The 111029-nt window shown below is 60.2% G+C and carries 112 protein-coding genes, 3 tRNA genes and 2 rRNA genes (2 of these 117 only partly in view); 40 read left to right on the top strand and 77 right to left on the bottom strand.

What is annotated here, in order from left to right:
- Together sbcC and licT are read left to right on the top strand one after the other, a co-directional pair.
- Positions 1-2372, top strand: the 3' portion of a protein-coding gene (sbcC, locus tag ACSJLU_RS04860) for an exonuclease subunit SbcC (protein ID WP_342096688.1). Its footprint begins 880 nt before the window's first position; the window shows 2372 of its 3252 coding nt (coding positions 881-3252); its start codon lies beyond the left edge, outside the window; it ends in the stop codon at positions 2370-2372.
- A 232-nt stretch (positions 2373-2604) separates the two neighbouring features.
- Positions 2605-3453: a BglG family transcription antiterminator LicT gene (gene licT, locus ACSJLU_RS04855; protein ID WP_043135622.1), complete on the top strand. Its 849-nt coding sequence runs from the start codon at positions 2605-2607 to the stop codon at positions 3451-3453.
- Here the strand turns inward: licT and ACSJLU_RS04850 are convergent.
- The 3 genes from ACSJLU_RS04850 to mak form a co-directional block, all read right to left on the bottom strand.
- Positions 3450-3836: a type II toxin-antitoxin system VapC family toxin gene (locus ACSJLU_RS04850; RefSeq protein ID WP_049295133.1), complete on the bottom strand. Its 387-nt coding sequence runs from the start codon at positions 3834-3836 to the stop codon at positions 3450-3452. The two genes, licT and ACSJLU_RS04850, sit on opposite strands and share 4 nt — an antisense overlap.
- Positions 3833-4066, bottom strand: coding sequence for a type II toxin-antitoxin system Phd/YefM family antitoxin (locus ACSJLU_RS04845; protein ID WP_025301735.1), 234 nt, complete (start codon positions 4064-4066; stop codon positions 3833-3835). Before ACSJLU_RS04845 ends, ACSJLU_RS04850 begins: the two co-directional genes overlap by 4 nt.
- A 102-nt stretch (positions 4067-4168) precedes the next feature.
- On the bottom strand, positions 4169-5083 hold the full coding sequence (gene mak / locus ACSJLU_RS04840) for a fructokinase (protein ID WP_025301734.1): 915 nt from the start codon (positions 5081-5083) through the stop codon (positions 4169-4171).
- A gap of 216 nt (positions 5084-5299) precedes the next feature.
- On the opposite strand from mak, the gene rdgC reads away from it, so the two are divergent.
- Entirely contained in the window at positions 5300-6211 is a 912-nt protein-coding gene (gene rdgC, locus ACSJLU_RS04835; RefSeq protein WP_004940461.1) for a recombination-associated protein RdgC, read from the top strand.
- A 65-nt stretch (positions 6212-6276) separates the two neighbouring features.
- Here the strand turns inward: rdgC and ppnP are convergent, their stop codons facing one another.
- The 14 genes from ppnP to ACSJLU_RS04765 form a co-directional block, all read right to left on the bottom strand.
- Positions 6277-6567 (bottom strand): pyrimidine/purine nucleoside phosphorylase, encoded by a 291-nt coding sequence (ppnP, locus tag ACSJLU_RS04830; RefSeq protein ID WP_004940463.1) that lies wholly within the window; start codon positions 6565-6567, stop codon positions 6277-6279.
- Between the two features lie 211 nt (positions 6568-6778).
- Complete coding sequence (locus ACSJLU_RS04825) at positions 6779-7456, bottom strand: AroM family protein (RefSeq protein WP_380826718.1); 678 nt, start codon at positions 7454-7456, stop codon at positions 6779-6781.
- Positions 7457-7460: 4 nt separating this feature from the next.
- On the bottom strand, positions 7461-8390 hold the full coding sequence (locus ACSJLU_RS04820) for a DUF1177 domain-containing protein (RefSeq protein ID WP_273830854.1): 930 nt from the start codon (positions 8388-8390) through the stop codon (positions 7461-7463).
- Positions 8391-8424: 34 nt separating this feature from the next.
- Entirely contained in the window at positions 8425-9981 is a 1557-nt protein-coding gene (locus ACSJLU_RS04815) for an OPT/YSL family transporter (RefSeq protein WP_380826715.1), read from the bottom strand.
- A 219-nt stretch (positions 9982-10200) separates the two neighbouring features.
- Positions 10201-10974 (bottom strand): IclR family transcriptional regulator, encoded by a 774-nt coding sequence (locus ACSJLU_RS04810; protein ID WP_025301730.1) that lies wholly within the window; start codon positions 10972-10974, stop codon positions 10201-10203.
- A 253-nt stretch (positions 10975-11227) separates the two neighbouring features.
- Positions 11228-12019, bottom strand: a complete 792-nt coding sequence (locus ACSJLU_RS04805; protein WP_197812875.1) for an energy transducer TonB — start codon at positions 12017-12019, stop codon at positions 11228-11230.
- A gap of 2 nt (positions 12020-12021) precedes the next feature.
- The gene (locus tag ACSJLU_RS04800; protein WP_197811597.1) at positions 12022-13353 is read right to left on the bottom strand and encodes an HlyD family type I secretion periplasmic adaptor subunit; all 1332 of its coding nucleotides are present in this window, start codon (positions 13351-13353) and stop codon (positions 12022-12024) included.
- The gene (locus ACSJLU_RS04795; RefSeq protein ID WP_089180590.1) at positions 13350-15128 is read right to left on the bottom strand and encodes a type I secretion system permease/ATPase; all 1779 of its coding nucleotides are present in this window, start codon (positions 15126-15128) and stop codon (positions 13350-13352) included. Before ACSJLU_RS04795 ends, ACSJLU_RS04800 begins: the two co-directional genes overlap by 4 nt.
- 72 nt (positions 15129-15200) lie before the next feature.
- Positions 15201-15767 (bottom strand): heme acquisition protein HasA, encoded by a 567-nt coding sequence (locus ACSJLU_RS04790; protein ID WP_025301726.1) that lies wholly within the window; start codon positions 15765-15767, stop codon positions 15201-15203.
- Positions 15768-15845: 78 nt separating this feature from the next.
- A complete protein-coding gene (locus tag ACSJLU_RS04785) occupies positions 15846-18545 on the bottom strand; it encodes a TonB-dependent receptor (protein ID WP_197812879.1) in 2700 nt (899 codons plus the stop codon).
- A 156-nt stretch (positions 18546-18701) separates the two neighbouring features.
- Positions 18702-19655, bottom strand: a complete 954-nt coding sequence (locus ACSJLU_RS04780; RefSeq protein ID WP_380826710.1) for a FecR family protein — start codon at positions 19653-19655, stop codon at positions 18702-18704.
- 76 nt (positions 19656-19731) lie between these two features.
- Complete coding sequence (locus tag ACSJLU_RS04775) at positions 19732-20232, bottom strand: RNA polymerase sigma factor (RefSeq protein WP_049206220.1); 501 nt, start codon at positions 20230-20232, stop codon at positions 19732-19734.
- Between the two features lie 145 nt (positions 20233-20377).
- Positions 20378-20578 carry a YaiA family protein gene (locus tag ACSJLU_RS04770; RefSeq protein WP_004940491.1) on the bottom strand — a complete coding sequence of 67 codons (201 nt, stop codon included), beginning with the start codon at positions 20576-20578 and terminating at the stop codon, positions 20378-20380.
- 47 nt (positions 20579-20625) lie between these two features.
- Positions 20626-21030: a nuclear transport factor 2 family protein gene (locus ACSJLU_RS04765; protein ID WP_060432538.1), complete on the bottom strand. Its 405-nt coding sequence runs from the start codon at positions 21028-21030 to the stop codon at positions 20626-20628.
- A 96-nt stretch (positions 21031-21126) separates the two neighbouring features.
- Between ACSJLU_RS04765 and ACSJLU_RS04760 the strand changes: the two genes are divergently transcribed.
- Positions 21127-21870, top strand: coding sequence for a helix-turn-helix domain-containing protein (locus tag ACSJLU_RS04760; RefSeq protein WP_049295126.1), 744 nt, complete (start codon positions 21127-21129; stop codon positions 21868-21870).
- A gap of 36 nt (positions 21871-21906) precedes the next feature.
- On the opposite strand, the gene aroL is transcribed toward ACSJLU_RS04760, so the two are convergent.
- The 4 genes from aroL to ACSJLU_RS04740 form a co-directional block, all read right to left on the bottom strand.
- The gene (aroL, locus tag ACSJLU_RS04755) at positions 21907-22431 is read right to left on the bottom strand and encodes a shikimate kinase AroL (RefSeq protein ID WP_089195578.1); all 525 of its coding nucleotides are present in this window, start codon (positions 22429-22431) and stop codon (positions 21907-21909) included.
- Positions 22432-22540: 109 nt separating this feature from the next.
- Positions 22541-23059: a GNAT family N-acetyltransferase gene (locus tag ACSJLU_RS04750; protein WP_049295125.1), complete on the bottom strand. Its 519-nt coding sequence runs from the start codon at positions 23057-23059 to the stop codon at positions 22541-22543.
- A 53-nt stretch (positions 23060-23112) separates the two neighbouring features.
- Entirely contained in the window at positions 23113-25236 is a 2124-nt protein-coding gene (locus ACSJLU_RS04745; RefSeq protein ID WP_342103315.1) for a TonB-dependent siderophore receptor, read from the bottom strand.
- Positions 25229-26344, bottom strand: a complete 1116-nt coding sequence (locus ACSJLU_RS04740) for an ABC transporter substrate-binding protein (RefSeq protein WP_060447658.1) — start codon at positions 26342-26344, stop codon at positions 25229-25231. Before ACSJLU_RS04740 ends, ACSJLU_RS04745 begins: the two co-directional genes overlap by 8 nt.
- A 216-nt stretch (positions 26345-26560) precedes the next feature.
- On the opposite strand from ACSJLU_RS04740, the gene ACSJLU_RS04735 reads away from it, so the two are divergent.
- Positions 26561-27022 carry a GNAT family N-acetyltransferase gene (locus ACSJLU_RS04735; protein WP_049206225.1) on the top strand — a complete coding sequence of 154 codons (462 nt, stop codon included), beginning with the start codon at positions 26561-26563 and terminating at the stop codon, positions 27020-27022.
- On the opposite strand, the gene ACSJLU_RS04730 is transcribed toward ACSJLU_RS04735, so the two are convergent.
- Both ACSJLU_RS04730 and ACSJLU_RS04725 read right to left on the bottom strand, forming a co-directional pair.
- Positions 27023-27580 carry a class I SAM-dependent methyltransferase gene (locus ACSJLU_RS04730; RefSeq protein ID WP_025301715.1) on the bottom strand — a complete coding sequence of 186 codons (558 nt, stop codon included), beginning with the start codon at positions 27578-27580 and terminating at the stop codon, positions 27023-27025.
- A 240-nt stretch (positions 27581-27820) separates the two neighbouring features.
- Positions 27821-28105, bottom strand: a complete 285-nt coding sequence (locus tag ACSJLU_RS04725; RefSeq protein ID WP_004940519.1) for a YdgH/BhsA/McbA-like domain containing protein — start codon at positions 28103-28105, stop codon at positions 27821-27823.
- Positions 28106-28414: 309 nt separating this feature from the next.
- On the opposite strand from ACSJLU_RS04725, the gene ACSJLU_RS04720 reads away from it, so the two are divergent.
- Entirely contained in the window at positions 28415-29590 is a 1176-nt protein-coding gene (locus ACSJLU_RS04720; RefSeq protein ID WP_043135588.1) for a low temperature requirement protein A, read from the top strand.
- A 200-nt stretch (positions 29591-29790) separates the two neighbouring features.
- Here ACSJLU_RS04720 and ACSJLU_RS04715 read toward each other — a convergent pair whose 3' ends face one another.
- Positions 29791-31152 carry an esterase-like activity of phytase family protein gene (locus ACSJLU_RS04715; RefSeq protein WP_380826701.1) on the bottom strand — a complete coding sequence of 454 codons (1362 nt, stop codon included), beginning with the start codon at positions 31150-31152 and terminating at the stop codon, positions 29791-29793.
- Positions 31153-31578: 426 nt separating this feature from the next.
- Between ACSJLU_RS04715 and aqpZ the strand changes: the two genes are divergently transcribed.
- A complete protein-coding gene (gene aqpZ / locus ACSJLU_RS04710; protein ID WP_025301712.1) occupies positions 31579-32274 on the top strand; it encodes an aquaporin Z in 696 nt (231 codons plus the stop codon).
- A 57-nt stretch (positions 32275-32331) separates the two neighbouring features.
- Here aqpZ and ACSJLU_RS04705 read toward each other — a convergent pair whose 3' ends face one another.
- Entirely contained in the window at positions 32332-33102 is a 771-nt protein-coding gene (locus ACSJLU_RS04705; protein ID WP_025301711.1) for a class I SAM-dependent methyltransferase, read from the bottom strand.
- Between the two features lie 118 nt (positions 33103-33220).
- Between ACSJLU_RS04705 and ACSJLU_RS04700 the strand changes: the two genes are divergently transcribed.
- The 3 genes from ACSJLU_RS04700 (at position 33221) to ACSJLU_RS04690 (ending at position 35506) form a co-directional block, all read left to right on the top strand.
- On the top strand, positions 33221-34024 hold the full coding sequence (locus tag ACSJLU_RS04700; RefSeq protein ID WP_025301710.1) for a helix-turn-helix transcriptional regulator: 804 nt from the start codon (positions 33221-33223) through the stop codon (positions 34022-34024).
- Between the two features lie 107 nt (positions 34025-34131).
- Positions 34132-34863: a DUF2076 domain-containing protein gene (locus tag ACSJLU_RS04695; RefSeq protein ID WP_346424213.1), complete on the top strand. Its 732-nt coding sequence runs from the start codon at positions 34132-34134 to the stop codon at positions 34861-34863.
- A 94-nt stretch (positions 34864-34957) separates the two neighbouring features.
- The gene (locus ACSJLU_RS04690) at positions 34958-35506 is read left to right on the top strand and encodes a GNAT family N-acetyltransferase (protein ID WP_380826687.1); all 549 of its coding nucleotides are present in this window, start codon (positions 34958-34960) and stop codon (positions 35504-35506) included.
- On the opposite strand, the gene ACSJLU_RS04685 is transcribed toward ACSJLU_RS04690, so the two are convergent.
- The 5 genes from ACSJLU_RS04685 to ACSJLU_RS04665 all read right to left on the bottom strand — a co-directional run bounded on the left by ACSJLU_RS04685 (position 35497) and on the right by ACSJLU_RS04665 (position 38471).
- The gene (locus tag ACSJLU_RS04685; protein ID WP_025301707.1) at positions 35497-35748 is read right to left on the bottom strand and encodes a hypothetical protein; all 252 of its coding nucleotides are present in this window, start codon (positions 35746-35748) and stop codon (positions 35497-35499) included. The two genes, ACSJLU_RS04690 and ACSJLU_RS04685, sit on opposite strands and share 10 nt — an antisense overlap.
- Before the next feature lie 86 nt (positions 35749-35834).
- A complete protein-coding gene (locus ACSJLU_RS04680; RefSeq protein ID WP_025301706.1) occupies positions 35835-36287 on the bottom strand; it encodes a thiol-disulfide oxidoreductase DCC family protein in 453 nt (150 codons plus the stop codon).
- A 75-nt stretch (positions 36288-36362) separates the two neighbouring features.
- Positions 36363-36692, bottom strand: coding sequence for a hypothetical protein (locus tag ACSJLU_RS04675; protein ID WP_043135582.1), 330 nt, complete (start codon positions 36690-36692; stop codon positions 36363-36365).
- Positions 36693-36846: 154 nt separating this feature from the next.
- The gene (gene ycaC / locus ACSJLU_RS04670) at positions 36847-37473 is read right to left on the bottom strand and encodes an isochorismate family cysteine hydrolase YcaC (protein WP_025301704.1); all 627 of its coding nucleotides are present in this window, start codon (positions 37471-37473) and stop codon (positions 36847-36849) included.
- Between the two features lie 116 nt (positions 37474-37589).
- Entirely contained in the window at positions 37590-38471 is an 882-nt protein-coding gene (locus tag ACSJLU_RS04665) for a pirin family protein (protein ID WP_016928920.1), read from the bottom strand.
- Positions 38472-38596: 125 nt separating this feature from the next.
- Between ACSJLU_RS04665 and ACSJLU_RS04660 the strand changes: the two genes are divergently transcribed.
- A complete protein-coding gene (locus ACSJLU_RS04660; RefSeq protein ID WP_043135578.1) occupies positions 38597-39505 on the top strand; it encodes a LysR family transcriptional regulator in 909 nt (302 codons plus the stop codon).
- On the opposite strand, the gene ACSJLU_RS04655 is transcribed toward ACSJLU_RS04660, so the two are convergent.
- Both ACSJLU_RS04655 and ACSJLU_RS04650 read right to left on the bottom strand, forming a co-directional pair.
- Positions 39506-39889 carry a VOC family protein gene (locus ACSJLU_RS04655; protein WP_025301702.1) on the bottom strand — a complete coding sequence of 128 codons (384 nt, stop codon included), beginning with the start codon at positions 39887-39889 and terminating at the stop codon, positions 39506-39508.
- Positions 39890-39891: 2 nt separating this feature from the next.
- Positions 39892-40674: a DeoR/GlpR family DNA-binding transcription regulator gene (locus ACSJLU_RS04650; RefSeq protein WP_043135576.1), complete on the bottom strand. Its 783-nt coding sequence runs from the start codon at positions 40672-40674 to the stop codon at positions 39892-39894.
- Positions 40675-40812: 138 nt separating this feature from the next.
- On the opposite strand from ACSJLU_RS04650, the gene ACSJLU_RS04645 reads away from it, so the two are divergent.
- Both ACSJLU_RS04645 and ACSJLU_RS04640 read left to right on the top strand, forming a co-directional pair.
- The gene (locus tag ACSJLU_RS04645; RefSeq protein ID WP_049206228.1) at positions 40813-41502 is read left to right on the top strand and encodes a transporter; all 690 of its coding nucleotides are present in this window, start codon (positions 40813-40815) and stop codon (positions 41500-41502) included.
- A gap of 106 nt (positions 41503-41608) precedes the next feature.
- Positions 41609-42226: a hypothetical protein gene (locus tag ACSJLU_RS04640; RefSeq protein WP_193402557.1), complete on the top strand. Its 618-nt coding sequence runs from the start codon at positions 41609-41611 to the stop codon at positions 42224-42226.
- 36 nt (positions 42227-42262) lie between these two features.
- Here the strand turns inward: ACSJLU_RS04640 and ACSJLU_RS04635 are convergent, their stop codons facing one another.
- The 4 genes from ACSJLU_RS04635 to ACSJLU_RS04620 all read right to left on the bottom strand — a co-directional run bounded on the left by ACSJLU_RS04635 (position 42263) and on the right by ACSJLU_RS04620 (position 44419).
- Positions 42263-42526 carry a putative hemolysin gene (locus tag ACSJLU_RS04635; protein ID WP_043135572.1) on the bottom strand — a complete coding sequence of 88 codons (264 nt, stop codon included), beginning with the start codon at positions 42524-42526 and terminating at the stop codon, positions 42263-42265.
- A 50-nt stretch (positions 42527-42576) separates the two neighbouring features.
- Positions 42577-43065 carry a DUF2501 domain-containing protein gene (locus ACSJLU_RS04630; RefSeq protein WP_043135570.1) on the bottom strand — a complete coding sequence of 163 codons (489 nt, stop codon included), beginning with the start codon at positions 43063-43065 and terminating at the stop codon, positions 42577-42579.
- A gap of 126 nt (positions 43066-43191) precedes the next feature.
- Positions 43192-43782 carry a lipid IV(A) palmitoyltransferase PagP gene (pagP, locus tag ACSJLU_RS04625; RefSeq protein ID WP_025301698.1) on the bottom strand — a complete coding sequence of 197 codons (591 nt, stop codon included), beginning with the start codon at positions 43780-43782 and terminating at the stop codon, positions 43192-43194.
- A gap of 208 nt (positions 43783-43990) precedes the next feature.
- On the bottom strand, positions 43991-44419 hold the full coding sequence (locus tag ACSJLU_RS04620; protein ID WP_025301697.1) for a universal stress protein: 429 nt from the start codon (positions 44417-44419) through the stop codon (positions 43991-43993).
- Between the two features lie 673 nt (positions 44420-45092).
- Here ACSJLU_RS04620 and ACSJLU_RS04615 point away from each other — a divergent pair.
- Positions 45093-46772, top strand: coding sequence for an alpha-keto acid decarboxylase family protein (locus tag ACSJLU_RS04615; protein ID WP_049206230.1), 1680 nt, complete (start codon positions 45093-45095; stop codon positions 46770-46772).
- Between the two features lie 53 nt (positions 46773-46825).
- On the opposite strand, the gene ACSJLU_RS04610 is transcribed toward ACSJLU_RS04615, so the two are convergent.
- On the bottom strand, positions 46826-47929 hold the full coding sequence (locus tag ACSJLU_RS04610) for a DUF1615 domain-containing protein (RefSeq protein WP_025301695.1): 1104 nt from the start codon (positions 47927-47929) through the stop codon (positions 46826-46828).
- Between the two features lie 129 nt (positions 47930-48058).
- On the opposite strand from ACSJLU_RS04610, the gene ACSJLU_RS04605 reads away from it, so the two are divergent.
- Together ACSJLU_RS04605 and tehB are read left to right on the top strand one after the other, a co-directional pair.
- The gene (locus ACSJLU_RS04605) at positions 48059-48517 is read left to right on the top strand and encodes a GNAT family N-acetyltransferase (RefSeq protein WP_025301694.1); all 459 of its coding nucleotides are present in this window, start codon (positions 48059-48061) and stop codon (positions 48515-48517) included.
- 100 nt (positions 48518-48617) lie between these two features.
- The gene (gene tehB, locus ACSJLU_RS04600) at positions 48618-49481 is read left to right on the top strand and encodes an SAM-dependent methyltransferase TehB (protein ID WP_060432526.1); all 864 of its coding nucleotides are present in this window, start codon (positions 48618-48620) and stop codon (positions 49479-49481) included.
- Here the strand turns inward: tehB and ACSJLU_RS04595 are convergent.
- Positions 49476-50189: a 2OG-Fe(II) oxygenase gene (locus ACSJLU_RS04595; protein WP_060447663.1), complete on the bottom strand. Its 714-nt coding sequence runs from the start codon at positions 50187-50189 to the stop codon at positions 49476-49478. The genes tehB and ACSJLU_RS04595 overlap by 6 nt on opposite strands.
- Positions 50186-51241, bottom strand: coding sequence for a bifunctional DNA-binding transcriptional regulator/O6-methylguanine-DNA methyltransferase Ada (gene ada, locus ACSJLU_RS04590; protein WP_099817533.1), 1056 nt, complete (start codon positions 51239-51241; stop codon positions 50186-50188). The genes ACSJLU_RS04595 and ada overlap by 4 nt, the downstream gene beginning before the upstream one ends.
- Before the next feature lie 237 nt (positions 51242-51478).
- Between ada and leuE the strand changes: the two genes are divergently transcribed.
- Both leuE and ACSJLU_RS04580 read left to right on the top strand, forming a co-directional pair.
- Complete coding sequence (gene leuE / locus ACSJLU_RS04585; RefSeq protein WP_004940625.1) at positions 51479-52117, top strand: leucine efflux protein LeuE; 639 nt, start codon at positions 51479-51481, stop codon at positions 52115-52117.
- 159 nt (positions 52118-52276) lie between these two features.
- Positions 52277-53776, top strand: coding sequence for an aldehyde dehydrogenase family protein (locus ACSJLU_RS04580; RefSeq protein ID WP_016928934.1), 1500 nt, complete (start codon positions 52277-52279; stop codon positions 53774-53776).
- 33 nt (positions 53777-53809) lie between these two features.
- On the opposite strand, the gene feaR is transcribed toward ACSJLU_RS04580, so the two are convergent.
- Positions 53810-54709, bottom strand: a complete 900-nt coding sequence (gene feaR / locus ACSJLU_RS04575; RefSeq protein WP_342096697.1) for a transcriptional regulator FeaR — start codon at positions 54707-54709, stop codon at positions 53810-53812.
- 222 nt (positions 54710-54931) lie between these two features.
- On the opposite strand from feaR, the gene ACSJLU_RS04570 reads away from it, so the two are divergent.
- Positions 54932-55654, top strand: a complete 723-nt coding sequence (locus ACSJLU_RS04570) for an acid phosphatase (RefSeq protein WP_049295113.1) — start codon at positions 54932-54934, stop codon at positions 55652-55654.
- A 35-nt stretch (positions 55655-55689) separates the two neighbouring features.
- Here ACSJLU_RS04570 and ACSJLU_RS04565 read toward each other — a convergent pair whose 3' ends face one another.
- Both ACSJLU_RS04565 and ACSJLU_RS04560 read right to left on the bottom strand, forming a co-directional pair.
- Positions 55690-56331 carry a DsbA family protein gene (locus ACSJLU_RS04565; protein ID WP_342096698.1) on the bottom strand — a complete coding sequence of 214 codons (642 nt, stop codon included), beginning with the start codon at positions 56329-56331 and terminating at the stop codon, positions 55690-55692.
- A 108-nt stretch (positions 56332-56439) separates the two neighbouring features.
- Positions 56440-56844, bottom strand: coding sequence for an Exc2 family lipoprotein (locus ACSJLU_RS04560; protein ID WP_046688320.1), 405 nt, complete (start codon positions 56842-56844; stop codon positions 56440-56442).
- Between the two features lie 193 nt (positions 56845-57037).
- On the opposite strand from ACSJLU_RS04560, the gene ACSJLU_RS04555 reads away from it, so the two are divergent.
- Positions 57038-57286 (top strand): hypothetical protein, encoded by a 249-nt coding sequence (locus ACSJLU_RS04555; protein ID WP_019454278.1) that lies wholly within the window; start codon positions 57038-57040, stop codon positions 57284-57286.
- On the opposite strand, the gene ACSJLU_RS04550 is transcribed toward ACSJLU_RS04555, so the two are convergent.
- Complete coding sequence (locus tag ACSJLU_RS04550) at positions 57283-58050, bottom strand: NAD(P)H-dependent oxidoreductase (protein ID WP_342096699.1); 768 nt, start codon at positions 58048-58050, stop codon at positions 57283-57285. The genes ACSJLU_RS04555 and ACSJLU_RS04550 overlap by 4 nt on opposite strands.
- Before the next feature lie 84 nt (positions 58051-58134).
- Between ACSJLU_RS04550 and ACSJLU_RS04545 the strand changes: the two genes are divergently transcribed.
- On the top strand, positions 58135-58515 hold the full coding sequence (locus ACSJLU_RS04545; protein ID WP_060447667.1) for a winged helix-turn-helix transcriptional regulator: 381 nt from the start codon (positions 58135-58137) through the stop codon (positions 58513-58515).
- On the opposite strand, the gene ACSJLU_RS04540 is transcribed toward ACSJLU_RS04545, so the two are convergent.
- Entirely contained in the window at positions 58512-59093 is a 582-nt protein-coding gene (locus ACSJLU_RS04540) for a flavin reductase family protein (protein ID WP_043135548.1), read from the bottom strand. The two genes, ACSJLU_RS04545 and ACSJLU_RS04540, sit on opposite strands and share 4 nt — an antisense overlap.
- A 174-nt stretch (positions 59094-59267) precedes the next feature.
- Between ACSJLU_RS04540 and ACSJLU_RS04535 the strand changes: the two genes are divergently transcribed.
- The 5 genes from ACSJLU_RS04535 (at position 59268) to ACSJLU_RS04515 (ending at position 64895) form a co-directional block, all read left to right on the top strand.
- Complete coding sequence (locus tag ACSJLU_RS04535; protein ID WP_197790733.1) at positions 59268-60869, top strand: ABC transporter substrate-binding protein; 1602 nt, start codon at positions 59268-59270, stop codon at positions 60867-60869.
- Between the two features lie 268 nt (positions 60870-61137).
- The gene (gene cybB / locus ACSJLU_RS04530; RefSeq protein ID WP_197837127.1) at positions 61138-61662 is read left to right on the top strand and encodes a cytochrome b561; all 525 of its coding nucleotides are present in this window, start codon (positions 61138-61140) and stop codon (positions 61660-61662) included.
- Positions 61663-61715: 53 nt separating this feature from the next.
- Entirely contained in the window at positions 61716-63002 is a 1287-nt protein-coding gene (locus ACSJLU_RS04525) for a hypothetical protein (protein ID WP_089195561.1), read from the top strand.
- Positions 62999-64174, top strand: a complete 1176-nt coding sequence (locus ACSJLU_RS04520; protein WP_043135547.1) for a hypothetical protein — start codon at positions 62999-63001, stop codon at positions 64172-64174. The genes ACSJLU_RS04525 and ACSJLU_RS04520 overlap by 4 nt, the downstream gene beginning before the upstream one ends.
- Before the next feature lie 16 nt (positions 64175-64190).
- Positions 64191-64895, top strand: coding sequence for a hypothetical protein (locus tag ACSJLU_RS04515; RefSeq protein WP_049208683.1), 705 nt, complete (start codon positions 64191-64193; stop codon positions 64893-64895).
- 3 nt (positions 64896-64898) lie between these two features.
- On the opposite strand, the gene ACSJLU_RS04510 is transcribed toward ACSJLU_RS04515, so the two are convergent.
- Complete coding sequence (locus ACSJLU_RS04510) at positions 64899-66014, bottom strand: hypothetical protein (RefSeq protein ID WP_301479926.1); 1116 nt, start codon at positions 66012-66014, stop codon at positions 64899-64901.
- 486 nt (positions 66015-66500) lie between these two features.
- Between ACSJLU_RS04510 and ACSJLU_RS04505 the strand changes: the two genes are divergently transcribed.
- Positions 66501-67034 (top strand): hypothetical protein, encoded by a 534-nt coding sequence (locus ACSJLU_RS04505; RefSeq protein WP_342096701.1) that lies wholly within the window; start codon positions 66501-66503, stop codon positions 67032-67034.
- Between the two features lie 50 nt (positions 67035-67084).
- Here the strand turns inward: ACSJLU_RS04505 and ACSJLU_RS04500 are convergent, their stop codons facing one another.
- From ACSJLU_RS04500 to gpt, 7 genes are all read right to left on the bottom strand, one after another.
- Positions 67085-67303 (bottom strand): TM2 domain-containing protein, encoded by a 219-nt coding sequence (locus ACSJLU_RS04500; RefSeq protein ID WP_015376761.1) that lies wholly within the window; start codon positions 67301-67303, stop codon positions 67085-67087.
- 193 nt (positions 67304-67496) lie between these two features.
- A tRNA-Thr gene (locus tag ACSJLU_RS04495) sits at positions 67497-67572 on the bottom strand.
- A 190-nt stretch (positions 67573-67762) separates the two neighbouring features.
- Positions 67763-69016, bottom strand: a complete 1254-nt coding sequence (gene proA / locus ACSJLU_RS04490; RefSeq protein ID WP_273831015.1) for a glutamate-5-semialdehyde dehydrogenase — start codon at positions 69014-69016, stop codon at positions 67763-67765.
- Between the two features lie 9 nt (positions 69017-69025).
- Positions 69026-70129 carry a glutamate 5-kinase gene (proB, locus tag ACSJLU_RS04485; RefSeq protein WP_033651028.1) on the bottom strand — a complete coding sequence of 368 codons (1104 nt, stop codon included), beginning with the start codon at positions 70127-70129 and terminating at the stop codon, positions 69026-69028.
- A gap of 116 nt (positions 70130-70245) precedes the next feature.
- Positions 70246-70647 carry a sigma factor-binding protein Crl gene (gene crl, locus ACSJLU_RS04480; protein ID WP_004930258.1) on the bottom strand — a complete coding sequence of 134 codons (402 nt, stop codon included), beginning with the start codon at positions 70645-70647 and terminating at the stop codon, positions 70246-70248.
- A gap of 60 nt (positions 70648-70707) precedes the next feature.
- Positions 70708-71955: an esterase FrsA gene (gene frsA / locus ACSJLU_RS04475; RefSeq protein WP_021504999.1), complete on the bottom strand. Its 1248-nt coding sequence runs from the start codon at positions 71953-71955 to the stop codon at positions 70708-70710.
- Positions 71956-72096: 141 nt separating this feature from the next.
- Positions 72097-72555 carry a xanthine phosphoribosyltransferase gene (gpt, locus tag ACSJLU_RS04470; protein WP_025301674.1) on the bottom strand — a complete coding sequence of 153 codons (459 nt, stop codon included), beginning with the start codon at positions 72553-72555 and terminating at the stop codon, positions 72097-72099.
- A gap of 337 nt (positions 72556-72892) precedes the next feature.
- Here gpt and pepD point away from each other — a divergent pair, with 337 nt between their 5' ends.
- The gene (gene pepD, locus ACSJLU_RS04465; protein WP_025301673.1) at positions 72893-74353 is read left to right on the top strand and encodes a beta-Ala-His dipeptidase; all 1461 of its coding nucleotides are present in this window, start codon (positions 72893-72895) and stop codon (positions 74351-74353) included.
- A gap of 41 nt (positions 74354-74394) precedes the next feature.
- Here pepD and dinB read toward each other — a convergent pair whose 3' ends face one another.
- The gene (dinB, locus tag ACSJLU_RS04460) at positions 74395-75456 is read right to left on the bottom strand and encodes a DNA polymerase IV (protein ID WP_439041062.1); all 1062 of its coding nucleotides are present in this window, start codon (positions 75454-75456) and stop codon (positions 74395-74397) included.
- Between the two features lie 183 nt (positions 75457-75639).
- Here dinB and ACSJLU_RS04455 point away from each other — a divergent pair, with 183 nt between their 5' ends.
- Complete coding sequence (locus ACSJLU_RS04455) at positions 75640-76536, top strand: glycerophosphodiester phosphodiesterase family protein (protein ID WP_049206249.1); 897 nt, start codon at positions 75640-75642, stop codon at positions 76534-76536.
- 26 nt (positions 76537-76562) lie between these two features.
- Here ACSJLU_RS04455 and nqrM read toward each other — a convergent pair whose 3' ends face one another.
- From nqrM to ACSJLU_RS04415, 8 genes are read right to left on the bottom strand one after another with little or no spacing between them, the layout of a single operon-like run.
- Positions 76563-76790, bottom strand: coding sequence for a (Na+)-NQR maturation NqrM (nqrM, locus tag ACSJLU_RS04450; protein ID WP_016928987.1), 228 nt, complete (start codon positions 76788-76790; stop codon positions 76563-76565).
- Positions 76791-76797: 7 nt separating this feature from the next.
- The gene (locus ACSJLU_RS04445; RefSeq protein WP_380826664.1) at positions 76798-77847 is read right to left on the bottom strand and encodes an FAD:protein FMN transferase; all 1050 of its coding nucleotides are present in this window, start codon (positions 77845-77847) and stop codon (positions 76798-76800) included.
- On the bottom strand, positions 77831-79054 hold the full coding sequence (gene nqrF, locus ACSJLU_RS04440; RefSeq protein ID WP_043135532.1) for an NADH:ubiquinone reductase (Na(+)-transporting) subunit F: 1224 nt from the start codon (positions 79052-79054) through the stop codon (positions 77831-77833). The genes ACSJLU_RS04445 and nqrF overlap by 17 nt, the downstream gene beginning before the upstream one ends.
- Positions 79055-79069: 15 nt before the next feature.
- Positions 79070-79666, bottom strand: a complete 597-nt coding sequence (gene nqrE / locus ACSJLU_RS04435; protein WP_004930235.1) for an NADH:ubiquinone reductase (Na(+)-transporting) subunit E — start codon at positions 79664-79666, stop codon at positions 79070-79072.
- Positions 79667-79672: 6 nt separating this feature from the next.
- On the bottom strand, positions 79673-80302 hold the full coding sequence (locus tag ACSJLU_RS04430) for an NADH:ubiquinone reductase (Na(+)-transporting) subunit D (RefSeq protein ID WP_004930232.1): 630 nt from the start codon (positions 80300-80302) through the stop codon (positions 79673-79675).
- Positions 80295-81089, bottom strand: a complete 795-nt coding sequence (locus ACSJLU_RS04425; protein WP_025301668.1) for a Na(+)-translocating NADH-quinone reductase subunit C — start codon at positions 81087-81089, stop codon at positions 80295-80297. The genes ACSJLU_RS04430 and ACSJLU_RS04425 overlap by 8 nt, the downstream gene beginning before the upstream one ends.
- Positions 81079-82320 carry an NADH:ubiquinone reductase (Na(+)-transporting) subunit B gene (locus ACSJLU_RS04420; protein WP_016928991.1) on the bottom strand — a complete coding sequence of 414 codons (1242 nt, stop codon included), beginning with the start codon at positions 82318-82320 and terminating at the stop codon, positions 81079-81081. The genes ACSJLU_RS04425 and ACSJLU_RS04420 overlap by 11 nt, the downstream gene beginning before the upstream one ends.
- Positions 82321-82323: 3 nt before the next feature.
- Positions 82324-83673, bottom strand: coding sequence for a Na(+)-translocating NADH-quinone reductase subunit A (locus tag ACSJLU_RS04415; RefSeq protein WP_049208695.1), 1350 nt, complete (start codon positions 83671-83673; stop codon positions 82324-82326).
- Positions 83674-84227: 554 nt separating this feature from the next.
- Here ACSJLU_RS04415 and dpaA point away from each other — a divergent pair.
- Positions 84228-84995, top strand: a complete 768-nt coding sequence (gene dpaA, locus ACSJLU_RS04410; protein WP_025301666.1) for a peptidoglycan meso-diaminopimelic acid protein amidase — start codon at positions 84228-84230, stop codon at positions 84993-84995.
- Here dpaA and ACSJLU_RS04405 read toward each other — a convergent pair.
- Together ACSJLU_RS04405 and lpcA are read right to left on the bottom strand one after the other, a co-directional pair.
- A complete protein-coding gene (locus ACSJLU_RS04405; RefSeq protein ID WP_019454310.1) occupies positions 84930-85733 on the bottom strand; it encodes a class II glutamine amidotransferase in 804 nt (267 codons plus the stop codon). The two genes, dpaA and ACSJLU_RS04405, sit on opposite strands and share 66 nt — an antisense overlap.
- A 97-nt stretch (positions 85734-85830) precedes the next feature.
- Positions 85831-86412 carry a D-sedoheptulose 7-phosphate isomerase gene (gene lpcA, locus ACSJLU_RS04400; RefSeq protein WP_004930220.1) on the bottom strand — a complete coding sequence of 194 codons (582 nt, stop codon included), beginning with the start codon at positions 86410-86412 and terminating at the stop codon, positions 85831-85833.
- A 246-nt stretch (positions 86413-86658) separates the two neighbouring features.
- On the opposite strand from lpcA, the gene fadE reads away from it, so the two are divergent.
- A complete protein-coding gene (gene fadE / locus ACSJLU_RS04395) occupies positions 86659-89115 on the top strand; it encodes an acyl-CoA dehydrogenase FadE (RefSeq protein ID WP_025301664.1) in 2457 nt (818 codons plus the stop codon).
- A gap of 289 nt (positions 89116-89404) precedes the next feature.
- A complete protein-coding gene (locus ACSJLU_RS04390) occupies positions 89405-89557 on the top strand; it encodes a Hok/Gef family protein (RefSeq protein ID WP_004930217.1) in 153 nt (50 codons plus the stop codon).
- 73 nt (positions 89558-89630) lie between these two features.
- Here ACSJLU_RS04390 and mtnK read toward each other — a convergent pair whose 3' ends face one another.
- Entirely contained in the window at positions 89631-90830 is a 1200-nt protein-coding gene (gene mtnK, locus ACSJLU_RS04385; protein WP_025301663.1) for an S-methyl-5-thioribose kinase, read from the bottom strand.
- A gap of 145 nt (positions 90831-90975) precedes the next feature.
- Here mtnK and mtnA point away from each other — a divergent pair, with 145 nt between their 5' ends.
- Positions 90976-92004, top strand: coding sequence for an S-methyl-5-thioribose-1-phosphate isomerase (gene mtnA, locus ACSJLU_RS04380; RefSeq protein ID WP_025301662.1), 1029 nt, complete (start codon positions 90976-90978; stop codon positions 92002-92004).
- A gap of 17 nt (positions 92005-92021) precedes the next feature.
- Here the strand turns inward: mtnA and ACSJLU_RS04375 are convergent, their stop codons facing one another.
- From ACSJLU_RS04375 to ACSJLU_RS04365, 3 genes are read right to left on the bottom strand one after another with little or no spacing between them, the layout of a single operon-like run.
- Positions 92022-92564, bottom strand: coding sequence for a 1,2-dihydroxy-3-keto-5-methylthiopentene dioxygenase (locus ACSJLU_RS04375; RefSeq protein WP_043135518.1), 543 nt, complete (start codon positions 92562-92564; stop codon positions 92022-92024).
- Complete coding sequence (gene mtnC / locus ACSJLU_RS04370) at positions 92561-93250, bottom strand: acireductone synthase (protein ID WP_043135516.1); 690 nt, start codon at positions 93248-93250, stop codon at positions 92561-92563. Before mtnC ends, ACSJLU_RS04375 begins: the two co-directional genes overlap by 4 nt.
- The gene (locus ACSJLU_RS04365; protein ID WP_025301659.1) at positions 93247-93861 is read right to left on the bottom strand and encodes a methylthioribulose 1-phosphate dehydratase; all 615 of its coding nucleotides are present in this window, start codon (positions 93859-93861) and stop codon (positions 93247-93249) included. The genes mtnC and ACSJLU_RS04365 overlap by 4 nt, the downstream gene beginning before the upstream one ends.
- A gap of 164 nt (positions 93862-94025) precedes the next feature.
- Between ACSJLU_RS04365 and ACSJLU_RS04360 the strand changes: the two genes are divergently transcribed.
- Both ACSJLU_RS04360 and ACSJLU_RS04355 read left to right on the top strand, forming a co-directional pair.
- The gene (locus ACSJLU_RS04360) at positions 94026-95186 is read left to right on the top strand and encodes a pyridoxal phosphate-dependent aminotransferase (RefSeq protein ID WP_043135510.1); all 1161 of its coding nucleotides are present in this window, start codon (positions 94026-94028) and stop codon (positions 95184-95186) included.
- Complete coding sequence (locus ACSJLU_RS04355) at positions 95174-95947, top strand: amidohydrolase (RefSeq protein ID WP_049295101.1); 774 nt, start codon at positions 95174-95176, stop codon at positions 95945-95947. Before ACSJLU_RS04360 ends, ACSJLU_RS04355 begins: the two co-directional genes overlap by 13 nt.
- Positions 95948-96035: 88 nt before the next feature.
- Here the strand turns inward: ACSJLU_RS04355 and ACSJLU_RS04350 are convergent, their stop codons facing one another.
- Positions 96036-96914 carry a siderophore-interacting protein gene (locus tag ACSJLU_RS04350; RefSeq protein WP_043135506.1) on the bottom strand — a complete coding sequence of 293 codons (879 nt, stop codon included), beginning with the start codon at positions 96912-96914 and terminating at the stop codon, positions 96036-96038.
- A 228-nt stretch (positions 96915-97142) separates the two neighbouring features.
- Here ACSJLU_RS04350 and ACSJLU_RS04345 point away from each other — a divergent pair, with 228 nt between their 5' ends.
- The gene (locus ACSJLU_RS04345) at positions 97143-99383 is read left to right on the top strand and encodes a TonB-dependent siderophore receptor (RefSeq protein ID WP_380826651.1); all 2241 of its coding nucleotides are present in this window, start codon (positions 97143-97145) and stop codon (positions 99381-99383) included.
- 106 nt (positions 99384-99489) lie between these two features.
- Here the strand turns inward: ACSJLU_RS04345 and ACSJLU_RS04340 are convergent.
- Together ACSJLU_RS04340 and dnaQ are read right to left on the bottom strand one after the other, a co-directional pair.
- A tRNA-Asp gene (locus ACSJLU_RS04340) sits at positions 99490-99566 on the bottom strand.
- Between the two features lie 145 nt (positions 99567-99711).
- Positions 99712-100455, bottom strand: coding sequence for a DNA polymerase III subunit epsilon (dnaQ, locus tag ACSJLU_RS04335; RefSeq protein ID WP_038871384.1), 744 nt, complete (start codon positions 100453-100455; stop codon positions 99712-99714).
- A 72-nt stretch (positions 100456-100527) separates the two neighbouring features.
- On the opposite strand from dnaQ, the gene rnhA reads away from it, so the two are divergent.
- Positions 100528-100995, top strand: coding sequence for a ribonuclease HI (gene rnhA, locus ACSJLU_RS04330; RefSeq protein WP_033649910.1), 468 nt, complete (start codon positions 100528-100530; stop codon positions 100993-100995).
- Here rnhA and ACSJLU_RS04325 read toward each other — a convergent pair.
- Positions 100992-101711: a class I SAM-dependent methyltransferase gene (locus tag ACSJLU_RS04325; RefSeq protein ID WP_025301652.1), complete on the bottom strand. Its 720-nt coding sequence runs from the start codon at positions 101709-101711 to the stop codon at positions 100992-100994. The two genes, rnhA and ACSJLU_RS04325, sit on opposite strands and share 4 nt — an antisense overlap.
- A gap of 44 nt (positions 101712-101755) precedes the next feature.
- On the opposite strand from ACSJLU_RS04325, the gene gloB reads away from it, so the two are divergent.
- Positions 101756-102511 carry a hydroxyacylglutathione hydrolase gene (gloB, locus tag ACSJLU_RS04320; RefSeq protein WP_049295099.1) on the top strand — a complete coding sequence of 252 codons (756 nt, stop codon included), beginning with the start codon at positions 101756-101758 and terminating at the stop codon, positions 102509-102511.
- Between the two features lie 71 nt (positions 102512-102582).
- Positions 102583-103965 carry a murein transglycosylase D gene (mltD, locus tag ACSJLU_RS04315; RefSeq protein WP_060447684.1) on the top strand — a complete coding sequence of 461 codons (1383 nt, stop codon included), beginning with the start codon at positions 102583-102585 and terminating at the stop codon, positions 103963-103965.
- Between the two features lie 52 nt (positions 103966-104017).
- On the opposite strand, the gene ACSJLU_RS04310 is transcribed toward mltD, so the two are convergent.
- Positions 104018-104791 (bottom strand): endonuclease/exonuclease/phosphatase family protein, encoded by a 774-nt coding sequence (locus ACSJLU_RS04310; RefSeq protein ID WP_049294854.1) that lies wholly within the window; start codon positions 104789-104791, stop codon positions 104018-104020.
- Between the two features lie 262 nt (positions 104792-105053).
- The gene (locus tag ACSJLU_RS04305) at positions 105054-106229 is read right to left on the bottom strand and encodes an MFS transporter (RefSeq protein ID WP_025301649.1); all 1176 of its coding nucleotides are present in this window, start codon (positions 106227-106229) and stop codon (positions 105054-105056) included.
- 105 nt (positions 106230-106334) lie between these two features.
- Here ACSJLU_RS04305 and yafC point away from each other — a divergent pair, with 105 nt between their 5' ends.
- Positions 106335-107222: a DNA-binding transcriptional regulator YafC gene (gene yafC, locus ACSJLU_RS04300; protein ID WP_025301648.1), complete on the top strand. Its 888-nt coding sequence runs from the start codon at positions 106335-106337 to the stop codon at positions 107220-107222.
- A 47-nt stretch (positions 107223-107269) separates the two neighbouring features.
- Here yafC and dkgB read toward each other — a convergent pair whose 3' ends face one another.
- From dkgB to ACSJLU_RS04280, 4 genes are all read right to left on the bottom strand, one after another.
- A complete protein-coding gene (gene dkgB, locus ACSJLU_RS04295) occupies positions 107270-108073 on the bottom strand; it encodes a 2,5-didehydrogluconate reductase DkgB (protein WP_016929009.1) in 804 nt (267 codons plus the stop codon).
- Positions 108074-108285: 212 nt separating this feature from the next.
- A tRNA-Asp gene (locus tag ACSJLU_RS04290) sits at positions 108286-108362 on the bottom strand.
- A 94-nt stretch (positions 108363-108456) separates the two neighbouring features.
- Positions 108457-108572, bottom strand: a 5S ribosomal RNA gene (rrf, locus tag ACSJLU_RS04285).
- Positions 108573-108671: 99 nt separating this feature from the next.
- A 23S ribosomal RNA gene (locus ACSJLU_RS04280) occupies positions 108672-111029 on the bottom strand; it runs 550 nt beyond the window's last position.

The following is a 111029-nucleotide window of genomic DNA, read 5'->3' as shown; positions in this document are numbered from 1 at the left end:
TGCGCGGCGAACGCGATCGCTGCCGCGCCGAACTGCAGACGATACAACAGCAGGCAGCCCAGCTGACGCAGCAACAGGAACAGCACTCGGCGCAGCTGGCGCCGCTGCAGCAGGCGGTGGAAAAAGCCCGCCTGGCGCAGCAAACCCATGCCGAGTATATGCAGCAGCAGCAACAGCTGATCGATGAGCAAGTCGCTCCGCTCGACCACCAAATAGCCCAACTGCAGTCGACACAGGCCGAGCGACGACAGGCCGCCGATGCCGCCGCGCAGCAGTGCGCCCAGCAGCAAACTACGCTGGAGCAGCTCACCGCTCAGCGCAGCCAGCTGACGGCACAGGGCGCACTACATCAGCAGCAGTTGAACGCGCTGAACGAAGCGCTGGCCGTTCAACAACAGCAGCAACAGGCGCTGGAGGCGCAAACGCCGTTGGCCCCGCTGCGCCAACGCCTGAGCGCCCTGGCGGATCTGCGCCCGACGCGCCAGCAGCTGTTTACTCTATCCTCTTTGTCGCAGCAAATCGTTAAACGGCTGGAACAACAGCGGCAAGAGCTAAACATCGGTCAACATGAACTGACCCAGTTGGAGCCACAGCTAGAACTCATCCGTCAGCAATTTAAGCAGCAGAAAGCACACCAGGCCGATGTTGAAAAAACCTATGCGCTGGAACAACGGATCGTGGGTCTGGAGGCCGAGCGCGCCCGTTTGCAACCCGGCGCCCCCTGCCCGCTGTGCGGCTCATGCGAGCACCCGGCGGTAGAACAATATCAAGAGGTAAAACTGTCAGAAACTGCGCAACGTCTGGAGCAAATGAAAGTCCAGACCGAAGCATTGCAAAAACAAGGCGTCGAGCTGCGAGCCCGTTACGACAACCTGCAACAGCAGTTGCAGCGCCAACAGCAAACCATCGCGCAGGATGAACAGCAGTTGGCTGCCCAACAGCAGCAGTGGCAGCAGCTCAGCGCACCGCTGGCGTTCGACTTTACGCTGGCGGAGAGCGAGCGACTCAGCGCCTGGCTGAGCGGTTGCGACGATGAAGAGCGGCGCGGGCAGCACGCGCTGCAGCAGCATGAACAGGCGGCGCAGGCAGTACAACAGGCAAAAGACGCGCTCGCCGCTCTGCAAACGCAGCAGCAGCAGGCGCAGCAACAGCTGGCGCTGCTCGAAGAGCGCTTTACGCTGCTGCAGAAAACCTATGCCGACAGCCTGCAACAGCAGCAAGACCTGCAACAACGCTGGCAGGAAGGCGAGAAAACTCTCGCAGAGCGGCGCGCGCAGCGGCTGGCGCTGTTCGGCGAACAGCGGGTCGCCGAGGTACGGGAACAGCTGCGCGCCAAACAAACCGCCTGTGAACAGGCCAGCTTACAGGCCGCCGAGCAGTGGCAAAAGGCGCAGGAACTGCGCGAGCGCCTGACCGGCCAGCAGGCCGGGTTACAACAACAGCACACCCAGATGCAGGAGCGGCTGCAGCAGGCGCAGCAGCAGTGGCAGCAGGCGCTGGCCGACAGCGAATTCGCTGATGAAACCGCCTTCACCGCCGCGCTGCTGGACGACACACTGCGCCGCGAATTGCAGCAGCGTAGAGAGCAACTGCAACAGCGGCAGGTAGAGGCCGCGGCCCTGCTGACGCAGGCGACGCAAACGCTGGAGCAGCATCGGCTGAACCGCCCTGAGGGGGTGGATGAAGCCAACACGGATCTCGACGCGCTCACCCAATCGCTGGCCGAGTTGGCACAGCAGTTGAAAACGTTGCAGCTGCGCCAGGGTGAACTGCGCAACCAGTTGGAAAGCGACGCCGCCCGTCGCCTTAATCAGCAGGCGCTGTTCGAGCAGATCGCCCGCAGTCAGCAAGACTACGACGACTGGAGCTACCTCAACCAGCTGATCGGCTCGAAAGAAGGCGACAAGTTCCGCCGCTTCGCTCAGGGGTTAACGCTCGATCATCTGGTCTATCTGGCTAACCAGCAACTCGGCCGGCTGCATGGGCGCTACCTGCTGCAGCGCAAAACCAGCGATGCGCTGGAGCTGCAGGTGGTGGACACCTGGCAGGCGGACGCGCTGCGCGATACCCGCACCCTGTCCGGCGGTGAGAGCTTCCTGGTCAGCCTGGCGCTGGCGCTGGCGTTGTCCGATCTGGTCAGCCACAAAACCAGCATCGACTCGCTGTTCCTCGACGAAGGCTTCGGCACGCTAGACGCCGAAACCCTCGATACCGCGCTGGATGCGCTGGACAGCCTGAATGCCTCCGGCAAAACCATCGGCGTGATCAGCCACGTCGAGGCGATGAAAGAACGTATTCCGGTGCAGATCAAGGTGAAAAAGGTCAACGGGCTCGGCGTCAGCCGGCTGGAGGCGCATTTCAGGCTGGAATGATCCCGCGGCGCGCGGCGCAGAAGTGTGACCGCGGCGGCACTCCGCAGTGAAAAGCGTTGAGCCGCGGCGGGCACGGGTTATTATGCCAACATAATAGGATTGTTACTGTATCCCCTCCGCCGCTCAGGGCCGCAGGGAAGAAACATAAAATACAGGCAAAACCTGACACCCGGGATCGCTTCCGGGCGTCAGGTTTTTTCGTTTTCAGGATGCTGAAACACCGGGAAAAACCATGAAAATCGCTAAAATACTCAATAATAACGTGGTGATTACGCTGGACGACCGTCAGGAAGAGACGGTGGTGATGGGAAAAGGAATCGGCTTTAAAAAGAAGCCCGGCGATACGCTGGACGAAAGCCTGATCGAAAAGGTATTCACCCATAACGGCGGAGAAACCGCCGAGCGCTATAAAGAGCTGCTCGCCGAGATCCCATTAGCCTGCGTCACCACCGCCGACAAGATCATTACTCTCGCCCGCGAACGCCTGCCGGGCAAGTTGCATAACATCGTCTACATCACGCTGACCGATCACATCCACTTCGCCCTGCAGCGCCATGCGCAAGGGCTGGATATCAAAAATGCGTTGCTGTGGGAGATTAAAAAGCTCTATCCGGCCGAGTTCGCCGTCGGGCTGGAGGCGCTGGCCCTGATCGCCCAACGGCTGGACACCGCGTTGCCGGAGGACGAAGCCGGATTTATCGCCCTACACCTGGTCAACGCCCAGCTTAACGACGAGATGCACAACACGCTGCATATTACCCGCGTGATGCAAGAGATCCTCAACCTGGTCAAATACCATTTCCGCTTTGATTACAACGAGGAATCCCTGAGCTACCACCGTTTCGTCACCCATTTGAAATTCTTCGCCCAGCGCCTGCTGGGGAAAAACTACGTCGACAGCGACGACGACTCGCTCTATCAGGTGGTGAAAGAGAAGTACCGCGAGTCATTCGCCTGCGCCGGTAAGATCAACCGCCACATCGAAAAGCACTATCAGCATCAGCTCACCACGGAAGAGATGATGTTTCTGACCATTCATATCGAACGGGTGCGCAGCGAAAGCGAGGAAAAGCCGGCTTAACGGCGAGCGTCGGCTACCCGCACGCCGTACTGCGGAAACACCGCGTCGGCGGAGATCAGCGTCAGCCCTTCGGCCTGCGCCTGTGCGATCAGCATGCGATCGAAAGGATCCTGATGATAGGGCGGCAACTGCCCGGCCTGTTGGCAGTGAAAGGCGTCCATCGGCAGCGACAGAAATTCCTCGGCCTCGATGATCGCAAAGATATCTTCCGGCAGCGCCAGTTTGCCCAGCGCCTGCTTGATCGAGATCTCCCAAATGCTGGCCGCGCTGACGTACACCGCATTGCCCGGATCGGCGATCTGCCTTTTGGCGTTCGCGCCCAAGCAGGCGTCATCGATCAGCCACCACAGCAACGCGTGGGTATCCAGCAACAGGCGCTTCATGCATCGCCCTCAAACAACGCCGCAATGGCCGCATCCTCGGCGTTGAAATCCGCCGGCACGGTGAACTTGCCCTTGGCGGCGCCAGGGCGGCGCGCTTCCCCCTTGATGGCGACCAGCTGTACGTACGGCTTCCCTGCTTTTGCAATAATCACGGTTTCTCCCTCCGCGGCTCTGTCCGCCAACTGGCTCAGATTGGATTTGGCTTCGTGCATATTGGCCTGAATCGGCATACGCGTCCTCCTTAGCTAAGTTAGCTAAATCATAAAACGCCGTCCAGTTTTTGTACAGGGAAGGGTTTAAAGCGCGAGCAGCCTCGCGCTTTGCTGCAACGTTTAGCGCTGCTGTTGCGGCCACAGCCAGGCCGCACCGCGTACGCCGCTGGAGTCGCCGTGAACCGCCTTGCGGATCGGCGTTTCACACTCGCCGCCAAATACCCAACTTTTCACCCGCTGCGGCACCGTGCGGTACAGGCGATCCACGTTGCTCATGCCGCCGCCGAGCACCACCACGTCCGGATCCAGCATGTTGATCACGTGCGCCAGCGATTTCGCCAACCGCATTTCGTAGCGAACGATCGCCTGCTCCGCCAGCGCATCGCCCCGCTCGCTCAGCGCCATGATCTCATGCCCTTGCAGCGCGTTGCCGCTCAGGCGCGCATAGTCGGTAGCGAAACCGGTGCCGGAAATAAAGGTTTCGATGCAGCCCGGCTTGCCGCAGTAACACGGCACGTCGCGAGCGTAACGCAGCTCATCGTCATCCTGCCACGGCAGCGGGTTGTGGCCCCACTCGCCGGCGATGCCATTGCCGCCAGAATGCGCCTGGCCGCTCAGCGCCACGCCGGCGCCGCAGCCGGTGCCGATAATGACCGCGAACACCGTTTTCGCGCCAGCGCCTGCGCCGTCGGTAGCTTCCGACACCGCCAGGCAGTTGGCGTCGTTGGCGATACGCACCTCGCGCGCCAGCAGCGCCGACAGATCCTTGTCCAGCGGTTGGCCGTTGAGCCATACCGAGTTGGCGTTCTTCACCCGCCCGGTAAACGGCGACAGCGTGCCGGGAATGCCGATCCCGACCGATCCCAATTCGCCGGTATGATCTTCCGCCAGCTTCACCAGCCCGGCGATCGCCGCCAGGGTTTGCCCATAGTCATGGCGCGGCGTGGCGATGCGATGGCGAAACAGCTCCCGCCCGTCGTCCGCCAACGCAATCACTTCAATTTTCGTCCCACCCAAGTCGATGCCAATGCGCACGTATTTTTCTCCTCGATGCCACGTAGCGTTGCCACAGCCTAATGTAAGCGCGCAGATGAATCACCTGTTTCCCACCCTCCACCCCGCCCTTTCTCGGTGCGTAAAGCAACGCAATTCGGAGAGAATGGGGCGATTTTTCAGCGTCAATTCGTTATCATGCCGCCCTGCTTTTGACGAATCAGCGTGCCGAGCGCACGCCCAGCCAGGGATAACATTATGCTGTGGTTTAAGAATTTGATGGTTTACCGTTTGAGCCGCGAAGTGGCGTTAAACGCGGATGAAATGGAAAAACAACTCAGCGCGTTCGCCTTCACGCCGTGCGGCAGCCAGGACATGGCGAAGACTGGCTGGGTCTCCCCGATGGGCTCGCACAGCGATGCGCTGACGCACGCGGTCAACGGCCAGATCGTCATCTGCGCGCGCAAGGAAGAGAAAATCCTGCCGTCGCCGGTCATCAAGCAAGAGCTGCAGGCCAAGATTGAGCGCCTGGAGGCGGAACAACACCGCAAACTGAAGAAAACCGAGAAAGACGCGCTGAAGGACGAAGTGCTGCACAGCCTGCTGCCGCGCGCGTTCAGCCGCTTCAACCAGACCTTCATGTGGATCGACACCGTCAACGATCTGATCATGGTCGATGCCGCCAGTGCCAAACGCGCCGAAGATACGCTGGCGCTGCTGCGCAAGAGCCTCGGCTCGCTGCCGGTGGTGCCGCTGACGATGGAAAGCCCGATCGAACTGACGCTGACCGAATGGGTGCGTTCCGGCGAGATGCCGGCCGGCTTCGCCATTCAGGATGAAGCGGAATTGAAAGCGATTCTGGAAGAAGGCGGCGTGATCCGCTGCAAGAAACAGAATCTGATCAGTGACGAAATCGCGGTGCATATCGAAGCCGGCAAGCTGGTGACCAAGCTGGCGGTGGATTGGCAGGAGCGCATTCAGCTGATGCTGTCGGACGACGGCTCGCTCAAGCGCCTGAAGTTCGCCGACACGCTGCGCGAGCAGAACGACGACATCGATCGCGACGACTTCGCCCAGCGCTTTGACGCCGACTTTATCCTGATGACCAGCGAGCTGGCGGCGTTGATCAAAAACACCATCGAAGCGCTCGGCGGCGAAGCCCAGCGTTAATCCCGCCGCAGAAACGACCAGGGCCCAGCCTTCGCTGAGCCCTGCGTTCCCCTAACGAGCAACGTTTATTTGCTCAGATAGCGGCACAGATAGGCGGTCGCGTCGGCCACCTGCAGGTTGAACTCGCTGTGCCCCGGCACGAAGAACTTCTCACCCGGCGTAAACACCTGCCAGTCCGGCGCCCCTGGCAGCAGCACTTTCAGCGCCCCGGTGATCACCGTCATTTCTTCCGGTTGCGCGGTGGAGAAGGTGTATTCGCCCTCTTCCATCACGCCCACGCTGGTAAGACCGATGCTGCTACTGTCAAAACCGATAGACTTCACTTTTCCGGCAAAATACTCATTCACTTTCAGCATAGACTGGCACCCGCGTAATCATCTTGATGGAAAATCCATATTGGGGGATTGCGGTTGATCTGTCACTGGTTTTTCGCGCGAAATGCGATCGCGGCGCAGAGTAAAACGCTGCCGGGCTTCTCACCGGCAGTCAGGGCTGCTGAAGCCCAGGGAGATCCAGGGGCGCAAAGCGCCTGAGACCGCGTCGAGCGGTAACTTTTCGCTATTTGAATCAGTCGACTAACTCTGCAGCCAGCTTGGCGACCAGTACGTTCGACAACAACACTGGCACCGACAGACGCGCCTGCAAAAAGGCGCGGTGACGCTGGTGATAACCGATGCAGTCTAGCACCACCACCTCCGCCCCCTGCCGCAGCAGTGCGCAAGCCGCCTGCTCCAGCGCGGCATCATCTGCCAGATAGGGGCTGGCGACGGCATAGCTCGGCGGCGTCGCCAGCTGCCGCCATTTACGCGCCTGCTGCTCAACCTGTTCCGCCATCGGCACCACGATGCCGACGCGGTGTGCGCCGACGATCGCGGAGATCAACGGCGGAATAATGCGATCCGGCTCCAGCAACAGCGCCTGTTCCGCCTGCAATTCGCCGAATTCGCCGGTGCACAGCAGCAGGATCACCTGGCACCCCGCCGCCTCCAACTCGCGGATCCTCTGCTGCAACCTGCTTTCAACGCGAGCGGCACAGAGCGTCACCTGCGTGCCGTCCAACAGGCGCGACACCAGCAGCTTATCGCCCTGTTGCGGCGCATAACGCTCGGCGATCTGCCCGGCATCCAGGCCGTCCAGCAAACCGACGTGCCTCACCCGCTCCGCCGGCAGATAAGCAGACAGCAGCGGCATGATATCGCTGCGCGGCGCCTGACCGAGGGTCAGCGTGGCGAATGAAGCCGTCATGGATCTATCTCCTTTTTTGCAGGTGGCTCAGACTGCCGTACAGCGCCAGCAGCTGGCCGTATTCGGCAGCATCGTAGAACCGGCAGGTGCCGCGGCCGAATTCTTTGGCGACTTCCACCGCGAATTTGGCCGCCAGCGCGATGTCCGTTTCGTGGCTGGCGCCGGTGCCGCAGCCCGGCACCACCGATTCGCTGCAAATCGCCACGCCGACCACCGGCGCCGCAGTAGCGGTCGAGGGCTGCAGGATGCTGTTGAGGTGATGCACGCCGTTGCCATAAGGGGTGATATCCTGCGTGGTGATCGGGAAGGTCACCGCCGGGCGGCCGCTGGTCATCTCCATGATGCGCAGCAGATCTTCCGCCACCCGCAGGATGTAGCCCTCTTTCACCGTCGGCGACAGCGCATAGCCTTTGTGGTTGATGATGCGATTGCCCTTGGTGGTATCGATCGACAGGATGGCGTCAGCCTCCGGCACCACTTCATTATCGTTCATCGTCACGTCATCGATCGGCGAATCCATAAAATCGACCGGATCGTGCGGCCGGGTCGGCGCGTTCGGGCAAATATGAGTGGTGACGATCACATCGCCCGGCAGCGTGTCGCCCTTACGCTGCATCTCTGCCAGCTTCAGCGCGGCGGCAATGGCGGCGATCGCGCCGTCGCCGTCAGACACCAGCCCGATACGCGTCGGCCGCGCGCCGATGCCGCCCAGGCGGCCGATAATGCCCAGCGTCGGCGCCGCACCGCCAGCGAATTGGCCTGCGCTACCGGGGATCTCGATGCGCACGAAATCGGTACCGCCCTTCGGCCCGTCGGCGCGCAAGGTGCTGGCCCGGATCGCCGGGTAAGGCGCAAACAGATCGACGACGTCCTGGCCGCTGACGAATGCGCTATCAATCAATTCAAAAACCTGCAGCGTTTGTTGCAAACTCATGGTCGTTTTACCTCACCAATGTCATCGGCAGGGGCTATTTGCCCTTGCTGGAAAAAATCGAGCTGAAGAAGTTGTAGAGCGCGTCGCCGGCGATAAACCCGGCCGCCATGATCTCCATCGGTGTGCGGCCACGATCGCCCCAACGGCGCAGGATCGCCACGCGCAGCGCGATACCCACCAGCACCGCCCACCCGGCCAAGGCGTTATTGATCAGCAGACCGGTCGCCAGCAACACGCCGAGCTGGCGCTTAGGGCCGCCGATCAGCTGTACCACGGCGCCGGGGATCGCCCAGATCAAAAGGCTCCAGGCGATGCCCGGCTGCGCACCGGCCTCGATGGTCTTCGCGTAAACGCGCGCGACCGGCGGGATCAGGTCCTGCAGGAAATAGCTGTGATAAGAGAGGTAAACCACCGGAATGGCGATGAGGAAGGCAATCAGCGCCGCAAACAGCTGAATGCGGCGCCCCAGCAGCTCCTGCCGCAGATCCTCGCCGTAGCCACGCAGGATGAAGCCGGCTTTCAAATCAAAGCCCATGTCGGCGAAGGCCGGCCCGGTGGCGGCGGTAAAACCGGTCAGGATGCACAACGCCAGCGGTGGGAAACCGATCAGGATACCGACGATCAGGGTGATCAACGCCACCGCGAACGCCGGAAACCAGCCGGAGTGCATGGCGGCGATACCGACGATCAGCTCATGAACGAAAGCGGCGAACGCCGCGTATATCACGAACAGCGCCAACATCGGCAGCGACATCTCGCTGAACAGCCCGCCGATCAGAGCCAAAAACGCGGCGATGGCGATGTAGCCGACCGCGCCCAGGCCGAGCGCTTTGCTTACCGCACTGTCCGGTTGGGTATAACCAGCGCTATCGGCGCGGCGGCTGCGGATCACCTGCGCAACCTGGATCAGCGCCACCAGGCCGGCGCCGACCATCACGCCGTGCGGAATAAAATGGGCATTGATATCGAAACCGGCCACCGGATCGGCGTAAGCCCGCAACAATAACCCGACGCCAAACATGCTCAGCGCCCAGATATTGCCGATAAAGGCGGTGCCGAAGGCCGCCATGGGGATCTTGAGCATTGATCCGGCGATACCTACCCCTATGCCCACCACCAAAAGCCAGGCCTGCTTGCCGCCGCGATCGCCGGCTTTAATCGCTTCCGCGGCGGCGACGCCGGGCGGCCAGGCATTGGCGGCGGGGAACACTTTGGTATCGAACAGGCGATAAAGCAGATAGGCGTCAAGCAACATCGCCGCCGCCACGCCGCAGAACATCGGTAAAATAAGCTGCGGTTGCCCCATCACGTAAGGCACCGCAATCGGCATCAGCAGACAATTGGCCGCGCCGAAGGTGGCAGAGGAGATCACCGTCTGCGCCAGGTTCTGAGTGTGCACCGAGCGGTAGCGTTGGAACATTTTCAGCGGAATGCGTGCCAACAGCATGGCAATCAGCGCACCGATGATCGAGGTGTTGGGCGTCACGCCCAGCGTGGTGATCAGCTGAACGCCGATGATCGCCCCCACCACCGAAAGTAACGCCATGACCAACAGCGTGCCGGCCTCTTTTAGCGGATTATTTGATTTCATGCTTGGTTTCCCTGAATATTTCCTGCTGCGTGGCGGAAATAACGCCAAACGATAGCTCGCCGCGGCAGTTCCATTATTTGGAACTACCGGTGTCACAACGTGATTATTTTCTTATTCAGCCTGTCTATTTCTTACCAATAAAATACGGTGAAATATAATTAATGAGTTCCCTGGTGTCGGCGCTCGTTAATTATGATGCAACACGATAGCTCAGGCGCGTTATTTGATCTGCTGCCAATAATCATCGCCATATTTTTCCGCCAGTTGGCGGCTGACTGCGGTTAATTCGGCCAAGACTTCCGGTACAAACGGCTGCTCCTCGCCCTGCGAGGGGAAGGACAGGCACAACCCCACCGTCTCGCTGCCGTGCTTGTTCACCAGCGCGGTCGCCAGCGAACTGATGCTGTTCAAGGTTTCATTGCGCGCCAGCGACCATCCCTGACGCCTCACCTGCTGCAACGTCTGCAACAGCGCATCCAACGTTTGCGGCGCATTGGGCGAAGTCGCCCGGTAACCGCCGGCGTAACGCGCCCGAACCTGCTCGTCGCTTTCACGCGCCAGTATCGCCCGGCCGACCGAGGTTTCCGCCGCCGGCGAACGGTAACCCGCCGGGGTGACCACCTGCAAAAAGTGGCGGCCGGGAAACATGCGCATCACCATGATCTCCTGCCCTTCCAATATCGAAAGGTAGCCGGTACACGCTGTCTGGCGGCACAGCTGCGCCATACTGGCCGCCAGGTTGTCCACCAGCGGCATCGACAGATAGTGGCTGGATGCCGCCAGCAACAGCGCGCCGATGTGATAACGCCGGCTATCGGGATCGCGCTCCAGCATGCCCTGATTTTCCATGGTCTGCAGCAGGCGCGATACCGTGCTTTTCGGCAGCGCCAATTGCTCAACCACGTCGCTGAATGCAATACCCGGTTGGCCATGCATCACACGTTGTTGAGAAAAGAGTTTTAATACCGCAGCGGCATTTTCCAGCGTTGTCATGATCCGCCTTGTTCCACTATATGGAACTCAGTTCCTGTTTTATAATTAAAAACTAAAACCCGAACTCCGCAGCGTCAAGCTGTTTATTTTTTGTCAGCCGCAAAATAAAAGGCATTCGTGCTTTTCAAATGAAAATATTGCGTAGAACGCCGACTTATCCGCGTCGAATAAAATAACGATACGCTCTGAAAATAATGAACAGCAGGACAAGCTGCTGAAAAATGATTTTCTCAGGAGGAGATATTGCCGCGGCTCAGAAACCCGCGCCGCGCAAACTGAAATCGATCGGCAACGTCAATTCCACCGTGCCGTTGACGTAGGCGTCCGCCGGCGGCGTGGGCAGCGGCGAAGCGCGTTTGACCAGCGCCTGGATTTCGCGATCCAGCGACGGCAACCCGGCGCTGCTGACCAGCGTCACCGCCAGCACATGGCCCTGCCTGTCCAACGTGAAACGCACCTGCCCGACGCCCTGGCGCTTTAGCCGCAATGCGTCTTTGGGGTAACGTTTAAAACGATTCAGGCGGCCGCTGATGCGGCTGCGCCAGTTGTCCACCCCCGCCTGAGCATAGGGCGTCAGGCGAGTTTGCGGCGCGGCCGTTTTATCCGCCCGGCCCGGCGGTGGCGCACCGACGCTTTGCTCCTGAACCTTCGGCGGCGCGATCGTTTTCTCCTGCGGCGGTGTGCGCGGCAGGGGGGGAGTCTTCACCGGCTTGGGCGGTTTTTTCTGCTTCGGCGGTACGGCGATGTTCGGCCGCACGGCTTCAGGCACCTTCACCGTCGGCAAGGGTTCCGGCGGCGCCGGCGGTTCAACCTGAGGCGGCGGCGTCCTTTGCCCCGGCGGTTGTTTTACCTCGGCCGGGGCCTGCGGTGCGGCGGCCATCACCACCATGACCGCCGGCGGCGGCACCCACGCCGGCGCGGCCTTGTCTCGCCAGGGCCAGAACAGCGCCACAACCAGCAGGTGCAGTGCCAGCACCAGCACCAGGCAACGGCGCCAGGGCATGACGGCACCGGGTGCGGCGAAAGGCAGCGGCGAAACCGACATGCTCACTCTTCCGTCAGCGCCAGATGAAGGCGATCGGTCAGCGGTTTGAACAGGTAGTTCATCATCGAACGCTCGCCGGTGCGGATGAAGCCTTCGACCGGCATCCCCGGGCGGATCTCCAACCCGTTCAGGCGTTGCAGCCCCGCTTCGCTGACCTTGGCGCGCACGCTGTAATAGGGCGCGCCGCTTTTCTCGTCGGTCAGGCGATCGGCCCCGACCAGCGTCACCTCGCCCTCGACGCGCGGCGTGGTGCTTTGGTTGAACGCCGAGAACAACAGTTCGACCGGCAGCCCTACCTGCACCTTGTCGATCAGTTCGACCGGGATACGCGCCTCCACCTGCAGCCCCCGATCGCTGGGCACGATCTCCATCAGTTGCTGACCGGCGCCGATCACGCCGCCTTCGGTGAACACGCTCAGCCCCACCACGGTGCCCGCCACCGGCGCTTTCACCTGCGTATGGCCCAAATCGGCCTCCGCCTTGGCCAGGCGGTTATCCAGTTCGTCCAGCTTCATCCGCACCTCGGCCAGCTGGCTACTGACCTCTTTCTGATACTCTTCCCGCCGCTGGATCGCCCGCAGCTTCAGCTCCAGTATTTGGCGGCCCAGGCGGCCGATATTGCCGGTGTCCTCGGACGCCTGGCCATCAATCTGCGCATACTGTCCTTCCAGATCCAGCAGCCGATTGCGCGCCACATACCCCTGCGCAGCCAGCTTGCGCATACCGCTCAGTTGCTCCTGCAACATGGCCTTTTGCCGTTGCTTGCTGGCGTAAGACTGACGGATCCCTTCCAGCATCGCCTGCGATCCGGCAATGCTCTCCGCGATCGCCGCCAGCTCACTCTGCAGCGCCGCTCGGCGGCTGGTGAACAGCTGCTGCTGCAGCAGCATCAACGACATCACCTCTGGCTCCTCCCGCCGCGCCTGCAGCAATGCCGGGAAAGCGATCGCCTGCAGGCCGTCGCGTTCGGCCTGCAGCCGCGCCCGCTGCGCGGCGTTGCTCAACTGCTGGCTGCGCAGCGCATCGCGCTGGGTGCGGCTGTCGACGGTATCCATCAGCAACAGCACCTGCCCGGCGCGAACCCGGTCGCCTTCATGCACTTGAATTTGCGACACTACGCCGCCGCTCGGGTGCTGCACCGCCTTACGGTTGCCGGCCACCACCACGCTGCCGGAAACCGGCACGCCTTTGTCCAGCGGCGCCAACAGCCCCCACAGCAGGAAGCCGCCAAACCCCAACAGCACCAGCCAGCCGCCGAGCCGCAGATGGCGCCCTTCGTCGAACTGTCGGGAAAGGGCGTCGATATCGCCGGGGATCACACTCTGATTGCTCATACTTTTCGTTCACCGCTGGCCGTTTTGGCAAAGTTGGCGTAGTTGACGTTGAAGCCGCCGCTGCTGCGGCCGACGTTGGCCGGTACGGCTGCAGGCGCAAAACCAGGCAGTTTCTTCAGGATGGCGTCGCTGGGGCCGAAGTGCTGCACCTGGCCGGCGGCCAGCACCAGCAATTTGTCGGTGGTCGCCAGGATCGCCGGTTTGTGGGTCACCAACACGATGGTGGTGCCGCGCGTCTTCAGCGCTTCGATCGCCCGCTGCAGCGCCTCTTCCCCTTCACGATCGAGGTTGGCATTCGGTTCGTCCAACACCACCAACGCCGGAGAGTCATACAGCGCGCGCGCCAGCGCCACCCGCTGACGCTGGCCGCCGGACAGGCCGCTGCCGCCCTCGCCCAGCTCGGTTTCATACCCTTTGGGCAAATGCAGGATCAATTGGTGCACGCCGGCCAGCGCGGCGGCGGCCACCACCTTCTCGGCGTCAACCTGGCCAAAGCGGGCGATGTTTTCCGTTAGGGTACCGGCGAACAGCTGGATATCCTGCGGCAAATAGCCGATATGCGGCCCCAGCTGCTGTTTATCCCACTGCCGGATATCCGCGCCGTCCAGCCGCACGTCGCCGCTGAGCGGCGTCAGCGCGCCGACCAGTTGGCGCATCAGCAACGTTTTGCCGGAGCCGGATGCGCCAATGACGCCCAGCACCTCGCCGGCCTCCAGACGAAAACTGACGCCGTGCAGTACCGGTGCGCTCCCGCCGGGCGCGCTGGCGGCCAGCTGATTCACGGTCAATGTCCCGTTGGGCGCCGGCAGCGGCAGGCTCGCCGCCCGCGGCGGATTAGCGGCCAACATCACCTCCAGCCGTTGCAGGGACTGGCGCGCCGACGACCACTGTTTCCAGGCGCCGATCAGCTGATCGATCGGCCCCAGCACCCTGCCGATCAGGATCGATCCGGCGATCATCATGCCCGGCGTAATGTCGCCGTTCACCGCCAGCAGCGCGCCGCAGCCCAACATCAGCGACTGCAATGCCAGCCGCACGGTTTTCGACCAGGCGGTGACGGCGGCGATTTTCTCGCTGGCGCGGTTCTGCAACAGCAGGAACTGCTGATGCTGCCGCAGCCAGCGCAGGCGCAAGTCGGTCAGCATCCCCATGGCGGCGATAGCTTCGGCATTACGCAGGTTGCCGTTGGCCTGCTGCGTGGCGCTCAGCGCGACCCGGCCGGCCTCCGCGAGCGGCGCCTGCGACACCCGCTGGTTGAGCCAGGCCAGCAGCACCAGCACGATCACTCCGGCGCTGGCCAACGCGCCAAGCCAGGGGTGGAGCAGAAACACCACCAGCAGATAAACCGGGAACCAGGGGGCATCGAAAAAGGCGAACAGCGCATTGCCGGTGGCAAATTGGCGCAGGTTGGTCAGATCGTTCAGCGCCTGCCCCGCCAGCGGGTTGCCGGTTTTCAGATTGGTTTCGAAGGCGGCGTCGTAGACCCGCTGATTCAGGCGCATATCCATCTGGGCGCCGAGGCGGATCACCACCTGGCTGCGCACCCACTCCAGCAGCCCCATAAACAGGTAAAGACCGACCACCATCAGGGTCAGCATCGCCAGCGTCATGCGGTTGCCCGACGGCAACACGCGATCGTAGACCTGCAGCATGTACAGCGCCGGTGCCAGCATCAACAGGTTGATCACCGCGGTAAACAGCGCGATGCCCCAAAATCCGCGCCGGTATGCGGCCAGCACGCTCATCACTTCTCCGCGCCTGACGGCGTTTTTCATGGCGTTTTCCATCGGCTAAAAACGAGAAAATGCCCGCCGGGGCGCACGGCGCCGGCGGGCAAACAGCCGCAATCAGGCCGCCAGCAGTTCCGGGCTGTCGGCGTGCTGCACGCCCACCGCCGTCGCCGCCGCCACCTGATCGAAGGTGGAATTGACGCTCAGGCCGTAGTCGTCGAGGATGCCGTTCAGCGCGGTTTCCAGCGCGCCGGTATCGCCGGACATCAGACCGTACACCACCTGGTGCACCACGCCATCGTGGCCCTGCGCCTGCAGGCTGCTGAGGTTCAGGCCGCCGAAGCTGACGTCAGGCACCTGAATGCTGTACGGCGATGTATCGCCACCGCTCAAACCGTCGCCGAACGACAGGGAATCCAGCTGGCCGTACAGGGTATGCGCCGGTTCATTGAACAGCGTGTAGGTCAGGTTGCCACCCGCCACGACCGACGTGACATGGTTGTCCGTACTGGTCACGGCATATTGGCTACCAGACAACCGGCCGCCGTAGAAGCCACCGCTGTTGGAGTCGGTGACGTTACCGTTGGTATGGTTGATATCACCAAATGTCGAAGCCCATTGGCCCAGATAGTCATGAATGCTGTAACCGCCAAAGCTGCTGTCATAGTTAACTGAAAATGCCATTTCTCTATCTCCATTGATGAACGGCGCCCCTTGCGAGGCTGCCCTTGTGCTCAAGGATGAGCAACGCCCTTTTACTGCTTAAAAACGGTATTCCACCCCGCCCTGTACGGTGCGGCCGCGCCCGAGGGTATTAGCCAGCGTCTCGCCGTAGCTAACGACATAGGCGCGGTTAGTCAGGTTCTCCACCGAGCCGCGCAGCGTCAGGCTGTCGGTCAGCTTGTAGCTGGCGTACAGATCGAACAGGGTGTACTTCGGCCAGTCGGCCAGGTACGGGTAATTGGACGGCACCGAACTGTCCTGATAGCCCGGCGCAAAGCGCACGGTCACCCCGGCGTCCAGCTTGCGATCGAAGGCGCGGCCGCCCAGCGTCACCGAACCGCGATCGCCTGGCAGGTAGGCGGCGGAGCCGAACTGCGTCCCCCCGTCACACGTGACGAAGTCATTGGAAGCGGCATCCGGCTCAACATAGAAGTTGCCGCGGCGCGATCCATCGCCGTAGCGCAGACGCCCTCCCAACCAGGCCTTGTTCGAGCAGAACTCGTTTTTGCCGATCATGTGGGTATAGGTCAGGTCGGCGTAGAACACCCCGGCGTCATAGTTGAGCTGGTACTCCAGCCCGCGGAAGCGGGTTTTCGACAGGTTGTTGACGTAAGCAGCATTGCCGATGCTCGGCTGCACCAGCCCCGGTTTATTGCGGTCTATCGCCAGGTTGATGTAGTTATCCACTTTGGTATCGAAGTAGGCCACCTTCGCCACCAACCGATCGCCCTCAAACCACAGATCCGGCTGCTGCACATTGAACCCGACTTCCCAGGCGCGCGAGCGCTCGGGCTGCAGGAACGGGTTGGGGTATTGCGTGGATGAACTGTGCGCGCTGCCGTTGGTCAGCGTTTCGGTGATCGCCGGCGGCCGCCAGGATTTGCCGTAGGTGGTATACAGCTCCAGCCACTCCACGCCGGGGCGTACCGCCACCGCCAGCGTTGGCGACAGCTTGCCCTGATCGCGATCCACGTCCCAATCTTCGCGGGTGGTGGTTGAACAGCCGGTCAGACGCAACGCTTTGCAAGGATTGTCAATCGTGTAGCGTTGCCCATCCTTGGCCAAATCCGGATAGCTCAGGCCGGTCTGGCCGCGCAGGCGATAGCGGTCGTAACGCAGCCCGCCCTCCAACGTCAGCCAGCCGTCGTAGTCGTAGGTCAGGTTGGCGAACAGGCTGGCGACCGAACGGTTGCCGGCCGGCGTCACCCCTTCCATGCCTTGGCGGGAAGAGTCGCTGGTTGCCTTGTCGTAATAAAACTCCAGCCCGTAGTTGGCGCGGAAGTCATGCCCCGGCGCCAGGCTGAAGCGCGAGGTATTTTGCGCCTGCGCGCCGTAGGTACGCAGGCGGGTACGCGTCGCGTAGCCGTTGTCCAGCAGCGAGCTGGTGCTGTAAGTATCGCTGTCATCCTGAGTATCGACGTAATACAGCTTGGCCTGAAAATCGAGCCAGTCGACGTCTTCCGGCGCCAGGCTGTAATCAAACGCCGCGTTGCGCGCCATCACGTCGCTGTAACCGGTGCGCTTCCAGCCCAGTTCATAGGGCGGGCGGGTGCCCAGGTTGGTCAACGTGCCGGCGATCGGCGACGCGGTCTGGGTCTGCAAATAGCTCAGCTGCAGGCGTTGGTTGGCGGGCAGATTCCAGCCCACCTTGGCCAGCCGCGAGTGCATACGGTAATTTGTGTCGGGGATTTTGTTGTTCTTGATGCTCTCGGCGTAGCGATCGTAATTGCCGGTGTCGTTATTGATGCGAATGTTACCGATATCGCCCTTGTTGCCGGGCCAATAGTCGCCGAGGTGGCGTTCGCTGGCAGCCAGCAGGATATCGCCGGTTTCGTTGCCCAATGCCAGTACGCCGCTGCCGATGAAGTGGGTGCCGTTATCGCCGGTGCTGGCGTGCAGCTTGCCGCCCAGCTCTTTGCCCGGCGCCAGGAAATCGCTCGCGCTGACGGTATTGAAGGTGGCAATGCCGCCGAGCGTGCCGGCGCTGCCCATGCCGCCGGTGGTGCCCTTGTCGATAGTCACGCCGGACAGCAGTTCGGAATCGATGTACATGGTGCCATTACGCTGGCCATGGCCGCTCTTTTGAAAATTCTGCCGCATGCCGTCGATATTCATGTTCACCCGGCCATAGTCTTGTATGCCGCGGATGTTGACCGACAGCGCAGGATCTTGCTGGCTGACGCTGGAATAGGCTCCCGTAGTCTGCTCCAGAATATCGGCCGCGTGTCGCGCCGGGCGGTTGTCCATCTGTTCGCGGCTGATGACGCTGACCGAGCGCGGTTCGTCGTAAACCCAATCGTTGGCGTTGATGCCGCTGGCACCCAGCACCGTCAGGCTATCCAACGCCAGCGCGCCACCGTCGCCGTTTGCCGCTGGCAACCGGCTCAATACGATCTGCCCCTGCGGCTGCAGGCGGAAAGCCACCGGATTGTTGCCAATCAAGCGCCGCAGGCCCTGTTCAACGCTCATGCTGCCGTTCAGCGCCGCCGCCTGCATGCCGTCGAGCTTCACCTCGTCGAAAAATACCTGCATATCGGCCTGCTCGGCGAAGCGCAACATGGCGCTCTGCAGCGGCTGCGCCGCAATGTTGAAATTCTTTTGCTGTGCGGCCTGCGCGCTGCTCGCATCAGCCTGGGCGGCGAGCGCTACCGCCGGCTGAGTCAGCATCATCGCCGCCAGCGCGGCGCGTACCGCCGTGGCCAATCGGCCGGCCGGCGTGGTTCCCTTGTGAATAAACATGCGTGTGTGTTCCACCCGAAAGAATGCCAAACTAAGTGATAATGGAAATCAATCTCGTTTAAACATAAGGACGTTCCGGGAGGCAAAAACCCGTAAAGATTTTTTACAGAAAGTGAAAATAACGGCGAAGCGGGCATCCCGGCCCGCCTTGGCCGCTCAGTAAAGCAATGTGATGCCGGGGAGATTCAGTTGGCGGGCGGAGAGTTCCTGACGAATGGCGCCGACGCCGTCGTCGAGTTTATTGAGCGCGAACACGCCGCTCACCGTGCGCGCTCTTAGCGCGGGATTGACCGCCACGATGCGGGTTTCGCGATAGCGATTGAGCTGCGCGAGCGCCTGCGTCAGCGGTTGGCGGTCGATCACCAGCCAGCCGCGCCGCCAGGCGTCATCGCCGGCCGTTTGCCTCGTCAGCCACAGCAGGCCGCTGCGGTAATGCGCCGCCTGACGTTGCGCGACCACCAGCGAGCGCTCGCCGTGCTCGAGCGTCACCCGCACGCTGTGCTGATGCACGCTGACGTCGACGCCCTGTTCAGTGCGCGCCACGCTGAACTCGGTGCCCAGCGCCTGGGTGACACCGTTTTTCGCTTCCACCCTGAACGGACGGCTTTCCGCCCCGCCCAACGGCGCGACGATAAAATAGGCGGCGCCGCTCAGCAGCCGCACCTTGCGCTCATCTGCGGAATACGCCAGCGCGATCGCGCTGCCGCTGTCCAGCGCCACCCGGCTGCCGTCCGGCAAAGCAACTTCGCGCACCTCACCGCGAACGGTTTGATAATCGGCCTGCAGGCCGATCCACAGATCCGGCCCGCGATAAACGCCGAATGAAACGGCGAGCGCCACCGCCGCTGCCACCGCCCAGCGGGGCCATCGATGGCGAGAGGGCGTTTTCAGCGCCGCCACCTGCGGTTGTAACGCCTGCCGCTGCTCAGGCGGCAGTTGCCCAAGCGTCGTCCACAGCAGGCGAGCCTGACGCAGCGCCGCCGGATGCTGCGGATCGGCGGCCAGCCAGGCGTCCAACGCTCGCCGCCGATCGGCCGGCAGCGCCCCTTCGGCCAGACTCACGGCCCAGGCGGCCGCCTGCTGTCGCGCCTGTGCGGTTAGCGGTTTCATAATGGCATAGACCTCTGTTTTTTCTGGTTATAGGTTAAGACGTCTGAGCGCGGATAAACCCGTAAAAAAATTGCCATTATTGTTCTTCCATCCGCGCCATCAGCCGCTCGAGGGCGCTGGCCAGGTGTTTTTCCACCGTGCTGAGCGACACGCCCAGCTGCGCCGCCACCTGCGCCTGGGTCAGGCCATCGAGCCGGTTAAGGCGGAAAATCTGCTGCGTGCGCGGCGGCATGTCCGCTAGCGCCTGCTGCAACAGCTGCAGCAATTGGCTATCGATCGCCCGTTGTTCAAGCGCCGGTTCACCGGAGGGATACTGCGCCAGAATGTCGTCTTCGACCGCTTCGGTCTGCCGCCGCTGCTGCTGGCGCACATGGTCGAGCATCAGGTTTTTGGCGGTTTTGTACAGGTAGGCTTCGATATCGAGAATGTTACCCTGCGGATATTGCTCGGTAAGGCGGGTAAAACTTTCCTGCGCCAAATCCGCGGCCAGCTGAGGGTCGCGCAGTTTGGCGTTCAAATAGGCTTGCAGCGGCCGCATATGGCGCAGAAACAGCGCCTGCAACTCGGAATTGGACATCTCTTTTCCCAGAAGTGAAACACCCAATAGGGGCGATAAAAATCACATAAATGATTATCATTATCAATATTGTTCTGGGAAATATATGCTAACGCCGGGGATAAACAGGAAACCGGCCTGGCGCCGGTTTCCGCTGTGCAGCAGGTCAGAGCTCTAGCGCCTCGTCTTCATAGCGGTGCTTGGCGTCGAGCGCTTCCTGCTCGGTTTCATGTTCACTGAGCAGCGTATTCGGCTCAATGTCGTCGGTGCGCACTTCAAAACGGCGCAGATGCAGGTTCGGGTCGCCCCGAAACACCTCAACGACGCGGGCGCTCCGTGGATAAGCAGGTTGATCATTTTCGCGCATGCCGTTCTCCCGTGTGTTTCACACAGTAGCAAGTATAGCAGCCGCCCTCATTCCGGCACGCGCGAGCCAAGATCGCGATCGCCGGGGGCGCCCGCCAACAGCTCGGTCAGTTCGTCGCAGGCGCAAATGCGGCCTTCACGCACGGTGAAGTGCGCCAGCACCCGCACGCGGCTGCGGGTACCGTCGCGCTTTTCCACCTCGACCAGATGGTGGGTCAGCACTGCCTCGCCCTGCTCCGCCGCCGCGATCACGCTCAGCGTCATGCGGCGGGTTTGCCGTTTCAGCAGCGCCATATGTTGCTCAAACTGCGCGAAGTTCAGCACCTTGCCATCCACCTGCTGGCGGTAGTCTGCGCTGAAACGGGCAGCGAGCTGCGTCGGCCGATGCTCCGGGCTGGCGACGACCTGCTGCAGCGTATCGAGCACCAGGTTCAGTGGGGTAACTTGAGTCATCACGTTTCTCCGAAATAGGGTGAACGGCGATCCTATCCCGGCCAGACGATGGCATAATAACCACATCAAGACTTTCAATAACGTTAAACGGCCAACATGACGCAGATCCGCAGCCAACGCCTTCAGCATGAAAAAAAGCACCTGACGCCCTGGCACCGGCACGAAGGCGGCCAGATCTATCTCTTGACGCGTGGCATGCTGGCAATGGAACTCCCGGGCCGGCAATGGGCGATCACCGGCGGTACGCTGGGCTGGCTGCCGCCGGGATGCGCCCATCAGGCGCTGGCCTGCGGCGACGTAGCGGGCTGGAGTCTGTATCTGCCGGGGGAAAGCGTGCCGGAGATGCCGCCGCAGCCGCAGCTGTTCACGGCCTCTGCGCTGTTGCAGGCCCTGGTGGAGCGTATCGCACAGTTCCCCGCCGGCCCACTGAGTGCGCCGCAACGGCGGCTGCTGCAGGTGCTGCTGGATGAAATGCACGCGGCAAGCCGCGCGCCGTTGCAATTGCCGCTGCCGCAGGACGCCCGGTTGCTGAACATCGCCCGGGCGCTGCTGAACGATCCCGCCAGCCTGCGCAGCCAGCGCGACTGGGCCGACTGGGCCGGGCTCAGCCCGCGCACCCTGAGCCGCCGCTTTGTGCAGGAAACCGGCATCAGCTTCGCGCTGTGGCGCCAGCAGGCGCGGGTATTGCGTTCACTGGAGGGATTATCACGCGGCGCAGCGGTCGCCGAAGTGGCCGACACCTGTGGTTACGACAACGTCAGCGCCTACATCGCCGCCTTTCGCCGCCGCTTCGGCGTCACGCCCGGGGCGTACTTTGCGGCCGCTCGGCAAACGGAATAGGAAAACGGGCGCCCAGCGCCCGAAGAGAAGAAAGGGTTATTTCACCGTCTCACGCGGCAGCACCGCGAGGATTTGCTCCACCACCCGCTGCGGATCGGCGGCGCCGTCCATCACGTAATGCGCGGCATCCTGATACAGCGCTTCACGCGCGGCCAGCACCTCGAGCATCTCTTCGGCGATCGGCCTGCCGGTGAGCGTCGGGCGCTGCGCATCTTCCGGGTACTCTTCCAACCGCTGCGCCAGCACGCTGGCCGGCGCGCGCAGGTAGATAACGGTGCCATGCTGGCGCATAAACTGACGGTTCTCCTCCGCCAGGATCGCCCCGCCGCCGGTGGCAACTACAGTTGACGGCTTGGTCACAGCTTGCAACGCGATGGTCTCTCGGCGACGAAACCCCAGCCAGCCCTCGCGCTCGACCATTTCCGCCACGCTCATCTGCGCCGCTTGCTGCATAAACAGATCGGTATCGACAAACTGATAGCCCAACGCCAGCGCCAATGCGCTGCCTACCGTGGTCTTGCCGGCTCCGCGAGCGCCTATCATGAACAGGGTTTGTGTCATTACGGGTTGTCCCTTATGCGGTGACTTGAGTGCATTGCATACCAAAATACCGAGCGGGTGCGATGGCGTGGTGGCTGCATCATACCCTGCCCGCTCTGTATTTCAATATTTACGATAGTGTAAATTCCATGGCACAGCGACTGCCGACGGCAAAGCCGTGCGCCAGATCCTCATCCAGGTGCCGCCGCAGGGCGACCGTGAGCCGCGCGTCGTCGAGCGGCCGGAATCCCAGCCGCCGGTAGTAGGGCGCATTCCACGGCACATCAATGAAGGTGGTGAGCGTCAGGCGAGTGGCGCCCTGCCGTTTGGCTTCTTCCGCCACCGCGCCGATCAGGCGGCGGCCGACGCCCTGCCGTTGCCAGGCAGCGGCGACCGATAATTCGGCGACATGCCAGTCTTCCCCCTGAGCCAACACGGCGATAAAACCGGCGCACTCACCGTTGTCGCTTTCCGCCAGCCATTCACGGCGCTCGGCGATAAACGCGGCGTGCTGTTTCGGGGCCATCACCTCGCCTTCGGCGATAAAGCGCCATTCCGGCTGCTGGCGAAACAGCTGCGCCGCCGAACGTTCAACCGCCATCAGATGCGCGATATCTCGCTGCTGCGCCAAACGGATCTGCAGGCTCATGAGTTCTCCTTAACGTTGGGGCGGTTATTTAAACAAATTCCACCGCCCGTGGCTCAGAAATCGATACTGCCGCGCAGCACCACCTCACGCGGCTCTCCCACCGCCACGCGCAGATTGCCACCGCTGGACGGATAGTAGGTTTTATCGAACAGGTTCTTCACGTTCAGCTGCCATTTCACCCGATAGCCGTTGATCGGCATGGTGTAAGCGGCGAACGCATCGGCAACGGTGTAGTTATCCAGGTAGAAGCTGTTGGCGGCGTCGCCCGGGCGCCGGCCCACGTAGCGCGCGCCGGCGCCGATACGCACCTCATCTCCGCTGTACAGGCCCAGGCTGCCGAGGTTCTGGGTCAGGAACAGCGAGGCGGTATGGCGCGCCACGTTGGTCATCTCTTTCCCCTTGTTGTCCGGATCGTCCACCACGCGGGCATCGGTATACGCATAGGAACCGATCAGGCTCAGCGAGTCGGTGATATTGCCGGCCACGTCCAGCTCCACGCCCTGCGAACGCACGCGCCCGGCGGTGCGCGTCACGGTTTCGCCCTCCACCAGCTCATTGACCATGACGTTACGCTTGGTGATGTCGAACAGCGCCAGCGTGCCGGTAACGCCGTTCGGCAACGCCAGCTTGCCGCCGACTTCCCACGACTTGCCCTGCTCCGGCGGCAGCGAATCAATTTGGGTGGCGATGGAAGAGTTCGGCTTGAACGACTCGGTATAGCTGCTGTACAGCGACACGTAAGGCGTCAGCTTGTAGACCACCCCGGCGCGCGGCACCAGCTTGCCATCCGAGCTGTCGGTGTTGGTCTGGAACGGCCGTCCCTTGCCGGCATAGACGTCGAAAGCGTCGTAACGCAGCCCGCCCATCACCAGCCATTTATCAGTCAATTGGATAGAATCCTGCATAAACCAACCGTAGCTGGTGAGGTTTTCCCGCTGGTCGCTGTCTTTGGCGCTGACCGCGGTCGACGGCGGCATCAGGCCGTATACCGGATGATAGATATTGAAATCGCTGTTCTTTTTACCGCGGATCATGTCGCCGCGGTAGGTACGGTTATCTTCAAAATCGAAGCCGTACAGCATCTGGTGGTTGATGCTGCCCCAGTCCACGTCGCCATTGAGCGTCAGCTGCACCGCGTTGGCGTGGCTGACGGCGTTGGCGGTCGAGTCGGCCTGGCGGCTCAACACGCCGGTCACCGGGTTCAGCGCCGTGGCGCGCGCCTGGTTGTCACTGTAGCTGTTGCGGCTGTAGGCGTAGGTCAGCGAGCTTTTCCAGCGCTCGTTGAGCGTTTGATCGATCTGCAGGGTAATGCTGTCCTGATCGCCGCGGGTAGCGTTATAGGCTTCGTCGAAACGGCGATCGCGCGGCGTATTCACCGGTTTGCCGGTGCGCGAATCGATAATGGTGCCGCGATCGAACGGCACCAGATATTCCATATGCTCGTAGGCCAAGCGCACGGTGGTGTTCTCGCCGTACCACATCAGCGAGGGCGCGATCACCGTCTGGCGGTTGCGGCCGAAGTTGCGCCAGTAGTCGGTTTCATCGTGATCGACGATCATGCGATAGGCGAATCCCGACGTGCCGAGCGGCCCGGTCACGTCGAGCTGGCCGCCGCCGCCGTTGAAGCTGCTGCCCCAACCTTCCACGTGGGTATGTTGCTGCAGCTGGGGCTTTTTGGTGATCATATTGATCATCCCGCCCGGCTCGCCCATGCCATACAGCATCGAGGCCGGCCCCTTGAGCACCTCCACCCGCTCGGTGGTCGGCGTAAAGTTGCGAGCCTGCACCGAGCGCACGCCATCGCGCAGAATAGAGCCGTCGCGGTTATCGCCAAAGCCGCGTTTCATGACCGCGTCCTGAGTGCCGCCCAGCGTGTTGGCCTGGGTAATGCCGCTGACGTTGTACAGCGCTTCGTCCAGGCTGCTGACCGCCTGATCGGTAATCACCTGCTGCGGCACCACGTCGATCGCCTGCGGCACATTCAGCAGGTTGGTTTCGCTGCGGGTGCCGGTGACGCTGGTCAACGGCTGATAGCTCTGCACACCGTCGGCGTCTTTGCGGCCAATCACCGTCAGGCTTTCTTCTTTCGACGCGACTTTTTCCGCCGCCCACGTCGGCAATGTTGCGCAGGCCGCCAAAGGCAATGCGCACCACAAGCCGCGCTTGTTGTTATTCATTATCTAACTGACTCCAATAGGTCCCTGAAAAAGGTAACGGCAAAAACTGCTGATACAGCTGTTGGAAGGTCTGCTGCGGGTTGATGTCGGCGAACAGATCCGGATAAAACGCTTTGGCGAATACCTCGACCAGCACCACGTGGTACGGGCTGAGGTAAAAGTTGTGCCAGACGCTCCAGGCGCGGTGGTTTTTCACCGCCTGCAGGCTGGCCAGCATCGGCTGTTTGGCGATCAGCCGGCGGAAGCTGTCGGCGGCCTCCAGTGGGCCGACCTGCGGCCCGAGGCGCAGATCGGACAGCCGTTTGCCTTGCGGGCCGGCCATGCCGGTGGCGAGGTATACGTCGGGATTGGCGCTCAGAATGGTTTCCGGGTTCAGTTCGCCATACACCCCTTTGACGCTGGCGTTGGCGATGTTGTCGCCGCCGGCGAAGGTCAGCAGATCGCCAAGGTTGCCGTGTGCGGCGGTGGTGCAACAGGTATCGCGCCGCCCCAGATGCAGGTGCAGCATCACTTTGGGCTTCGCCCCCTGATAGCCCGCCAGCCGTTGCTGAACCACCGCCATATGCTGCTGATAAAACGCGATGAACTGCTCGGCGCGCTGCTGGCGATTGAGCACTTCGCCCAGCAGCCGCACGCTCGGCACGGTGTTGTTCAGCAGATCGATACGCAGATCGACGTAGATCACCGCCACGCCGGCCTTGTTCAGCGCGGAAACCAGCAGATCGTTGTCGCCGTCTTCACGCGCGTAGCGCGCCAGGATCACCAGATCCGGCTTCAGCTGCAGCAGGCTTTCGATGTTGACCTGGCGGAAATTATTGCCGCTGATAATGGGGATCGCGGCGATCTGCGGGAACTTCTGCGTATAGCGTTGCCAGCTTTGCGCATCGAAACGCGCCAGATCCGCCGGCCAGCCGACGATGCGCTGCGCCGGGTTGCCCGGCTCCAGCAGCGCCAGCGTATACAACATGCGGCTCTCCCCCACCACGATGCGCTGCGGATTGTCCGGCACCACAACCTGACGGCCGGTGATATCGGTCACCGTCTTCGCCTGGGCGGAGAACACGCCGAACCACAGAGAAAGCAGCAGTAAAATGAGGAAATTGCGCATGATTGAGCCGAAAGGGGGAAATAATGTGCGCATGATAATCACTCTCATTAACACTTGCAATCCTGCGCCGCCATTGCCAAAAGAAATCCGGGAAACGGCGCCGGGCGCGCGGCAAACACGGCGAAACCGCTAAAATAACGGCTTTAAAAAGTTAAAAAAATGGCGGGGAAATCGGTTAAATAGAACGGGGAAACAGCTAAAAACCGGGAGACCTCCATGACTCAACGCATCATTCCGCTGTCGGATTGCCCGCAGTTTGCCGATGTGTGCGCCGCCTGGGCCTTCGGCCAATGGGGCTCACAGCGTGGCGGTTCGCTGGAGCGCACCCAGTTGCGCTTCGCCCACTGCAGCCGGCCAAGCGACGATCACCTGACGCTGATGATGATCGACGGCGATCGTCCGGTGGGCATGGCCAGCCTGTGGCCCAGCGACGATCATCAGCGCCAGGATCTCACCCCATGGCTGGCCGGCGTCTTCGTGCATCCCGATCACCGCCGCAAGGGCATCGCCCACCGTCTTGAGATGGCCATCGTCGAGGCGGCGCGGCAACGCCATCACTCGGTTTTGCATCTCATCACCGACAAATCGGAAGCGCTGTACGCCGGCTGGGGTTGGCATCCCGTGGAACGCCGGCGGCAGCATGACGAAGAAGTGGTAGTAATGGCGAAAACGCTGTAGCTAACGCGGCGTACAGACATACACCAGCGCCGGCGGGAAGTTGCGCACCACCCGCAGGCGCTTCCAGTGAAAATAGCGGGACAGCAATTTTTCCGACAGGTGGCTGTATTGAAACAACACCAGCGTGCCGTTGCGCGCCAGCAGCCGCTGCCGGGCCTGCTGAAGAATGCGCACGCTGATCCTGACCGGGATCGACAGCAGCGGCAGGCAGGAAAACACCACGTCGTAATCCGTGGCCATTTGGGTCGCCGAATGGGGCATCACCTGCAGCCGCCGATCGTCTATCCCCCGCAGCCGATGCACGAAATGCGGTTGAATTTCGAAAGCCTCCAGCGCCGCATCGGCGCGCATCCGCCCCAGGATGCGTTTGGTCAGTACGCCGTCCGCCGCGCCCAGCTCCGCGATCGACAGCGCACGGGTCCATTCAATCTGGTTCAGCATCGCCTGGCACAGCCACGGGGAAGAAGGCGCCAGCGTACCGACGGTGCGCGGTGAAGCCATAAATTGCTGCAGGTAAGCGAAGTGATTCATCAGTTGCAGCCGGGTCGCATTTAACATTGAGGCCTCCTTGGGTTAAGCCCCCAATGTGAGCCGAATTTCTTAAGTAATCATTAACATGATTCCGAAAGCGGCAGACACAGTTGTAATAAAATGCGACCTCAGCCACGACGGCACAAAGAAAAACGGTCGTAATAATGACCTGAAAATAAGCCGTTTATGCGCCGACTGTTCAGATAATTATTACGACCGTTTATTTTATTGGCCACGTTGCCGTGGCCAGAGAGTAACAATCAACGCTTAGCGATAAATTTCCGCATTGCCGCGCCAGTTACTGGAGTCCCCGGGGGTGTCCAGGCCGATAATGCGGTAATGGCTGGCGCCGTCCGCCGCGGCTTTTTCTTTCAGGGCGGTGATGGCGTCATGCGGTGAGCCGCTAATGCCGGAAACCGACACGACGCCGATGCTTTGCAGATTGGCGGCCTGCTCGCTGTTGACCTGTTTCACCGACGACAGCGGCGCGGCGAAAGTGGAGAAGGAAGCGGCGGCGATCAATACGGCTGCGATGCTTGGGATAAGTTTCATGATTGACTCCAGGTGTTCTTGTTTATTAGCTCGTTGTCAGTGATGTTAATTATCCGCTAGCCAATGAAAACGGACGTCATGCAACGTAAAGAACATCAATCATTGTGAGGAGAATAAGGAGGATATGAGTGCGAGTGTGTATTTTCAGGCAGGAATGACTTTATTGAGTTCACCTTACCCCTATTTGATGAACAATTAAAGACAGGGCGAAAGAAAGAACGCACGCCGCCGCTATTTAAGATTTTTTACCCGCCGAGGCGCGCTGAGCTACGCTGATTTTGTGGCTTACCCTTTTAAGGAAGAACGCTTATGTCGCAAAACCTGCTGCGCGTGCGTGACGGTCAGGGCGCGTCGGTCTCATTCTCCGAACTGCTGTTCGATCTGATCTACGTTTTCGCCGTGACCCAACTTTCCCACTATCTGTTGCATCACCTGACGCTGACCGGCGCGCTGGAAACCCTGCTGCTGTGGTTCGCCGTCTGGCTGGCCTGGCAATACACCGCCTGGGTCACCAACTGGTTCAATCCCGATACCCGTCAGATCCGCCTGCTGCTGTTCGCGATCATGCTGCTAGGGCTGTTCGCCGCCGCCGCGCTGCCACAGGCGTTTGGCGAACGCGGTCTGATCTTCGCGCTGTTCTACGTCGCCATTCAGGTTGGCCGCTCCGTCACGGTGCTACGCCTGCTGGCGCCCGATCATCCGTTAAAACAAAACTTTCGCCGCATTCTCGGTTGGCTGTGCATCTCCGCCGTCTTCTGGATCGTCGGTGGGCTGGCAGAAGGCAATGCCCGCCTGGCGCTGTGGGCGATCGCCGTCTTGTGCGAATACGTCTCGCCGATGTTCGGCTTCCGTTTACCGGTCCTGGGGCGCTCGGACAGCAGCAGCGAATGGACCATCGAAGGCCACCATCTGGCAGAACGTTGCCAGCTGTTCGTGATCGTGGCGCTGGGAGAAACCATTCTGATCACCGGCGCTACCCTAAGCGAGATGGAAAGCTGGAGTCTGCCGGTGCTCATCGCCTCGCTGGTGGCCTTTCTCGGCAGCCTGGCGATGTGGTGGGTTTACTTCGACACCAGCAGCAAAGCCGGCAGCCACGCCATCAGCCAGGCGGAAAACCCCGGCCAACTGGGCGCTTATTTCCATTATGTGCACGTCGCGCTGGTGGGGGCGATCATCGTCTGCGCCGTGGCCAACGAGCTGGTGATCGCCCATCCCGACGGCCGCATCCAACACGCCACGGCGGCGGTGCTGCTGCTCGGCCCGGCGATTTACCTGTTCGCCAACGCGCTGTACAAACGGCTGGTGTATCACCGTTTTCCGCTGTCGCACCTGGTTGGGCTGCTGGCGCTGGCGGTATTGGCCCCGATCGCCTATTTAACCGATCTGCTGATGGTCAATGGCCTGACGACGCTGATCATGGTGATGGTGGCGGTGTGGGAGAGCATCTCGCGCGGCAGAGCGCCGCAGCAGCATGCGGAAGCCTGACACAAACGGGGGCGCTATCGCCCCCGCTATGAGATTGATGACAAACCTCATGCCATTGCCGGGTTTGCAAAGAGCAGCGGATAAAAAACAAGGAAAATCAATTTATTGATTTTCGGCTGATGGCCACAAAGGAGGAAAAACCACGTTTTTTCCTCCTTTGTCAACGGTCTGACGGGGGCGCTATCGCCCCCCTATCTCGGTCACTTCAAGGGTTGCGGCAAGGTGAGCACCCAAAGCTCACTCAGCGATTCCGGCTGCTCCAGAGGGCGCAATTCGATGCGGGCGTCGGTTTTGTCGCCGTCGAGGCTCAACCGCCCTCCTTTCTCCAGCTGATAGTCACCGATTTTCTTGCTCTTTGGCGACGCATCCACCAGCTTGGCCTGCAAACCGAAATCGTTGTCATTGATCACCGCCAGCGTGCGATCGTCGATCAGCGCCAACCCTTCCGCTTTCTCCTGGCGCCAACCCAACTGACGCAGATCCGCCACTTCCCGTTTCTGCGCCAGCTTCACGCCGCGTTTAGCCAGATCTTTCGCATCATCGAACTCCAGCGCTTTACCCTGGCCGTCAAACGCGCTCAGATCGCTGGCCTGCGCGAGATCCACCAGATAGATCTTGTTGATCATCGTCTTTTCTTTACCGGTTCCCTGTTCAATCAACAGGATGCGCTGGTTGTCCAATGCCACGACATCGCCAATTTTGGCGTCTTTGGCTTTTTTATAGCTGTCGATATCGATGGGATAGCCGTACATCGCGGTTTTGCCACTGCGCGGATCGAAGCTCACCAGCCGGGTAAACTGCGCCTTGTTTTTGCTTTTGCCGTCGACATCCAGCGTGCTCTGCACTGCCGCCAGAATGCGCCCATCCGGCATCCGGGTCAGCCCCTCAAAACCGCGGTTAGGCTGGCGCCACTTCAGGATGTTCGGTAACCCGCTCGCCACCGCCTGCTCGCCGGCCTGCGGCGTTGGGCCATATTTGGCGAGGATTTTACCTTTGCCGTCGACATGGATCAGAAACGGGCCGTACTCATCGCACAGCCAATAACCGCCGTTACCGTCACCGATGATGCCTTCGGTATCCAACCCGCGGCGATCGCCGGACAGCGGTTGCAGCGCGTCGTTCAACGCCACTTCGTTCGTGGAACCAATCAGCTCACTCGGCAGCGGCAGCCCGCTAATCGGCCCTTTTTCGTCATGCAAGGGCCGCGCATTCTCGGCCACGGCCTTGCCGCCGCCGATACGAATGTCCATCAACAGAGGCGTGAATTGCGGATTGGCGAAAATCTTGGCCTCTTGCTTGCCTACCGCCGGGGCATCGGCATTCGGGCCGCGATCGGTCAGCGTCGTCAGCACCAAATCGTCGCCCTGCTTCTTGTTGAACATCAACCCGGAGCCGATCCCCACCGGCAACCCCTGTGGGAAATGCTTGGCGAACGCCCCCTGATAGGCGACGCGTTCCCCACCGGGGAAGCCGACCATATAACGCGCCACCTCAATGTCGGCAGCGTGGGCCAATAGAGGAAACAGTGAAGCCAACAGCAGGGAGAGCGATTTTATTTTCATATTTGTTACCCGAGGTTAAATGAAGCGTTGTCAGGCAGAAGACGATATTAATTTAGCATGACACTTAGATGACAATAGGCAATTCGTCAAATGCACATCAGGCAATAAGGTTGGCTGGCAAATAGAAATTAGCAATTAACCTGAGCGTATTGAATGGAGAAAACCGCTGGAAAAAACCGCCCGGAAATAACCCGTCATTTTGCTTAGGGTAAATTCTGATAACAAAGATAAAAAAATCGGCAAACGCGCGTCAACACGGCGAAAAACGGTGTTTTTCTCATAGACAAAATAAAATACCAGGGATTTAATACCGCCGTTATTCAAGGTGCATTAAGAAAATTCTATAGAATATCTGCATGAACTGAAAAAGCTGTTCTATAGTTTTTAGTGCTAACGCCCGTTAGTCAATTCCGCAGGATGGAATCTATGTCAAAGCGACTTTTTGCTGAATTTTTTGGCACATTTTGGTTGGTGTTTGGTGGTTGTGGTAGCGCAGTATTAGCAGCGGCATTCCCACAACTGGGTATTGGTTTCCTCGGCGTCGCGCTCGCTTTCGGTCTGACCGTGGTGACGATGGCCTATGCCGTCGGCCATATTTCCGGCGGGCACTTTAACCCGGCGATCACCGTCGGCTTATTCGCCGGCGGCCGTTTCGCGGCGAAAGACGTGATCCCTTACGTGATCGCACAGGTGATCGGCGGTATCGCCGCAGCGGCGGTGCTGTATCTGATCGCCAGCGGCAAAGCCGGTTTCGACGCCACCGCGGGCGGTTTCGCCTCCAACGGTTACGGCGAACACTCACCGGGCGGTTATTCTCTGCAATCAGCCATCGTGATTGAGCTGGTGCTGACGGCCTTCTTCCTGATCGTTATTCATGGCGTAACCGACAAGCGCGCGCCGGCAGGCTTTGCCCCGCTGGCGATCGGCCTGACGCTGACGCTGATCCACCTGATCAGCATCCCGGTGACCAACACCTCCGTTAACCCGGCGCGCAGCACCGGCGTAGCGATCTTCCAGGGCACCTGGGCGCTGCAGCAGCTGTGGGTGTTCTGGCTGGTGCCGCTGGTCGGCGGCATTATCGGCGGCCTGATCTACCGCTGCCTGCTGGAAGACAAAAAATAAGCGTATCGCAGTCGATCGCGTTTCACGGGGCAGCCTTCATCGGCTGCCCCGTTGCTTTCAGCCCTTCGTCACTTCAAACATCATGATATCGCTGGTAAAAGAGCCATCCAGCTGAATCGCGAAATGCTCCGCCACCTCTTGCGACACGCTTTGCTGCAGCGCGCGGATCGCGGTGACGAAATGCGCCGGGGTGCGCATGCGCGCCACCCAGCTGTCGAACTCCAGCATCAACCGATCCGACGTCACCTCACGCACCACCAGCCCGGCTTCGGTCAATAACGCCAGCCACTCGCCTGGCGCATAGTTGCGCACATGCGAGGTATCACGCAGCACTTCCACGGTTTGCAGGTAGATATCCAGCAGCGGATGCCCCGGCGAGACCACGTCCATAAAGATCGCGCTGCCGCCCGGTTTGAGCACCCGCCTGACCTCACGCAGCGCCTGGCCGACATCGTGCCAGTGGTGCGCCGAATAGCGGCTGATGACCAGATCGAAGCTGGCGTCCTCAAACGGCAAAGACTCCGCCACGCCTTGCTGCAGCTGAATGTTACCCAGGCCTTTTTCCGCCGCCGCCTGCTTCACCACCGCCAGCATTTGCGCCGACAGATCGTAGGCCACCACCTGCGCCACCCTGGCCGCCGCGGTGAAGCTGGCATGCCCGGCGCCGCAGCCCAAATCGAGCAGACGCGCGTCGGCATGCGGCGCCAGTAACTGCGCGAGGCGTTGCAAATCCTTGCCCTGCGCATGTACCGCGCTGGTTAAGTAGGCGTTGGCCTGCTCGCCGAACTGCCGGTCTACCGCGTTTTTATGGCTGTTGCTGTTGCTCATGTTTGCTCCTGTTATTATCCGGCTTGCGCCTGTGCCTGAAGGCTTTTCGGCTACTATAATCAGGCTACTATACGGGTACAATATGAGCAGTTATCCTGGTATAAATAGGTACCACGCTATGTCATCAGAAGCCTTATCCGGGCCAAAAGCCCTCGGCGCATTTCTGCGCGCGCACCGCGAACGCATCACGCCGGAAATGATCGGCCTGCCTAGCTCTTCGCGCCGCCGCACCAGCGGCCTGCGCCGCGAAGAACTGGCGCAAATCAGCGGCATCAGCGCCACCTGGTATACCTGGATCGAACAGGGCCGCGAGGTGTCTATTTCCCCCTATACGCTGGCACGCATCGCCAAAGCGCTGCGGCTCGGCCCGGCCGAACGCCACTACCTGTTTACCCTGGCGCGCATCGCCGATCCCGAGCAGGAAGCGCACCGCGAAACCGCCAACGACGCGGTGCTGCAAAGCGTGCATCAGATGACGGTGCCCTGCTATCTACTGGACGTGACCTGGAACGTCGTCGCCTGGAACCCGCAGGCGGCGGCGCTGTTCCGCGGCTGGCTGGATGTGGCCAACAGCCCCAACCTGCTGCACTTCATGTTCTTCCACCCGTTGGCGAAAACGCTGGTCAGCGATTGGGAGGAACGCGCTCGCCGCGTGGTGGCCGAGTTTCGCGCCGAGACCAGCCATCATCAAAATACCGAAGAGATGCGCGCCTTCGTGCGCAACATGACGCACAACAGCGCGGACTTTAATCACTGGTGGAAGCAACATGACGTGATGGCGCGCGAAGGCGGCGAAAGAGCGTTCGAACATCCTCAGCAAGGCGCACTGCGCTATCGCCAACTCACCTTCCATCCGGCGGAGCACGCCGGTCTGAAGCTGGTGATGCTGATCCCGCTGCCGCAATTGGTAACAAATTCATAGGCAGGTTTACCCGCCATTTATTTATTGGTTCATGTAAACGCGCTAGGGTGATTGTTACCGATGATAGTCATCATCCAGCAACGTTATTTATCTCCCGAGGTACGCCTATGCAATCCGAAGAACAACGCCTTATCGATGGTCTGTTTGGCCGCCTGAAAGAAGCCGAGACCAAGACGGGCCCACGGGATCTCCAGGCAGAGCAGCAAATCAACCAGCATATTCGCGAGCAGCCTTCCGCCCCTTATTACATGGCGCAGGCGATGATCATTCAGGAAGCAGCGCTCAAGCAGATGGACCAGCGGGTCAAAGATCTGGAAGCCCAGGTCGCGCAGCTGCAGCAAACCGCCCACGGCCAGCAAAGCAGCGGCGGTTTCCTGGCCGGTCTGTTTGGCGGCGGCAGCCGCACGCCAAGCCCGCGCGAACAGTATCAGGCGCAGCAGCAAAATACGGCGGCCTGGAACAACGCGCAGCAACAGCCTCAGCAACCGGCCTATGCCCAACCGCAGCAGGCGGCGCCTTCACGTGCCGGAGGCTTCCTGGGCGGCGCCTTGCAAACGGCGGCGGGCGTCGCCGGCGGCGTGGTATTGGCCGACATGCTGACCGGCATGTTCCGCCATTCGCAGCCGCAGGAAATCGTGAATATTATCGAAGAAACCCCGGCGCCGCTGGACGACAGCGCGATGCGCAATTTCGACGCCTCCAACAACCTTGATACCTTCAACAACGGCGACGGTGGCAGCTTCCTGAACCAGGACAACGGCTTCCAGAACGCCAACTATCAGGACGACACGGACTACACCGACGACGATTACAGCGACGACGACGACTCCTTCCTGTAATGCCCTCTCCCCCTCTCACCCGCAGAGGGGGATTTCCCGTTTCGCCAATCTGGTCTACAGTGAACACTGTTCATTTATCCAGCGGAGAGAAACGATGACAAGCTTTAATCCTTCCACCCCTTTCTTCAGCGAACGCCTGCAGATGCGCCCACCGGTAATGGCGGACCTCGCACGTTTCTACGCCATCTTTGGCGATCCGCAAACGCAGCGTTTCAATCCCGCCGGCCCACTCACCAGCGAAGCGCAGGCCGCATCGGCGCTGCACGAGAGGATTGCCGGGTGGCAACAACACGGTCACGGTTCCTGGGCGATCGCTCTGCGCGAACGGCCGGATTGGATTATCGGCTTTGGCGGATTGTCCCGGAAACCGCTCGGGGCGCAGCGCACCGTGAACCTCGGCTATCGCTTCGATACTCGCGTCTGGGGCATGGGATTGGCCACCGAGATGGCGCGGGCTTCGCTGCAATACGGTTTTGTCGGATTGGCGCTGGAGGAGATTTCCGCCATTGTACGTGCGGAGAATCAGGCCTCGTGGCGAGTATTGGAAAAGGTCGGTTTACGGCGGGTGGATACGCTGGATGACGTGCCCGGCGCAGCGCCGAGCCTGGTGTATACGCTAAAGCGCGGCGACTATCAGGGTTGATCGTCGCTGATTTTGGCCAACGCCATGCGGTAAGATTTGACCTTCTGACGCTTTTTCAACCAGGTGGTGGTAGACACGATGAACACCGCGCCCGACATCGCCAACACGCCGGTCGGGTGGCCGTAAAACACCATCAAGGCAAAGTACACGGCGGAAACGATCGCCACCCATTTCGCCGTATTGCCCATGTCGTTCTTCTCCTGGGTCAAACGGCGGATGTGCTCTTCTTCACTGATTCCCATACGCGCTCCTTGTTGGCTGAACGTTCCATTATATGGAGCTGGAGTGTTGATATTTCAAGCGGTTGGATGGTAAAGAAGCGTAAAGCTCAGGCCGGCGGTTCCTGCCGCCGGGGCAGATAACGCCCGGGCTGATCGGTGCCCGGCAGGCCGGTGCCGTCGTTGCGGCCAAACAGCCGGTAGCGATTGCCGGCGACCGCATCATAGACCTTGTCCGCCAGTCGCGGCGGCAGGTAACGCGCCAGCGCCAGTACGCGGTACGGCCACCCCACTTGACGCAGCGCCTGAAACAACGCCGCCGAACGTAGCCAACAGCGCCCCTGCTCAACATAGACCACGGAATCGAAACGATCGGTAGGCAATCCCAGCGCCTGCAGGATCGCCTGCCCTTCGGCGGATTGCACCGTCGCCAACAGAATGCGCCGCTGCCGATCGGCGCGAATAAGATACCTCACCAGCCCGTGACACAGATTACATTCGCCGTCGAACAACAGCGCGCGATCGCCGGGCTGGAGATAAGGCAGATGTGATAAAGGGGTCATCCCGCCTCCCGAAAAACGCTCGCCTTAGCCTAACGCGCCTAGCGCGCCCAGGCCAGAGCGGGATGACAGGGCGTGTTAAGGCGCGGGCGGTGCGTCAGGCACCGCCACTACCGCGACGCGTACCTCGTAATGTTTGGCGCTGCCCGCCGGGATCACCGCCGTCAGTTTGTTGATGGTTTCCACCGGATTGTCGCTGGCCGAGGTGGCGCAGAACAGCTCGCCGCCGTGGCAGAACCCCGGCTTGGGCGGGTGCCCGCCCGGGAAAGGCGGCATGCGCATCGGTTCACCCGCCACAGGCGGCAACGCTTTGGCCGCAGGCGCCTCGGGGGCAGACATCGCGCTCGCGCTGAATAACAGCGCCATGCCCATGCAGGGCAGCGCCAGGATCTTGATTGCTTGTTTCATTGAATTAGCCTCATTTGCCGGGTTCGGGATTACGCTACCCCGCCCCCGGCCCATGAGAAAGCCGCTTTTCGCTACCTTTTCGCCCCGCTGCGCTTTGCTTACATCCCGCGTCTAACGTGATGAAAGGCGAAAGGTTGGGTAAAGGGCCGTCGCGTTACTTGCCGTTCGTCAGCGTGTTGTAGCTGGTCATCAGATTGCGGTAGTCCGGGATATGGTTGGAGAACAGCGCGCCCAGCCCTTCGATGTCATTGCGCCAGTCGCGGTGCAGCTCGCAGGCGACGCCGAACCAGGTCATCAACTGCGCGCCGGCGGCCTCCATGCGGCTCCAGGCCGACTGACGCGTCAACTCATTGAAGGTGCCGGAGGCGTCGGTCACCACAAAGACCTCGAAACCTTCATTGAGCGCCGACAGCGCCGGGAATGCCACGCACACTTCGGTTACTACGCCGGCGATGATCAGTTGCTTGCGGCCGGTGGCTTTTACTGCCTTGACGAAGTCGTCGTTGTCCCAGGCGTTGATCTGGCCAGGGCGAGGAATGAAGGGAGCATCGGGGAATTGGGCTTTCAGTTCCGGCACCAGCGGGCCGTTGGGGCCGTTTTCGAAACTGGTGGTAAGAATGGTCGGCAGGTTGAAGTATTTCGCTAAATCACCCAGCGCCAGCACGTTGTTTTTAAACCGATCGGGATCGATATCACGCACCAGCGAAAGCAGCCCTGCCTGATGATCCACCAGCAATACGGCGGCCTGGTCTTTGTCGAGGCGCTTGTAGTTTGCAGTCATGGTTTTACTCCTGTGGGGTTGAAGTTGCGGATGAAACGCCCCGCCTGGCGGCGGGGCGTTGAGGTTTAAGTGTAGCGCCTGAGCCGGGGAACACGGCCCGCCCCAGGCGCCAAAGTTCAACCGGCGCTCGCTTCGGCGTTCATGCTGCCGAACTTACCGCTGTTGAAATCGCGGAACGCCTGCTGGATTTCCGCGTCGCTGTTCATGACGAACGGGCCGTAGCCGACGATAGGCTCATCGATCGGTTCGCCGCTCAGCACCAGCAGTGCGACGTCGTTGTTGGCTTCGATGGTGATCGAATCCCCCGCCCGGTCGAAACGCACCATTTGGGTTTCGCGCACCACGTCTTCGCCGTTGACCAGGATCGCACCGTGCAACATCACCAGCGCCAGCGTATGGCCTTCTTTCACCGTCAGCGTGGTGGTATGGCCGGCATTCAGCTTCATGTCCCACACGTTGAGCGGGCTGAAAGTGCGTGCCGGGCCGGCGTGGCCGCCAAAGTCACCGGCAATCACCCGCACCTGCCCGGCGCCGTCCGCCAGCGGAACCACCGGAATATCGGCGTTCAGCAGCGTCTGGTAACCCGGCTCGGCCATTTTGTCCTTGGCCGGCAGGTTAACCCACAGCTGCACCATTTCCATGGTGCCGCCCTTGCGCGAGAAGTCCCGAGAATGGAACTCTTCGTGCAGAATGCCGGAGGCGGCGGTCATCCACTGGACGTCGCCGGGGCCAATCACCCCACCGCTGCCGGTCGAGTCGCGGTGTTCCACTTCGCCCTGATAGACGATGGTCACCGTTTCAAACCCGCGATGCGGGTGCTGACCCACGCCACGAGTGCCGGAGGCGGAGCGGAATTTGGTGGGCGCTGCGTGATCCAGCAGCAAGAACGGGCTCATTTCCGCCCCCAAATCGTTATAAGAGAACAGCGAATTCACCAGGAAACCGTTACCGACCCAATGTGCTTCCGGGCTGTTGTGAATACCGAGGATTTTTTTCATCTTGAACTCCCGTTTCAGACCTCACGGCCTTAAGTTGATGTCAGAAGTTTAATCCGCCGGGGTTTGCTGCAGTAGTAGGCAAGATGTACACTCAGCGTTCTACTGATAGAACGATAAGGGATGCGATGCTGACCGATCTGAACGACCTGTTTTTCTTCGCCAGCGTGGTCGATCACCAGGGATTCGCCCCCGCCGGCCGGGCGCTGGGCATTCCCAAATCCAAGCTCAGCCGCCGCGTGGCGCTGCTGGAAGAGCGGTTGGGCGTGCGCCTGATCCAGCGCTCGACGCGACGCTTCTCGGTGACCGAGCTCGGCCAAACCTATTACGCGCACTGCAAGGCGATGCTGGTGGAAGCGGAAGCGGCGCAGCAAGCGATCGAGCAGACCCGCGCCGAGCCCTGCGGCACGGTGCGCATGTCCTGCCCGGTGGCGATCTTGCACACCCGCGTCGGCAGCATGGTGGCAGCTTTTATGGCCGATTACCCCAAGGTGACGGTGCATCTGGAAGCCACCAACCGCCGGGTGGACGTGGTGGGGGAAGGGTTGGATCTGGCGATCCGCGTACGGCCGCCGCCGCTGGAGGACAGCGATCTGGTGCTGAAGATCCTCGCGCAGCGCACCTGGTGCGTCGCCGCCAGCCCGGCGCTGGTGCGCACCCTCGGGCCGGCGCAAACGCCGGAAGACCTGCGTAAATACCCGACGCTCGATCTCGGCCCGGCGCGTGCTCAGCACCAATGGCGGCTGACCGGCCCGCAGGGTGAACGGGTGGAGTGGGAACACACGCCGCGGCTGGTCACCGACGACATGCTGATGCTGCGTACCGCCGCCATCGCCGGCGCCGGCATCGTTCAGCTACCGGCGATGATGATGCGCGACGACATGCTGCGCGGCGAGCTGGTGCAACTGTTGCCGGGCTGGCAGCCACAGGGCGGCGTGGTGCACGCAGTCTACCCGTCGCGCCGCGGCCTGCTGCCGGCAGTGCGGCTGCTGCTCGACTATCTGGGGGAGCAGTTCGCCAGCATTGAAGAAGAGTGATCAGGCGGTGATTTCGATCGCGTTGCCATCCGGATCGCGAATGACGGCCTCGTAGAAGCCGTCGCCGGTCCAGCGCGGCGCGGACAGCAAAATGCCCTCCTGCTGTGCGCGCTGCGCCAACCGATCGACCTGCCGCTCATCCCCCAGCGACAGCGCGATGTGCGCCCAACCGACCCGCTCCTCCTGCGCCTGCGCCGGCAGCAACGTCGGCACGCACATGATCTCCAGCGACGGCCCGGCCGCCAGGCTGACGAAGCGGGAAACGAACCCCGGCCGGTTGCGGCTGACATACTCCTCCCCCGCTTCACCGTTGAAATAACGCTGCCAGAACGCCAGCTGCGCGTCGATGTCATGGGTCCACAGAGCAACATGGGCTATTTTCATCATCATTCTCCGATCGATAAATCGCTGTGCCAGATCTGGCCGCCGCCTTGCGCCACCTGCAACTCAAGCTGCGGGTGCGCGCCGCGCGCCGTCACCAGATGATCTACCCGCCCGGCGGGCAGGAAGGGGTAAGGGGCATAGGTATTGAGTTTGTCGCGGGTGCACAGCACCGCCACGCTGCCGGCGCGCGTCAGCAAGCGCTTTTTGAACGTGGCGTCCTGATAGCTCAATGCGGAAAAGCCACCGGCCGGGTCGTAGGCGCAAATGCCGGTGAACACCAGATCGAAATGGAACCCGTCTATCTCTTCCGCCGCCTTGGCGTCCACGCAGCCGCCGACCTGCGCATCCAGTTCGCCGCCGATCAGGATGGTGCGGATCCCCGGGCGTTCCAGCATTTTGCCGGCGATGCTCAACGCATTAGTTACCACCGTCAAACGCCGATCGCGTGGCAACAGCTCTGCCAGATACAGGTGGGAGCTGCCGGCATCGAGGAAGATCAGCTGTTCTTCGCCGATCACCCCCAGCGCGGTCTGCGCCAACGCCAGCTTCTCATCGCCGCTGAGGGCAATGCGCGCCGTCATGGGGCCTTCGGCCGGGGTCGGCGCCAGCGCACCGCCATAGATGCGTTTGCACAGGTTCTGCGCCGCCAACTGGCGCAGATCGCGGCGGATGGTCGCTTCGGTGGTATTCAGCCGCTGCGCCATCTCCAGGGCCAGCACCCGCCCCTGTTGGCGAAGCGTGTCGAGAATGGCCTGATGGCGCTCATTGGGTAACAGTTTGGACATCGCGGGGATCCGGTGGCGCTAAAGTGATCATAAATGTACACAAACGTATATAATCGAACAATCACTTTTTTGGTAACACTCGAGCGGCAGTGCTCGTCTAGACTGAAAGTGACATCACCAATAAGGGATTATGACGCGATGACCTCCGCCGTGCTTTATACGCTGTTTCCCGCCGCAGCCACCGTCGTCGGCGCAGCGGTGGCGCTCTATCGCCGCCCCGGTGACGCCGCAATGCGCGTCATCCATCACTTTACCGCCGGCATCGTTTTCGCCGCCGCCGCCACCGAAATCCTGCCCGATCTCAAGCAGCAGTCGCCTGTGGCGGTGTTGCTGGGCGGCGCTGCGGGGGTGCTGTTAATGCTGCTGGTTCGGCGGCTGGGTGAAAAAGCGCAGGGGCCGGTCGGTTTTATCGCCGCGGTCGGCGTCGATATCTTTATCGATGGGCTGGTGCTGGGCATTGCCTTCGCGGCCGGCGCCAAAGCCGGCCTGCTGTTGACGCTGGCGTTAACGCTGGAAGTGCTGTTCCTCGGATTATCGATCGTCGGCGATTTGAAAGACTTTCTCGGCAGGCGGCTGCGTGCCATGGCGGCGATAGTCGGCCTGGCGCTGCTGCTGCCCATCGGTGGCCTGCTGGGGGCGCCGGTGGCCATGCTGGGCACATTTTGGCTGACCGCCTTTTTGGCCTTTGGCCTGATCGCCCTGCTCTACCTGGTGACCGAGGAGTTGCTGGTCGAAGCGCATGAGGGCGGGAAAGAGACACCGTTCGCCACCGCGATGTTCTTTGCCGGCTTCCTGCTACTGTTGCTGCTAGAGGAAGGTTTGGGGTAAAAAAACGGGAATTTCATGGCGCATGCCGCCCGATGGCAACGCTTTGGCTATACTGTGGCAAGCGAAGTTACCGCAGACGTAACGGCTTGGGCGTAAAGGGAAAACGATGTTATTGACGATCGCAAGGTGGCTGTTTCAACTCCCCGGGAAGCTGTTCGGGCTGATTTTCAAAAATCGCCTGAGGATATTTTTGTTCTTCATGCTGGTTGCCATCGCGGTGCTCGGCGCCAAGCGCTATCTGCGCGCCCACCAGTATGACGACGAGTTCAGCCTCGCCGCCCCCGCCGATTACAACCGCGCAATAAAGCGCGAAATGCCGCTGCGCGAAGCGCGTGAACAGTGCGGTGGGCCGTTGCACGACAATGCCGGCCAGCCGTGGCCCGCCTCAGCCGGTTATCTGCATCAGCCGACCAGGCTGCCCGCGACCGGTCTGCATCGGCTGACGCTGGATAATCAGGGCAACGATTTCGCGGTGCTGGTCAAGCTGGAAACGCCGGCGGCGCCGCAGCAGCTGGCGGAAGTCTTTATTCCGCCCGCTGGCAGCTTCGAGGTAAAAATCAATGCGGACGCGGAACACGTGATGAAAATCAAGAACATCAAGACCGGCTGCATGTTCCGCTCCAGGTCATTCAACCTGGATAAACAGCGCGATTGGCGCATGCCGCTGACGCTACAGAAGAACGGCAGTCTGCAGCTGCAATCTATAGGCGACCGCCAATTCTGATCGGGCGCCGGGCAGAAAGAGCCGGCGCCGCGAGGATTACTTTTTCACCGGGTGATCGCGCCGGAACAGCTCCCAGCTTTCAATTTCCTGCCCACTCGGCAAGGTACAGGTGGAATACTGGCCTGCCGCATTCTCTTTGGCGTTCAGCTTGCCGCCGATTTTGGTGCAATACACGTCGGCCGGGTTCGCCATGCCGATCGGTTTCACCTGCGGCGGTGGTGGCGCCTCGTTGGATTTCACGGAACACCCCTGCAACATCGTCATCCCTGCCAGCAGGGAAAGCATCAACGTTTTTTTCATTTTTTCAGCTTATGCAAAAACGAACGGCGGAGCGCTCCGCCGTTCGCTCATCATGAAATAAAGGATTTGCCCTGTTTCAGCACCAGATCGCAGGCTTTTTGCTTCACCTTCTCGGTGATCTGCGAGGTGCCCAGGCTGTTCAGATCCAGACTCTTGCCTTCGCCGGTCTGCAGCAAGCCGCCCAGGCCCTGCTGATAATCCTGGCTCTTGGCGTTTTCGGTGCTGGTGATGCCCAGCTTGCTGAGCAGCTGATCTTTCACCCCTTCGGCGCCGTTAGCCGACAGCACGTTGTTTTTCACGCAGTACTGCAGGATACCGGCGGCATTGGTCATGCTGCTGGAGCTCAGCGCCTTGTCGCCGCCGTTCAGCAGACCGGTCAACGAGGAGAGTGACATGCCGCTGCTGCTATCGCCGCCCGACTTGCTCAGTTCACCCGCCGCGCTGCTGAGGGAATCCATCAGCCCGGCGGCCTGGGAGGCACCGCTGGCCAGGGTAGCGGACAGCGCCAAGGCCAGCAGTAAACGATGTTTGGTGATCATAGTGGTGAAACTCCTGTAATAACGGCATGCGATCGGCGCAGCGCGCCGGGATATCCTTCCGACGCCGCCGGCGGCGACAAGTTCCTTTTATCTCGCCACCGCGCCATTTTTCGGAATTCAGGAAATTTAGAACTGCCAGCGCAGCCAGGCGAAGAACACGTTGCCGTTGTTATAGGTACCGGGAATGTAGGTCGCCTGGAACGTCAGCCGCTGATAGCCGATAGAGGCCAGCGGCAGCGGCGCCGGAATAGGGATGTATTTCCAGTTGTCGCGCGCGGTGACGCTGGCGGTGAAGCCCAGCCCCAGGCGGAAATCCTTGTCATCCAGCGGGCGCCAGATCTTCTCGTAGGCGTAACCACCGATCGGCTCCCATTTGTTGAAGGAGTCCTTGAACGCCATGATGTAGATGCCGTGCCAGTCACCGTCGCTGTCGTAGCGGGAGATGCCGTAACCGGCGCCCCACGGGCGCTCGTTGTACTTATCGATATGTTCATCATCGTAAGTCCAACGGTTGTGCCAGGTGATGGCCGGGATATAGAGATCGTGGTTAGGCGAGTTGTTCCAGGTCTCCGCCACGTTATCGGTAAAACGCTGCCATAGACCCGGTTTTTCAGCCTGTGCGGTATTGCCACTTTCTGTACCAACCTCAGCGTAAGAAGGCAGTGCAGGAAATATCAACGCCAGAGAACATGCCAAAAGAGTCCGTTTGAGAAACATCGTAAAGCTCCTGTAAAAATACGGCCGCAGATTCTTACCGATAGCCCAGGCAAGATCAAGCTGTATCTAATTTATCCAACGCCCGTTGTGCTTTGGTTAAGTTTAGCACCGGAATATTCCCAATAATTTTTAACAGGTTGCACCGGTTTCCCCTATGCTATCGCCTTTAGGAGGGCAAAACCGTGGGAAAAGTCCGCTTTGTCGTTCGCTACTCGCGGGCCAGGTGCTTGACCAATACATCGACATCGAGGCGGTTCACAAATTCCAGAGAATATGAGGAATAGAGGCCGAACAGGCGGTTTTGGTGCCCGACCACCACCAGATCGATGCCAGCCTGATGAATGAAATCGCTCACGTCCTTAAAGCGCCGGATGGTGACGATTTCCTTGACCGCAACCGGCGCCTCGACGGCGCTCACCAGCCGGCTCAGCATCGCCTTGGCGGCGATCACCTCCTGCGCCTGGCGATCTTTGACCAGCGCATCGCTGCCGTACTCCAGCTCGGCGTAGTCGGCGTTAAGGTGGCCGACGGTGAGGGCAATCGGCAGCCCGCGCACCATCGCCACCGTTTGACGCAGCAACGGCAGCCCGTCACGCTCATCATGAATCAGTACCAGAATATGTCGATAGCTTTTCATCGCAGTTCCCCCCACAGGCCAGTACCGCGGGGACATCATCCCCTCTGGTAGGTATACGCCATCTGCGCGCACGTAGAGAAAAGTTTACGTATCACTTCCTACGGAATGTGATGGCCACCACGTTATATTAATGCCCGTGACGGCACATTTTAGCGCCGGCCCGACGTGGCGCGCACTGCAGGCCCGTAAAGCAAAGCTGACGAAAAAAGGCGGACAAAAAACGATCGTTGTTAATTTTTTGTTTTTGATTGGTTACAAGGTGGTTTCATGAAATAAGCGTGCGGCGGATCACCAAAATCCCCCTTTACGCCAGGTTCTGCTTTTCTTTCCCAGGCAAAAAGCGTTACGCCACCCGATGGGATTTAACGCGGCGTCAAAAGTACCGGATGACTCACCCTGCATCACGATAAATGCCAATGCGCCGCCGCTTCTCTAGCGATATACCGACAATGAAAAATACCGTCTCTTTCCAATATCCAATACCCCTACTTTTTATGTATTACTCAATCGCGTAAAGCGCCGAATACAAACCGCCTATTCACCGGCCGCCCCCCTTATCTTGAACAAGCTGAGACTTTAAATAACTGTTAATGCTAACGACACAACATCGCCAGCAATTTATTTTTGCTGATTTTCGCCTGACAAAATAAAGATAAATAATCCGGAGCAATCAATGAAAATAACTATCGGGTCATTCATTCTGCAACAGCTTCACGCCCTGAACGTCGATCGTATTTATGGCGTGCCCGGCGACTATAACCTCAGCCTGCTGGAGCTGCTGGAAAACGACGAGCGGCTGGCGTTTGTCGGCAACTGCAATGAATTGAACGCCTCCTACGCCGCAGACGGTTACGCCCGCATGAAAGGCGCCGGCGCGCTGATCGTCACCTACGGCGTCGGCGATCTGGCCGCGCTGTCCGGCATCGCCGGGGCCTATGCCGAATCTTCGCCGGTTATCTGCATCGCCGGCACGCCGCCGCTGCATGCGATGAAGAATCATCAGCTCTTGCACCATACCCTGGGCGATGGGAATTTCGACAACGTCATGAACTGCTTTAAACAATTCACCGTCGCTCAGGCTCTGATCACGCCGGAAAATGCCGCACAAGAAATACCACGCGTTATTTCCCGTGCCTGGATAGAGAAGAAACCGGTGTATTTACAGCTGCCGTCGGATATTTGCGATGTGGAAATTGAAATCGCCGCGGCGGCGACGGCACCGCAATTACCGGCCAGCGATAAATACAATGTGCAATTAGCGGCGATGGCGCTGTTAACCAAAATCAAACGCGCACAGCGCCCAATCATGTTGGTCGATCAAATGGTGGATCGCTACCAGTTGCAGCAGTTGGTCATCGCGGTCGCTCACCGCTTCGCCATTCCGCTGACCAATATGCCCACCGCCAAATGCATTATCCCGGAAAACACCGCCGGTTGGATGGGCGGCTACAGCGGCAATCTGTCGCGCCCCGAACTGTATGAACACATGGCCCACTCGGACTGCGTGCTGAGCTTCGGCGTACGTCTGGTAGACTCCACCACCGGCTATTTCTCGCAGCAAATTCCCGCCGCCGCTCAGGTGGATATTCAGCCGTTTTCGATGAAACTGGACAACACCTCCTACCCAGCGGTAGCGACGGCGGATCTGCTGCAGGCACTGCTGGATCTGAGCGAAGACGCGCCGGCGCAGCGTTTATCACCGCTGGCCGATCCCCGTGAGAAGCTGGCGACGCCGAGCGACGCGCCTATCGACCAGGCCTATCTGTGGAGACGCATCCAACGCTTCATCCAGGCGGATGACGTGGTAGTGGTGGAAAACGGCACCTCAGGCGCGGCCATCGGCGGCATGCGCATGCCAGGGGGCGTCAAGGTGGTCAACCAACCGATTTGGGGCTCGATCGGTTATACCCTGCCGGCGCTGCTCGGCACCCTGATGGCGGCGCCGGAGCGCCGCCACCTGCTGTTCATCGGCGACGGCTCCTTCCAGCTCACCGCGCAGGAAGTGTCTACCCTGCTGCGCTGCGAGCAAAAGCCGATCATCTTCCTGATCAACAACGACGGCTACACCATTGAACGCTATATCCTCGGCGAAAACTCGTCTTACAACGACATCAGCCCGTGGGACTACGCCAAACTGCCGGCGGTATTGAATACCCAGGCGCAGCCGTTCAGCGTGGCGGTGGAAACCACGCAACAGCTGGAAATGGCCCTGGAACACGCCTCGCGGCAGGATCGGCTGGCGTTTATCGAGGTGAAAGTGCCGATGATGGACACGCCGCCGGTGATGAAAGAGTTCTGTAACCGCTGCAACAGCTTTAACTTTGGCCTGACCAACCCGCGTCGCAGCGCCTGATGCGCGATCGCGCCGCCGGTGGTTCAGGAAACCGGCGGCGTTTTTTTATGCCGTTACCCGCCGGCGCGCGCCATGCAGCGCTGGCGGCGTTCGTCCACCCGCTTGGCGAACCAGGCGGTGGTCAGCTTGCGGGTGATTTTCGGGCTCTCCAACTGGATACCCGGCAGCATCTCACGCGGCAGCTTGCCGCCCGCCAGCGCATAGACCTTCTTATACAGCTCGGTGTCGGCAAAGCCGGCCGTGTCGCCTTTCTCCAGCGCCCGGCGAATGGCGCTGTCGCTCATGTTCAGGCGCTTGCCGAGCGTGCGCACCGCCAGCTCGGTCGAACCGGGCTTGTCGCTGCCGAAATCGATAAGATCGCCGTCCAGCGCCAGCGGAATGGCGCTCGCCCGGCTGACCGCGTTTTGGAACGCCGCGTTGCGGCTGGCGTACCAGCCGGCGTTGAAGTCGGCGAAGCGGTAAATCGGCCGGCTGTAATCGGCCGGGTACCCCAGCAAATGCATAATGCCGAAGTACATACCGCCGCGCCGGCTGAAAACTTCGCGGCGAATCGAGCCGTCGACCGGATAAGGGTACCCTTTGGCGTGCACCTCGGCGAAGGCGATGCTCACCTGCATCGGGCCGCCGGTATGTACCGGATTTAAATGGCCGAACAGCTTCTGCCCCATCGGCACGCGGTCGATCATGTCATCGAAGATATCGCTCAGATCCTTCTCGGTGCGCACCTTATCCAGCCGCTCGCTGTAGCTCTGGCCGTTCGACGACGAAATCTTCAATGCGGTGTGCACCAAAAAGTTCGGGATATGCATCTGATCGGCGCGGCGGTCGATCTCCTTCCAAGCGATCTTCGGCAGCCCCGGCACCTGCGGGTTAGCCTGGAACGTCGACTCCTGTTCGGTCACCGCCAGCACCGAACACAGGTTCTCATCGCTCGGCTCGATGCCCTGCGCGGCGAAGGCGGCGGTAATATCGGTAGCCCAGCCCTGCCGATCGCCGGCGTTAGCCGGGATCAGCGTCATCAGTCGGGCTTTGACGTCGGCGGGGCGCGCCGCCGGTGCCGTGGTGGTGGTTTTGCTGGTACAGCCCGCCAGCGCCAGCAGCGCGGCCAGGCTTAGCAAACGGAAGGGCATCGGGTGGAATAAACGAAGTATCGGCATCTTTTCCCTGAACGTGATGACATGAACAGCACTGAAATTAGCCCAGCCGCCGCGCACAATCCAGTATAAATATACCCGTTCCGCCGCACAGGTGGGCCGGGAAATACCCAACAACGCAGGGAGAACAAAATGATCGAACTCAAAGAAATGACGGCGCAGGAACTGGATCACTACCGTAAATACGGGGTAAAGGCTTACGCAGACGATTTGGCGCGTTCGTTTCAGCTCAGCCAGGAACACGCGTTGATCGAGGCCGAAGCCAATTTCAAACGAGGGCTGGCGATGCCCGGCCAACGGTTGGTATGCGCGAGGCTGCCGAATGTCGAGGACAGCATCGCCACCGTCTGGTACGCCATTGAGCAACGAACCTTCGGTAAGCAGCTGTTTATCTATGATTTTGAAGTGACGCACGCCTGGCGTGGCAAAGGCTATGGCGAGCGGGTACTAAATGCGGTGCTGGACGCGGCGAGAGCACAGGGGGCGGAATATGCCGAACTGACGGTGTTCAACGATAATCCGACGGCCGCGCGCCTGTATTCCAAGTTAGGTTTCGATGCGGTCACCACCCGTATGCGCCGCCGTTTGTAGCAATAGGTTTGCGAAGCTCGGGATTTTCAAATGACGAATAAAGATGTATTTTATATGCATCATATAAATCACTTTGCTTGCCCAGCCAAAGGAGCCCCCTATGGAGCAGCAGCTGCTTTGCTATAAAACCCTGCCAGAATGGAACAGCGACACGCTGCCGGCGGCCTTCCGCCAGCGCCACAACACCCAGAGCGGCACCTGGGCGAAGCTCACCGTACTGAGCGGGAACCTGACGTTCGCCATGATGACCGAAGACGGCGCCACCACCGAGACCTGGCAGTTCAGCCCCGAAAGCCAGCCGCCGTTTATCGCACCGCAGCAGTGGCATCGCATCGTTTCCTTTTCGGACGACATGACCTGCCGGCTGGCGTTTTACTGCACGCCGGAAGATTACTACCACAAGAAATACGAACTGACGCGCACCCACTCCGAAGTGATCGAAGCGGCGGCGCGCATCGCGCCGGGCAAGGCGCTGGATCTGGGCTGCGGCGGCGGGCGCAATTCGCTCTATCTCAATCTGAAAGGTTTCGACGTCACCGCCTGGGACAAGCACGCGCCGTCGATAGCCCGCCTCAATCAGATCGTCGACGCCGAGCAGCTGACCCGCCTGAGTGCCGGGGTGCAGGATCTCAATACCCATCGCTTCAGCGGCGACTACGACTTCATCCTGTCCACCGTGGTAATGATGTTCCTCGAGCGGCAGCAGATCCCGCCTATCGTGCAAAACATGCAGGACAGCACCGTGCGCGGCGGCCATAACCTGATCGTGGCGGCGATGGATACCGAGGATTATCCCTGCCCGCTGCCGTTCCCGTTCACCTTCAGCCCGGGTGAGCTGAAGCATTATTATCGCGACTGGGAGATCCTCAAATACAACGAGGACGTCGGCCAACTGCACAAGACCGACGCCAACGGCAACCGCATCTCGCTGCGCTTCGCCACCCTGCTAGCGCGCAAGCTATAGCGCGTCGTGAAAGATCACCCCCAGCGTGTGGCGTTGGCCGGCGCGTATCCGGCTGACGCCGTGGCGCAGATTGACCCGATAGTAGCCTTTCACTCCCGCCACCGGCCGATGATGCACGGCGAACACCACGGCGTCGCCCTGCTGCAGCGGCACCACCTCCGGCCGGCTCTGCATCCGCGGCCGCTGTTCGGTCAGCACGAATTCGCCGCCGGTGAAATCCCGCTCGGGGACGGAGAGCAAAAATGCCACCTGCAGCGGAAACACCCGCTCGCCGTACAGATCCTGATGCAGGCAGTTGTAATCTCCCGCTTCGTAACGCAACAGCAGCGGCGTCGGCCGCCGTTGGCCGGCCCGGTGGCATTCGGCCAGGTAAACCTCATGGTCGGCGGGATAACGCACCGCCAGGCCCAATAAGGCGTTCCAACGGTTGGCCACCGGCGCCAGCCGCGCATACATCAGGCTGCGCGCTTCGGCCACCGGCGACGGCAGCGGATAGGTGAAATAGCGGTACTCGCCGCGGCCAAAACCGTGCTTCTCCATCACGACGCGGCTGCGGAAGTGCGCATCCTGCGGGTAGAGCGCCGCCAGCTCGCGGCACAGCTCTTGGCTGAGCACGCTGGGCAACCGCGCGCAACCTTGCGTATCGAGTTCGCACTCGATGGCCGCCCAGTCCAATTCGGCCAGCCGCGCCGCCAGCGCGCCGCTCATCGCTGCGCCTCTTTTTCCAGCAAGGCTTTCTTGCGCTCGACGCCCCAGCGATAGCCGGACAAGGCGCCGTCGTTGCGCACCACCCGGTGACAGGGGATCGCCACCGCCAGCACGTTGGCGGCGCAGGCGCCGGCCACCGCGCGCACCGCTTTGGGCGCCCCGATGCGCCGAGCGATATCGGCATAGCTGACGGTTTCGCCGACCGGTATCGCCTGCAGCGCCCGCCAGACCCGCTGTTGAAACGCGGTGCCGCGAATATCCAGCGGCAGCGCCAACCCGTTCTCCGGCGCTTCAATCAGGCCCACCACCTGCGCCATCAGCGCTTCATACTGCGCGTCGCCGCCGATCAGCTCGGCGTTGGGGAATTTGTCCTGCAGATCCTGCACCAGCTGCTGCGCATCGTCCCCCAGCAGAATGGCGCAGATGCCCACCTCGCTCTGCGCCGCCAGGATCTCGCCCAGCGAACAGCGCCCGACGGCGAAATGAATGCGCATGCCTTTGCCGCCGGCTCGGTAGGCCTTCGGCGTCATGCCCAGCGCGGCGTTGGCTTGTTGGTAGAAGCGGCCGTTGGCGCCATAGCCGGCGTCGAAGATCGCGTCGGTCACCGTTTCCTGCTGCGTAAGGCCGGTGCGCAAGCGTTGGCTGCGCTGCGCGTCGGCGTAGCCTTTCGGCGTCAGGCCGGTGATCGCTTTGAACAGCCGGTGGAAATGGTATTGGCTCAACCCGACGTGGCGCGCCAGCGTCTGCAGCGACGGCGCTTTCTCCGCCCGTTCGATATAGCGGCAGGCCTCGGCTATCTGCCGCGCATGCTGTTCCGTCAACGGCGTCAGCCCCTGCCGGCAGCGTTTGCAGGGCCGATAGCCCGCCGCTTCCGCCTGTTCGGCATCGTCGAACAGCTCCACGTTTTGCCGATTCGGCTGACGTGACGGGCAAGAAGGCGAGCAATACACGCCGGTGGTTTTCACCGCGTAGATAAAGCGGCCGTCGGCGTGCTTGTCGCGGCTGACGATCGCCAGCCAGCGCGGATCGGCGCTGTCGATTACGTTTTTCATCATCCGTTCCTCACTGCGGTTTCGATGTTAACCAGCATAGTGACGGGCCGTTGGCGAAACACGCCGACTCTTGCTTTTTAATTCGGCGCCGACGTTTTCAACAATGTTTCGACAATTTTTAACCAACAACATGAAGTTTATTACGTTGCCAACCCGGTTGCACGGCGTTAGGATCGCGGCCGGCCACGGGCGTGGCCAGTGTTTCTGCCTGTTAGTTGCGCGCATGGAGAGGTTATTGTGTTAGAGAGTTTTGGCGTCCTGAATTTATGGACCTATTTGGCCGGGGTGGTCTTCATCATCATTCTGCCGGGGCCGAATACGCTGTACGTGCTGAAAACCGGCATATCGCGCGGCGTGCGCGCCGGCTATACCGCGGCGCTGGGCGTGTTTATCGGCGATGCGATCCTGATCTTTTGCGCCTATATCGGCGTGGCTTCGCTGATCCGCACCACGCCGTTCCTGTTTACCCTGGTGCGTTTTCTCGGCGCGATTTACCTGCTGTTCCTTGGCGCAAAAATCCTCTACGCCACCTTCGTGCAGAAGGCGCAGGCGCAACAGCAACAGATTGAGGGCGGCCACAGCATTCTGCGCAAATCGCTGACGCTGAGCCTGACCAACCCGAAAGCTATTCTGTTTTACGTGTCGTTCTTCGTGCAGTTCATCGATTTCAACTACGCGCACACCGGGCTGTCGTTCACCATTCTGGCGCTGATCCTTGAAGCCGTCAGCTTTATCTACATGAGCACGCTGATCTTCTCCGGCGCGATGCTGGCGCATTTCTTCAACCACAAGAAAGGCCTGGCGAAGCTCGGCAACGGCCTGATCGGCCTGCTGTTCCTCGGTTTCGCCACCCGTCTGGCGACCCTGAGCTCGTGATCCCTCCCGGCCGGCGCCCGCCGGCCTCGGTTTACCCTTCCGTCACGGCAAAATGACACGCAGGACAAACCGAATGTCAGGCAGACCAAAGCCGCCGCTTTCCCGCTGATCTAGACTTGCAGGGTTAACGATAACCTGATGAGCCTGATCGGAGGATGTATGTCTGACAATACCGTAGCCGTGCTGGATAGCGTATCGCGTTTTCTCGATCGTCAGCATGGGCTGTATATCGACGGCCAGTGGCGCGCGTCCGCCGCGGAAGGCCGCCTGGCGGTGTATAACCCCGCCAATGGGCAGCAGATCGCCACCACCGCCGACGCCAATGAACACGACGTCGCACTGGCGGTGCAGTCCGCCCACAAAGCCTTCAGTGAAGGCGTCTGGGCGCAGCGTCTGCCGGTCGAGCGCGAGCGTATCCTGCTGCGCTTCGCCGATCTGGTGGAGCAGCACGCCGAAGAGCTGGCGCAGCTCGAAACCCTGGAGCAGGGCAAATCCATCAACATCGCCCGCGCTTTCGAAGTCGGCAGCACCCTGAACTGGATGCGTTACACCGCCGGGCTGGCGACAAAAATCACCGGTCAAACGCTGGACGTCTCTATTCCGATGCCGCCGGGCGCCAAATATCAGGTTTATACCCGTAAAGAGCCGATCGGCGTGGTCGCCGGCATCGTGCCCTGGAACTTCCCGCTGATGATCGGCATGTGGAAAGTGATGCCGGCGCTGGCCGCGGGCTGCTCCATCGTCATCAAGCCGTCGGAAACCACCCCGCTCACCCTGCTGCGCATCGCCGAGCTGGCGAGCGAAGCCGGCGTGCCGCCGGGCGTGTTCAACGTGGTCACCGGCCGCGGCACCGTGTGCGGCAAAGCGCTGACCGAACATCCACTGATCGCCAAAGTCAGCTTTACCGGCTCCACCCCGGTGGGCAAAAGCATCGCGCGCGCGGCGGCGGATCGCCTGACCCGCGTGACGCTGGAGCTGGGCGGCAAAAACCCGGCCATCGTGCTGAAAGATGCCGATCCGCAGCAGGTGATCGAAGGCCTGATGCTTGGCAGCTTCCTCAATCAGGGGCAGGTATGCGCCGCCAGCTCGCGAATTTATATTGAAGCGCCGATTTATGATCGGTTGGTGGCCGGATTCGAACAGGCGGTGAAATCGCTGTCGGTCGGGCCGGGGATGGATACCGGCGCGCAAATCAACCCGCTGGTGTCGCTCGCGCACCGCAACAAGGTGGCGGCCTACCTGGACGACGCCCGGGCGAAAAACGCTGAGCTTATCGGCGGCGCGGCCGGGCCGGACGCCAACGGCTTCTACATTCCGCCGACGCTGGTGATCAACCCGGACGATCGGCTGAACCTGACGCGCGAGGAAGTGTTCGGCCCGGTGGTCAACCTGATTCGGGTGGCGAGCGCCGAAGAGGCCTTGAGCAAAGCCAACGACACCGACTTCGGGCTGACCGCCAGCCTGTGGACCACCAGCCTGCAGCAGGCGATGGCGCTGACGCCGCGCATTCAGGCCGGCACCGTGTGGGTCAACACCCATACGCTGATCGATCCGAATATGCCGTTCGGCGGATTTAAACAGTCGGGCAGCGGCCGTGACTTCGGCCCGGATTGGCTGGATGCCTACACCGAATCGAAATCGGTCTGCATCCGCTATTGAGTGAAGCGGCGCGGGCCTGGCCCGCGCCCTGACTTACTGATACTGCCGACGGTATTCGCTCGGCGACATGCCGAAACGCTGCTTGAAAGCGGTCGAGAAATGGCTGTGATCGGTGAAGCCCCAGTCGAGGCCGACGCCGGCCAGTTTTTCCTGCCCGGCGGCGCTGCGCAGCGCCTGCGCGCACAGATCCAGCCTGCGGTTCCTGATGTACTGCGCCACCACCATCCCCTGACGGGCGAACACCCGATACAGGCTGCGTAACGACACCCCCAACTCGGCCGCCACCCACTCAGGGCGCAGCTGCGCCGACTGAATATGCCTGTCGATCAATGCCAGCGCCTTGTCGAAGACCGGTTGCTGCCCCTCCGGGCGCGCCTGTTCGAGCGCCAGCGCCGGGCGCAGCAACGCCGCCAGCGCATTCAGCACCGCCTCGCTTTCCGCCGCGGCAAGCTGAGGATCCTGCATACTGCTCAGCACCAGCTGGCGGCTGAGGCGCACCGCGCTGAGCTCAGCCCCGAGACGCTGGGCGCAAGGCGGCGGCACCGGCAGGCAGCCGCGCGGCAACAGCAGAGAGATTTGGCGCGAATCGCGCTGGAAGGTAAAGCTACTGGGGCGTGAGGCGTCGATCAGCGTCATGTCGCCGGGAGAGAGCACCGTTTGGCGATCGCCCTGCTCCATCAACGCGCTGCCGCGCAGCTGGAAAACGGTGAAAAAGTGCGCACCGTCACTGCGGGCGATCTCGCTCGGCGTGCGGTACAGCCGGGCCTGAGACACGTCGACCACGCTCAGACGCAGGGCATGAGCGCGAAACTCCTGCATCGCCCCGCTGAAGCCGGGCCCCAGCGTTTTTGCGCAGAATCGGCCGCAGGCGGTGTTGATTTTCCCCAGCCACTCTTCAAAGCCGGCGTCCCGGAGCGTTGCCAATGCCGTCATGATCTCTCCCTTCAAACGCCGGCGGTGCTGCGCCGTTGAACAGAAAAACACCATAACAATCCGTTAACACACAATCAATGGCGAACGGGGGATTTGGCGTCGCGATCACAGATCATCGGGCGCTGTCATTCATCCGCCACGAAACCGTCATCTCATCGTCACAGGCCTCGCCAAAAATACAGGCTGATCTCCCCTTCACGTTGACACCCTGGACATGACCCGATGAAATCGTTGCAAAAATCCGTTTTAGCGCTGTGTTTGTTTACCACCAGCGCCCTGGCCGCGTTCCACGCGCAGGCGGCAGAGGAAGCCCAACCGTTCACCACCGCGCAGCAGGTGGATCTGACCCACATCCTGCCGCCGCCGCCGGCCAACGACTCGGCGCAGACCCAGCGCGAACTGCGGGAAGTGCTCGACATGCAGCAGAAACGCACGCCGGAAATGGCCAGCCAGGCCAAGGCGGATGCGGAAGAGAACGTCTGGGTGTACAGCAACGTGATGGGGCCGAAGTTCAACGCCAAAGCGCTGCCGGCCGTGAGCGCCTTCTTCGATCGCATCGTCGCGACCGAAGCGGCGGTGGTGGATCCGGCGAAAGATTTCTGGAAGCGCCCGCGCCCGCATATGCTGGACAGCCGCATCGAGCCGATCGTCAAGCGCTCCAGCTCCGGCTCCTGGCCTTCCGGCCACACCACGCTGGGCACGCTGATGGGCATCACCTTAGCCAATATGGTGCCGGAAAAGCGCGCCGCCATCATGACGCGCGCCTGGCAATACGGTGACAACCGAGTAGTGGCAGGGATCCACTATCCTTCCGATATCGAGATGGGCCGCATCGCCGGCAGCGTCATCAGCCAGCAGCTTTCACAGCAGCAGGATTTCCAGCAGCAGTACCGGCAAGCGCGCGACGAGCTGCGCCAGGCGCTGGATTTGCCTGCGGATAAATAGACCCGGCGGCTAACACCGGGCCCTGACGGCCCGGTTTACGGCTGTTTGTCCAACAGGTAACGCACCACCGCGGCGTACTCTTTGGCGTAGCCTTCAACGCTGGTGCTGGCCATGCCGGCATTGTCTATCTTGTATTTGCCTGCCACGTAGAACGACGGGGTGCCGCGCACCTCGAATGCTTTCACCGCTTCGTTCTGCTTGGCGATCAATCCTTTGACCAGCAGGCTGTGGCGCGCGTTTTCATAGGTAGCGACATCGATGCCGGCCGCCGTAAACACCCGCTGAATATCGTCGGCGCCGTTGACGGCGCGCTGTTTCTGCACCGCGTCGAACATCGCCCCTTCAATCTTGTCTTCCACGCCCAGCACCGTCGCCACCGCCCAGGCTTCGGTCAGCTCATTGCCCAGTTTGCCCATCAGGCTGACGTGATATTTGGTGACTTTCTCACCGGCGGGCAGCGCCTGCGCCACGGTACTGCCTACGCGATAGGTCTCGGCGAACTGATAGCAAGGGCCGCAGTAGAAGGAGAAGAACTCCACCACCGCCGGCGCGGCGGCCACCGGCTTATCCAGCCGGGTGTATTGCTCGCCCGCACGGTAATCCGCGGCCTGAACCGCAGGCAGCGCCAACATCAATACGACGGCGGCGGCGAACGAACGCTTAACTTTTGCCAACATAAACACTCCTGGTTTCATCTATGAACATCGTCCTTAGCGGCGGTTTTTATAATCAAATAACCGCCAGAAGACCAGTTTTTATTACCTTCTATTTGTGAGGGATTATGTTCAGCGCCCTTCGTAACCGTCCCAGTAGGCGCCTACCGCCTCTTGCGAGAGCACCTGGCGGCGCTTAGGATTGTCGGCGCTGCTGTAGGCGCGATTAATGAAAATGGTTTTGTGTTCCATGTTCTGCTGGAACTCCGCGCTGGCCAGATAATCGGCCTTTTTCTGCGCCTCGCTGCGCGCCACGCCCGCCACGCGATCCTTTTTCCCCCATTGGTAGAACTGTTCGAACATCGGCACGGCGTTTTTAATGCTGCCGTTCACATCAGTGCGGAATTGCGGATCGAAGTCGTCGCGCGTTTGATAAATGTAGTGCTTGGCATGCTGCTCGGCGCTGCTGAGGTGATGGGTGCAGGCGCTGAGCGCCAACAGCGGCAACAACAACGCCGCGCTTTTCAGTCTTTTCATGTCGTCTGTCCCTGTCAGTGAGGAAGGTTCCTTTAGCGCCACGAGCATAGCGCCGCCACCCGGCAAACGTCAAACGACAAAAAACGCATCACATTGTTTTATATTAATATTATATACACTGATTGGTATTCATTGCCTGAAACACTATGCTTTAACAGAACAGGGTAAACACTCACCGACAGCGAGGCGGCCAATGAAACCGATCGACAAAAACGTGGGGGAGTACGACCTCACGGCGGAAAAAAAAGCGGGCATGATCACCGGCACCATCCGCGGCGAACTGCCGGACAGCGACGCCAATCTGCCGCTGCTGCCCTTCTCCGGCACTTTCGCCGGCCCCAGCGTGGCCGAAGCCATCGCCGATATTCAGCAACAGTTCCCCGACATCGAACCGGCGATTATCGACGATTTGCGCGAGGAACTGCTGAAGGCCGGGTTCTAATCCGGATCGCGGTGCCGCACGAACGGACTGTAGACCGGCGCGCCGGGCTTCAACGCCAGATCGGCGTCAAAATCTTCATTGCGATTGAACGGCACCGCCGGCCAGGTGGAAAACGCGTTCAAACCGTCCCGGTACGTCTGTGTCACCTGTGCCAAAGCGACATTTTGCGCCTCCAGAGCTTCGCCCGCCAACCCGCCGCGCACGCCATAGACCAGGAACGGCTCCAGCACGCTAAAGCCGATATAGTGCAGCGCATGCATGATTGGCCACAGCATCAGCCGCATATCGCCGTCGCGCCCGTTCGGCGCGCAGGCCTGTGCGGAAGCGCCGGCGGTCACGGTCAGCAGCGCCCGCTTACCGCACATCACGCCGTTCTCATGGCGGTGGCGGCTGTCGTAGATCCCGCCGTAAACGAACACCCGATCCATCCAGCCCTTGATGATGGCCGGCGCGCCGAACCACCAGAAAGGGAACTGCAGCACCAGCGTATCCGCCCAGCGCAACAGCTCGATATGCCGCTGGATCTCCGCCGGCAGCGCCTGGATCGTCCAGTGATGGCGCTGCTCCTGCATCGCATCGAACCGGTCCACCTGCTTTCTGCTGGGGTAATGGCCGGCGCCCTCGCGCGGATCAAACCCCTCCTGATACAGATCGACCGTTTTCACCTGATGCCCCTGCGCCAGCCAGGCCTGCCGCGCCTGTTCGGCCAAATGGGCATTGAAAGAATGCGGCTCGGGGTGAGCCAGCACAATCAGCACGTTCATCCTGTGTCTCCCGTTGTAAGGTGGTGCTGTTATGCTGTGGCTTTATCGTCCCCTTGGCAATTACGCACCTGAAGGTAACCCCCAATGGCTTATCCCGGCGACGTCTATTCGAGCAAGTGTTCCGCACGCGATGCGCTGGCGCTGATTTCCGGCAAGTGGGTGATGCTGATCCTGCCTGCGCTGGCGCAGCGCCCGATGCGCAACGGCGAGCTGCTGCGCCGCATCGACGGCATTTCGCAGAAGGTGCTGACGCAAACGCTGCGCCAGCTGGAACGCAACGGGCTGCTCGAACGGCTAGATTTAAGTGAAAAGAATCAGGCGCATGTTGAATACCGGCTCAGCGCCGTCGCCTGCTCGCTGGTCGAGACGCTGGCGGCGCTGGACCGATGGGCGGAATACCATTTCCCCGAGCTGGACGCCGCCCGCGAGCGCTATGATGCCGACCGCGGGCGCGAGACCGATTAAAGCGGTTTGGCCCGCAGCGTCTCGCCGCTGCGCACGAAGTTGCCGGCCCCCAGATGATGAATGGTGTGCAGATCCGCATTGGCGGCGGTGAAGTTCCAGCGCCCTTGCTGGAACACCCGCTCGTCCGCTGCCGCGCTCAACACCTCGCCGAAGCAGGTGTCGTATTTTTCCTGTGCGCCGCTTTCCGGCAATAAGCGGCACTCCAGCCACGCCACGCAACCCTGTTCGATCAGCGGCACCTGCAGCGTGGCGCTCGGCGCTGCGGCGATGTGAAAGCGGGCAAACTTGTCTTCATCCAGCCCGGACACACTGCCAACCGCGTAGGTGGCGTCGATGAACATGGCCGCCGGCACGCAAATGCCGAATGCGCCGCTCTCCTCGATCATTTGCCGGCTGTGCGCCCCTTTGTCCACCACAATGGCGATGCGCGGCGGGCTGAACTCCACCGGCATCGACCAGGCGGCGGCCATCACGTTGCGTTTGGCGCCGTCGTGGCTGCGGCTGGTGATCAATACCGTCGGGCCGTGGTTCAGCAGGCGGCTGGCGTGTTCGAGGGCGACAGGACGAAAGTGGCTCATCGGGAAATCCTTGCGAGTGACTGATTGTCCCGCAGTGTAGATCTGCGCTGCGGCGGCAGGCAACGCGGGGCGCACAGAATGCGCAGGTGAGACGCTTGTTCCCCGTCTCGCCATCCGTTATCTATAGTTAGATCAATTCGCCGGTAACGGCCCACTCCACCTGAGGATCTTGCCTTGACGTTTTTAAAACACCCTATCGCCGGATTGGTGCTGGCCGGCTGCGGCCTGCTGTCGGCGGGCGGCGCGCTGGCCGCTTCCGATGCGCTGGTGTACTGCACCGTCGCCTCGCCGGAATCGTTCAACCCGCAGCTCTCCAGCTCCGGGCCGACCTTTATCGCCACCTCGCAGGTGCTGTACAACCGCTTGGTGACGCTGCGCGAAAGCGATAAAACCCCGGCCCCGTCGCTGGCCACCGAGTGGAGCGTCAGCCCGGACGGCAAGACCTATACCTTTACCCTGCGCCAGGGCGTGAAATTCAACAGCAACAAATACTTCACCCCGACACGCGACTTCAACGCCGAAGACGTGGTGTTCACCGTGATGCGGCAGAAGGATCCCGCTAACCCTTATCACAAGGTCTCCGGCGGCAACTATGAATACTTCACCGACATGGGCCTGGATAAGCTGATCACCAAGGTGGAAGCGGTGGACGAGCATCACGTGCGCTTCACGCTGAGCCAGCCCAACGCCGCCTTCGTCGCTGACTGGGCGATGGATTTCGCCTCGATCCTGTCCGCCGAATACGCCGACGCCATGCTGAAAAAGGGCACGCCGGAATACGTCGACAACTGGCCGATCGGCACCGGGCCGTTTGCGCTGCAGCAGTACAAGCAGGATTCGCTGATCCGCTACATCGCCAACCCGCACTACTGGCAGGGCGAAGTGGCCAGCAAGCACCTCATCTTCTCCATCACGCCGGATCCGCAAACCCGGCTGGCCAAGCTGAAAACCAACGAATGCCAGATCATCCCCGCGCCGCTGCCGGAACAGTTCGCCGCCATCAAGGCCGACGGCAACCTGCAGCTGCACGACATTACCGGGCTGAACGTCGGCTATCTGGCGTTCAACACCCAGAAAAAACCGTTCGACAACCTGCTGGTGCGTCAGGCGTTGAGCTACGCGGTGGACAAGAAAGCGATCGTCGCCGCGGTGTTCAAAGACAGCGGCACGCCGGCCAATTCACTGCTGCCGCCGGGCATGCTGGGCTACAACGACAAACTGCCGGAGTACGCCTACGATCCGCAGAAGGCGCGCGCGCTGCTGAAGCAGGCCGGGCTGGAACAGGGCTTTGAAACCGACATCTGGTCGATGCCGGTACAGCGCCCTTACAACCCGAACTCCAAGCGCATCGCCGAGATGATCCAGAGCGACTGGGCGAAGGTGGGCGTGAAGGCCAAGATCGTCACCTGGGAGTGGGGGCAGTATCTGGCCGGGCTGCGCAAAGGCGAGCAACAGAGCGCGCTGTACGGCTGGGTCTCGGACAACGGCGATCCGGACAACTTCGCCACCCTGCTCGGCTGCGCCGGCGTGCAGAGCGGCGCCAACGTGGCACGCTGGTGCGATAAGGATTATGACCGGCTGATCCAGCAGGCGATCCAGGAGAACCAGCCGCAGGCGCGCGCCAAGCTGTATCAACAGGCGCAGGTGATCTTCGCCAAACAGGCGCCGTGGCTGCCGCTGGCCACCGGCAAAGTGTTCTACGCCACCCGCAGCAACCTGAGCGGCTATGTGGTGGACGTGAACGGCAGCGATTTCGCCAAGGCCAAATTGAACTGATCTTAGGCGCCGCAGCGCGGACTGCGGCGCAACCCGCTTCATCGCTTAATAAGCTGCCAGCCTCTGAACCTATCATTATTAACTTCATAACTTACGGCGCTCACCTATCACCAGACGCATATCCCACTAAACCAATAGCTTAATAAGCGAGCTGAACCTGGCGTTTTGCCTAAATTGCGCGCACGCGCTTTCCTCCGATGTAACATTTCGTTACCATCGACCCACAGACCCTTTAACATCAAAAGGTAACCCGGTGCAGAACACCTACATGCCGTGGCAAATTCGCCTGCACTGGCTGGTGGCGATCCTGCTGGTCATCACCTGTGTCACCATCGAGCTGCGGAGCTTTGCCGAACCGGGCAGCGCCCCTTGGTACGTGCTGGTTGTCACCCACTTCAGCTGCGGCGTAACGGTATTTGCGCTGATGATCGCCCGCCTGTTCCTGCGCTGGCGCCACCCCTCGCCCGCCATCGCGCCCAAACCGCCGAAGTGGCAAACCGGCTTGGCGCACCTGACGCACACCCTGATCTACCTGCTGCTGCTGACGCTGCCGGTGCTGGGGGTCTATTCGCGCTATCTAGGGGGTAAGGAGTGGTTTCTGTTCGGCCTGCCGATGCCGTTCGCCGACGTGGCCGATCGGCCGCAGGCGCGGGCGATTATCGGCTGGCACAAAACGCTGGCGTCATTCGGCTACTGGCTGATCGGCCTGCATACCGCCGCCGCACTATTCCACCACTATATCGTCAAGGACAATGCGCTGGTGCGCATGCTGCCACTGATGAAAAAGCGCTGACCATCCGGCGCCAGGGATGAATTTTCGGGCCACGCCTGCTGACAGGGAATGATATGCAAACCCAATTTTTTCATGTGACCGTCGAGCAATGCGCTTGCCAACAGACGGCGCCCGACAATCTGGTGAGGATCATCGCCTCCGGCCAGACGTTCTTTTTTTATCGCGATGACTTCAGCGACAGCGAAAATCTGCTGGCCAGGCTCGCTGCCGGCGATCGGGTGAAGATCGGCGCCCACCGCCTGCGGGACGGCAGCTACTGGCTGCACTGGCTGCTGCACGGCACGAAAGGCCGGCTGGAGCCTGACAGAACGCTGAAATATAAGCTGAAATACTTCGCCCTGCTGCTGCTGGGCGCGGCGCTGGCCGGCGGTTTCCCGGCGGCCTTTTTCATCATGGACCGGGAAGATTCCTGGCTGACCATCGTCCTGTTCTTTATCGCCATCATCGCCGGCCTTATCGGCATCGGCATGGTGCTGTTCGTCGGTTCGGAGCTCCTGTTGATTGCGCACCGCGGCCGCAGGCGCCTGCTCAGAGCGCTGGATCGCGTGCTGCAGGGGCAAGACGTCACGCCGCCCGGCTCGCTCAGCCTGAAAATCCCCGGCATCAGATACCGGGCCGTCCGCGCAGACGCCGCGCCAGTGCCCGCAATGCCACAAACCGAGTTCCCCCTCCCCGAGGGCGTCGAGGCCTCCAGCATAGAGACGGTCAACGCCCTGAGCTACGAACTCTGCCACTATGAGATCCCGCGGCAGGTGCAGTATTTGGACACTTATGCGTGGCGTCAGAAGGAGACGCACTTCGCGTTGACGACCCGCGCGCTCAACGTCCCCAATACCAAACTGCACCCGGTATTTCGTCGGCAACATCCGCTTTTCATCGCCAAAGGCGATCCGCTGCAGGTGCTGTATTGCGAGAACGACACCGTCCCCGAGTTGCCGACGGTGCGTGGGATCATCAATCATCGCGATCGCCAAACCTATCTCATCGGCGGCAGCCGCTACTTCACCGAAGCCGGCCTTAACCTGTGCGCGCGCGTTGTCTTCATTTTTGGGGCAATCGTGGCGTGTTTTGTGCTCGGCATGACGGTGGTGGATAACGCCGATACCCCGGCGGGCTTTTACCTGGATGCCTGGACCCTGAAGCGCCTCGGCAGTGAATTGCCGCCGATTATTCTGCTGCTGATGCTGATGGTCAGCGGCCTGGCGCTGCTGATCGAGGGTTTCGCCCAGATCTGTCGCCTGTACTCTTTTGACCAGCACCGCACGTTTAAAACGTTTAAATACCTGCGAAATCTGCGCCGCAGGTTGTGGCGGCAGGCTCAGGTGACGGAGCTGAAATGATGACGTTAGCGCTTTATAAAAGACCCCTTATTATCCTGACGCTGTTTTTAGCCAGCGCGCTGGGCGTCTATTTGCTCGCCCCTGAGCAACGCTATGCGCAGTGGCAATGGACTCGGGGCGACCAGGCGTTGCCGACGATAGCCCGTTACGATCTCATCCACAGCTACCCGGCGCCGGACGGCGCCCTGCTGCTCACCAGCAAAAGAAGTGAAGACCGCGCGTACAATAGCTTTTACGGTTGGGCGGCCAACTACCTCAGCCAGGTGCTGTTTGCCGGCCCAAAAGGGTTACAAATGCTGGGGGAACTCGACGACTTGATCCACGATGCGGTTTGCGGCGAGCAGGAGTGCGTGCTTTTTCTCTCTGAGGGCCGCAGGCTGGTTGATGTGCAACGGGGTACCATCGGGGCGCTGATCCCCTGGCCGGAGGGCGACGACAACCGGCCTTCCTTTGTCGGCGGCAAACTGGTGGCGCAACCGGGAAAACGCGCGCTGTATCTCATCAGCACCGAAGGCGTATTCTACAGCCCGGACTTCGGCGCCCATTGGCGGCAGACGCTGGATCTGCCGGCGCTGCTGGACGCGCGGCAGCTGCTGGGCTTTGAGCGCGGCGAGGAGGAGTCACCGACGGCTTACGCCTCCGGTAAGCGCAAATCCGTACCCGAGATATTCACCGCCATTGATGGCGACCGCGTGCATTTCTGGATGAACCCGGTGCTCGGATCTGGCGCGTTACACATCGCCGTTAACGGTAAAACCGGCGAGGTGATTGAAATGCATTGGCTGCTGGTGCGCGTGGAGGAAAGCGCGCAAGCCCCGGACGGCGGCATCTACCTGATCGCACAAACGCTGGACAGAGGGCTGTATCAGCTTCTGCGTTATCAATCCGACGGGCAGTTGAAGGTGCTGCTGGAGACCGGCGATAAATCGCTGTATCAGCTCTGGGCGGGCAACGATAAGCTGGTCGCCCAAACGGATAACGGCGATGCGCGTCTTTCGCTGATTTTCGATCTGCGCTCATCCGACGTGCACTACCGACAGCCGTTGGAGTACCGGTACAACGGGCGCGACGACGCGCGCCAAACCGTGATCGAACCAGAAAGCCACTATGACGATGACGGGGAGATCCCGGCGCTGCCCTACTTCGTTCGCTATCGCTCCACCACGCCGTGAACATAAGGAACTTGCCATGCTGTTAGGTTATGGCGCCGGCGCCGCCGGCCTGCTGGCGCTGTTATTGGCCCTGCTGCTCGCCGGCATCCTGCTCGCCTGGTGGGGCTGGCGCTACGCCGCCGCCCGCTGCGGCCGCCCGCGCCCGCCGCTTTCCTGGGGCGGCTATCTGTTGGCCTCGGCGCTGGCGATCTACCCGGTGGCGTTCGCGCTGATGCTGATCGGCATGGCCATCCAGGACATCAAGAGCCAGCGGGCGGAAGATCGTTGGAATCAACGCAGCTACTTGACGCTCGACGAGGCAAAGCCGTTCGGTGAAACGACGCTGCCGAAAGGCAGTTGGGTAAACCGCCAGGAGCCACGCCTGCCCGGCACCGAAGACAGCCCTATCACGATGAACGGCGTGACCGCCGTGCGTTTTCCTCAGCCGCAGAGCGTGGCCGGCGTGCCGATCATCGCCTTCGAGGTTTTACCGCCGGTGATGGAGCTGGCAGGTGCGCACACCTTTACCCGCCCGAGCGGCCAAAGGGTGCACTGCGAAGCGGGTTGGCTGGTCTCTTTCTCTTTACCGCCGGATAAGCCGACCCCGCAGTGGGAGGAGTGGCAGGCCGGGCTGCCTGCGGCGGCGTTTCGGCCCAGCGACTGGATCTTTAGGGAGTGCTTCTCCGGCAGCCCGATCGCGGTGCTGACCTTGCACGACGGCGAAGTCAGGGTGCTGCCTTAAGCCTTACGCCGCGGCGTTGGGCAAGCGCACGGTCACGCGGTTGTTGGCCGTTGGCAACTGCAGCGGCGTTTCCTGCCAACTCACCGCGATAACCAATACCGGCGGGGCCGGCACGCGCGGCTCACGCCCGCCTGGCCCCACGCTGTAGGCATCCCACTCAATCACAAACACCCCGCCGTCTTGCGGCTCGACCCGCTCGACGAAAAAGGTGGTGTCCGAACCGCGCCCGCCCGCCGGTTTATGCGCATACGAGAGCAGGCTGAACCACTCGCCGGCGAAGTAGAGATGGTATAGGCCATCGACGATATGCTCGCCGCGGAACTGGCAGCCGCCGACGCTCAAACCGTCACCCGCCGGGGATTCCGCCACGCGTTCGAGATCGCGCACGAAGCGATCGGTCGGCCGGTTATCCAGCAACAGTTCATAAGGCGGCGTGTGCAGCAGCGCGGCAGGATCGTCCGCCAGGCGCAGATTCGCCGGCAACATCAAGCGCGCCGCCAGCACCCGGCCGTTGGGCAAGGCGATCTCCAGACGATCGGCCGGATCCTCTGTCCACGGCGGCACCCACAGACCGCGCACAAGGTGCAACGGCGTGGCCTCCGCCTGCCGACACCTCGCCCGCAGCCGCGCCAGCGCCTCGGCGGAGCCGGCGGCCAGCGCGTCCTGCTCGCGATCGGTCAATGCCGGCAGCGCATACATCGCCCGGGCAGCAGGCTCGTAGACCGTCAGCCCCTCACCCTCGCGGCCGCGGGTCGGGATCAGGCGCAGCTTGCCACCCTCCACGTCCTGCGGCGCCGCACAGGCGCCATGAACAATCGCCCCGTCACGCAGCAGCAGCGTCCAAAAACTGGGGCCGCCCATGCCCAGCTCCCCCACGCCGCCAATCTGCCGATCGCTGTCGCCGGCGTGCGCCATTTCAATCGGCTGCGAATGCCAGTCGGTTTTGCGCCACTCTGCGGCCTCTTCGGGGTCTTGCACGCCTTTAGCGGCGTACTTCACCCATTGCAGCACGGCAAACAGCGCGATGCACAGCACGCCGAAAATCGGGTGATCCTGCCAAATCAACCCCCAACCGACGATCAAAAAGGCCCAGGCGGCCATGGCGATATCCTTTTCCACGAGAAAACCGCCTGATTCTAGCGCAGGAAACGCAAAGGGTTGAAGCCTATGCCATGAATAATTAGCCGTTAAATAGAAAGATAATAATTTCAGCGTTATTTCTGTGACTACAAAGATCACATAAATAACGCTTCAAAGAGTGATTTGAACGTAGAAAAGACAACTCCCTGTATCTCAATGCAATATTCGCAACCCTATTAAAAACCAAAAGATAAAAGGGAAAAAAAACTGCAGTAATTTGTGCATATTCTAAACATTGACTATGTTTATACATACTCTTTATATGCAGGTAAACAGACTGAAAAACAAAAGAGAAAGGCTCCCAATATAATTAAACAAACCTCGCATGCCGCGTGGGTGAAACGCTATTAATTATAAAAATTCCGAGGGTATTTTATCTCCGCGGAACGGGTCACTTTGCATTTTATCGGGCCAATAGGCTACACACCGCAATTAATACCATTATTAGCATTCCGGAGACCGACAATGAAAATCGTTACGGGCATTATCCTTACCTCTGTGGCCGCCTTCAGCGGCGCGGCTTACGCGGCCGATGCGCAGCCTACCACAGGCAGCGCGGAAGTGACGCTGGAACACGTGCACGCCGTGATGGAAAACGGCAGCCCGGCGCCACAGCACGACGCCGCCTGCCAAAAAGAACTTTCCATGCCGGAATCGAAATATATCGGCATGAAGGTTAAAACCGATTACAGCATCAACAGCAGCACCATGATGATGTCGGCCAAATCGATGTTCCCATCGCCAAATGACAAACAGCCTATGGAACTGACGGTCGATCTCTCCGCGCTGGGCCTGGCGGATGTGTATGCCTTCGGCGCCTTTAAACCGGCCGCGCTGCCGCAGGCCTATATTTATTTCACCATCGACAAGGATTTTAAAGATCCGGTCAGCACCTTTATGATCATCAACCAAGGCAAGCAATATAACTGCGTCATTTCCAGCTCGAATAAAATGATGAGTAAAGAGATGCGCGGCAAGATGATGATGAAGAAACAGTAGCGGAATGAAAAACGGCGCTTCCCGCAACAGGAAGCGCCGTCAGCAAAGCCTTAAATCAGACCAGGATTGTATTTCTGGTTGAACTTCTCTTCCGATTGGAACAGATAAATAATGCCTTCGATAAAGCCGACAATTGCCGGGATCCCCGTCCAGCAGAACAGCAGGTAGAACAGCCCCCACCACTTCATCCCCAGGTAAAACTTGTGAATGCCCAGCCCACCCAGGAAGATGGCCAGCAGGGCCGCCGCGAGCTTGTCTTTTCTGCTCATAGTGCACTTCTCCTTACTTCTCACCGAACCACCGGCATGCCTAAAAACGGATGCCGCTCCACAGAGCGCCGCATCGCAATGCTTGAGGAGAAAACATTCCCCATCAAGACTCAACAGGGGTAATTATAACAGTGATTAATTAAACGGTTGTTTAACCGGCAAAAAGGTAAGCAAAGGGAATCTGAAGGAGAGATGGTGCCGATAATAGGAGTCGAACCTACGACCTTCGCATTACGAATGCGCTGCTCTACCAACTGAGCTATATCGGCATCGAGCCGGGCCTGCGGGGCAAGCCGGAAGTGCGTTGAACAAGGTAGACCTGCGCGCGAAATGAGTCAATAGCCGCCGGGGCGTTTGGTTGTTTTGCAAGCAACCAGACTGTCGTGCAGACCCTCTTTTCCAAAAACAATCAGGGCGCAGCATGCTGCGCCCCGACCTCTTTATGACCGCAATGCGGCCTTAGCTGCGCACCAGATCGTCGCCGTAGCCAATCCACTTGTAGGTGGTCAGCGCATCCAGGCCCATCGGGCCGCGGGCGTGCAGTTTCTGGGTGCTCACCGCCACTTCCGCGCCCAGGCCGAACTGGCCGCCGTCGGTGAAGCGGGTGCTGGCGTTGACGTACACCGCCGAGGAGTCCACCGCGCGCACGAAGTGCTCGGCGCTGCTCAGCGAGCGGGTGAGGATCGCGTCGGAGTGGTTGGTGCCGTGGGTGCGGATGTGGTCGATAGCCTGATCGATATCGTCCACCAGCAATACGTTCAGATCCAGAGACAACCATTCGTCGTCGTAATCCTCCGCATTCACCGGCACCACCGTCGCCGGGCCGCCCTGCAGCAGCGGCAGCGCGTTTTCCGCCGCGTGCAGCGTCACGCCCGCCGCCGCCATTTTGGCGCTCAGCGCCGGCAGGAACTCGGCGGCGATGCTGCGGTTCACCAGCAGCGTCTCCAGCGAGTTACAGGCGCTCGGGCGCTGGATCTTGGCGTTTTCAATCACCGTCAGCGCCTTGTCGAAATCGACGTCGGCGTCCACGTAGGTGTGGCACACGCCGATGCCGCCGGTGATCACCGGGATGGTCGATTGCTCGCGGCACAGCTTGTGCAGGCCGGCGCCGCCGCGCGGGATCAGCATGTCGACATAGCGATCCAGGCGCAGCAGTTCTTTCACCAGCGCGCGATCCGGGCTGTCGATCGCCTGCACCGCCGCCGCCGGCAGGCCGCACTGTTCCAGCGCCTGCTGGATCACTTTCACCGTCGCCTGGTTGGTGTTGTGCGTCTCTTTCCCGCCGCGCAGGATCACCGCGTTGCCGGTTTTCAGGCACAGGCTGGCGACGTCGATGGTGACGTTCGGCCGCGCCTCGTAAATCACGCCGATCACGCCGAGCGGCACCCGGCGGCGCTCCAGCTTCAGCCCGCTGTCCAGCAGGTTGCCGTCCAGCACGTGGCCGACCGGATCGTTCAGGCGGCATACCTGGCGCACGTCGTTGGCGATCGCCGCCAGCCGCGCCGGGGTCAACAGCAGGCGGTCGAGCAGCGCTTCGCTCATGCCGGTGGCGCGCGCCTGCGCCATGTCTTGTTCATTCGCCAGCAGGATCGCTTCACTGTTGGCTTCCAGCCTGTCGGCCATCACCGACAGCACCTGATTTTTCTTCGCCGTGCTCAGCACCGCCAGCTGCCAGGAGGCCTGCTTGGCGGCCTTCCCCATCTGCTCCAGCATGCTCACTCCTTAACTGACAATCATATCGTCGCGGTGCACTGCCACCGGACCGTATTCATAACCGAGGATCTCGCTGATTTCCTGCGAGTGGTGCCCGGCGATCATGCGCATCGCGTCGCTGTTGTAGCGGCTGACGCCGTGCGCCAGATCGCGCCCCGCCTGGTTGCGGATGCGGATTACTTCGCCGCGCGAGAAGTCGCCCTTCACTTCGCGGATGCCTTTCGGCAGCAGCGAGCTGCCGCGCGCCATCATCGCTTCCACCGCGCCATCGTCGACGGTGATTTCACCGGCCGGCGGCGCGCCGAAGATCCAGCGCTTGCGGTTTTCCAGCGGGGTTTCCAGCGCGTGGAAACGGGTGCCCACCGGTTTGCCTTCGATCACGTCCGCCACCACGCCCGGCTTGCTGCCCGCGGCGATCACTACGTCGATGCCGGCGCGGCAGGCCACGTCGGCCGCCTGCAGCTTGGTGCCCATGCCGCCGGTGCCCAGACCGGAGACGCTGTCGCCGGCGATGGCGCGCAGCGCGTCGTCAATGCCGTGCACTTCACGGATCAGTTCGGCCTGCGGGTTGTTGCGCGGATCGGCGGTGTAGAGGCCCTGCTGATCGGTCAGCAGCAGCAGTTTGTCGGCGCCGGCCAAAATGGCCGCCAGCGCCGACAGGTTATCGTTGTCGCCCACCTTGATTTCGGCGGTGGCGACGGCGTCGTTCTCATTGATTACCGGCACGATGCGGTTATCCAGCAGCGCCGTCATGGTGTCGCGCGCGTTGAGGAAGCGCTCGCGGTCCTCCAGATCGGCACGCGTCAGCAGCATCTGCCCGACGTGAATGCCGTAAATGGAGAACAGCTGTTCCCACAGCTGGATCAGCCGGCTCTGCCCTACCGCTGCCAGCAGCTGCTTGGAGGCGATGGTGGCGGGCAGCTCGGGGTAGCCCAGGTGTTCGCGCCCGGCGGCGATGGCGCCGGAAGTGACGATGACAATGCGGTGGCCCGCGGCGTGTTGCTGCGCACATTGGCGCACCAATTCGACAATGTGGGCGCGGTTCAGACGCAGCGATCCGCCGGTCAACACGCTGGTGCCCAATTTCACAACCAATGTCTGGCTGCCGTTCATAGTATTTCTGCCGTGTGTAATGATGAGAAGAAGAGTGCAAAGGTCTTTGTAACAGGAGAGACGCGTTATGCCAACAGGCACAACGCGAAATCAGCACAATACGTGGTCAAACGGGGTCAGGCGGAGAGTTTGATCAGTTTTTCTTTGAAATCGTCGGCGGGTTCCAGCCCCAGTTCCATGGTCGCCAGCAGCTCGCCCAGGCGGCGATGGAAGTCGCGCAGGGTGTCTTCCAGCTTGGCGTTTACTTCATCATCCTTAATGTTTTGCGCCGTCCAGTCGCCTTCCTTGTCGAACAGGCCGAATTGGTACGAATAGGTGAAGCGCGCCTCTTCCGCCTGCAGCTCCATCCACCAGCCCCAGAACTCACGCTTCTCCGGAGCGGGCTTTACATTGACGCAGACGGCCAAACAATCAAAGAAAAAACGGTCGTTTTCACATTGCCCTTCACGCAGGTACGGCCCCAAGCTGGCAAAACGTTTCATTAGTCGGCTTTTAGGGTGACCACTCGGTAACGTCATTCTCTAACCTCCTCAATGTAGACCACTCTTTTTAACAAACTGTTAAAATTTAGCAACTAATTAACGCATTTTGTCCCTCAGCCAACCGGACATCTGCAGCAACGCCCGGTGGAAGCTGTCGTAAACCGGGGTGCGCGGGATGGCGACCAGCTTGCCGCTCACCGAGGAGGTGACGATCAGCTGCGACTCCTCTTTCGGGCTGAGTGTATCGCGCTCCCAGTAGCCGGAGATCATCGGCGTTGGGCAACGGCGCCCCAGCAGCCCCTGCATTTTCAGCGAGTAGCTGTTCAGCTCCACCTTCAGCACGTTGTCCGAGGCGTTAGCCATGCCCATGCGGCTGGCCAGCACGTCCATATACATGTCCGGCACGTTCAACTGGGTGCTGCTGTCGCACAGCAGGCGATGCACCACCGGCCCCAGGCAGGCTACGCCGCGCAGCCGCTGAGGCTCCAGATAGGCCAGCCGCACCGCCACGTTGGCGCCGAAGCGGAAGCCGAAGGCGCTCACCCGCTGATGATCCACCCACGGCACCGAGGCCAGCTGGATCAGCACCTGTTGGTGCAGGTAGCTGGAGTCCTGCGTCAGCTTCCATTTGCACGAAGAACCGATCGACGGCATATCGAGCGTCAGCATGGCGATGCCGTGCGGCGCCAGGTAGTCGCGGAACAGGCGATGATAGTCGGTCTGCAGCGTATCGAGGCTGCCGCACATCAGCACCGTCGGGAACGGCGCCTCGCCCTTCTCCGGCATGTGCAGGAAACCGGTGACGCTGCCGCCGCCTTCGATGCGGAACTCCAGCTCTTTCAGCTGATACGGCAGCAACAGCGCCGCCTCTTCGTAAGCGCGGTTGGCGAGCATCTCCGCCTGTTCGGCCAGCTCGTCGCCCTTCAGGTGCGGGTAACCGGCGATGCTGTACAGGCTCGCGGCCTTCAGCCAGTACTCGCCGCCGAGCAGCGGATCCTGCTGTTCCGTCGCCCGCTGCTGCCACTGCATGCCCTGATGGATCCACTCGTAGATCCAGTTGCCGTTGCGGTAGCCCACCACGGTATCCAGCCGCTGCGGATTGCTGCGTTCGGCGTCAGAGGCAGCGATGCGCGCCAACACTTCGTGGATTTCGATCGGGCTGACGCCGCGCCAAGCCCACAGCAGCGGGTTCAGCATGCGGTACCAGCTACCGGTGGTGTCGCCCTCCAATGCGGAATGCATGGCGGCGCTCACTTTGTTGCGCGCGCGCAGCACCAGCGTCGAGGTTTCAGGGTGTTTGAATTTGGGCTTGAAAAGAATTTCAGAAAGGTTGGCCTGTGCCATGGTAACAACAGCCTCCGTAAATCTGGCGATAGGCCGCAAAAGGCCTACTTAACTGGAGGTAGTGTACCTAACTCTGGCGGGATAAACCAAGATAACGCAAACGCCCGGCATAACCGGGCGTTGGGCTGGAACTGGCTGGACTTAGCGACCGCCGATCGGGGGAACGAAGCTGACGCCCATGTCCCACGGCTGTTCGATCCAGGTATCCTGCGGGATGTCGACTTCGTAGTCGTCCACCAGCGGACGGCCCGCCGGCTTGGCGAAGATGGTGACGAAATGCGCTTTCGGGTACATGTCGCGGATCGCTTTCGCGGTGCCGCCGGTATCCACCAGATCGTCCACCACGATGAAGCCTTCACCGTCGCCTTCGGCGCGCTTGAGCACTTTCATTTCGCGTTGGTTGTCATGGTCATAGCTGGAAATGCAGACGGTATCCACATAGCGGATGCCCAGTTCGCGCGCCAGCAGGCCCGCCGGTACCAGACCGCCGCGGCTTACGGCAATGATGCCTGTCCATTTGTCGGCAGGCAGCAGGCGGTGCGCCAGCTTGCGTGCGTGCATTTGCAGCATATCCCAGGTAACAACGTATTTTTCGCTCATAGAATCGTGTCCCAGCCGGCGGTGAAGCGGCTTATTTGTAGTTCAGGGGAAAAAAGGTTGCGCGAGATTATAGAGACTGGCCGCGTTGAATTCCAGCTGTACCGAGGAAAACCTCGCGATTTCCGCCGGGCGGCTTTTCGGTGATTGATGCTGAAAAAGCGAGCGTTCCCGCAGCGAAGCCATGTGATCAAGCGCTTAAACCGCACAATACGGGGGGCGCACCGCCGGAAATAAAGTGATATTCTCTGACGATCGTGCCACGACGCACAGATACCCGCTCACCTTAACCGCGCGGCATGCCCGTCCTGTCGGAGCCTGCCGTCACAGGAGACTTATAGTGTCTGAATTGTCTCAGCTTTCGCCACAGCCGCTGTGGGATATTTTCGCCAAGATCTGTTCTATCCCGCACCCTTCTTATCATGAAGAAGCGCTGGCGCAGCACATCCTCACCTGGGCCAAAGAAAAGAACCTGCACGCCGAGCGTGATCAGGTCGGCAATATCCTGCTGCGCAAACCGGCCACCAAAGGCATGGAAAACCGCAAGCCGGTCGCACTGCAGGCGCACCTGGACATGGTGCCGCAAAAGAATAACGACACCGTGCACGACTTCGCCAAGGATCCGATCCAGCCTTATATCGCCGGCGAGTGGGTGAAAGCACGCGGCACCACGCTGGGCGCCGACAACGGCATCGGCATGGCCTCCGCCCTGGCGGTGCTGGCCGACGACAGCGTTGAGCACGGCCCGCTGGAAGTGCTGCTGACCATGACCGAAGAAGCGGGTATGGACGGCGCCTTCGGGCTGCAGCCGAACTGGCTGCAGGCGGATATCCTGATCAATACCGATTCCGAAGAAGAAGGCGAAATCTACATGGGTTGCGCCGGCGGTATCGACTTCATCACCACCCTGCCGCTGCAGCGCGAAGCGGTGCCGGCCGGTTACCAAACCCTGAAGCTGACCCTCAAGGGCCTGAAAGGCGGCCATTCCGGCGCCGAGATCCACGTCGGGCTGGGCAACGCCAACAAACTGCTGGCGCGCTTCCTGTTCGCCCATGCGGCGGCGCTGAACCTGCGCGTGCTGGACCTGAACGGCGGCACCCTGCGCAACGCCATCCCGCGTGAAGCCTCCGCGGTGGTAGCGGTGCCGGCGGACAAGGCCGACGTACTGAAAGCGCTGAGCCAGGAGTTCCTGGCCGTGCTGCAGAACGAACTCTCCGCCAAAGAGAAGAACATCACCGTGCTGTTGGAGCCGACCACCAGCGCTTCGCTGGCGCTGAGCGCCGACAGCCAGCAGCGCTTCCTGGCGCTGCTGAACGGCACGCCGAACGGCGTGATCCGCATGAGCGACGCGGTGAAAGGCGTGGTGGAAACCTCGCTGAACGTCGGCGTGGTCACCACCAGCGAAAACGAAGCGGAAATCATCTGCCTGATCCGCTCCCTGATCGACAGTGGCAAAGACTACGTGGTCGAGATGCTGACCGCGTTGGGCCAGCTGGCCGGCGCTAAAGTGGCGCCGAAGGGCGGCTACCCGGGCTGGCAGCCGGACGCCGACTCGCCGGTGATGCACCTGGTGCGCGAGCTGTATCAGGATCTGTTCGACAAGACGCCGAACATCATGGTGATCCACGCCGGTCTGGAATGCGGTCTGTTCAAAAAGCCATATCCAAACATGGACATGGTATCGATCGGGCCAACCATCACCGGCCCGCATTCGCCGGATGAGCAGGTGCATATCGAAAGCGTCGGCCTGTATTGGAAGCTGCTGACCTCGTTGCTGAAAGCAATCCCTGAGCGCGCGTAATCTGCACGCTTAACGCAAAAAGCCGGCGACCGCCGGCTTTTTTATTCCCACGACAGCGCCAGCTGCCGCTCCAGCTGCGGATCGAGCAGCGTCACATGCAACCCCACCAGCCGCACGCCGCGCCCTTCGCGCCGCTCGCGCCACGCCTGCCGCGCCACCTCCAGCAAATCCTGCCGGTTCAGCACCGGGAACACGTGCTCCTGGGTGGTTTGCTGAAAATCCTGAAACTTCAGCTTCACGCCCTGCCGGGCGATGTGCAGATCCGGCTTCACCTTGCGCAGCCGCATCTCCAGCTCGGGATAGAGTTTGTCGATAATCAGCGTTTCGCAGTCTTCCCAGTCGTGAATATCCTCCGCCAGCGTGCGCTCCACCCCCACCGATTTGCGCAGCCGCTCAGGAGAGATTTCGCGCCGATCGATGCCCTGACAGCGCTCCCACAGCACCCGGCCGAACTTGCCGAAGCGCTTGAGCAGCTGCGCCAAATCGTATTGCTGCACGTCGGCGCAGGTGATAAGCCCCACTTCCTCCAGCCGCTTGGCGGTCACCTTGCCGACGCCGGGGATCTTGCTGAGCGGCAGCTGCTGCAAAAACGCCGGCACCTGCGCCGGCGTGATCACGTATTGCCCGTTCGGCTTGTTCATCTCGGAGGCGATTTTAGCGAGAAACTTGATTGGCGCGATGCCGGCCGACGCGGTGAGGTCCAGCTCGGCGGCGATCGCCTGACGGATTTCCTGGGCGATCAGCGTCGCCGAACCGTTGCATTGCGGGCTGTCGGTCACGTCGAGGTAGGCCTCGTCGAGCGAAAGCGGCTCGATCAACGAGGTATAGCGGGCGAAGATTTCGCGGATGTGCAGCGAAGCTTCTTTGTAGGCCGCCATGCGCCCCGGCAGCAGGGTGAGATGCGGGCACAGTTTGAGCGCCATCGCCGTGGACATGGCACTGTGCACGCCGTAGCGCCGCGCCGGGTAGTTGGCGGTGCTGATCACCCCGCGGCGATCGGCACTACCGCCAATCGCCAGCGGGATATCGCGCAGGCTGGGATCGTCGCGCATCTCCACTGCCGCGAAGAAGCAGTCCATATCGACATGAATGATTTTACGCATCGCACCCTCCAACAATACTGTATAAGTATACAGCCAGGTACCAAAAGCTCAAGGCCGCAGAGCTCGAGGAAAGCGGCGTTTCTGACAGATATTTCCGCGTTGTTAAAAAAGCTTAATTTTTCAATAGTATGATTTCCGCCATCCCGTGCGGCTCACCACAACGATAACGACAAGGTACCCTACATGATCAGATTTTCTCATTTGCTGCTGGCTTCCGCGCTGTCGCTGAGCGCGCTGGCGGCCAGCGCCGCCGCCGGTCATGCGCCGGCGATCGTCGCCCATCGCGGCGGCACCGCCGATGCGCCGGAAAACACTCGCATCGCCATCGAAACCGCGCTGAAAAACGGCGCCGACGCCATCTGGATCACCCTGCAAGCATCCAAAGACGGCATCATCGTGCTGTATCGCCCCTCGGACCTGAAAGCGCTGACCAACCGGCAGGGTCCTGTTTCTGCCTATACCGCCGCGCAGCTAGCCGAGACCGACGCCGGTTGGGCCTTCGCCAAGGGTGACGCACACCCGTTCCGCGGCCAGGGTATCGGCATTCCACGGCTCGACGACGTGCTTAAAGCGTTTCCGCACGTCACTTTTTATCTGGACATCAAATCCCCGGACGCCGATCCGGCGCAGTTTGGCCAAACGCTGCTGGCGACGTTGCAAAGCACCGACAGCCTGAACCGCATCCGCGTCTACTCTACCGACGCCAAATACCTGCAGGCGCTGCCGCCGGCCATCCCGCGCTTTGAAAGCCGCGACGAAACCCGCACGCTGCTGGCCAACGTCACCATGGCGCACCAGTGCGACGTCAAACCGGACAACCGGCAGCCGCGCTGGTACGGGCTGGAGCTGAAGCGCGAGGTGGAAGTGGTGGAGAAATATACCCTCGGCGAAGGGCGTTCGAAGGCGTTTCTGACCTGGGATAAAGAGTCGATGGACTGTTTCCGCTCGCAGGGCCCGGCGCACATTATCCTGTTCGGCGTCAACTCGCCGCAGGAATATCAGCAGGCGCTGGCGCTGGGCGCTGACGGCGTGATGGTCAACTCGCCGGCCGAGGCGAAAAGCTTCCGCAAGGCGAAATAAAAAACCCGGCCAAGGCCGGGTTTTCGCTACAGAATACGGTGCTTTTCCAACTGCTCGCGCCGCTGCGCCGCTTTGGCTTCGCGCTTTTTGCGCGCATCGCACGGCTCCGGGCAGTCGCAGACTTTCTCCATGCCCAGCGCGGTGATGCCGCCGCAGCTGCCCTGCAGGCTTTTGCGTTTGAACACATAGCCCAGCGACATGCCGCCGACGATCAGCAGAAACAACACGAAAGTAGCGGCGAATACCGTCAACATAGCAACCTCACGAACGCTTTTTCAGATAGGGCTTGAACGCGTCTGAGTAACGCTCCTCAAACCCGTCGGCGGTTTTCACGATCATGAACACCGGGATACCGAGCAGGTTGGCCAGCGCCAGGCCGCGCTCCGGCCCCATCACGTTCAGGCCGGTGGACAGGCCGTCGGCGGTCATGCAGGTCGGGCTCAGCACGGTGATCGACACCAAACGGTGGTGAATGGGTCGGCCGGTGACCGGATCGATGGTGTGCGAATAGCGCACCCCGTCCTGCTCGAAGTAGTTGCGATAGTCACCCGAGGTAGCGATCGACATCTCCCCCGGCTGGATCACCAGCTGCGCCTGCTGTTGCGTACCGGCGGTCGGGCGCTCGATGGCGATGCGCCACGGCTTTTGCTCGCCGTTATGCCCGCGCGTGCGCACCTCGCCGCCGATATCCACCATGTAGTTCTTCACATGCCGGGACTGCAGATATTCCGCCACCACGTCCACGCCATACCCTTTGGCGATCGACGACAGATCGACGTACAGCTCGGAGATGTTTTTCACCAGCGCGTTGCCCTGCACCGACAGTTTGTCGGCGCCGGTCCAGGCGCGGCGGTGCGCCAGTTCCGCCTCGCTCGGCACTTTGTCCGGCCGCCCTTCCGGGCCGAAGCCCCACAGGTTGACCAGCGGCCCGACGGTCACGTCCAGCGCGCCGTCGGTGACGCGGTTGATGCGCAGCGCTTCGCGCACCACTTCGGCGGTGGCCGGCGAAACCGGGAACGGCCGGTCAATGTCGCGGTTGGCATTGAAGCGGCTCAGCTCGGAATCCGGCCGGTAGGTGGACATCTGATCGTTCACCTGCTCCAGCCGTTTGTCGATCTCCGCCTGCATCTCGCGCGCCGACGGCGTATCTTCGCCGGTCACGTAACGGATCGAATACGAGGTGCCCATGGTTTTACCCATCAGGTCCACCTGTTCCGGCCCGCAGCCGGTCAGCAGCAGGGTGGCGCTCAGCGCCACACCCGTCAGCCAGTTCTTCATCGCCAATGCGCGCAATTTAGCCACCAAAGTCATCCAGCATGATGTTTTCGTCTTCGACGCCCAGATCTTTGAGCATCTTGATCACCGCGGCGTTCATCATCGGCGGCCCGCACATGTAAAACTCGCAGTCCTCCGGAGCCGGGTGGTTCCTCAGGTAGTTCTCCAGCAGAACATTATGGATAAAGCCGGTGTAGCCGGTCCAGTTATCTTCCGGCTGCGGATCCGACAGCGCCACGTGCCAGGTGAAGTTTTCGTTCTCCGCCTGCAGCTGGTTGAAGTCGTCTTCATAGAACATCTCGCGCAGCGAACGCGCGCCGTACCAGAAGGTGATCTTGCGCTTCGAGTTCAGGCGCTTGAGCTGGTCGAAGATGTGCGAACGCATCGGCGCCATGCCCGCGCCGCCGCCGATGAAGATCATTTCGGCGTCGGTGTCCTTGGCGAAGAACTCGCCGAACGGCCCGGAGATGGTCACCTTATCACCGGCTTTCAGCGACCAGATATAGGAAGACATGATGCCCGGCGGCACGTCCGGATTGTTCGGCGGCGGCGTGGCGATACGCACGTTGAGCATGATGATGCCCTTCTCTTCCGGGTAGTTGGCCATCGAGTAGGCGCGCACCGTGGTGTCGTTCACCGTCGAGCGGTAGCGGAACAGGTTGAACTTGTCCCAGTCGCCGCGATACTCCTGCGGCACGTCGAAGTCGGCGTAGCTGATGTCGTGCGCCGGTGCTTCGATCTGGATAAAGCCGCCCGCGCGGAACGGCACGTCCTCGCCATCGGGGATCTTCAGCTTCAGCTCTTTGATAAAGGTGGCTTTGTTATCGTTGGAGATAACCTCGCACTCCCATTTCTTCACGCCGAAGATCTCTTCCGGCAGCTCGATCTTCAGGTTCTGCTTCACGTTCACCTGGCACGCCAGGCGGCACCCTTCTTTCGCTTCGCGCTTGTTGATGTGCGAAAGCTCGGTCGGCAGGATATCGCCGCCGCCCTCTTTGATCACCACCCGGCACTGGCCGCAGGAACCGCCGCCGCCGCAGGCCGAGGAGACGAAGATCCCCTGGCTGGAGAGCACGTTGAGCAGCTTGTCGCCCGCCGGCGCATGGAAGCTCTTATCCAGATCGCCGTTGATTTCCACCGCGATGTCGCCGGTGTTCACCAGCTTCGATTTGGCGAACAGGATCAGCAACACCAGCACCATCACGATGGTGGTGAACATTGCTACGCCTAAAATAATTTCCATAAATTCTTCCCGCCTTTACAACTGAACACCGGAGAAGGACATGAAGCCCAGCGCCATCAGTCCGGTGGTGATAAAGGTAATGCCCAGGCCGCGCAGCCCTGCCGGCACGTTGGCATACTTGAGTTTTTCGCGGATCCCCGCCATGGCGACGATCGCCAGCATCCAGCCGGTGCCGGAACCAAAGCCGTACACCACCGACTCGGCGAAGTTATAGTCGCGCTGCACCATGAAGGACACGCCGCCAAAGATGGCGCAGTTCACGGTGATGAGCGGCAGGAAGATGCCGAGCGCGTTATACAGCGACGGGAAGAAGCGATCGAGGATCATCTCCAAAATCTGTACCAGCGCCGCGATCACGCCGATGAAGGTGATGAAGTTGAGGAAGCTCAGATCGACGCCTTCCACCAGCGCGCCGTCGCGCAGGATCAGGTTGTAGACCAGGTTGTTCACCGGCACCGAAATGCCGAGCACGATGGTCACCGCGATGCCCAGGCCAAAGGCGGTCGAGACCTTCTTCGACACCGCCAGGAAGGTACACATCCCGAGGAAGAACGCCAGCGCCATGTTCTCGACGAACACCGCGCGCACAAACAGGCTGATATAGTGTTCCATCGGCCTTTACTCCTTTTCGATCTGCGCCGGCTTCAGGGTGCGCAGCACCCAGATCAGCAGGCCGATGATGAAGAACGCGCTCGGCGCAAGCAGGAACAGGCCGTTCGGCTGGTACCAGCCGCCGTTCTGCACCGTTTCCAGCACCGGGACGCCGAACAGCTTGCCGGAGCCAATCAGCTCGCGCAGGAAACCGACCAGCACCAGGATCACCCCGTAACCCAGCCCGTTGCCGATGCCGTCCATAAAGCTCTCGATCGGCGGCGATTTCATGGCGTAGGCTTCGGCGCGCCCCATCACGATGCAGTTGGTGATGATAAGGCCGACGAACACCGACAGCTGCTTGGAGATCTCGAACGCATAAGCGCGCAGCAGCTGATCGACCACGATCACCAGCGAGGCGATGATCGCCATCTGCACGATGATGCGCACGCTGTTGGGAATATGGTGACGGATCAGCGAGATGAAGAAGCTGGAGAACGCGGTCACCAGCGTCACCGCAATGGTCATCACCACCGCCGTCTCCAGCTTGGTGGTCACCGCCAACGCAGAACAGACGCCCAACACCTGCAGGGCGATCGGGTTATTGTCGAACAGCGGCCCCAGCAGGACCCGCTTTATCTCTTTGGAATCAGCCATTTTTCAGCGCTCCTTCACGAACTTTTTTCAGGAACGGGCCGAAGCCGTGCTCGCCCAACCAGAAATCAAACGTATGCTGCACACCGTTGGAGGTCAGCGTGGCGCCGGATAGGCCGTCCACTCCGTGCACATCCCCCTGACGTGCGCCGCCTTTCACCACGCGGATCGCCGGCTGGCCGTTGTCGTCGAACAGCTGTTTACCGACCCACTGCTGGCGCCAGGACGGATTCTCGACCTCACCGCCCAGCCCTGGGGTTTCCCCCTGGTCGTAGTAGGTGATGCCCTTGACCGTATTGCCGTCGTTATCCAGCGCCACGAAGGCGTACATCATCGACCACAGGCCGGTGCCGTATACCGGCAGCACAAGCTTGTTCACCTGGCCGCTTTCGTCGCGCACCAGGTAGATTTCAGCCTGGTTGCTACGGCGTTTGATACCGGCCGGATCGTCGCCCGCGGGCAACGCCACGCTTTTGGCGTCGTCGCGCAGCGCGGCGCCCAGATCGAACGCCGCCGCCTTGCCGGCGACAAACTCGCCGCTGTTCAGATCCACCAGGCGCGGTTCGATGCGCTCGCTGTACAGACGCTTGACCTGCTCGCTCTCCATTTTCGGCTGCAACAGGCCGGCTACGTCGAGAATATTGCGCTGCTTATCGAGCAGCTTTTGCTCCTGCTGTTTGGACTTCAGGCCAACGGCGGAGCCCGCCACCACCACTGAACACACCAGACACAGCAGCAGCACTACCAGCAGCGTTTTACCGATGCCGTCGTTTTTCGCTTCATTCGCCACGGGCTTTTCTCCGCTTGATGTTGGCCTGCACCACCAGGTAATCGAACAGCGGTGCGAACAGGTTGGCGAACAGGATCGCCAGCATCATGCCTTCCGGATAGGCGGGGTTGACCACCCGGATCAGCACGCACATCACGCCGATCAGAATGCCGTACCACCATTTCCCCTTATTGGTGAAGGAGGCGGAAACCGGGTCGGTCGCCATAAAGATCATGCCGAAGGCGAAGCCGCCCAGCACCAGATGCCAGTACCACGGCATGGCGAACATCGGGTTGGTGTCCGAACCGATGGCGTTGAACAACAGTGCAGAAGCCACCATGCCGAGCATCACGCCGGCGACGATGCGCCAGGAGGCCACGCGGCCGAACAGGATAATCGCCCCGCCGATCAGGATCATCAGCGTGGAGACTTCACCGATGGAGCCGGGAATGTTGCCGAGGAAGGCGTCCAGCCAACTGATGGACTGGCCGGTGGCCACGTTGCTCAGGCTGTGCGCCCCGCCTGCACTCCACTGCGCCAGCGGCGTCGCGCCGGAGAAACCGTCCGCGGAGGTCCACACCAAATCGCCGGAGATCTGCGCCGGATAGGCGAAGAACAGGAAGGCGCGGCCGGCCAGCGCCGGGTTGAGGAAGTTGCGCCCGGTGCCGCCGAAGATCTCTTTGGCCACCACCACGCCGAAGGTGATGCCCAGCGCGGCCTGCCACAGCGGCAGGGTCGGCGGCACGATCAGCGCAAACAGGATTGAAGTGACGAAGAAACCTTCGTTGACCTCATGCTTGCGGATGATGGCGAACAGCACTTCCCAGAAACCGCCGACGACGAACACCACGGCGTATATCGGCAGGAAGTAACAGGCGCCCAGCACCATCTTGCTGACCCAGCCGGCGTCGGCCGCCAGCGAGGCGCCTAGCCACTGCGCCAGACGATAATGCCAGTCGCCCGCCAGCACCTGTTGCAGCGCGTCGCCGCTGTACAGATGGTGCAGCGCCGGGATCGCCTGCTGGCCAACGTTGTACATGCCCCAGAACATCGCCGGGAACACCGCCAGCCACACCAGGATCATCATGCGTTTCAAATCGATGGCGTCGCGCACGTGCGAAGCGCCGCGCGTCACCGTGCCGGGGGTATAAAACACCGTGGTGGTCGCTTCATACAGCGGGTACCACTTTTCCAGTTTGCCGCCCGGCGTGAAGTGATGCTCTATCTTCTCAAAATAATTCTTCAGGCCCATCGGTTATCCTTCCTGCTCAATCTTGGTCAGCACCTCGCGCAGCACCGGCGCGTACTCATACTTGCCGGGGCAAACGAAGGTGCACAACGCCAGATCTTCCTCGTCCAGCTCCAGGCAGCCCAGCGCCTGCGCACTGTCGCTGTCGCCCGCCAGCAAATCGCGCAGCAGCAGCGTCGGCAAAATGTCCAGCGGCATCACCCGCTCGTAGTTGCCGATCGGCACCATGGCGCGTTCGCCGCCGTTAGTGGTGGTCGAGAAGGCGAACAGTTTGTTCTTCAGGAAGTGGCCCAGCGTGGTGCGGGTAATGGAGAACTTGTTCGGCGACGGCACGATCCAGCCGAACAGCTCTTTGTCGCGCCCTTCTTCCAGCACCGACACCTGCGAGTGGAAACGGCCGAGCCAGGCGTTCGGCCCAGCGGCGTGCATGCCGTTCAGCACCGAACCGGAGATCACCCGGTTCTCGCCGTCTTTCAGGCGGCCGGCGGTCAGCTCCTCGAGGCTGGCCCCCAGGCGGGTGCGCAGCAGCGCCGGCTGCGCCACCTGCGGCCCGGCCAGCGCCACGACCCGGCGGGTATCGAGCTTACCGGTGGTGAACAGCGTGCCGATGGCGATGACGTCCTGGTAGCCGATGTGCCAAACGATTTTCTTCAGGCTAACCGGTTCAAGGAAGTGAATGTGGGTGCCCACCAGCCCGGCGGGATGCGGGCCGGCAAATTCGCTGTAGGCGATCTGCGGGCCGCTCTGCTGGCCAACGGAGGCGCCGGCGGCGTGACATACGTGCACCTTGCCCGCCGTCAGGCGTGCCAAGACCACCAGCCCGGCGTTGAACGCCGCCTGCTGCTCGGCGATGATCACCTGCGGATCGGCGGCCAACGGTTGGGTATCCATCGCGGTGACGAAAATGGCGCGCGGTTCGCTGCCGGGGCTTGGCGTTTTACTGAACGGGCGGGTGCGCAGTGCGGTCCACAGGCCACTGGCGATCAGTTCGCTCTCGACCTGTTCGCGTGGCAACTGGGCCAATTCCCCCTGCGGGTAGTGCGCAAACTCGAGCTGATCGTCGCCGCCGTTTTCCAGCGCAATCACCACCGATTGCAATACGCGCCGCTCGCCGCGGTTAATCGCGACGATGCGGCCGCTGGCGGGAGCCGTGAAGAAAACCCCGGGGTTTTTCTTATCTTCGAACAACGCCTGGCCTTTCTTAACGGTATCGCCTTCCTGCACCAGCATGGAGGGGCGCATTCCGACATACTCTTCCCCAAGCAGGGCGACATGCTGAATGTTCGGGCCATCTTGGATCGCCTGAACCGGGGCTCCGGCTATCGGCAGATCTAACCCTTTTCTGATCTTAATCATAGGATTTATACGATGTAGTTGGGTTTACACGTCTGCCCGGCCCCAGAGGCGGGTGCTGACGATGCCAGGATTGCCGGGCAGTGCGCACAACGGCACGCCCAACATGAACTTTCTCGCAGTGAAAAACTGGGGTAACGCGCATTCCCTTGAGTCCCCCTTTCCGTTGTTTGCGCGACAGTCGATGTGTTAACGGCATGTAGCCAAATAACCATCAAAACGGCCGGGTTATATGCAATAACTCTTGCCGCTTCAATCGCCACAGCGCGTTAAATTGAAGAGAGAATATTAACATTGTTCGCAACATTGTTCTGCGTTACGTCGTGACTTGGGTCAAGCAAACGCAATTAAATTTCGCCTGTTTTTCACTACTTATCGTTAAAATCTGCCGGTCATTTCACTTTTATCGAGCTTTGTCGTTTTTTTATACATATCACGTATTGCTAAAAATAAACGCGCTGGTAATCTGGCGGTGTTTTGCAGCAGTAAAAACAATAATCAGTGGCATGTTGGCCAACCTCAATTGCGCCGGCAGATAAATATAAGCAGGAATAATAATGAGCAAAATCGCGCTGTTGTTTGCGATGCTTGTTTCTATGCCGATGATCACGGCCTGCAGCGCCAGCGAGCAGGTACCCGAAGCACCGGTAGTTAAACAGCAATTATTGGGTTCGCCGGTCTATATTCAGATCTTCAAAGAGGAACGCAAGCTGGAATTGTATGCCAAAATGGGCAATGAATTCCGCCTGGTCAACACGTTCCCGATCTGTAATTTCTCCGGCGGGCTGGGTCCTAAACGTCGTGAAGGCGACTTTAAAAGTCCGGAAGGCTTTTATAGCGTTGACGCACGCCATCTGAAACCCGACAGCAAGTATTATCGGGCGATCAATATCGGTTTCCCTAACGATTACGATAAATCGCAGGGCTATTCCGGCGCTTATCTGATGATCCACGGCGAATGTAAATCGATCGGCTGTTACGCGATGACCAACACCTATATGGATGAGATCTATCGCTACGTCGAAGCCGCCTTTGCCTATGGCCAAAGCCGCGTCGATATCAGCATTTATCCGTTCCGCATGACCGAGCAAAACCTCAAGCGCCATGCGTCATCCAGCTATATCGCCTTCTGGCGCCAGCTGAAGCCGGGTTACGATTACTTCGCGAAGAACCACCAGCCGCCGATGATGACCGTAGACAACGGCCAGTATGTGCTGGGTCAACCGTTGATGAGCAGCGGCCAGATGACGCAGTACGCGTCAGCCAGCCCGACGCCCAACACCAATCCCTTCGCTCAGAACAAGCCGCTCACCGAAGTGAAATAACGCGAACTCGCCTGGCTCAATCTTGTGCCAGGTTTCGTTGGCGGTCAGCGGTTGGGTGGCGATCACCGTGACCACATCGTTCGGTGTGGTCTGCTGCTGAAAATCGATCTCCACATCCTGATCCAGTAACGTCGCCTTACCGAACGGCGCGCGGCGCGTGATCCAATACAGGTTGGTGGAGCAATAGGCCATCACGAAGCGCCCGTCCGACAACAGCATGTTGAACACCCCTTTCTTGCGCAGCTGGCTCGCCAACAGGCCGATATAGCGGAAGACCGCCGGCCATTGGCTCGGGGTGCGCGGGTATTTCAGCGCCAGCTGATGCAGCAGCCAGCAGAACGCGTATTCGCTGTCGGTCTGGCCGACCGGGCGGAACGTGCCGGTATCCAGCTGACGATAGCCTTTTAATTGGCCGTTGTGCGCGTAGGTCCAGTTGCGGCCCCACAGTTCACGGGTGAACGGATGGGTGTTTTCCAGCGCCACTTCGCCGCGGTTGGCCTGGCGAATATGGGACACCACCGCGCAGGACTTGATCGGATAGTCCTGCACCAGGCGGGCGATCGGCGAGTTGAAGCTCGGCTGCGGATCCTTGAATGTGCGGCAGCCGTTCCCTTCATAGAAGGTAATGCCCCAGCCATCCTTATGCGGCCCGGTGCGGCCGCCGCGCTGTACCAGGCCGGTAAAGCTGAAGCAGATATCGGTCGGTACGTTTGCGCTCATCCCGAGCAGTTCACACATCGCCAGCACTCCTTAACCACACTGACACAGGCTGTGCGGACGCACCATGCGGCGTCCGCCGTCTTATTCATGGGGAGCCGCAGCTCCCCGAAGGCTATCAAGCCTTAACCATCTCTTTTTCGATCAGCTGAATCAAGATGTGAATCGCTTTGATGTGGATTTCCTGAATGCGGTCGGCGTAGCCGAAGTGCGGCACGCGAATTTCCACATCGGCGGAACCCGCCATCTTGCCGCCGTCCTTGCCGGTCAGGGTGATCACTTTCATCCCCTTGGCACGCGCCGCGTCGATGGCCTTGATGATGTTGCCGGAGTTACCGGAAGTAGAAATGCCCAGCAGCACGTCGCCTTCGCGGCCCACCGCTTCCACATAGCGCGAGAACACATACTCATAACCGAAGTCGTTGCTGACGCAGGACAGGTGGCTCACGTCCGAGATGGCAATTGCCGGGTAGCCCGGGCGGTTTTCACGGTAGCGGCCGGTCAGCTCTTCGGCGAAGTGCATCGCGTCGCAATGGGAACCGCCGTTGCCGCAGGAAATCACTTTACCGCCGGCTTTGAAGGAATCCGCCAGCAGCACCGCCGCACGTTGGATGGCGTCGATGTTGGCGTCGTCATTGATAAATTTCGCCAGGGTATCAGCTGCTTCGTTCAGTTCACTGCGAATAAGGTCGTGGTACATGAGGAACCTCTTGTTATCGTCAAATCTTCCGCTTCGCAGTGTACCGGATCGCGGAAACAGCGAGAAGCATTCTCAGCCAAACAGCGCGCCAGTTAAGGAAGCGGAGAGGTTTTTGATGATTGGTGCTGTCAGTTTGTGACCTGAGTTGTAATTAAACTGTAAACGCATTGATAAAAATTCTGCCTTGTACTAAAACCTATTACATACACACAACAGGTCAGACCTCTTACTACTTCGGAGCTTCTTATGATGGTTCTTAGTATCGTCGTTTTCCTGGCTCTCCTCGGCGTGGTGTTCTACCACCGAGTGAACCTTACCCTCAGCAGCCTGATCCTGGTGGCGTACACTGCCGCCATGGGTGCTATCGGCCTGTGGAGCTTCTGGCTGTTGCTGCCGCTGGCGATCGTGCTGCTGCCGCTGAACCTTTCCTCTGTACGCCGTTCCCTGCTCTCCGCGCCGGCGCTGCGCGCCTTCCGCAAGGTGATGCCGCCGATGTCCACCACCGAGAAGGAAGCGATCGACGCCGGTACCACCTGGTGGGAAGGCGATCTGTTCCGCGGCGCGCCGGACTGGAACAAGCTGCACAGCTACCCGAAACCGCGCCTGACGGAAGAAGAGCAGGCGTTTATCGACGGCCCGGTGGAAGAAGCCTGCCGCATGGCCAACGACTTCCAGATCACCCACGAACTGGCCGATCTGCCGCCTGAACTCTGGGCGTACCTGAAAGAACACCGTTTCTTCGCGATGATCATCAAGAAAGAGTACGGCGGTCTGGAATTCTCACCTTACGCTCAGGCGATGGTGCTGCAAAAACTGGCCGGCGTTTCCGGCATCCTGGCGATCACCGTCGGCGTGCCAAACTCCCTCGGCCCGGGCGAACTGCTGCAGCACTACGGTACCGAAGAACAGAAAAACCACTATCTGCCGGGCCTGGCGCGCGGCGACGAAATTCCTTGCTTCGCGCTGACCAGCCCGGAAGCGGGTTCCGATGCCGGCGCGATCCCGGACGTGGGCACCGTGTGCATGGGCGAATGGCAAGGCAAGCAGGTACTGGGCATGCGCCTGACCTGGAACAAGCGCTACATCACGCTGGCGCCGGTCGCTACCGTACTGGGCCTAGCGTTCAAACTGCATGACCCGAATCGCCTGCTGAGCGACAACGAATCCCCGGGCATCACCTGTGCGCTGATCCCAACCAGCACGCCGGGCGTGGAAATCGGCAACCGTCACTTCCCGCTGAACGTGCCGTTCCAGAACGGCCCAACCCGCGGCACCGACGTGTTCGTGCCGATCGATTACATCATCGGCGGCCCGAAAATGGCCGGCCAGGGCTGGCGCATGCTGGTTGAATGCCTGTCGGTCGGTCGCGGCATCACCCTGCCGTCCAACTCTACCGGCAGCCTGAAATCCATCGCCCTGGCGACCGGCGCCTACGCGCACATTCGCCGTCAGTTCAAGATCTCCATCGGCAAGATGGAGGGGATCGAAGAGCCGCTGGCACGCATCGCCGGCAACACCTATGTGATGGACGCCGCCGCTTCGCTGATCACCTACGCGCTGGTGCAGGGCGAGAAACCGGCCGTGCTGTCGGCCATCGTCAAATACCACTGTACACACCGCGGCCAGCAGTCGATCGTTGACGCCATGGACATCGCCGGCGGTAAAGGCATCATGCTGGGCGAATCCAACTTCCTGGCTCGAGCCTATCAGGGCGCACCGATCGCCATCACGGTGGAAGGCGCGAACATCCTGACCCGCACCATGATGATCTTCGGCCAGGGCGCAATCCGCTGCCATCCTTATGTGCTGGATGAAATGGCAGCGGCACAGAACAACGATCTGAACGCCTTCGATAAATCGCTGTTCGGCCACCTGGGCCACGTCGGCAGCAACAAGGTACGCAGCTTCTGGCTGGGCCTGACCAACGGCCGCACCAGCGCCACGCCGACCAAGGATGCGACCCGTCGTTACTATCAGCAGTTGAACCGCCTGAGCGCCAACCTGGCGCTGCTGTCGGACGTTTCCATGGGCGTGCTGGGCGGCAGCCTGAAGCGCCGTGAGCGCATCTCCGCTCGCCTGGGGGATATCCTCAGCCAGATGTATTTGGCTTCCGCCGTGCTGAAACGCTTTGACGACGAAGGCCGTCAGAAAGAAGATCTGCCGCTGGTGCATTGGGGCGTGCAAGACAGCCTGCATAAAGCCGAACAGGCGCTGGATGACCTGCTGCGCAACTTCCCGAACCGCTTTATCGCTGGCGCGATGCGCTTCGTGGTCTTCCCGTTCGGCCGCGTGCATACCGCACCGTCCGATCGCCTGGATCACCAGTTGGCCAAGATCCTGCAGGTGCCTTCCGCCACCCGCAGCCGCCTGGGGCGCGGTCAGTACCTGACGCCGAGCGAACATAACCCAATCGGCCTGCTGGAAGCGGCGCTGGCCGACGTGATGGCCGCCGAGCCGATTCACGAACGTCTGTGCAAGGCAGCCGGCAAAAACCTGCCGTTCACCCGTCTGGATCGTTTGGCGGAACGCGCGCTGGAAGAAGGCAAGATCAGCGCCGACGAAGCGAAGATCCTGGTGAAAGCCGAAGAGAGCCGTCTGCGCTCCATCAACGTGGACGACTTTGCACCGGATGCGCTGGCGGCCGCTAAGCCGGAAAAGCCGGCGGCGCAGTCTAAGCGCCAACAGCAGACCGAAGCGGCTTAACGCCAATTCCCACTCCACGCATCCAAGGGGCGATCATCATCGCCCCTTTTTCTTTTCTTGCACCACAAACTGCGCACCGCGCCGCAGGTTGGCGCAACGGCAGATTTCATGGGAAGGAAGTTCGAGTAGACTGCGCAGCGGGTGCTCTGGATCTTTCTGTCCGGAGCCTTGGCAAAGGAGAGAAAGAGAAAGGCCCCGAGTCGATATTATCAACCCGAGGCCACTCTGATGCCAAGCAACATCAGGTTAGCCTCTTACCCGCCGCAAGGCAAGGATAGGGAGGTCAAAAATGCAGCAAAAACGGGTCGTACTTAAACTGGTGATCGTCTGTATGACGCTGATCGCGTTCATCTGGCTAACCCGCGGTTCGCTGTGCGAACTGCGCATCAGGTTGGGAGACTCGGAGGTTGCGGCCACTTTGGCTTACGAATCCGAACGGTAAGGCAACCCAACGGCGGGGTTCGCCCCGCCCGTTGGCTGATAATGTCAGGCAGGATCCACGAGCACCCGCCTTTTCAGCCCTGCTGGCGAATACGCGCCAACAGCGCATCGATATGCTCGATCTGCGGCGCATTGACGATCAGCGTGCGCCCCAATCCCAGGGCGTGACGCTGACAGTCGAGGCGCATGTCGGCGTCGGCGATGCTGTCCAGATCGGCGACGTGCGCCAGGCCGATGGTGCGCCGGATCAGTTCGGTGCCACAGTACCCTACTGCGTCAGCCCAGACCTGCTGCAGGAACTGCTCGGCGTAACCCGGCGTCGCCAGCGCCGCATCGCGGCTTTGCTGATGGCACAGCGCCAGGAAGCGATCGGCGAAAATCAGCCACAGCTCGCGCACATCCTGCAGGCGCTGCTCGCGTCCGGCGGCGGCATCGCGCGGCCCGAACAGCCCCGGCTGGCCACAATAGTTGAGCAGCAAGTTGCCTAACGCAGTGCCGACATCGAAACCGATCGGGCCGTAGAAACCGAATTCAGCGTCGATCGCTTTCAACCGCCCTTCCGCCACGAAAATTGAACCACTGTGAATATCGCCGTGCAGCAGCGCCTCCGCTTTGCTGAGGAAACGATGTTTCAGGCCGGCGACCGCCAGCTTCAGCGGCGCATCCTCACGCAGCGCCTGCACCTGCGGCAACAGCGCCGCCTCGAACTGATTGCGCTCATGGTCGGTATAGGGGTCGGTAAAGAACAGATCTTCGGTGATCTGGCACAGCTCGGGGTTGGTGAAACGGCTGACTTCCGCCTTCTTCTGCTGCGCCGACTGATAAAAATCGGAGGTGTGAAACAGCGTCTGCGCCAGGTATTCCGCCAGTTGCCCAGCCGCCAGCGGGTGATAGTTCCCCTGCACCAGTTCACTGCGCCAGATGCGATGATCGGAGAGATCTTCCTGCACCATCACCGCCAATTCGGGATCGTGATGCAAGACTTTTACCGTATGCCTTGGGCAGAAACTGCCGTGGACCAGCAGCGTTTCCGCTTCGATGCGCGCCCGATCCAACGTCAGCGGCCAGGATTCGCCCACGCAGCGCACGTAGGGCAGCGCCTGTTTGACGATCACCCGACTCACGCCTTCGCGATCGCGGATCTTGAACACCAGGTTCAGGTTGCCGTCACCGATCTCGTCGGCGCTCACCAGCGCCTGCGGTTCGGCCACCTGCCCGTATTGGCGGGCATATTCAACGGCATCGGCAGCCGTAAACGTACGATAAAGCGACATTCCCCAACCCCTCTGTTCTCTCTCACTGACCCAGCGACTCTGATTATTTAGACGTAAAAGCATTTGGACGTCTATACATCTGGAAGTCATGTTGGCAGAATAGCGTTTCAGATGCAATAACCACGCAACAAGGAATTAACCGCCGATGCAAGCGCTTAACACCACCAGTTTGACCCTGCGAGATAACCGCCTTTGGATCCTCGATCAGCAAGCTCTGCCGCAGGAAAAGCGGTGGCGGGCCTGCGACAGCGTGGAAGAGTTGGTCGGGCACATTCACAGCCTGCGGGTGCGCGGCGCGCCGCTGATTGGGCTGTCCGCCAGCCTGCTGTTGGCGCTGCTGGCGGAACGCGGTCTGCCGCGCGCCGAGCTGGAACAGGCGCTGCACACGCTGCGCGCCGCGCGCCCGACGGCGGTTAACCTGATGAACAATCTGGATCGCATGAAGCTGGCGCTGGCGGAGCCTGACTGGGCGCCGGCAATGGTGAACGAAGCGCTGCGGCTGGTGGAGGAAGATCGCCGGCTGTGCGATCGCATCGCCGATCACGGCGCTGGGCTGGTCAAGCCCGGCAGCCGCCTGCTGACCCACTGCAATACCGGCGGGTTGGCCACCGCCGGCGTCGGCACCGCCATCGGGGTGCTGCTGCGCGCCCACCAGCAGGGCAAAGTGCAACAGGTGTGGGTCGATGAAACCCGGCCGCTGCTGCAGGGCGGTCGTCTGACCGCCTGGGAACTGGGCGAGCTGGGCATTCCCTATCGTCTGATCTGCGATTCGATGGCCGCCAGCCTGATGGCGCAGGGCCAGGTCGATGCGGTGTGGGTCGGCGCGGATCGCATCGCCGCCAACGGCGACGTCGCCAACAAGATTGGCACCTACAGCCTGGCGGTGCTGGCGCACTATCACGGCATCCCGTTCTACGTGGCCGCCCCGCACACCACCCACGATCCGCACTGTCCGGACGGCGCCGCCATCCCGATCGAGCAACGCGCGGCGGCCGAAGTCACCGGCGTTTCAGGCAGCTTCGGCGCCTGCCAGTGGGCGCCGAACGAGGCACCGGTGTACAATCCGGCGTTCGATGTCACGCCGGCGAAGCTTATCAGCGGGTGGGTGTTCGACAGCGGCGTGATCACGCCGCAACAGGTTGAAGCGGGGATTTTCCAGCGGGCGCTGGGATAACGCCCGCCGATTGACGATCAGTCCAAACGCGGATAGGCATCGGCGATCGTGTCGCCGGTGAAATGCGCCACCCAGCCTTCCGGGTTGTCAAATACCCGGATCGCGGTAAAGTGCGGCGCCGAGCCCATATCGAACCAGTGACGGGTGTTGGCCGGCACCGAGATCAGATCGTTCTTTTCGCACAGGATCTGGAAGATCTTGCCGTCCAGATGCAGGCAAAACAGCCCCGCCCCTTCAACGAAAAAGCGCACTTCATCCTCGCCGTGCGTGTGTTCGGACAGGAATTTTTCGCGCAGCGCCTGACGCTGCTCGTGGTCCGGCCGCATGCTGATCACGTCCCAACTCTGGTAGCCCTTTTCCGCCACCAGCCGGTCGATCTCATGCTGGTAGGCGGCGATCACTGCCTCCGGCTGCGGGTTGTCGCCCAGCTCGCGATCCGCCTGCCAGCGCTCAAAGCGCACGCCGATTTGCGCCAGCTGGCGCTGGATCTCCTGCGCGTCGCGGCTCTGCCACAGCGGCTGCTGCGGCGCTTTATCGCTGAAAATGGTCAATCCACTCATGAGACGAACTCCCCTAAATCGATACGATCAAAACGGTTAACCTGCGGATGCCGGCTTTGCTCGTCCGCCTCATCGCGGATCAGCTGGCAGGTATGCCAGCCGGCGGCCTGCGCGGCGTCCAGCTCCTGGTGAATATCGGACAGGAACAGCAGCTCGTCGGGCGCGATGCCGATAGCCTGCGCGATGTTGCGGTACGACGCGGTTTCGCGCTTGGCGCCGACGTGCGTATCGAAATAGCCGCTGAACAGCGGCTGCAGATCGCCCGCGTCGCTGTGGCCGAACAGCAGCTTCTGCGCTTCCACCGAACCGGAGGAATAGACGTAAAGCTTCACTCCCTGCCGCTGCCAGGCGGCCAACTGCCCGGCGACTTCCGGGTACAGATGCCCGCGGAAGTCGCCCTCGCGATAGCCGCTGCGCCAGATGATGCCCTGCAGCGCCTTGAGCGCGGTGGATTTGCGATCTTCATCCATAAAGCGGTACAGGGCGGCGATCAGCGCGTCGAGATCTGCCTGCGGCTGGTCAATTTCAGCGCGCAGCGCCGCCAGCGGCGCGGCGACTTCGCTCTCAGCGGCATGGCGGCGCACAAAATCCGCCAGCCGTTCGCGGGCATAGGGAAACAGTACCTGATGCACAAAGCGAATATCGCTGGTGGTGCCTTCAATATCGGTCACGATAGCGCGGATCATTTCGCCTCCAGTAAGCGGCGTTGCAGTTCACACTGGAACAGGAATTCCAGCCCTTCGAGATGGCGGCGGGCTTCCGCTACCTGGCTTCCCCAGCAATAGAGACCGTGGCCGCGCACCAGAAAACCGTACTGCAGTGGCGTGGCCTCGGCATAGGCCGCCACACGCGCCGCCAACCGGGGGATATCCTGATCGTTATCAAAAATGGGGATCGCCACACTGTCCAGGTGGCTGCGCTGGCCGGCCAGCGACTTCTGCATTTCGTATCCCTGCAGCACCAGCGCATCGCCGCGTTCCACCCGCGACAGTACGGTAGCGTTGACGGAATGGGTATGCAGCACCGCGCCGATGTGCGCAGACAGGCGGTAGAGCAGCGTATGCAGCCCGGTCTCCGCCGACGGCGTGCGGCCGCTCGGCACATGATTGTCGGCGATATCCACCCGCAGAAAATCGGCGGCGCTCAGGCTGCCCTTGTCTTTGCCGGACTCGGTGACCAGGCACTGACGTTCGTCGAGGCGCAGCGACATGTTGCCGCCGGTCGCCGGGCACCAGCCTTTGTCGCCAATCCAGTGGCAGGCCGCCAGCAATGCGGTAAATTGCGGATTATCCGTCATTATTATCATTTCCCGTTCGGTAAGGCGGCCGGCAGATGAAACTTTGCCTGCCGCGTGGCGGGCTAAGCACTTTTTCGCATTTAGCCATCTAAGCGTCTTGATTGCCAAATACTAGCATCGTGTTATATTGACGGCAATATAAGCGCCTGGAGTATTCACCTGCTATGAGCACTTCCGCATTGATTCCCGAAAGTAAACTGCCTGCCCTGGGCACCACCATCTTTACCCAAATGAGCGCGCTAGCGCAGCAGCATCAGGCGATCAACCTGTCTCAGGGCTTCCCTGATTTCGACGGGCCGGACTACCTGAAAGAACGCTTGGCCTGGCACGTCGCCCAGGGCGCCAACCAATATGCGCCGATGACCGGGGTGGCGCCGCTGCGCGAAGCCATCGCCGACAAAACCGCCGAGCTGTATGGCTGGCAGCCGGACGCCGCTGCTGAAGTGACCGTCACCGCCGGCGCCACCGAAGCGCTGTTCGCCGCCATCAGCGCGCTGGTGCGCCCCGGCGATGAGGTGGTCTGCTTCGATCCCAGCTACGATAGCTATGCGCCGGCGGTGACGCTGGCCGGCGGCGTACTCAAACGCCTCGCCCTGCAGCCGCCCGCGTTTGCCGTGGATTGGCAACAGTTCGCCGCCGCGCTGTCGCCGCGCACCCGCCTGGTGATCGTCAACACGCCGCACAACCCGTCCGCCACCGCCTGGCAGGCGGAAGATATGCAGCAGCTGTGGCACGCCATTGCAGAACGCGAAATCTACGTGCTCAGCGACGAAGTCTACGAACACATCTGCTTCGCCAAAGGCGGCCACGCCAGCGTGTTGGCCCACCCGCAGCTGCGCCAACGGGCGATCGCGGTGTCCTCCTTCGGTAAAACCTTCCACATGACCGGCTGGAAAGTGGGTTACTGCGTGGCGCCCGCCGCGCTGAGCGCCGAGGTGCGTAAGGTGCATCAATACCTGACCTTTTCGGTCAACACCCCGGCGCAGCTGGCGCTAGCGGATAGCCTGCGTGCCGAGCCGGAGCACTGGCGGCAGTTGCCGGCGTTCTATCGCGCCAAGCGCGATCGCTTTGTGCAGGCGCTGGCGCGCAGCCGACTGGAAATTTTACCCTGCGCGGGTACATACTTCTTGCTGGCGGACTACAGCGCCATCTCCGATCTGGACGATGTGGCGTTCTGCCATTGGTTAACCGAGCACGTGGGCGTGGCGGCCATTCCGCTGTCGGTCTTCTGTGCCGATCCTTTCCCCCATAAATTGATCCGGCTGTGCTTCGCTAAACAGGACGCCACGCTGGATGCAGCTGCGGAGCGGTTATGTCGACTTTAAAAATTACCCTGTTGCAGCAACCTCTGGTCTGGCGCGACGGCCTCGCTAACCTGGCCGCCTTCGACGCGTTGCTGGCGCCGATCGCCGGGCGCGATCTCATCGTTTTGCCGGAAATGTTCACCACCGGTTTTGCCATGGATGCCGGCGAGAGCGCCCTGCCCGAACAGCAGGTGATCGACTGGCTGCGCGGTTGGGCGGTGAAAAGCCACGCGTTAATCGGCGGCAGCGTGGCGCTGAAAACGCCCGAAGGCGCGGTCAACCGCTTCCTGCTGGTAGAGCCGGGCGGCCAGGTGCATGCCTATGATAAACGCCACCTGTTCCGCATGGCCGGCGAACACCTGCATTACCAGGCCGGCAACCGGCGTGAAATCTTCGAGTGGCGCGGCTGGCGCATCCTGCCGCAGATCTGCTACGACCTGCGTTTCCCGGTCTGGGCGCGCTATCAGCAGGATTACGATCTGGCGCTGTACGTCGCCAATTGGCCGGCGCCGCGCAGCCACCATTGGCAAACGCTGCTGACGGCGCGGGCGATTGAGAATCAGGTGTATGTGGCGGGCTGCAACCGGGTGGGCGAAGATCCTAACGGACTGAGCTACAGCGGAGACAGCTTAATCATCAGCCCTCAGGGCGAGATCCTGGCGGATGCGGAACCCGGCGCGGCCACGCGCCTGGACGCCGAGCTGTCGCTGGAAACCCTGCAGAGCTACCGCAGCGCCTTCCCGGCCTGGCGCGATGCCGACAGCTTTCTGCGTCTCGACTGATTAAACACGCTCCCAGCCGGCGATTAGCGCGTCGATCTTCGGCAGAGAGATAAAGACTCCGCGCCGATGCCGGAAAAGGACGGCTCGTTCAGCACCAATAGGCCATGAAGTTGACGGTGGAGCGATCCAGATCGCGTTCGCCAATCAGGTAACGCCGCAGCGTTTTCACCGCAGAAGATTCGGCCGCCACCCAGGCATAAAAAGCGTTGCTGCCGGCCGCCCGCTCCCACAGCACCTCATCGCTCAGGCTGCTTTCCGCCAGTGACTGCGCCTGTGCGCACGCCGATGCGGGGATATCCACCCGCTGGCGCACCGCTTCCACCAGCAGCGTACCGTGTGCCAGCTGGCGGCCGACGTCACGCGGCAGCCAGTAGACCTCGGCGAACGGGAAATGCGCCAAATCCAGGCAATCCCCCGCCACCGGCACCTCAAAAAACGCCTGCACCCGCGGCGGATTGGCCTGCTGCGCCAGCTGTTCCAGAATCGCCATCGCCGCCGGCACCGCCGTCTCATCGGCGATCAGCAACGCCTGTTGCAACTGCGCCGGCGGCGCCCATTCGTAACCGCCGCTGTCGCCGTCGAAGTCACCGTTGGGGGCGACCGTTTGAATCGTGTCTCCGGGTTCGGCATGGGTCGCCCAGGCGGAAGCCGGGCCGTTCACGCCATGCAACACGAACTCGACGTCCATCTGATTCTGCTCGCGGCGCAGCGCACGCAACGTATAGGTGCGCATCACCGGACGCTGTTCTTTGGGGATCGCCATGTAATCGCCGTACCAGTCAGAGCTGTTGACCAACTGCGGGATCTTGCCGTCCGCCGCCGGGAACAACAGTTTGATGCGCTGGTCCGGCGCTTCGAGCTTCATCCGATGAATATCCGCACCTTCAAACACGCAGCGCACCAGCGAAGATGAAATCAGCGTTTTGCTTTTCAAGGTGATATCAAAAATTCTGTAGCTGGCGGACATGTTCTCGATTCTCCGGCAACGGCTGTCGCTTGTGCGTATGGCCGATCGGCTGCCGTGTTGACGGCGTGGGGTGCTCGATCGCGCAGCGGGCAAAATGTTAATAAAACTAATTAATTACGTTAATGTATCGCAAAAAATCATATCACGATTTTATTGATAACAAGAAACGTTATTGATAAAAGAAGCATTCTCAAAAAAACACAATAACAATATCACCAGGAAATAACGATGAAACGCAAACACCTTTGGGTATTGAACCCTTGTCTGCTGGCAATGCTTGCGCCGGCGGCTTGGGCTGAAGATCAGAAAGCCGGCACCGAAGAGCAGATGGTGGTCTCCGCCAGCCGTTCGCACCGCAGCACGGCGGAAATGGCACAGACCACTTGGATTATTGAAAGCCAGGAGATCGAACAGCAGGTTCAGGGCGGTAAAGAGATCAAGGACATGTTGGCGCAGTTGATCCCCGGCATGGACGTCAGCGGTCAGGGCCGTACCAACTATGGCATGAATATGCGCGGCCGCTCGATGATGGTGATGATTGACGGCGTACGCCTGAATTCATCGCGCAGCGACAGCCGCCAGTTGGATTCGATCGATCCATTCAATATCGATCATATCGAGGTGATTTCCGGCGCGACCTCGCTGTACGGCGGCGGCAGCACCGGCGGCCTGATCAATATCGTCACCAAAAAAGGGCAACAGGAACAGCAGGTCGAGTTGCAGGTCGGCGGTAAAACCGGCTTTGGCGGCCATCACGATCACGACGAGAACGTGGCGGCGGCGGTCAGCGGCGGCAACGACAACGCCTCTGGGCGCCTGTCCGTTTCTTACCAGCGCTATGGCGGCTGGTATGACGGCAAAGGCAATGAGGTACTGATCGACAATACCCAAACCGGCCTGCAGTATTCCGATCGCCTCGACGTCATGGGCACCGGCACCCTCAACATCGACGATCATCAACAGCTGCAGCTGACCACCCAATACTACAAAAGCCAATCCGACGGCGATCACGGCCTGTTCCTGGGAGAGAACTTTGCGGCGGTGACGGGCAACGCCAAGGCATATAACAGCGGTAACTTAAATTCCGACCGCATCCCCGGTACCGAACGCCACCTGATCAACCTGCAGTATTCCAACACTGATTTCCTCGGCCAGGATTTGGTGGCGCAGGTCTACTACCGCGACGAAACGTTGACCTTCTACCCGTTCCCGACGCTGGCGGGCAAAGCGCCGAACTATTACGTCAACAGCATTGGTGCTTCGCAGCAAAAAACCGATTTCTACGGCGGCAAGCTGACGTTAAACAGCAAACCTGTCGACGCACTGACGCTGACTTACGGCATTGACGCCGAGCATGAAAGCTTCAACGCCAATCAGCAGTTCTTTAACCTGGCGAAGGCTCAGCAGTCCGGCGGCATGACGCTGGAGAACGCTTACAGCACCGGCCGCTACCCGAGCTATACCACCAGCAACCTGGCGTCGTTCCTGCAGGCCAGTTACGACATTAATCCCATTTTCACCCTGAGCGGCGGCGTGCGTTACCAGTACACCGAAAACAAGATCGACGACTTCGTCGGTTATAACCAGCAGCAGGCGATCGCCACCGGCGCCGCGACATCCGCCGACGCTATACCGGGCGGGAAAACCGACTACAACAACGCGCTGTTCAACGCCGGCCTGTTGGCACATCTGACCGAGCGCCAGCAAACCTGGTTCAACTTCTCTCAGGGCTTCGAGATCCCGGATCCGGGCAAATATTACGGTAACGGCACCTACACGTTGAACGGCGGCCATTACCAGTTGTTGAAGAGCGTCAACGTCGGCGATTCCAAGCTGGAAGGCATCAAGGTCAATGCCTACGAGCTGGGCTGGCGCTATACCGGCGATAACCTGCGCACGCAAATCGCCGCCTACTACTCGCTGTCCGACAAGAGCATCGCTATCAACAAAACCGACATGACCATTAACGTCAATGCGGATAAGCGCCGTATCTATGGGGTGGAAGGCGCGGTGGACTACTTCTTTGAAGACAGCAACTGGAGCGCCGGCACCAACTTCAACGTTATCCGTTCCGAAACCAAGGTCAACGGCGAATGGAAGAAGCTGGTGGTCGATACCGCCAGCCCATCGAAAGTCACCGCTTATGTCGGCTGGGCGCCGGGCGACTGGAATCTGCGCTTACAGTCGCAGCAAACCTTCGATGTGTCGGACGACGGCGATTACACCAAGGCCAACTCCACCCAAGGCCGCAAAATCGATGGCTACAACACCCTCGATTTTCTCGGCAGCTATACCCTGCCGGTAGGGAAAATCAGCTTCAGCGTGGAAAACCTGCTGGACAAGGAATACACCACCGTTTGGGGCCAACGCGCGCCGATCCTGTACAGCCCGACCTACGGCTCGCCTGAGCTGTACAGCTATAAGGGCCGTGGACGCACCTTCGGTTTGAACTACTCGGTGTTGTTCTGAGGAATAAGGGGCCGGTCTGCCGGCCCCGTTCATTGGGCCGTACCGTTTTGCCGAGAGCAGAAACGACGAAGCCCTGAGTTATCGCTAACTCAGGGCTTCTGAATAGTGGCGGAACGGACGGGGCTCGAACCCGCGACCCCCTGCGTGACAGGCAGGTATTCTAACCAACTGAACTACCGCTCCGCGCCATTCCCTCTTGCGGGGGAACGAGGCGCATATTACGGACGCCTCTCGGTTCCGTCAACGCCTTTTTCTCACCAAATGAACCGTTTGCACAGTTTTTCAACGAAGGTTCATCCGGTGCGTTTTTTTTCGTGCAAAAATGCCGTTACTCGGCCGGCGCACCGCGCCACAGGCAGCTGCCGCCCTTTTTCGCCACCAGATCCAGACGCGCCTCGTGCGCCTTCACTTCTTCGTCGCTGGCGTAGACCACTTTCATCGCCGTCGCCGGGCGGACGATGCGCTGAATTTCTTGCGCGGCGTCGTTTTGCTGGGTATCACCTTCCATCTGGAACGCTATCGAGGTCTGACCGCCGGTCATCGCCAGATAGACTTCCGCCAGGATCTCGGCATCGAGCAATGCGCCGTGCAGCGTACGCTTGCTGTTGTCTATCTCATAACGGCTGCACAAGGCATCGAGGTTGTTGCGCTTGCCCGGGAACAGGCGGCGCGCCATCAGCAGGCTGTCGGTGATGGTGCAGAAGGTCTCGGTCTTCGGGATGCCCTGCTGCAACATGCGGAATTCGTGATCCATAAAGCCGATATCGAACGCCGCGTTATGGATCACCAGCTCGCCGCCGCGGATAAAGTCGAGGAATTCGTCGGCAACCTGATCGAAGGTCGGCTTGTCGGCCAGGAAGTCATCGCTGATGCCGTGTACGCCGTACGCTTCCGGATCCACCAGCCGATCCGGCTTGATGTAAACGTGGAAGTTGCGCCCGGTCAGGCGGCGGTTAATCACCTCCACCGCACCGATTTCAATGATACGGTGCCCTTCGTAGTGCACCCCAAGCTTGTTCATACCGGTGGTTTCGGTATCGAGGACAATCTGTCTGGTGGTTGTAGAGATCATATTGCAGTGCTCACAGCGCTCGTTTATGTCAGACTTGGCTTTTATAAAACTGATAGGAAGAGTCTACCAGAGATGCTCAAACAGGTAGAAATTTTCACCGACGGCTCCTGCCTTGGCAACCCCGGCCCCGGTGGCTACGGCGCGATATTACGCTATAAGCAAACGGAAAAAACCTTCAGCGAGGGTTTTCGTCTGACCACCAATAACCGCATGGAAATGATGGCGGCGATCGTGGCGCTGGAAGCGCTGACCGTGCCCTGCGCCGTGACGCTCAGCACCGACAGCCAGTATGTGCGCCAGGGCATCACCAGTTGGATCCATAACTGGAAGAAGCGCGGCTGGAAAACCGCCGACAAAAAGCCGGTCAAGAATGTCGATCTGTGGCAGCGGTTGGATCTGGCCATTCAGCGCCACGAGGTGAAATGGGAATGGGTCAAAGGCCACGCCGGCCATCCGGAGAACGAACGTTGTGACGTGCTGGCGCGCGAAGCGGCCGGTAAGCCGACGCAAGAAGACGTCGGTTACCAACCGGAAGCCTAAGGCAGCTTGCGATAGCTCTTGGTCGCGCCCACCGCGCGGCTAAGAGACGGCTTTCTCGCCCCCAGTTTCATCGGCGTAGGCGTTAGCGGCAAGGTGCGTTTGCGCGCCACAATCACGCTCATGCAGCCCAGCGCTGGCAAATGGGTACATAAAAACTTGCCGCCCTTGCGGTGCCACGGCAGCACGTGAAAACGCGACTGATGCAGCACCTCATAATTCAGCAGGCTGAGCCAATCCAACAGCCGCATCTGGGTAAACATGCGGCTGACATAGGGCTGGCGATGACGCAACCCGGGCACCAGCTTGCCCAATCCCAGCAGGCTGAACGGATTGAAGCTGCTGATAACCAACCAGCCGTCGTCGATCAATATCCTGTCCACCTCACGCAGCATGCGGTGCGGATCGTCCGCATAGGACAGCGTATGCGCCAACAGGCAGGCATCCACCGACTTGGCGGCGAACGGCAGTTGATAGGCATCGGCGATCACCTGCAGCCCGTCCCCCTCCAGCCCTACGTTGACCTGATGGGAAATCGCACATTTGTCCGTGGCCAGCTCGGCGCTGAGCATGCCCATCTTCAGCAGATGGAAACCGAACAGCTTGGGCCACCAGGGTTGCAACTGCCGCTCGAGCGCTTCACGATAGTACTCCCCCCACGGCAGCTCAGCCCAGGACTGCGGGCCGGTGAGCTTTTGTAGAGTATGGGCTGGTTTCATGATTTATTATCTTCTTTCAAGCCGTTGCCAACGAGAGGTACACCATGAATCTTATCAGCATTCCCGCCTTCCAGGACAATTACATTTGGTTATTGGATGACCGACAGGGGCGCTGCATTATCGTCGATCCGGGTGAAGCGCAGCCGGTACTCGAAGCGTTGCAGCGCCTGCAGCTGGCGCCGGCGGCGATCCTGCTGACCCACCATCATCACGATCACGTCGGCGGCGTGGCGCAAATCGTAGCGAAGTATCCCGGGCTGGCCGTCTATGGGCCGCAAGAAACCGCGGACAAAGGCGCCAACCACATCGTCCGCGACGGCGACACCTTTGACATCGATGGCCGCCAATACAGGACTATCGCCGTTCCCGGCCATACGTTGGGCCATGTGGCATTCTATAGTGCCCCTTATCTGTTCTGCGGTGACACCATTTTCTCCGCCGGCTGCGGCAGGCTGTTTGAAGGCACCGCCAAACAAATGTACGACTCATTTCAACAACTCGCGCAACTTCCCGATAACACCTTAATTTGCTGCGCGCATGAATATACTCTTTCTAATCTTAAGTTTGCGCGGGCTATTTTGCCGGAAGATCGAGAGATTGAAACATATCAACAACATGTTGAAGCGTTAAGGGCAAAAGGCCAAGCCAGTGTGCCGACCACGTTGCAATTAGAGCGCAAAATTAACCTGTTTTTACGTTGCCATGACGCTGATTTACAAAAGAAATTAGGCTTTAATTCACCACCGGAAAGCCTTCATTCAGTTTTTTCCGAATTACGCCTGCGGAAAGATAACTTCTAAGCTTTTAGTTGTGTTATTTGGCGAAGCAAAGTATTATTGCTCGTCTTTTAAGCAACTACATTGACACACACATGAAGGCTAAAGCGATATTTCTCGCCTCAGTCTTGCTAGTGGGTTGCCAGTCGTCCAGGCAGGACGCACCGGCGCCAGAACAGCATGCACAGAGTTTGTCTTCGGCTGGTCAAGATGGTGAAGCAGGAGAGTACACAGCAAATGGCCGAGCGAGCTCGGCGCGGTGGTTGGATAACAACAGTCCCGCCGCGCAACAGGACCTGTGGAACTTCATTAGCGACGAGCTGAAGATGGAGGTTCCGGAAAATTCCCGGATCCGTGATCAGAAAAGAAAGTACTTAAAAAGTAAGAGCTATCTCCACGATGTAACATTACGGGCAGAGCCGTACATGTACTGGATAGTCGGGCAGATTAAGAAACGTAATATGCCGATGGAACTGGTACTGCTACCCATAGTGGAGAGCGCTTTTGACCCACACGCCACGTCAAGTGCCAACGCCGCAGGGCTATGGCAAATCGTGCCGCAAACGGGTCGCAATTATGGTTTGAAAAACAATCAGTGGTATGACGGTCGACGCGATGTCGTCGCCTCGACAACCGCTGCGCTTAACATGATGCAGCGCTTGAACCGCATGTTTAACGGCGACTGGTTACTGACCGTAGCCGCCTATAACAGTGGTGAAGGCCGCGTGATGCAAGCGGTGAAGGCAAACAAACGCCAGGGTAAGCCAACCAATTTCTGGGCATTGTCGCTTCCGCGTGAAACGTCAATCTATGTCCCGAAAATGCTGGCACTGAGCGACATCATCAAGAACAGCAAGAAATACGGCGTGAAACTCCCGAAAACGGATGAAACCCGTGCGCTGGCTCGTATCGATGTCGGGCAGCAGATCCAGCTAACTCAGGCGGCTGAGATGGCAGGGCTTTCAGTCACCAAGATGAAAGCGTATAACCCAGGCTACAAAAAAGGCGTTACGGCACCCAACGGGCCCCATTACATCATGGTTCCCAAAGGGCATGCCGATCAGCTGAAAGACTCGCTGGCCGATGGCCAGATCGCCGTGACTCAACCAACGACGCAGTTGGCGAAGAACAGCGGTTTGTCCGGTGGCAGTTCGTATAAAGTGCGCTCCGGCGACACCTTATCGGGCATTGCCAAGCGGCTGAACGTTAAGACCAGCGATTTGCAGAGTTGGAACAACTTACGCGCCAAGAGCGCCATAAAAGTTGGGCAAACCCTGCAAGTGGCCAGCAATACTGGCAGTAACAGCAGTATCACCTACCAGGTTCGTAAAGGTGATTCGCTCGCCAGTATCGCACGTCGTCACGGCGTCGATATTAACGACGTGATGCGTTGGAATTCAACGCTCGCCAAAGGCAACCTACAGCCAGGTCTGAAGCTGACCCTGTTTGTCGGCAACAAGATGACGCCGGATACTTAAATGTTCGGCACAAAAAAAGCACCCCTCGGGGTGCTTTTTTATTACCTGCGGTTCACCATACCGGCGAGTCTTTCTCCGGATGAAACTCCACCAACAACGGATTGTGATCCGACGCGCTGGTCACCAGCACCGACGCCTCTATGACCCCAAGATTGCGGTAAAACACGAAGTCCAGCGGACGGCCAAAAGCCTTGCGACGGTGATCGTCGGTGAAGCTCACTTCGCGCAGCGCCATTTCGCCGGCGAAGTCATACAGCGCATTGATGCGCTTGCGGCTCCAGGCGTTGAAATCCCCCGCCATAATCACCGGCCCCCGGTGACTGGCGATTTGTTCGCCTATCGGCCCCAACTGCTTGCTGTAGACGTCGACGCCCAGGCTAAAGTTCACCGCATGGATGTTCACCACCATCAACAGTTCACCGTTGTACAGCGGATAAACGGTGATCAGGGCCGACTTAGAAAGCCGCAGCAGGGGCTCTCGCTCGCGCAGCGGGCAGCAGTAAACAGGATGAGCGGCCGCCAGCGTCATCACGCCGGAAGGATGCTGCGGCAGCACAAAGGCCGGTACCTGATCGGCCGCCAGGTAGTTGGCAGTAGCGTAGCTCACCAGTTCCGGCGTGGTTTGCGCCTCTTGCAACAACACCAGCTGCGCGTCTTTGCCATGGTTTTTCAGCACCGAAAGCCAGTCGGCTCGCTGCTGTTTGAAAATATTCCACACCATAACGCGCAAGGCGCCGGTCGTCGGCAGCGCCGCCCCTGGCGGCAACGGCTGGTTAACGGCGCCAGGAAAGATTCGCTCAACTGGCTGACCTGCAACATACCTCATTGCATAAGTTCGTTTCGGCACGCGATTCGCCTATTACCCATTAACATGAAAACTGGCGATGAACACTCGCCAACGATGAATTGATTATACGCCTACCCCGCATAGAGGGCATGGCTTTTGCGGGCATCACCTTTTCAGTTATAGGGGCCACCTGCAGCGATTTCAATCTTCTGACGGTATAGCTGTGTAAAGACAGGGAGTAATAGGTGAAAAATGCGAAAAGGCCCGCAAAATGCGGGCCAGACAACAATGATTTTGTGTATCAAGCCGTTTGCAGCTGAGACTTTTTATCCAGGCGGCCGCTGAGGCTAACCAGCAACAGTGCAACTACCACGATCAGCGCGCCAATCCAGGGGGTCTGCGCCAGCCCCAGTGAAGCGACGGTCTGACCGCCAATCACCGAACCGAGCGCAATACCGATGTTGAACGCCGCGATATTGAGACCGGACGCCACATCTACCGCATTTGGCGTGTATTGCGCGGCTTTCTGCACCACATAGACCTGCAGCCCCGGCACGTTGCCGAAAGCGAACACGCCCATCGCAATCACCGTCAGCAAAGCGGCAATACTGTGGCTGGCGGTAAACTGAAACACCAGTAACAAAACAGCCAGCGCGGCAAAGATAAAGCTCAACGCACGCACCGCCCCATGGCGATCGGCCAGCTTGCCCCCCCAGATGTTACCCACCGCCACCGCGACACCATAAGCCAACAGTATCCAGCTCACGGTCGGAGCAGAGAAGCCCGCCAGTTCCTGCATCATTGGCGCAAGGAAGGTAAAGGTCGTGAAGACCCCACCGTATCCCAATGCGGTAATTGCGTAAATCAGCAGCAGACGAGGATGGGTCAGTACTTTCATCTGTTCCCGCACGCCGGCGCTGCCCTGGTTCTTGATATTGTTCGGCACCAGAATAATGCTGGCCACCGTAGCGACCGCGCCAATCAGAGAAACGGCCAGGAAGGTTTCACGCCAGCCAAACTGCTGGCCGATGAACGTCCCTAACGGTACGCCGGTCACCAGCGCCACCGTCAGGCCGCCAAACATGATGGCGATGGCGGAAGCCGCCTTCTCTTTCGCCACCAGGCTCGTCGCGATAGTGGAGCCGATAGAGAAGAACACGCCGTGCGCCAGGCCGGTCAACAACCGGGCAATCACCAGCGATTCATAGCTGGGTGATTGCCAGGCCAACAGGTTACCGAGAGTGAACAGCACCATCAGGCCAACCAGCAGCAGCTTGCGCGGTATACGGCTGGTCAGGGCCGTCAGCACCGGCGCGCCAATGGCCACGCCGAGGGCATAGATAGTCACCAGCAATCCAGCGGACGGTACGGTCACCCCAATCTGCTCCGCGATAGTCGGGATCAACCCAACAATCACGAACTCGGTCGTGCCGATAGCAAAAGCGCTGATGGTTAAGGCAAGTAATGCGAGTGGCATTTTTTACTCCGAAATAGCATTCAAGTTGATGACGGCTATTATCTGCCTATGCTTAAATGATAAAAATGCTCAAAATTTCAAATTAACTTTGCTATAGGAGCAAAAATGAAAGCAAACTCAGACGAGCTGATCACCTTTGTCACCGTAGTGGAAAGCGGCAGTTTCAGCCGGGCGGCCGAACGCCTGGAACAAGCGAACTCCGTAGTCAGCCGAACGGTAAAAAAACTGGAAAGCAAACTGGGCGTGACGTTGCTTAACCGCACCACGCGCCAAATCAGCCTGACTCAGGAAGGAGAGAATTACTTTCGCCAGGTGCAGAAGGTACTGAACGACATGGCCGCGGCGGAAAATGCGCTGATGGAAAGCCGCCAGCGTCCGCAAGGTCTGCTGCGCGTCGACGCGGCAACGCCGGTGGTGCTGCACATGCTGACGCCTTTAGTGGCGGAGTTCCGCGAACGTTATCCTGAAATGTCGTTATCGTTGGTGTCTTCGGAAAACTTTATCAACTTGATCGAGCGAAAAGTGGATATCGCAATCCGCGTAGGCGAACTGACCGATTCCACACTGAAAGCGCGCAAACTGATGACCAGCTACCGGCATGTGCTAGCCTCTCCCGCCTATCTGGCTCAACACGGCACGCCGCTAACGGTAGAAGATCTTGAACATCACTGCTGCATCGGCTTCAACGACCTTCCCAGCTTGAACCGCTGGCCACTGGCTTGCTCAGATGGCAGCCAGTTGGAAATCACCCCAGGCTTGACGACCAATAGCGGAGAAACCCAGCGCCATCTCTGTCTGCATGGCAACGGTATCGCCTGCCTGTCGGACTTTATGAGCGACGAAGATATCAAACGTGGAGATTTGGTCCCGATTCTGGTGGAAGCGACACTGCCGGTCGCCATGCCGATCAACGCGGTTTATTACAGCGACAGCGCCGTCAGCAACCGTCTGCGCAGTTTTATTGATTTTGTGAGTGAATACCTGAAACGATAAAAAAGGCGCCCCGATGGACGCCTTATGCTGACTACTGCGAGGAATGATTAATCCCAGTTTGGCGCCAGACCTTCTGGGCTAACCAGACGGCCGTTGCACTCCAGTGCGGCAATCTGCGCCATATCTTCGTCGGTCAGCGTCAGTTGCTGCGCCAACAGGTTGCTCGCCAGGTTTTCACGCTTGGTCGAAGAAGGAATAACCGCATAACCCAGCTTCAATGCCCAAGCCAGGACAACCTGTGCTGGGGTCGCATTGTGACGAGCAGCAATGCTTTTGATCGTTTCGTCCTGCAGCGCTTTGCCGTAGGCCAACGTCATGTAAGAGGTGATGGCGATGCCGTGCTGCTGCGCAAATTCTACCACTTTGCGGTTCTGCAAGAACGGTGACAGCTCGATTTGGTTGGTGGCGATTTCATCGGCGCCAATCGCGTCAATCGCTTGCTGCATCAAGTCGATGGTGAAGTTAGATACGCCGATTTGGCGGGTCAGCCCCAGCTTTTTCGCTTCCAGCAGCTCAGCCATAAATTCGGCAACCGGCACTTCGTCGTTGGGTGACGGCCAGTGGATCAGCGTCAGATCAACGTAGGACGTTTGCAGTTTTTTCAGGCTTTCTTGCAGGCTTGGGATCAGCGCGCCTTTCGCCAGGTTTGCGATCCAAATCTTGGTGGTGATGAACAGGTCTTCACGTTTCACGCCGCTGGCAGCGATAGCCTGGCCAACAGCCGCTTCGTTTTCATAGATCTGTGCAGTATCAATAGTGCGATAGCCCAGCTCGAGTGCGGTGCTGACAGAATCGATAACAACCTGATCCTGAAGGCGGAAAGTACCTAAACCAAATGCAGGGATGCTCATAATGTTTTCTCTCATTAATGGGTAGATGTGGTATGAGGAGGATTATGGCAACTTTTTTAATGATCAAAAACGCCTGGTTCGGCATAAGACTTTTGATCTAAAGGCAACAATATGGGGAGTAAGGCGGTAAGGAAGGACAATTCCGGCCTGAAAATCGCAAAATATAGATATGAAAAAGCCCTGAGTCAGAGACTCAGGGCTTATCAATTAAGTGGCGGAACGGACGGGGCTCGAACCCGCGACCCCCTGCGTGACAGGCAGGTATTCTAACCAACTGAACTACCGCTCCACCGATTCTTTTACGTTGCATCTCTCGATGCCGGCAAATTCGCGCTTTGCGATTTGCGCATTACCAGTCGTCACACTGATAACGTTTATTTGATGCCTGGCAGTGTCCTACTCTCGCATGGGGAGACCCCACACTACCATCGGCGCTACGGCGTTTCACTTCTGAGTTCGGCATGGGGTCAGGTGGGACCACCGCGCTATTGCCGCCAGGCAAATTCTGTTTCATTCCAACCGCCTCACTCCCGTGAAGCCATCAGAACCAATCTCGGAACTTCGCTGAAAATCTCTCTAAAAACACCTTCGGTGTTGTAAGGTTAAGCCTCACGGATCATTAGTACTGGTTAGCTCAATGCATCGCTGCACTTACACACCCAGCCTATCAACGTCTTAGTCTTAAACGTTCCTTCAGGGGCCTTAAAGGCCCAGGGAAGACTCATCTTGAGGCAAGTTTCGCGCTTAGATGCTTTCAGCGCTTATCTTTTCCGCACTTAGCTACCGGGCAATGCCATTGGCATGACAACCCGAACACCAGTGGTGCGTTCACTCCGGTCCTCTCGTACTAGGAGCAACCCCTCTCAATCTTCCAACGCCCACGGCAGATAGGGACCGAACTGTCTCACGACGTTCTAAACCCAGCTCGCGTACCACTTTAAATGGCGAACAGCCATACCCTTGGGACCTACTTCAGCCCCAGGATGTGATGAGCCGACATCGAGGTGCCAAACACCGCCGTCGATATGAACTCTTGGGCGGTATCAGCCTGTTATCCCCGGAGTACCTTTTATCCGTTGAGCGATGGCCCTTCCATTCAGAACCACCGGATCACTAAGACCTACTTTCGTACCTGCTCGAGCCGTCACTCTCGCAGTCAAGCTAGCTTATGCCTTTGCACTAACCTCACGATGTCCGACCGTGATTAGCTAACCTTCGTGCTCCTCCGTTACTCTTTGGGAGGAGACCGCCCCAGTCAAACTACCCACCAGACACTGTCCTCACCCCAGATTATGGGGCCGAGTTAGAACATCAAACATTAAAGGGTGGTATTTCAAGGATGGCTCCACGCAGACTGGCGTCCACGCTTCAAAGCCTCCCACCTATCCTACACATCAAGGCTCAATGTTCAGTGTCAAGCTATAGTAAAGGTTCACGGGGTCTTTCCGTCTTGCCGCGGGTACACTGCATCTTCACAGCGAGTTCAATTTCACTGAGTCTCGGGTGGAGACAGCCTGGCCATCATTACGCCATTCGTGCAGGTCGGAACTTACCCGACAAGGAATTTCGCTACCTTAGGACCGTTATAGTTACGGCCGCCGTTTACTGGGGCTTCGATCAAGAGCTTCGCCTTGCGGCTGACCCCATCAATTAACCTTCCAGCACCGGGCAGGCGTCACACCGTATACGTCCACTTTCGTGTTTGCACAGTGCTGTGTTTTTATTAAACAGTTGCAGCCAGCTGGTATCTTCGACTGGCTTCAGCTCCATCCGCGAGGGACTTCACCTACATGCCAGCGTGCCTTCTCCCGAAGTTACGGCACCATTTTGCCTAGTTCCTTCACCCGAGTTCTCTCAAGCGCCTTGGTATTCTCTACCTGACCACCTGTGTCGGTTTGGGGTACGATTTGATGTTACCTGGAGCTTAGAGGCTTTTCCTGGAAGCAGGGCATCAACTACTTCTGCACCGTAGTGCATCGTCATCACGCCTCAGGGTTAGTATGCAACCGGATTTACCAGGTCACACCCCCTACACGCTTAAACCGGGACAACCGTCGCCCGGCTAGCCTAGCCTTCTCCGTCCCCCCTTCGCAGTAACACCAAGTACAGGAATATTAACCTGTTTCCCATCGACTACGCTTTTCAGCCTCGCCTTAGGGGTCGACTCACCCTGCCCCGATTAACGTTGGACAGGAACCCTTGGTCTTCCGGCGAGCGGGCTTTTCACCCGCTTTATCGTTACTTATGTCAGCATTCGCACTTCTGATACCTCCAGCAACCCTCACAGGCCACCTTCAACGGCTTACAGAACGCTCCCCTACCCAACAACGCCTAAGCGTCGCTGCCGCAGCTTCGGTGCATGGTTTAGCCCCGTTACATCTTCCGCGCAGGCCGACTCGACCAGTGAGCTATTACGCTTTCTTTAAATGATGGCTGCTTCTAAGCCAACATCCTGGCTGTCTATGCCTTCCCACATCGTTTCCCACTTAACCATGACTTTGGGACCTTAGCTGGCGGTCTGGGTTGTTTCCCTCTTCACGACGGACGTTAGCACCCGCCGTGTGTCTCCCGTGATAACATTCTTCGGTATTCGGAGTTTGCATCGGTTTGGTAAGCCGGGATGGCCCCCTAGCCGAAACAGTGCTCTACCCCCGAAGATGAGTTCACGAGGCGCTACCTAAATAGCTTTCGGGGAGAACCAGCTATCTCCCGGTTTGATTGGCCTTTCACCCCCAGCCACAAGTCATCCGCTAATTTTTCAACATTAGTCGGTTCGGTCCTCCAGTTAGTGTTACCCAACCTTCAACCTGCCCATGGCTAGATCACCGGGTTTCGGGTCTATACCTTGCAACTATTCGCCCAGTTAAGACTCGGTTTCCCTACGGCTCCCCTATACGGTTAACCTTGCTACAAAATATAAGTCGCTGACCCATTATACAAAAGGTACGCAGTCACA

The sequence above is a fragment of the Serratia bockelmannii genome, assembly GCF_051803255.1.
GTDB lineage: Bacteria > Pseudomonadota > Gammaproteobacteria > Enterobacterales > Enterobacteriaceae > Serratia > Serratia bockelmannii.
The sequence above is the reverse complement of the archived record's forward strand: the minus strand, read 5'-3'. Positions and strand labels throughout refer to the sequence as shown.

Coding starts and splice junctions, on each gene's coding strand:
- aroL (WP_089195578.1), bottom strand. CDS start 22,431: ATGACACAAACCCTGTTCATGATAGGCGCTCGCGGAGCCGGCAAGACC.
- ACSJLU_RS04500 (WP_015376761.1), bottom strand. CDS start 67,303: ATGAGCAGAAAAGACAAGCTCGCGGCGGCCCTGCTGGCCATCTTCCTG.
- ACSJLU_RS04560 (WP_046688320.1), bottom strand. CDS start 56,844: ATGAAAAGACTGAAAAGCGCGGCGTTGTTGTTGCCGCTGTTGGCGCTC.
- gloB (WP_049295099.1), top strand. CDS start 101,756: ATGAATCTTATCAGCATTCCCGCCTTCCAGGACAATTACATTTGGTTA.
- ACSJLU_RS04720 (WP_043135588.1), top strand. CDS start 28,415: ATGTCGCAAAACCTGCTGCGCGTGCGTGACGGTCAGGGCGCGTCGGTC.
- aqpZ (WP_025301712.1), top strand. CDS start 31,579: ATGTCAAAGCGACTTTTTGCTGAATTTTTTGGCACATTTTGGTTGGTG.
- ACSJLU_RS04630 (WP_043135570.1), bottom strand. CDS start 43,065: ATGATCACCAAACATCGTTTACTGCTGGCCTTGGCGCTGTCCGCTACC.
- cybB (WP_197837127.1), top strand. CDS start 61,138: ATGCCGTGGCAAATTCGCCTGCACTGGCTGGTGGCGATCCTGCTGGTC.
- ACSJLU_RS04390 (WP_004930217.1), top strand. CDS start 89,405: ATGCAGCAAAAACGGGTCGTACTTAAACTGGTGATCGTCTGTATGACG.
- dkgB (WP_016929009.1), bottom strand. CDS start 108,073: ATGAGCATCCCTGCATTTGGTTTAGGTACTTTCCGCCTTCAGGATCAG.
- ACSJLU_RS04570 (WP_049295113.1), top strand. CDS start 54,932: ATGAAATCGTTGCAAAAATCCGTTTTAGCGCTGTGTTTGTTTACCACC.
- ACSJLU_RS04825 (WP_380826718.1), bottom strand. CDS start 7,456: ATGACGGCTTCATTCGCCACGCTGACCCTCGGTCAGGCGCCGCGCAGC.
- ACSJLU_RS04540 (WP_043135548.1), bottom strand. CDS start 59,093: ATGAGCCACTTTCGTCCTGTCGCCCTCGAACACGCCAGCCGCCTGCTG.
- ACSJLU_RS04445 (WP_380826664.1), bottom strand. CDS start 77,847: ATGACTTTGGTGGCTAAATTGCGCGCATTGGCGATGAAGAACTGGCTG.
- rnhA (WP_033649910.1), top strand. CDS start 100,528: ATGCTCAAACAGGTAGAAATTTTCACCGACGGCTCCTGCCTTGGCAAC.
- dinB (WP_439041062.1), bottom strand. CDS start 75,456: ATGCGTAAAATCATTCATGTCGATATGGACTGCTTCTTCGCGGCAGTG.
- fadE (WP_025301664.1), top strand. CDS start 86,659: ATGATGGTTCTTAGTATCGTCGTTTTCCTGGCTCTCCTCGGCGTGGTG.
- ACSJLU_RS04515 (WP_049208683.1), top strand. CDS start 64,191: ATGCTGTTAGGTTATGGCGCCGGCGCCGCCGGCCTGCTGGCGCTGTTA.
- ACSJLU_RS04360 (WP_043135510.1), top strand. CDS start 94,026: ATGAGCACTTCCGCATTGATTCCCGAAAGTAAACTGCCTGCCCTGGGC.
- ACSJLU_RS04665 (WP_016928920.1), bottom strand. CDS start 38,471: ATGAAAAAAATCCTCGGTATTCACAACAGCCCGGAAGCACATTGGGTC.
- yafC (WP_025301648.1), top strand. CDS start 106,335: ATGAAAGCAAACTCAGACGAGCTGATCACCTTTGTCACCGTAGTGGAA.
- ACSJLU_RS04790 (WP_025301726.1), bottom strand. CDS start 15,767: ATGGCATTTTCAGTTAACTATGACAGCAGCTTTGGCGGTTACAGCATT.
- ACSJLU_RS04305 (WP_025301649.1), bottom strand. CDS start 106,229: ATGCCACTCGCATTACTTGCCTTAACCATCAGCGCTTTTGCTATCGGC.
- ACSJLU_RS04735 (WP_049206225.1), top strand. CDS start 26,561: ATGACTCAACGCATCATTCCGCTGTCGGATTGCCCGCAGTTTGCCGAT.
- ACSJLU_RS04580 (WP_016928934.1), top strand. CDS start 52,277: ATGTCTGACAATACCGTAGCCGTGCTGGATAGCGTATCGCGTTTTCTC.
- dpaA (WP_025301666.1), top strand. CDS start 84,228: ATGAGCAAAATCGCGCTGTTGTTTGCGATGCTTGTTTCTATGCCGATG.
- ACSJLU_RS04740 (WP_060447658.1), bottom strand. CDS start 26,344: ATGCGCAATTTCCTCATTTTACTGCTGCTTTCTCTGTGGTTCGGCGTG.
- mtnA (WP_025301662.1), top strand. CDS start 90,976: ATGCAAGCGCTTAACACCACCAGTTTGACCCTGCGAGATAACCGCCTT.
- ACSJLU_RS04750 (WP_049295125.1), bottom strand. CDS start 23,059: ATGAGCCTGCAGATCCGTTTGGCGCAGCAGCGAGATATCGCGCATCTG.
- proA (WP_273831015.1), bottom strand. CDS start 69,016: ATGCTGGAGCAGATGGGGAAGGCCGCCAAGCAGGCCTCCTGGCAGCTG.
- nqrM (WP_016928987.1), bottom strand. CDS start 76,790: ATGTTGACGGTATTCGCCGCTACTTTCGTGTTGTTTCTGCTGATCGTC.
- ACSJLU_RS04505 (WP_342096701.1), top strand. CDS start 66,501: ATGAAAATCGTTACGGGCATTATCCTTACCTCTGTGGCCGCCTTCAGC.
- ACSJLU_RS04640 (WP_193402557.1), top strand. CDS start 41,609: ATGTTATTGACGATCGCAAGGTGGCTGTTTCAACTCCCCGGGAAGCTG.
- ACSJLU_RS04820 (WP_273830854.1), bottom strand. CDS start 8,390: ATGAGTTTGCAACAAACGCTGCAGGTTTTTGAATTGATTGATAGCGCA.
- ACSJLU_RS04405 (WP_019454310.1), bottom strand. CDS start 85,733: ATGTGTGAACTGCTCGGGATGAGCGCAAACGTACCGACCGATATCTGC.
- ACSJLU_RS04610 (WP_025301695.1), bottom strand. CDS start 47,929: ATGCCGATACTTCGTTTATTCCACCCGATGCCCTTCCGTTTGCTAAGC.
- ACSJLU_RS04775 (WP_049206220.1), bottom strand. CDS start 20,232: ATGTCCAATTCCGAGTTGCAGGCGCTGTTTCTGCGCCATATGCGGCCG.
- ACSJLU_RS04805 (WP_197812875.1), bottom strand. CDS start 12,019: ATGTCGGTTTCGCCGCTGCCTTTCGCCGCACCCGGTGCCGTCATGCCC.
- rdgC (WP_004940461.1), top strand. CDS start 5,300: ATGCTGTGGTTTAAGAATTTGATGGTTTACCGTTTGAGCCGCGAAGTG.
- ACSJLU_RS04660 (WP_043135578.1), top strand. CDS start 38,597: ATGCTGACCGATCTGAACGACCTGTTTTTCTTCGCCAGCGTGGTCGAT.
- ppnP (WP_004940463.1), bottom strand. CDS start 6,567: ATGCTGAAAGTGAATGAGTATTTTGCCGGAAAAGTGAAGTCTATCGGT.
- ACSJLU_RS04705 (WP_025301711.1), bottom strand. CDS start 33,102: ATGAGCAACAGCAACAGCCATAAAAACGCGGTAGACCGGCAGTTCGGC.
- ACSJLU_RS04810 (WP_025301730.1), bottom strand. CDS start 10,974: ATGACAACGCTGGAAAATGCCGCTGCGGTATTAAAACTCTTTTCTCAA.
- ACSJLU_RS04655 (WP_025301702.1), bottom strand. CDS start 39,889: ATGAAAATAGCCCATGTTGCTCTGTGGACCCATGACATCGACGCGCAG.
- ACSJLU_RS04815 (WP_380826715.1), bottom strand. CDS start 9,981: ATGAAATCAAATAATCCGCTAAAAGAGGCCGGCACGCTGTTGGTCATG.
- ACSJLU_RS04455 (WP_049206249.1), top strand. CDS start 75,640: ATGATCAGATTTTCTCATTTGCTGCTGGCTTCCGCGCTGTCGCTGAGC.
- ACSJLU_RS04365 (WP_025301659.1), bottom strand. CDS start 93,861: ATGACGGATAATCCGCAATTTACCGCATTGCTGGCGGCCTGCCACTGG.
- ACSJLU_RS04420 (WP_016928991.1), bottom strand. CDS start 82,320: ATGGGCCTGAAGAATTATTTTGAGAAGATAGAGCATCACTTCACGCCG.
- ACSJLU_RS04800 (WP_197811597.1), bottom strand. CDS start 13,353: ATGAGCAATCAGAGTGTGATCCCCGGCGATATCGACGCCCTTTCCCGA.
- ACSJLU_RS04605 (WP_025301694.1), top strand. CDS start 48,059: ATGATCGAACTCAAAGAAATGACGGCGCAGGAACTGGATCACTACCGT.
- ycaC (WP_025301704.1), bottom strand. CDS start 37,473: ATGACTGCAAACTACAAGCGCCTCGACAAAGACCAGGCCGCCGTATTG.
- proB (WP_033651028.1), bottom strand. CDS start 70,129: ATGAACGGCAGCCAGACATTGGTTGTGAAATTGGGCACCAGCGTGTTG.
- ACSJLU_RS04760 (WP_049295126.1), top strand. CDS start 21,127: ATGACGCAGATCCGCAGCCAACGCCTTCAGCATGAAAAAAAGCACCTG.
- ACSJLU_RS04715 (WP_380826701.1), bottom strand. CDS start 31,152: ATGAAAATAAAATCGCTCTCCCTGCTGTTGGCTTCACTGTTTCCTCTA.
- lpcA (WP_004930220.1), bottom strand. CDS start 86,412: ATGTACCACGACCTTATTCGCAGTGAACTGAACGAAGCAGCTGATACC.
- ACSJLU_RS04725 (WP_004940519.1), bottom strand. CDS start 28,105: ATGAAACTTATCCCAAGCATCGCAGCCGTATTGATCGCCGCCGCTTCC.
- ACSJLU_RS04415 (WP_049208695.1), bottom strand. CDS start 83,673: ATGATTAAGATCAGAAAAGGGTTAGATCTGCCGATAGCCGGAGCCCCG.
- ACSJLU_RS04700 (WP_025301710.1), top strand. CDS start 33,221: ATGTCATCAGAAGCCTTATCCGGGCCAAAAGCCCTCGGCGCATTTCTG.
- ACSJLU_RS04310 (WP_049294854.1), bottom strand. CDS start 104,791: ATGAGGTATGTTGCAGGTCAGCCAGTTGAGCGAATCTTTCCTGGCGCC.
- ACSJLU_RS04375 (WP_043135518.1), bottom strand. CDS start 92,564: ATGAGTGGATTGACCATTTTCAGCGATAAAGCGCCGCAGCAGCCGCTG.
- ACSJLU_RS04565 (WP_342096698.1), bottom strand. CDS start 56,331: ATGTTGGCAAAAGTTAAGCGTTCGTTCGCCGCCGCCGTCGTATTGATG.
- ACSJLU_RS04325 (WP_025301652.1), bottom strand. CDS start 101,711: ATGAAACCAGCCCATACTCTACAAAAGCTCACCGGCCCGCAGTCCTGG.
- mltD (WP_060447684.1), top strand. CDS start 102,583: ATGAAGGCTAAAGCGATATTTCTCGCCTCAGTCTTGCTAGTGGGTTGC.
- mtnC (WP_043135516.1), bottom strand. CDS start 93,250: ATGATCCGCGCTATCGTGACCGATATTGAAGGCACCACCAGCGATATT.
- ACSJLU_RS04555 (WP_019454278.1), top strand. CDS start 57,038: ATGAAACCGATCGACAAAAACGTGGGGGAGTACGACCTCACGGCGGAA.
- ACSJLU_RS04615 (WP_049206230.1), top strand. CDS start 45,093: ATGAAAATAACTATCGGGTCATTCATTCTGCAACAGCTTCACGCCCTG.
- ACSJLU_RS04680 (WP_025301706.1), bottom strand. CDS start 36,287: ATGACCCCTTTATCACATCTGCCTTATCTCCAGCCCGGCGATCGCGCG.
- nqrF (WP_043135532.1), bottom strand. CDS start 79,054: ATGGAAATTATTTTAGGCGTAGCAATGTTCACCACCATCGTGATGGTG.
- crl (WP_004930258.1), bottom strand. CDS start 70,647: ATGACGTTACCGAGTGGTCACCCTAAAAGCCGACTAATGAAACGTTTT.
- ACSJLU_RS04595 (WP_060447663.1), bottom strand. CDS start 50,189: ATGAGCGGCGCGCTGGCGGCGCGGCTGGCCGAATTGGACTGGGCGGCC.
- feaR (WP_342096697.1), bottom strand. CDS start 54,709: ATGACGGCATTGGCAACGCTCCGGGACGCCGGCTTTGAAGAGTGGCTG.
- ACSJLU_RS04430 (WP_004930232.1), bottom strand. CDS start 80,302: ATGGCTGATTCCAAAGAGATAAAGCGGGTCCTGCTGGGGCCGCTGTTC.
- ACSJLU_RS04765 (WP_060432538.1), bottom strand. CDS start 21,030: ATGACTCAAGTTACCCCACTGAACCTGGTGCTCGATACGCTGCAGCAG.
- ACSJLU_RS04780 (WP_380826710.1), bottom strand. CDS start 19,655: ATGAAACCGCTAACCGCACAGGCGCGACAGCAGGCGGCCGCCTGGGCC.
- ACSJLU_RS04350 (WP_043135506.1), bottom strand. CDS start 96,914: ATGTCCGCCAGCTACAGAATTTTTGATATCACCTTGAAAAGCAAAACG.
- ACSJLU_RS04850 (WP_049295133.1), bottom strand. CDS start 3,836: ATGAAGCGCCTGTTGCTGGATACCCACGCGTTGCTGTGGTGGCTGATC.
- ACSJLU_RS04845 (WP_025301735.1), bottom strand. CDS start 4,066: ATGCCGATTCAGGCCAATATGCACGAAGCCAAATCCAATCTGAGCCAG.
- ACSJLU_RS04695 (WP_346424213.1), top strand. CDS start 34,132: ATGCAATCCGAAGAACAACGCCTTATCGATGGTCTGTTTGGCCGCCTG.
- dnaQ (WP_038871384.1), bottom strand. CDS start 100,455: ATGATCTCTACAACCACCAGACAGATTGTCCTCGATACCGAAACCACC.
- gpt (WP_025301674.1), bottom strand. CDS start 72,555: ATGAGCGAAAAATACGTTGTTACCTGGGATATGCTGCAAATGCACGCA.
- ACSJLU_RS04745 (WP_342103315.1), bottom strand. CDS start 25,236: ATGAATAACAACAAGCGCGGCTTGTGGTGCGCATTGCCTTTGGCGGCC.
- ACSJLU_RS04635 (WP_043135572.1), bottom strand. CDS start 42,526: ATGAAAAAAACGTTGATGCTTTCCCTGCTGGCAGGGATGACGATGTTG.
- ACSJLU_RS04795 (WP_089180590.1), bottom strand. CDS start 15,128: ATGAAAAACGCCGTCAGGCGCGGAGAAGTGATGAGCGTGCTGGCCGCA.
- ACSJLU_RS04730 (WP_025301715.1), bottom strand. CDS start 27,580: ATGTTAAATGCGACCCGGCTGCAACTGATGAATCACTTCGCTTACCTG.
- ACSJLU_RS04545 (WP_060447667.1), top strand. CDS start 58,135: ATGGCTTATCCCGGCGACGTCTATTCGAGCAAGTGTTCCGCACGCGAT.
- mtnK (WP_025301663.1), bottom strand. CDS start 90,830: ATGTCGCTTTATCGTACGTTTACGGCTGCCGATGCCGTTGAATATGCC.
- licT (WP_043135622.1), top strand. CDS start 2,605: ATGAAAATCGCTAAAATACTCAATAATAACGTGGTGATTACGCTGGAC.
- ACSJLU_RS04770 (WP_004940491.1), bottom strand. CDS start 20,578: ATGCGCGAAAATGATCAACCTGCTTATCCACGGAGCGCCCGCGTCGTT.
- pagP (WP_025301698.1), bottom strand. CDS start 43,782: ATGTTTCTCAAACGGACTCTTTTGGCATGTTCTCTGGCGTTGATATTT.
- ada (WP_099817533.1), bottom strand. CDS start 51,241: ATGAAAAACGTAATCGACAGCGCCGATCCGCGCTGGCTGGCGATCGTC.
- ACSJLU_RS04675 (WP_043135582.1), bottom strand. CDS start 36,692: ATGAAACAAGCAATCAAGATCCTGGCGCTGCCCTGCATGGGCATGGCG.
- ACSJLU_RS04620 (WP_025301697.1), bottom strand. CDS start 44,419: ATGAAAAGCTATCGACATATTCTGGTACTGATTCATGATGAGCGTGAC.
- ACSJLU_RS04550 (WP_342096699.1), bottom strand. CDS start 58,050: ATGAACGTGCTGATTGTGCTGGCTCACCCCGAGCCGCATTCTTTCAAT.
- ACSJLU_RS04685 (WP_025301707.1), bottom strand. CDS start 35,748: ATGGGAATCAGTGAAGAAGAGCACATCCGCCGTTTGACCCAGGAGAAG.
- ACSJLU_RS04525 (WP_089195561.1), top strand. CDS start 61,716: ATGCAAACCCAATTTTTTCATGTGACCGTCGAGCAATGCGCTTGCCAA.
- ACSJLU_RS04650 (WP_043135576.1), bottom strand. CDS start 40,674: ATGTCCAAACTGTTACCCAATGAGCGCCATCAGGCCATTCTCGACACG.
- tehB (WP_060432526.1), top strand. CDS start 48,618: ATGGAGCAGCAGCTGCTTTGCTATAAAACCCTGCCAGAATGGAACAGC.
- ACSJLU_RS04355 (WP_049295101.1), top strand. CDS start 95,174: ATGTCGACTTTAAAAATTACCCTGTTGCAGCAACCTCTGGTCTGGCGC.
- ACSJLU_RS04690 (WP_380826687.1), top strand. CDS start 34,958: ATGACAAGCTTTAATCCTTCCACCCCTTTCTTCAGCGAACGCCTGCAG.
- frsA (WP_021504999.1), bottom strand. CDS start 71,955: ATGGCACAGGCCAACCTTTCTGAAATTCTTTTCAAGCCCAAATTCAAA.
- nqrE (WP_004930235.1), bottom strand. CDS start 79,666: ATGGAACACTATATCAGCCTGTTTGTGCGCGCGGTGTTCGTCGAGAAC.
- ACSJLU_RS04785 (WP_197812879.1), bottom strand. CDS start 18,545: ATGTTTATTCACAAGGGAACCACGCCGGCCGGCCGATTGGCCACGGCG.
- ACSJLU_RS04520 (WP_043135547.1), top strand. CDS start 62,999: ATGATGACGTTAGCGCTTTATAAAAGACCCCTTATTATCCTGACGCTG.
- ACSJLU_RS04645 (WP_049206228.1), top strand. CDS start 40,813: ATGACCTCCGCCGTGCTTTATACGCTGTTTCCCGCCGCAGCCACCGTC.
- ACSJLU_RS04345 (WP_380826651.1), top strand. CDS start 97,143: ATGAAACGCAAACACCTTTGGGTATTGAACCCTTGTCTGCTGGCAATG.